This window comes from Sphingobacterium sp. SG20118, assembly GCF_044740685.1.
Classification (GTDB): Bacteria; Bacteroidota; Bacteroidia; order Sphingobacteriales; family Sphingobacteriaceae; genus Sphingobacterium.
In genome coordinates this window covers 230687-346029 of record NZ_CP172826.1, presented here as the reverse complement: position 1 = coordinate 346029, position 115343 = coordinate 230687, and the positions used below count along the sequence as shown (strand labels likewise).

The 115343-nt window shown below is 38.3% G+C and carries 91 protein-coding genes, 6 tRNA genes, 3 rRNA genes and 9 pseudogenes (2 of these 109 running past the window's edge); 58 read left to right on the top strand and 51 right to left on the bottom strand.

Translation table 11 applies throughout. The features are described from left to right. The 3 genes and pseudogenes from ACFX5U_RS01730 to ACFX5U_RS01720 all read left to right on the top strand — a co-directional run. On the top strand, positions 1-390 hold the end of the coding sequence (locus ACFX5U_RS01730; protein ID WP_038695760.1) for an NADP-dependent malic enzyme. The gene continues 1890 nt to the left of window position 1, outside the view; only the last 390 of its 2280 coding nucleotides appear in the window; the start codon falls outside the window, past its left edge; it ends in the stop codon at positions 388-390. 18 nt (positions 391-408) lie between these two features. Continuing rightward, the gene (gene ruvA / locus ACFX5U_RS01725; protein WP_038695758.1) at positions 409-990 is read left to right on the top strand and encodes a Holliday junction branch migration protein RuvA; all 582 of its coding nucleotides are present in this window, start codon (positions 409-411) and stop codon (positions 988-990) included. Positions 991-1058: 68 nt separating this feature from the next. Beyond that, positions 1059-1530: pseudogene (locus tag ACFX5U_RS01720) on the top strand (GAF domain-containing protein). 14 nt (positions 1531-1544) lie between these two features. Here the strand turns inward: ACFX5U_RS01720 and ACFX5U_RS01715 are convergent. From ACFX5U_RS01715 to ACFX5U_RS01665, 11 genes and pseudogenes are all read right to left on the bottom strand, one after another. Then, positions 1545-2465: a WD40 repeat domain-containing protein gene (locus tag ACFX5U_RS01715; protein ID WP_038695754.1), complete on the bottom strand. Its 921-nt coding sequence runs from the start codon at positions 2463-2465 to the stop codon at positions 1545-1547. A 204-nt stretch (positions 2466-2669) separates the two neighbouring features. Then, the gene (hisIE, locus tag ACFX5U_RS01710; protein WP_280571760.1) at positions 2670-3266 is read right to left on the bottom strand and encodes a bifunctional phosphoribosyl-AMP cyclohydrolase/phosphoribosyl-ATP diphosphatase HisIE; all 597 of its coding nucleotides are present in this window, start codon (positions 3264-3266) and stop codon (positions 2670-2672) included. 78 nt (positions 3267-3344) lie between these two features. Beyond that, entirely contained in the window at positions 3345-4097 is a 753-nt protein-coding gene (gene hisF / locus ACFX5U_RS01705; RefSeq protein ID WP_038695752.1) for an imidazole glycerol phosphate synthase subunit HisF, read from the bottom strand. A 2-nt stretch (positions 4098-4099) separates the two neighbouring features. Beyond that, positions 4100-4852 carry a HisA/HisF-related TIM barrel protein gene (locus ACFX5U_RS01700; RefSeq protein WP_400262337.1) on the bottom strand — a complete coding sequence of 251 codons (753 nt, stop codon included), beginning with the start codon at positions 4850-4852 and terminating at the stop codon, positions 4100-4102. Positions 4853-4872: 20 nt separating this feature from the next. Beyond that, complete coding sequence (gene hisH / locus ACFX5U_RS01695) at positions 4873-5466, bottom strand: imidazole glycerol phosphate synthase subunit HisH (RefSeq protein ID WP_400262336.1); 594 nt, start codon at positions 5464-5466, stop codon at positions 4873-4875. 34 nt (positions 5467-5500) lie between these two features. Beyond that, entirely contained in the window at positions 5501-6640 is a 1140-nt protein-coding gene (hisB, locus tag ACFX5U_RS01690) for a bifunctional histidinol-phosphatase/imidazoleglycerol-phosphate dehydratase HisB (RefSeq protein WP_400262335.1), read from the bottom strand. Between the two features lie 4 nt (positions 6641-6644). After that, positions 6645-7703, bottom strand: coding sequence for a histidinol-phosphate transaminase (gene hisC / locus ACFX5U_RS01685; RefSeq protein ID WP_400262334.1), 1059 nt, complete (start codon positions 7701-7703; stop codon positions 6645-6647). A gap of 147 nt (positions 7704-7850) precedes the next feature. Then, entirely contained in the window at positions 7851-8762 is a 912-nt protein-coding gene (locus ACFX5U_RS01680; protein WP_038695745.1) for a ribonuclease Z, read from the bottom strand. A 1-nt stretch (position 8763) separates the two neighbouring features. Continuing rightward, positions 8764-9144 carry an STAS domain-containing protein gene (locus ACFX5U_RS01675; RefSeq protein WP_038695743.1) on the bottom strand — a complete coding sequence of 127 codons (381 nt, stop codon included), beginning with the start codon at positions 9142-9144 and terminating at the stop codon, positions 8764-8766. Between the two features lie 17 nt (positions 9145-9161). Further along, entirely contained in the window at positions 9162-10112 is a 951-nt protein-coding gene (locus ACFX5U_RS01670; RefSeq protein ID WP_280570930.1) for a phosphoribosylaminoimidazolesuccinocarboxamide synthase, read from the bottom strand. 67 nt (positions 10113-10179) lie between these two features. Further along, positions 10180-11146: pseudogene (locus ACFX5U_RS01665) on the bottom strand (PhoH family protein). A gap of 356 nt (positions 11147-11502) precedes the next feature. On the opposite strand from ACFX5U_RS01665, the gene ACFX5U_RS01660 reads away from it, so the two are divergent. The 18 genes and pseudogenes from ACFX5U_RS01660 (at position 11503) to ACFX5U_RS01575 (ending at position 29247) form a co-directional block, all read left to right on the top strand. Beyond that, positions 11503-12291, top strand: coding sequence for an S-adenosyl-l-methionine hydroxide adenosyltransferase family protein (locus ACFX5U_RS01660; RefSeq protein WP_038695739.1), 789 nt, complete (start codon positions 11503-11505; stop codon positions 12289-12291). 68 nt (positions 12292-12359) lie between these two features. Then, positions 12360-12884, top strand: a complete 525-nt coding sequence (locus ACFX5U_RS01655; RefSeq protein ID WP_400262333.1) for a hypothetical protein — start codon at positions 12360-12362, stop codon at positions 12882-12884. A gap of 193 nt (positions 12885-13077) precedes the next feature. Further along, entirely contained in the window at positions 13078-14667 is a 1590-nt protein-coding gene (locus ACFX5U_RS01650; protein WP_400262332.1) for an ABC transporter ATP-binding protein, read from the top strand. Between the two features lie 204 nt (positions 14668-14871). Further along, positions 14872-15279, top strand: a complete 408-nt coding sequence (locus ACFX5U_RS01645; RefSeq protein ID WP_038695734.1) for a hypothetical protein — start codon at positions 14872-14874, stop codon at positions 15277-15279. A 73-nt stretch (positions 15280-15352) separates the two neighbouring features. Continuing rightward, the gene (locus tag ACFX5U_RS01640; protein WP_280570933.1) at positions 15353-16012 is read left to right on the top strand and encodes a heme exporter protein CcmB; all 660 of its coding nucleotides are present in this window, start codon (positions 15353-15355) and stop codon (positions 16010-16012) included. A 33-nt stretch (positions 16013-16045) separates the two neighbouring features. Continuing rightward, positions 16046-16712, top strand: a pseudogene (gene ccsA, locus ACFX5U_RS01635) (cytochrome c biogenesis protein CcsA). A 29-nt stretch (positions 16713-16741) separates the two neighbouring features. Next, positions 16742-16957, top strand: a complete 216-nt coding sequence (locus tag ACFX5U_RS01630) for a CcmD family protein (protein ID WP_038695728.1) — start codon at positions 16742-16744, stop codon at positions 16955-16957. 123 nt (positions 16958-17080) lie between these two features. Beyond that, positions 17081-18064, top strand: coding sequence for a DUF6427 family protein (locus ACFX5U_RS01625; protein WP_038695726.1), 984 nt, complete (start codon positions 17081-17083; stop codon positions 18062-18064). Positions 18065-18288: 224 nt separating this feature from the next. Continuing rightward, positions 18289-19614 (top strand): hypothetical protein, encoded by a 1326-nt coding sequence (locus tag ACFX5U_RS01620; RefSeq protein ID WP_400262331.1) that lies wholly within the window; start codon positions 18289-18291, stop codon positions 19612-19614. A 13-nt stretch (positions 19615-19627) separates the two neighbouring features. Then, positions 19628-20236 carry an LPS export ABC transporter periplasmic protein LptC gene (gene lptC / locus ACFX5U_RS01615; RefSeq protein ID WP_400262330.1) on the top strand — a complete coding sequence of 203 codons (609 nt, stop codon included), beginning with the start codon at positions 19628-19630 and terminating at the stop codon, positions 20234-20236. A gap of 159 nt (positions 20237-20395) precedes the next feature. Further along, positions 20396-22501 (top strand): SurA N-terminal domain-containing protein, encoded by a 2106-nt coding sequence (locus ACFX5U_RS01610; protein WP_400262329.1) that lies wholly within the window; start codon positions 20396-20398, stop codon positions 22499-22501. A gap of 61 nt (positions 22502-22562) precedes the next feature. Next, complete coding sequence (locus ACFX5U_RS01605) at positions 22563-23075, top strand: DUF2480 family protein (RefSeq protein ID WP_038695719.1); 513 nt, start codon at positions 22563-22565, stop codon at positions 23073-23075. 41 nt (positions 23076-23116) lie between these two features. Then, positions 23117-23872 carry a DUF3108 domain-containing protein gene (locus ACFX5U_RS01600; RefSeq protein ID WP_400262328.1) on the top strand — a complete coding sequence of 252 codons (756 nt, stop codon included), beginning with the start codon at positions 23117-23119 and terminating at the stop codon, positions 23870-23872. Between the two features lie 40 nt (positions 23873-23912). Then, on the top strand, positions 23913-24476 hold the full coding sequence (locus ACFX5U_RS01595) for a DUF3109 family protein (RefSeq protein ID WP_038695715.1): 564 nt from the start codon (positions 23913-23915) through the stop codon (positions 24474-24476). Positions 24477-24534: 58 nt separating this feature from the next. Further along, positions 24535-25506 (top strand): polyprenyl synthetase family protein, encoded by a 972-nt coding sequence (locus ACFX5U_RS01590; RefSeq protein WP_038695713.1) that lies wholly within the window; start codon positions 24535-24537, stop codon positions 25504-25506. Positions 25507-25509: 3 nt separating this feature from the next. Next, a complete protein-coding gene (locus tag ACFX5U_RS01585; protein ID WP_038695711.1) occupies positions 25510-26568 on the top strand; it encodes a TerC/Alx family metal homeostasis membrane protein in 1059 nt (352 codons plus the stop codon). Positions 26569-26699: 131 nt separating this feature from the next. Then, the gene (locus tag ACFX5U_RS01580; protein ID WP_038695709.1) at positions 26700-27887 is read left to right on the top strand and encodes an aminopeptidase C; all 1188 of its coding nucleotides are present in this window, start codon (positions 26700-26702) and stop codon (positions 27885-27887) included. 130 nt (positions 27888-28017) lie between these two features. Beyond that, positions 28018-29247, top strand: a complete 1230-nt coding sequence (locus tag ACFX5U_RS01575) for a thioredoxin family protein (RefSeq protein WP_400262327.1) — start codon at positions 28018-28020, stop codon at positions 29245-29247. A gap of 81 nt (positions 29248-29328) precedes the next feature. Here the strand turns inward: ACFX5U_RS01575 and ACFX5U_RS01570 are convergent, their stop codons facing one another. Beyond that, positions 29329-30378, bottom strand: coding sequence for an NAD(P)-dependent alcohol dehydrogenase (locus tag ACFX5U_RS01570; protein ID WP_280570950.1), 1050 nt, complete (start codon positions 30376-30378; stop codon positions 29329-29331). A gap of 80 nt (positions 30379-30458) precedes the next feature. Beyond that, positions 30459-32577 (bottom strand): annotated as a pseudogene (locus ACFX5U_RS01565) (prolyl oligopeptidase family protein). Between the two features lie 363 nt (positions 32578-32940). On the opposite strand from ACFX5U_RS01565, the gene ACFX5U_RS01560 reads away from it, so the two are divergent. From ACFX5U_RS01560 to ACFX5U_RS01525, 8 genes are all read left to right on the top strand, one after another. Then, positions 32941-33690 (top strand): UDP-2,3-diacylglucosamine diphosphatase, encoded by a 750-nt coding sequence (locus tag ACFX5U_RS01560; RefSeq protein WP_038695701.1) that lies wholly within the window; start codon positions 32941-32943, stop codon positions 33688-33690. Beyond that, on the top strand, positions 33678-34256 hold the full coding sequence (locus ACFX5U_RS01555; protein WP_400262326.1) for a Crp/Fnr family transcriptional regulator: 579 nt from the start codon (positions 33678-33680) through the stop codon (positions 34254-34256). Before ACFX5U_RS01560 ends, ACFX5U_RS01555 begins: the two co-directional genes overlap by 13 nt. Positions 34257-34319: 63 nt before the next feature. Then, a complete protein-coding gene (locus ACFX5U_RS01550; RefSeq protein WP_280570956.1) occupies positions 34320-34649 on the top strand; it encodes a multidrug efflux SMR transporter in 330 nt (109 codons plus the stop codon). A 92-nt stretch (positions 34650-34741) separates the two neighbouring features. Continuing rightward, positions 34742-35815: a peptide chain release factor 1 gene (gene prfA, locus ACFX5U_RS01545; protein ID WP_038695695.1), complete on the top strand. Its 1074-nt coding sequence runs from the start codon at positions 34742-34744 to the stop codon at positions 35813-35815. Between the two features lie 72 nt (positions 35816-35887). Next, positions 35888-35961 (top strand) — tRNA-Asp (locus tag ACFX5U_RS01540). A 50-nt stretch (positions 35962-36011) separates the two neighbouring features. Continuing rightward, positions 36012-36088: transfer RNA gene (locus ACFX5U_RS01535), tRNA-Asp, on the top strand. Between the two features lie 26 nt (positions 36089-36114). After that, a tRNA-Asp gene (locus ACFX5U_RS01530) sits at positions 36115-36191 on the top strand. 14 nt (positions 36192-36205) lie between these two features. Next, a tRNA-Asp gene (locus ACFX5U_RS01525) sits at positions 36206-36279 on the top strand. A 403-nt stretch (positions 36280-36682) separates the two neighbouring features. On the opposite strand, the gene ACFX5U_RS01520 is transcribed toward ACFX5U_RS01525, so the two are convergent. Next, positions 36683-37378 (bottom strand): discoidin domain-containing protein, encoded by a 696-nt coding sequence (locus ACFX5U_RS01520; protein WP_400262325.1) that lies wholly within the window; start codon positions 37376-37378, stop codon positions 36683-36685. After that, the gene (locus tag ACFX5U_RS01515) at positions 37344-40730 is read right to left on the bottom strand and encodes a glycoside hydrolase family 2 TIM barrel-domain containing protein (RefSeq protein WP_400262324.1); all 3387 of its coding nucleotides are present in this window, start codon (positions 40728-40730) and stop codon (positions 37344-37346) included. The genes ACFX5U_RS01520 and ACFX5U_RS01515 overlap by 35 nt, the downstream gene beginning before the upstream one ends. A 337-nt stretch (positions 40731-41067) precedes the next feature. Between ACFX5U_RS01515 and ACFX5U_RS01510 the strand changes: the two genes are divergently transcribed. Together ACFX5U_RS01510 and ACFX5U_RS01505 are read left to right on the top strand one after the other, a co-directional pair. Continuing rightward, positions 41068-41511 (top strand): RNA polymerase sigma factor, encoded by a 444-nt coding sequence (locus tag ACFX5U_RS01510; RefSeq protein ID WP_400262323.1) that lies wholly within the window; start codon positions 41068-41070, stop codon positions 41509-41511. Between the two features lie 153 nt (positions 41512-41664). Next, a complete protein-coding gene (locus ACFX5U_RS01505) occupies positions 41665-42777 on the top strand; it encodes a S1C family serine protease (protein ID WP_038702040.1) in 1113 nt (370 codons plus the stop codon). 70 nt (positions 42778-42847) lie between these two features. Here the strand turns inward: ACFX5U_RS01505 and ACFX5U_RS01500 are convergent. Beyond that, positions 42848-43484 (bottom strand): annotated as a pseudogene (locus tag ACFX5U_RS01500) (peroxiredoxin). A gap of 176 nt (positions 43485-43660) precedes the next feature. On the opposite strand from ACFX5U_RS01500, the gene ACFX5U_RS01495 reads away from it, so the two are divergent. After that, on the top strand, positions 43661-44800 hold the full coding sequence (locus tag ACFX5U_RS01495; RefSeq protein WP_280570965.1) for an acyl-CoA dehydrogenase: 1140 nt from the start codon (positions 43661-43663) through the stop codon (positions 44798-44800). A 93-nt stretch (positions 44801-44893) separates the two neighbouring features. Here ACFX5U_RS01495 and ACFX5U_RS01490 read toward each other — a convergent pair whose 3' ends face one another. Genes ACFX5U_RS01490 through proB form a run of 3 tightly spaced genes read right to left on the bottom strand, consistent with a single transcriptional unit; the run spans position 44894 to position 47577 of the window. Beyond that, positions 44894-45292: a hypothetical protein gene (locus ACFX5U_RS01490; protein ID WP_038695688.1), complete on the bottom strand. Its 399-nt coding sequence runs from the start codon at positions 45290-45292 to the stop codon at positions 44894-44896. A 1-nt stretch (position 45293) separates the two neighbouring features. Beyond that, positions 45294-46541: a glutamate-5-semialdehyde dehydrogenase gene (locus tag ACFX5U_RS01485; RefSeq protein ID WP_400262322.1), complete on the bottom strand. Its 1248-nt coding sequence runs from the start codon at positions 46539-46541 to the stop codon at positions 45294-45296. Position 46542: 1 nt separating this feature from the next. Then, entirely contained in the window at positions 46543-47577 is a 1035-nt protein-coding gene (gene proB / locus ACFX5U_RS01480; protein ID WP_038695684.1) for a glutamate 5-kinase, read from the bottom strand. Positions 47578-47732: 155 nt separating this feature from the next. Here proB and ACFX5U_RS01475 point away from each other — a divergent pair, with 155 nt between their 5' ends. Further along, the gene (locus ACFX5U_RS01475) at positions 47733-48155 is read left to right on the top strand and encodes a hypothetical protein (RefSeq protein WP_400262321.1); all 423 of its coding nucleotides are present in this window, start codon (positions 47733-47735) and stop codon (positions 48153-48155) included. A gap of 21 nt (positions 48156-48176) precedes the next feature. Here ACFX5U_RS01475 and uvrB read toward each other — a convergent pair. Then, positions 48177-50208: pseudogene (gene uvrB, locus ACFX5U_RS01470) on the bottom strand (excinuclease ABC subunit UvrB). A gap of 151 nt (positions 50209-50359) precedes the next feature. On the opposite strand from uvrB, the gene upp reads away from it, so the two are divergent. The 4 genes from upp (at position 50360) to ACFX5U_RS01450 (ending at position 53030) form a co-directional block, all read left to right on the top strand. Next, complete coding sequence (upp, locus tag ACFX5U_RS01465; RefSeq protein ID WP_038695680.1) at positions 50360-51004, top strand: uracil phosphoribosyltransferase; 645 nt, start codon at positions 50360-50362, stop codon at positions 51002-51004. 116 nt (positions 51005-51120) lie between these two features. After that, a complete protein-coding gene (locus tag ACFX5U_RS01460) occupies positions 51121-51594 on the top strand; it encodes a ribonuclease H-like YkuK family protein (protein WP_280570971.1) in 474 nt (157 codons plus the stop codon). A gap of 256 nt (positions 51595-51850) precedes the next feature. Further along, positions 51851-52453, top strand: coding sequence for a nicotinamide riboside transporter PnuC (pnuC, locus tag ACFX5U_RS01455; RefSeq protein WP_038695676.1), 603 nt, complete (start codon positions 51851-51853; stop codon positions 52451-52453). A gap of 37 nt (positions 52454-52490) precedes the next feature. Next, a complete protein-coding gene (locus tag ACFX5U_RS01450) occupies positions 52491-53030 on the top strand; it encodes an ATP-binding protein (protein ID WP_280570973.1) in 540 nt (179 codons plus the stop codon). Positions 53031-53093: 63 nt separating this feature from the next. Here the strand turns inward: ACFX5U_RS01450 and ahcY are convergent, their stop codons facing one another. Continuing rightward, positions 53094-54410, bottom strand: a complete 1317-nt coding sequence (gene ahcY / locus ACFX5U_RS01445; RefSeq protein ID WP_038695672.1) for an adenosylhomocysteinase — start codon at positions 54408-54410, stop codon at positions 53094-53096. 174 nt (positions 54411-54584) lie between these two features. Between ahcY and ACFX5U_RS01440 the strand changes: the two genes are divergently transcribed. Then, positions 54585-54995, top strand: a complete 411-nt coding sequence (locus ACFX5U_RS01440) for a BrxA/BrxB family bacilliredoxin (protein WP_021190642.1) — start codon at positions 54585-54587, stop codon at positions 54993-54995. Between the two features lie 349 nt (positions 54996-55344). Here the strand turns inward: ACFX5U_RS01440 and ACFX5U_RS01435 are convergent, their stop codons facing one another. From ACFX5U_RS01435 to lipA, 7 genes are all read right to left on the bottom strand, one after another. After that, positions 55345-55581, bottom strand: coding sequence for a hypothetical protein (locus ACFX5U_RS01435; RefSeq protein ID WP_038695669.1), 237 nt, complete (start codon positions 55579-55581; stop codon positions 55345-55347). 247 nt (positions 55582-55828) lie between these two features. Further along, entirely contained in the window at positions 55829-56944 is a 1116-nt protein-coding gene (locus ACFX5U_RS01430; RefSeq protein WP_400262320.1) for an ABC transporter permease, read from the bottom strand. 71 nt (positions 56945-57015) lie between these two features. Next, positions 57016-57987 (bottom strand): HlyD family secretion protein, encoded by a 972-nt coding sequence (locus tag ACFX5U_RS01425; protein ID WP_400262319.1) that lies wholly within the window; start codon positions 57985-57987, stop codon positions 57016-57018. A 2-nt stretch (positions 57988-57989) separates the two neighbouring features. After that, on the bottom strand, positions 57990-58541 hold the full coding sequence (locus ACFX5U_RS01420) for a TolC family protein (protein WP_400262318.1): 552 nt from the start codon (positions 58539-58541) through the stop codon (positions 57990-57992). A gap of 7 nt (positions 58542-58548) precedes the next feature. Beyond that, positions 58549-59358 (bottom strand): TolC family protein, encoded by an 810-nt coding sequence (locus ACFX5U_RS01415; RefSeq protein ID WP_400262317.1) that lies wholly within the window; start codon positions 59356-59358, stop codon positions 58549-58551. A gap of 125 nt (positions 59359-59483) precedes the next feature. Continuing rightward, a complete protein-coding gene (locus ACFX5U_RS01410) occupies positions 59484-60047 on the bottom strand; it encodes a Crp/Fnr family transcriptional regulator (RefSeq protein WP_051959744.1) in 564 nt (187 codons plus the stop codon). Positions 60048-60140: 93 nt separating this feature from the next. After that, positions 60141-61022: a lipoyl synthase gene (lipA, locus tag ACFX5U_RS01405; protein ID WP_038695663.1), complete on the bottom strand. Its 882-nt coding sequence runs from the start codon at positions 61020-61022 to the stop codon at positions 60141-60143. A gap of 150 nt (positions 61023-61172) precedes the next feature. Between lipA and ACFX5U_RS01400 the strand changes: the two genes are divergently transcribed. Next, entirely contained in the window at positions 61173-63434 is a 2262-nt protein-coding gene (locus ACFX5U_RS01400; protein ID WP_038695661.1) for a family 20 glycosylhydrolase, read from the top strand. Positions 63435-63658: 224 nt separating this feature from the next. After that, positions 63659-66475 (top strand): carbamoyl-phosphate synthase large subunit, encoded by a 2817-nt coding sequence (gene carB / locus ACFX5U_RS01395; protein ID WP_038695659.1) that lies wholly within the window; start codon positions 63659-63661, stop codon positions 66473-66475. Positions 66476-66553: 78 nt separating this feature from the next. Here carB and ACFX5U_RS01390 read toward each other — a convergent pair whose 3' ends face one another. From ACFX5U_RS01390 to ACFX5U_RS01355, 8 genes are all read right to left on the bottom strand, one after another. Then, positions 66554-66934 (bottom strand): formylglycine-generating enzyme family protein, encoded by a 381-nt coding sequence (locus tag ACFX5U_RS01390; protein ID WP_400262316.1) that lies wholly within the window; start codon positions 66932-66934, stop codon positions 66554-66556. Then, complete coding sequence (locus ACFX5U_RS01385) at positions 66846-67646, bottom strand: SUMF1/EgtB/PvdO family nonheme iron enzyme (protein WP_400262315.1); 801 nt, start codon at positions 67644-67646, stop codon at positions 66846-66848. The genes ACFX5U_RS01390 and ACFX5U_RS01385 overlap by 89 nt, the downstream gene beginning before the upstream one ends. Positions 67647-67764: 118 nt before the next feature. After that, the gene (locus ACFX5U_RS01380; protein ID WP_400262314.1) at positions 67765-69174 is read right to left on the bottom strand and encodes a Gfo/Idh/MocA family protein; all 1410 of its coding nucleotides are present in this window, start codon (positions 69172-69174) and stop codon (positions 67765-67767) included. A 1156-nt stretch (positions 69175-70330) separates the two neighbouring features. Next, positions 70331-70442 (bottom strand): 5S ribosomal RNA (rrf, locus tag ACFX5U_RS01375). A gap of 112 nt (positions 70443-70554) precedes the next feature. Next, positions 70555-73441, bottom strand: a 23S ribosomal RNA gene (locus tag ACFX5U_RS01370). 225 nt (positions 73442-73666) lie between these two features. Beyond that, positions 73667-73740 (bottom strand) — tRNA-Ala (locus ACFX5U_RS01365). 11 nt (positions 73741-73751) lie between these two features. Further along, a tRNA-Ile gene (locus ACFX5U_RS01360) sits at positions 73752-73828 on the bottom strand. A gap of 122 nt (positions 73829-73950) precedes the next feature. Beyond that, positions 73951-75480 (bottom strand): 16S ribosomal RNA (locus ACFX5U_RS01355). The 16S, 23S and 5S rRNA genes sit together here with 2 tRNA genes alongside, the layout of an rRNA operon. 1584 nt (positions 75481-77064) lie before the next feature. Between ACFX5U_RS01355 and ACFX5U_RS01350 the strand changes: the two genes are divergently transcribed. Genes ACFX5U_RS01350 through ACFX5U_RS01335 form a run of 4 tightly spaced genes read left to right on the top strand, consistent with a single transcriptional unit; the run spans position 77065 to position 80401 of the window. Next, the gene (locus ACFX5U_RS01350; RefSeq protein ID WP_400262313.1) at positions 77065-77844 is read left to right on the top strand and encodes a glycosyltransferase; all 780 of its coding nucleotides are present in this window, start codon (positions 77065-77067) and stop codon (positions 77842-77844) included. Further along, positions 77837-78244, top strand: coding sequence for a glycosyltransferase (locus ACFX5U_RS01345; protein ID WP_400262312.1), 408 nt, complete (start codon positions 77837-77839; stop codon positions 78242-78244). Before ACFX5U_RS01350 ends, ACFX5U_RS01345 begins: the two co-directional genes overlap by 8 nt. Then, positions 78244-79251, top strand: a complete 1008-nt coding sequence (locus ACFX5U_RS01340; RefSeq protein ID WP_400262311.1) for a lysylphosphatidylglycerol synthase transmembrane domain-containing protein — start codon at positions 78244-78246, stop codon at positions 79249-79251. Before ACFX5U_RS01345 ends, ACFX5U_RS01340 begins: the two co-directional genes overlap by 1 nt. Further along, the gene (locus ACFX5U_RS01335) at positions 79226-80401 is read left to right on the top strand and encodes a glycosyltransferase family 4 protein (RefSeq protein ID WP_400262310.1); all 1176 of its coding nucleotides are present in this window, start codon (positions 79226-79228) and stop codon (positions 80399-80401) included. Before ACFX5U_RS01340 ends, ACFX5U_RS01335 begins: the two co-directional genes overlap by 26 nt. Positions 80402-80596: 195 nt before the next feature. Here ACFX5U_RS01335 and ACFX5U_RS01330 read toward each other — a convergent pair whose 3' ends face one another. Beyond that, positions 80597-81760: an acyl-CoA dehydrogenase family protein gene (locus tag ACFX5U_RS01330; RefSeq protein ID WP_400262309.1), complete on the bottom strand. Its 1164-nt coding sequence runs from the start codon at positions 81758-81760 to the stop codon at positions 80597-80599. Positions 81761-81847: 87 nt separating this feature from the next. Here ACFX5U_RS01330 and ACFX5U_RS01325 point away from each other — a divergent pair. From ACFX5U_RS01325 to ACFX5U_RS01315, 3 genes and pseudogenes are all read left to right on the top strand, one after another. Further along, a pseudogene (locus ACFX5U_RS01325) lies at positions 81848-83378 on the top strand (aldehyde dehydrogenase family protein). A gap of 24 nt (positions 83379-83402) precedes the next feature. Continuing rightward, a complete protein-coding gene (gene lat / locus ACFX5U_RS01320) occupies positions 83403-84689 on the top strand; it encodes an L-lysine 6-transaminase (RefSeq protein ID WP_400262308.1) in 1287 nt (428 codons plus the stop codon). A gap of 85 nt (positions 84690-84774) precedes the next feature. Beyond that, a complete protein-coding gene (locus tag ACFX5U_RS01315; protein ID WP_400262307.1) occupies positions 84775-85035 on the top strand; it encodes a hypothetical protein in 261 nt (86 codons plus the stop codon). Between the two features lie 22 nt (positions 85036-85057). Here the strand turns inward: ACFX5U_RS01315 and ACFX5U_RS01310 are convergent, their stop codons facing one another. From ACFX5U_RS01310 to ACFX5U_RS01300, 3 genes are all read right to left on the bottom strand, one after another. After that, positions 85058-86047: a hypothetical protein gene (locus ACFX5U_RS01310; protein ID WP_400262306.1), complete on the bottom strand. Its 990-nt coding sequence runs from the start codon at positions 86045-86047 to the stop codon at positions 85058-85060. 63 nt (positions 86048-86110) lie between these two features. Continuing rightward, entirely contained in the window at positions 86111-88222 is a 2112-nt protein-coding gene (locus ACFX5U_RS01305) for a DNA topoisomerase 3 (RefSeq protein ID WP_280571011.1), read from the bottom strand. A gap of 83 nt (positions 88223-88305) precedes the next feature. Further along, positions 88306-89670: a deoxyguanosinetriphosphate triphosphohydrolase gene (locus ACFX5U_RS01300; protein WP_280571013.1), complete on the bottom strand. Its 1365-nt coding sequence runs from the start codon at positions 89668-89670 to the stop codon at positions 88306-88308. 132 nt (positions 89671-89802) lie between these two features. Here ACFX5U_RS01300 and ACFX5U_RS01295 point away from each other — a divergent pair, with 132 nt between their 5' ends. After that, on the top strand, positions 89803-90861 hold the full coding sequence (locus ACFX5U_RS01295) for an aldose epimerase family protein (protein WP_400262305.1): 1059 nt from the start codon (positions 89803-89805) through the stop codon (positions 90859-90861). Positions 90862-90924: 63 nt separating this feature from the next. Here ACFX5U_RS01295 and argH read toward each other — a convergent pair. Next, a pseudogene (gene argH, locus ACFX5U_RS01290) lies at positions 90925-92257 on the bottom strand (argininosuccinate lyase). Between the two features lie 508 nt (positions 92258-92765). Here argH and rbfA point away from each other — a divergent pair. Genes rbfA through ACFX5U_RS01270 form a run of 4 tightly spaced genes read left to right on the top strand, consistent with a single transcriptional unit; the run spans position 92766 to position 95548 of the window. After that, on the top strand, positions 92766-93137 hold the full coding sequence (gene rbfA / locus ACFX5U_RS01285; RefSeq protein WP_038695631.1) for a 30S ribosome-binding factor RbfA: 372 nt from the start codon (positions 92766-92768) through the stop codon (positions 93135-93137). A gap of 30 nt (positions 93138-93167) precedes the next feature. Then, positions 93168-93824, top strand: coding sequence for a leucyl/phenylalanyl-tRNA--protein transferase (gene aat, locus ACFX5U_RS01280; protein WP_038695629.1), 657 nt, complete (start codon positions 93168-93170; stop codon positions 93822-93824). After that, positions 93808-94899: an aminotransferase class V-fold PLP-dependent enzyme gene (locus ACFX5U_RS01275; protein ID WP_400262304.1), complete on the top strand. Its 1092-nt coding sequence runs from the start codon at positions 93808-93810 to the stop codon at positions 94897-94899. Before aat ends, ACFX5U_RS01275 begins: the two co-directional genes overlap by 17 nt. A 1-nt stretch (position 94900) precedes the next feature. Then, on the top strand, positions 94901-95548 hold the full coding sequence (locus ACFX5U_RS01270; protein WP_400262303.1) for a hypothetical protein: 648 nt from the start codon (positions 94901-94903) through the stop codon (positions 95546-95548). 25 nt (positions 95549-95573) lie between these two features. Here ACFX5U_RS01270 and ACFX5U_RS01265 read toward each other — a convergent pair whose 3' ends face one another. Beyond that, positions 95574-95972, bottom strand: coding sequence for a hypothetical protein (locus ACFX5U_RS01265; RefSeq protein WP_400262302.1), 399 nt, complete (start codon positions 95970-95972; stop codon positions 95574-95576). A gap of 493 nt (positions 95973-96465) precedes the next feature. On the opposite strand from ACFX5U_RS01265, the gene hemA reads away from it, so the two are divergent. The 6 genes from hemA to ACFX5U_RS01235 all read left to right on the top strand — a co-directional run bounded on the left by hemA (position 96466) and on the right by ACFX5U_RS01235 (position 102845). Then, a complete protein-coding gene (hemA, locus tag ACFX5U_RS01260) occupies positions 96466-97530 on the top strand; it encodes a glutamyl-tRNA reductase (RefSeq protein ID WP_400262301.1) in 1065 nt (354 codons plus the stop codon). Continuing rightward, positions 97493-97708, top strand: coding sequence for a hypothetical protein (locus ACFX5U_RS01255; RefSeq protein WP_400262300.1), 216 nt, complete (start codon positions 97493-97495; stop codon positions 97706-97708). The genes hemA and ACFX5U_RS01255 overlap by 38 nt, the downstream gene beginning before the upstream one ends. A 132-nt stretch (positions 97709-97840) precedes the next feature. Next, the gene (gene hemC, locus ACFX5U_RS01250) at positions 97841-99433 is read left to right on the top strand and encodes a hydroxymethylbilane synthase (RefSeq protein ID WP_038695619.1); all 1593 of its coding nucleotides are present in this window, start codon (positions 97841-97843) and stop codon (positions 99431-99433) included. 50 nt (positions 99434-99483) lie between these two features. Beyond that, positions 99484-100455 carry a porphobilinogen synthase gene (gene hemB, locus ACFX5U_RS01245; protein ID WP_038695617.1) on the top strand — a complete coding sequence of 324 codons (972 nt, stop codon included), beginning with the start codon at positions 99484-99486 and terminating at the stop codon, positions 100453-100455. Positions 100456-100634: 179 nt separating this feature from the next. After that, on the top strand, positions 100635-101966 hold the full coding sequence (hemL, locus tag ACFX5U_RS01240) for a glutamate-1-semialdehyde 2,1-aminomutase (protein WP_400262299.1): 1332 nt from the start codon (positions 100635-100637) through the stop codon (positions 101964-101966). 54 nt (positions 101967-102020) lie between these two features. Continuing rightward, positions 102021-102845: a hypothetical protein gene (locus tag ACFX5U_RS01235; RefSeq protein WP_038695613.1), complete on the top strand. Its 825-nt coding sequence runs from the start codon at positions 102021-102023 to the stop codon at positions 102843-102845. A gap of 208 nt (positions 102846-103053) precedes the next feature. On the opposite strand, the pseudogene ACFX5U_RS01230 reads toward ACFX5U_RS01235, so the two are convergent. The 9 genes and pseudogenes from ACFX5U_RS01230 to ACFX5U_RS01190 form a co-directional block, all read right to left on the bottom strand. Further along, a pseudogene (locus ACFX5U_RS01230) lies at positions 103054-103476 on the bottom strand (discoidin domain-containing protein); the annotation flags it as partial. A 19-nt stretch (positions 103477-103495) separates the two neighbouring features. Further along, the gene (locus ACFX5U_RS01225; protein WP_400262298.1) at positions 103496-104425 is read right to left on the bottom strand and encodes a hypothetical protein; all 930 of its coding nucleotides are present in this window, start codon (positions 104423-104425) and stop codon (positions 103496-103498) included. A 22-nt stretch (positions 104426-104447) separates the two neighbouring features. Next, positions 104448-106211, bottom strand: a complete 1764-nt coding sequence (locus ACFX5U_RS01220; RefSeq protein WP_400262297.1) for a LamG-like jellyroll fold domain-containing protein — start codon at positions 106209-106211, stop codon at positions 104448-104450. Positions 106212-106220: 9 nt separating this feature from the next. Beyond that, on the bottom strand, positions 106221-108233 hold the full coding sequence (locus ACFX5U_RS01215) for a M60 family metallopeptidase (RefSeq protein ID WP_400262296.1): 2013 nt from the start codon (positions 108231-108233) through the stop codon (positions 106221-106223). A gap of 18 nt (positions 108234-108251) precedes the next feature. Beyond that, positions 108252-109979 (bottom strand): LamG-like jellyroll fold domain-containing protein, encoded by a 1728-nt coding sequence (locus tag ACFX5U_RS01210; protein ID WP_400262295.1) that lies wholly within the window; start codon positions 109977-109979, stop codon positions 108252-108254. A gap of 60 nt (positions 109980-110039) precedes the next feature. Then, complete coding sequence (locus tag ACFX5U_RS01205) at positions 110040-111602, bottom strand: DUF5008 domain-containing protein (RefSeq protein ID WP_400262294.1); 1563 nt, start codon at positions 111600-111602, stop codon at positions 110040-110042. Positions 111603-111617: 15 nt separating this feature from the next. Continuing rightward, positions 111618-112352 (bottom strand): fasciclin domain-containing protein, encoded by a 735-nt coding sequence (locus tag ACFX5U_RS01200; protein WP_400262293.1) that lies wholly within the window; start codon positions 112350-112352, stop codon positions 111618-111620. 12 nt (positions 112353-112364) lie between these two features. Beyond that, complete coding sequence (locus ACFX5U_RS01195; RefSeq protein ID WP_400262292.1) at positions 112365-113882, bottom strand: RagB/SusD family nutrient uptake outer membrane protein; 1518 nt, start codon at positions 113880-113882, stop codon at positions 112365-112367. 77 nt (positions 113883-113959) lie between these two features. Next, a protein-coding gene (locus tag ACFX5U_RS01190; protein ID WP_400262291.1) for a SusC/RagA family TonB-linked outer membrane protein crosses the window boundary here: on the bottom strand, positions 113960-115343 show its 3' end. 1772 nt of this gene lie beyond the right edge of the window; 1384 of the gene's 3156 nt are visible here — the last part of the coding sequence; its start codon lies beyond the right edge, outside the window — the gene reads right to left on this strand; it ends in the stop codon at positions 113960-113962.

Below are 115343 nucleotides of genomic sequence, written 5' to 3'. Positions count from 1 at the left end.
TATTCTAACTTTGGTTCTAACGAAGGAAATACACCAACAAAAGTACGTGAAGCGATTAAAATCGTACACAAAGAGCATCCTGAAATTGTTGCTGACGGTGATCTACAAGCAAACTTCGCCCTTAATAGCGAATTGCTAGAAGCAAACTTCCCATTCAGTACTTTGAAAGGACAACCTGCAAATACGTTGGTATTCCCGAATTTAGAGTCTGGAAATATTGCTTATAAATTATTGCAAGAGGTAGGTGATGCTGAGGCTGTAGGTCCAATTTTATTGGGTATGAACAAACCTATTCACGTATTGCAATTGGATAGTTCAGTTCGCGAAATCGTGAATATGGTGACTATCGCTGTTGTAGACGTTCAATCTTACGAAAAACAAGGTAACTAATTACTTTTCCATATCCATATGTATGCATATTTTAATGGGAAATTAGCACATAAAGCTCCTACTCACGTCGTTCTCGATGTGGGTGGGATTGGCTATTATATCCACATTTCCTTAAATACTTTTTCCTTAATTAAAGACCAGGAGCAGTGTAAGCTATTCATCTCCTTTCAGGTAAGAGAAGATGCACATACGTTGTATGGTTTTGCAACTGAAGGAGAAAAGAAATTATTCGAAAACCTGATTTTGGTTTCTGGTATTGGTCCCAATACAGGTCGTATGATTCTTTCATCCAATACCCCTGAAGAAATACAATCGGCCATCGTGAATGGTCAGGTTGCTTTGATTCAGAAAATAAAAGGAATAGGTCCTAAAACAGCACAACGCTTGATTTTGGAGCTACAGGATAAATTGAAAAAACAGGGCGTAGATTCCTTGTCAACGATTCCTATGGCACAGTCCATACCAGACGAAGCACTATCAGCACTAGTGATGTTAGGCTTTAATAAAGCTACTGCTGAAAAAGTCTTGAATACCGTTGTTCAAACAGACCCTAACCTCACGGTGGAAGGCATGATTAAAATGGCTTTAAAGAAACTGTAAGAAAATTATTTATTTTTTAATAGCGCTATTATTCTGTTAACTTTGGACAGCATAATAGCGCTTTTTTTATGGCAGAAGATTTAACAATCAACAAGGGAAACCAAAGCAGAACAATATGTGAACCTGGTTCCGCAAATAAAGGGTTTGATCACTGGTGAGACAAATCAAATAGCTAACCTTGCAAATATTGCTGCAGCATTGAAAGAACAGTTCGATTTCTTTTGGGTAGGATTTTACCTGATTGAAGACGATCAATTGGTACTCGCTCCTTTTCAAGGTCCTGTAGCATGTACGCGGATCCAATATGGACGAGGGGTTTGTGGAACTGCCTGGAAAGAAAATAAAACGATTATCGTACCGAATGTAGACGAATTTCCTGGACATATCGCCTGCAGCTCAATATCAAAGTCAGAAATTGTTATCCCTATCTATAAAAATGGCAACATCATCGGTATCTTGGATGTTGACAGCGATGAGCTGGATGCTTTTGATACGATAGATGCACAATACCTAACGGAAATAGTGTCGTTGCTGTCTTAATGCATCATACATATTTAAGACATGGTCATCTTCCAGACTTTAATCAATTTATCATCACCTGCTGTTAAAAGGTATGGATCTTCTCCAACCCAAAGACCTGTATTGATGGATAAAGTATGGGAATCGAAAAACTTATCGCGACTGATTACTTTTAATAACGCATAATCCTCCTCATCCCAGATTTTGATTGTTTTGTCACGACTCACGGTTGCAAATATTGGATATTTGGGATGTGGATAAATACCATATACGGTAAACATATGGGGCACGAATCCAAATTGCTCTTTTAAAGTCGCTACATCAGATACTTTTAGAGCAGCGTCTCTTGCTCCACTTAACAGCTGAAGGTCGTCCCGAGAGAAGATTAGGCTCGTTATGGGCATAGTGTGCTTCTGATTGGCTAAAAGAAAATGGTAATCTTCTGCAGAGAACAAGAACAAGTCTCCATTTTTGTCCCCGAATGCAATTTTCTTTTGATCATGGGATAAGGCTATCGTCCGTATCGTATTGGAAGAAATAGCAAATTCATAGATCTTTTTGAAATCTGCCAGAGACCATACACTGGCAATACCATCCTCTCCTACTGCTACCAATTCGTTCTTAGTCGGAATACTTTGAAGGGCAAAGATTGCTTTATTGGAAACCTCTAGATTGGCAACCAATTTTTGATGCTCGACATCCACTATCATAACTTTTCCTTCCCGAAGAGCAATGGCCAAATAAGAAGTATTTGGAATTAAATGTAAAGCGTAAATGGAAGAACTGACTGCACAGAGAATACGTTTGAATGTTTTCTTTTCCAAATCCCATTCTACAACACCTTTATCATTTCCCCCAGAGAAAAACGTATTAGGGAAGTATCCTTTCTCCAAGGTGAAGATTGGATTTTGATGTCCCTTTAAAGTTGCTGCTAGTTCTATTTCAAATTTATCCATAATAAAAAATTGCCGTATACAAACTTAGATAAATTTACTATATATACCATCGCGATGTGCTATATAGTAAATCTGTCTATTGTCAAATGTTTAAAAAAAGCAAACCAGAAAGCTGCTCAATTACTTATTTTACCACTGCTTTTTGAGCATGTTATGGAAGAAATATACGGCAATTTTTTATGGAATAGGAAAACCGAGGATTTCCTATTGATGTCTGCTTTCGAGGTTTTTTGCGATAGTTTCCAATGAAATACCTTTCTCTCGTAGTAATACCAAGAGATGAAAAAACAAATCCGAGGTTTCATTGATAAAATCGTGTTCAGTTTCCGTCAACGCTGCAATTACAGTTTCCACTGCTTCCTCACCAACTTTTTGTGCTATCTTATTGATTCCCTTCGAGCGTAAACGATTCACGTATGATTCATCGGCAGGAAATTCGTAACGGTTTTTGATAATTTGTTCCAACTGCAACAGGAAATTCTGATTGTAATCGGTATCAAAACAACTGCGACTACCGGTATGACAAGTTGGGCCAACAGGCCTAGCTTTAATCAGTACAGTATCTTTATCGCAATCAATATGCAAACCAACGACTTCTAGAAAGTTTCCACTTTCTTCGCCCTTTGTCCATAAACGATTTTTACTTCTTGAAAAAAAAGTAACACGCTTCTCTGCTTGTGTTTTTTGCCATGCCTCTTCGTTCATATAGCCGAGCATCAACACCTCTAATGTTTGGGCGTCTTGCACGATCACAGGGACAAGTCCGTCACTTTTTGAAAAATCTAACATTTCTATTTTTATCTTGTGTAGAAGCCTGATAGCTTTTGACTCACTATTGCAAGCCCTTCTAACCTTCTAACTTCTTAACTATCTAACCTTCTAACGTACGACAATGCCGTTACTACGTAGTGTATTCTTTAATTCTGGAATCAGTATTTCACCATAATGGAATACCGAAGCTGCCAAGGCGGCATCAACATGTGCTTGTTGAAATACATCGACAAAATGTTGTTGATTACCTGCTCCACCTGAAGCGATCAATGGAATATGAATGGAGTCATTTATCTTTTTCAAAAGCCCATTATCAAATCCGTTCTTCGTACCATCGTGATCCATGGAAGTCAATAATATCTCCCCTGCACCTCTTTCTTGTGCTTCGAGAACCCAATCTTCCGTCTTGATATCCGTTTTGATTCGCCCTCCACTTAAATGAACAAAGTTTTGCCCTTCTAAATAACGCGTATCGATGGCAACAACAACAAATTGTGCCCCAAATGCGGCAGCAAGATCATTGATCAATTGTGGATTGCGAACAGCAGCTGAATTGATTGATATCTTATCTGCTCCTGCATTCAACAAGGCCTCTGCATCTTTCATTTCATTGATCCCACCTCCGATAGTAAATGGAATATTGATTTGACGGGCTACAGATTTTACTAAGTCTATGGTTGTCTTACGTCCTTCGTGTGTTGCCGCTATATCTAAAAAAACCAATTCATCTGCTCCTTGCTCGGAGTATTGCCATGCCAACTCAACCGGATCTCCAGCGTCACGTAGGTCAACAAAATTGACGCCCTTTACGGTACGCCCATCTTTAACATCGAGACAAGGAATTATACGTTTTGCCAACATCCTTAGAAGTTAATTAACGATTTCAAATTCCAATCTTTAATTTCTTCAATTGATATTCTATTTTCATAGATGGCTTTCCCAACAACTACAGATTCCATAGAACCCAATGCTTTTAAGTTGCTGATATCTGCCATAGAACTAATACCTCCAGAACCAATTAATTTGATAATTGGAGAATGATCCAACAACTTTTTGTAAAGCTCAACTCCAGCACCACCTAATTTACCATCTTTGCTGATGTCTGTACATAAGAAACGGTAAAATCCTAAAGCAAGACATTTGTCAATATATTCAATTAATTTAATTGGCGAAGATTCTAACCAACCCGAATATTTAATCACTTCGTCCAACACATCAATCGCAATCACGATATGATCCGCATATTTGACTTTACCTTCATTCAAGATGCTCAACTCTTCTAAGAAAGATGGGTTAGTGATCGCTTGTGTACCTACGATAACACGGTAAATACCTGCATCAACCAGTTCTTTGACTTTATCAATACTGCGAACTCCGCCACCGTATTGGATTTTCATTTCTGTTTTTTGAATGATGTCGAATAAATATTCTTGGTTACTAAAATCACCTTTTGCACCATTCAGGTCAATGATATGTACCAATTCAGTACCATTTGCATGATACTTCTCGATCTGCTCTTCTAAACTGATTTCATAAGTAGTGACATCATCGTAGTTTCCTTCTCTCAGACGAACAACCTTCTTATCTAATACGTCAATAGCGGGTATAATATACATTGTAAACTGTTTTTTTATTTCTAACTTAATTTTGAAAAATTCACTAATAACTGCTCACCAGCTTGACCAGATTTCTCGGGATGAAATTGCACACCGTAGAAATTCCCTTTTGCTATAGCCGCCGAAAATGGCAATCCATAGTCACACATCGCTGCGGTGTATTCCTTGTCATACTCAATGAAATAGGAATGCACAAAGTAAAAATAAGCATTATCTTCTATATTGCTGAATAATGGATTGTCATTTCTAATCGTAACGCTGTTCCATCCCATATGTGGAACCTTCCCTTTGATTTTTTTATCAAAGTGCAAGGTTTTCAAGGGTACGACACCCAATAGATCCGCATTTCCTTCTTCGGAAAAATCAGTCAATAGCTGCATCCCGACACAAATACCCAATACAGGTTTTTGAATGGTATGAATACATTCTGCTAAACCAGAAGCACGCAATTTTTCCATTGCGGCACCTGCATGCCCTACACCAGGAATAATGATACGATCATACTGATCGAGCTCTTCAATAGCATTGACCATACCATAGGTAAGTCCAACCCGATCTAAAGCTGCGGTCAGTGAAAAAATATTACCAGCGCCGTAATTTATAATTCCTATCATTGTTTTTTATAATCTATCGTCTCCAATCTATTATCTACAATACTCCTTTTGTACTGGGCAACTCCATATTGTCAGCATCTCGGCGAACTGCTTTTTTGATTGATTTGGCAAAAGCTTTGAATATCGCCTCGATTTTGTGATGTTCATTATCGCCTTCGGCCTTGATGTTTAAGTTTGACTTAGAGGCATCGGAAAATGATTTGAAAAAATGGAAAAACATTTCCGTTGGCATATCACCAATTTTCTCTCGTTTAAATTCAGCATCCCAAACAATCCAATTGCGGCCTCCAAAATCCAATGCCACTTGCGCTAAACAATCATCCATGGGCAAGGTATAAGAATAACGCTCAATTCCACGTTTGTCTCCCAATACTTTTAGGAATATTTCACCCAATGCGATACCGGTATCTTCAATAGTATGATGCTCATCAATATGTAAATCACCCTTTGCCTTAACTGTTAGATCTATCGCACCGTGACGGGCAATTTGATCAAGCATATGGTCAAAAAATGGTAAACCTGTTTCAATATCTGCTTTTCCAGAACCGTCTAAATTCAATTTGATATAGATATCCGTTTCGTTGGTCTTGCGGTGGTGTTCACCTGTACGCGTTCCCAATTTCAAGTACTCATAGATGGATTTCCAATCGGTTGTTTCCAAACCTATTGTATCAGCTTCAATCTGTACATTTTCCAAAGCACCTAATCCGTCGTTATTACGCAACCAAATAGCCTTTGCACCTAAATTTTGAGCCAATTTTACATCGTTCACACGGTCACCGATGACAAAAGATTGCGCTAAATTGTATTTCGAAGGATCGAAATAATCCAACAACATACCAATTCCTGGTTTTCGTGTTGCAGCATTTTCATGTGGAAATGTGCGGTCGATATGCTCTTTAGAAAAAAGAACTCCTTCGGCGGCAAATGTGTCTACAATAAATTGATGGACTGGCCAAAATTTCTCATCCGGATGTACATCTGTCCCCAGACCGTCTTGATTAGAAACTAAAACTAAGTCGAAATCCAATTCTTTGGCAATGCGTGGAAGGTATTGCAATGCACCTGGGTAGAATTTAAGTTTAGCAAAAGAATCAATTTGTTGATCCTCTGGTTCTAAAATTAAAGTACCATCGCGGTCGATAAACAATACACGTTTAAGCTGATTAGGCATTCTTTTATATGTTGATTGTGGTTAATTTTTCTAATAATATGCGGTTTTCAGCTGGCGTACCGATTGTAATACGAAGGCATCCTTCACACAGCTCTACTTTTGACCGATCACGGACAATGATTCCGTGCGCTACTAAATGTGCATACACGCCTTTTGGATCATCCAATTTCACTAAAATAAAATTAGCATCTGAAGGAGTGATGTGCTGCACCATTTCTAGTCTCTGCAGTTCTTGGACTAATTTTTCTCGCTCTTCTACAGTTTGTTTAATCCAAGTGTTCACTTGCTCAACTTGCTCCAAAGCCTCTAGGACAATATCCTGAGTTGCTTGATTGATGTTATATGGTGGCTTTATTTTATTGAATACAGCAATAATTTCAGTACTTGCAAAAGCCATCCCCAAACGTAAGGCTGCTAGTCCCCATGCTTTGGATAATGTTTGTAATACGACCAAGTTTTGGTATTCCGCCAATTCCTGCGTAAATGATTTTGACTGCGAAAAATTGATATATGCTTCATCCACCACAACCAAACCATCAAAGTTATTTAAGATAGCTTCAATATCATGGCGATTGATCGTATTACCTGTCGGATTATTCGGTGAACAGATAAAAATCAATTTGGTATGCTCGTCCACTGCTGCTTCAATTGCAGGAAGATCTAATTGATAATCAAGGGTTAGATTAACTTTACGAAATGCCACATCATTGATATTCGCCGACACCTCGTACATACCATAAGTGGGCGGCACCAAAACTACATTGTCTATTCCAGGACGACAAAATGCGCGGAATAAGATATCAATGGCCTCATCGCTTCCATTACCTAAGAACATATTTTCTGCAGGAACACCTTTGATCTGCGCAAGCTTATGCTTCACTTGATGCTGCAGAGGGTCGGGATAACGGTTGTAGTTATGCGCTAATGGTGAACCAAAAGCGTTTTCATTCGCATCGATTAAAATAGATGCTTCCCCCTTGAATTCATCTCTTGCAGAAGAATAAGGTACGAGATTTTTAATATTATCCCGTAATAGTTTCGTTAAGTTGAATGGAGTGTCCATTAATTTATTAAATTTAAAATCGTAAACTTAGATAAATTTGCTTAAATACACAATCATTATTGCGGATCTAAGCAAAGTTCTCGTTTTCTCTTCTGTAATTTTGTTTTTTTGTATGGAAGAAATATGTGGAATACTTTACGAATATCATTATACTGAGAACCATTTTCCTTCTTGCGATAGCATCGTTTGCTGGAAAACAGATTGTGCTTCGAGCAATAAAGGTTGTAAATCTTTGTATCGTGCGGAATAATGGCCTAATAATAACTTACTTGCATGTGTTTCTTTTGCTATTTCTCCTGCTTCCAAAGCAGTGGTATGAAACGTTTCTTTAGCACGGTCTACCATTTCATGGAGAAAGGTAGATTCATGATACATTAATGATGCATGCTGTATATAAGGTAAATAATTTGCTGTTCGTACGGTATCTGAGCAGTAGACATAACTACGGGATAAGGGTCCTGGTAAGGTGTAATCATCTGCTTTAAACACATGTCCATCTTCACGCACATAATCCACCCCGTTTTTTAATCGTTGATAGTACGCTACCGGGATACCATCTTTTTCAATCTCTTCTACCAGCAAGTGGCGCGAACGCTGCCCTTCATCAAAACGAAAGCCGGTACAGGGTATACGGTGAGTCAATGGAAATGTACTGACCTTGAGTGTGCGATTTTCAAAGATTACCTCTGGCGTTTCCGCGGAGGTTTCATGAAAAATAAGATTATAACGAAGTGTGGTCTCCGAATATCGAAACTGAACAGCCAGTATTTCATCAAGTCCCTTTGGTCCATACAGATGCAGATCACTTTTACGACCGATTAAATGCATGGAGGACAACAATCCAACTAATCCGAGATAATGATCTCCATGCAAATGACTGATGAAAATATGATTGATTTTATTGCTTTTAATACCATAACGGGTCAATTGCATCTGAGTGCCTTCTCCACAATCGATTAAAAACAATTGTTCATTGAAGTTTACTACTTGACTCGTTGGATGCCTATCATACATAGGCGTTGCGGAGCTATTCCCTAAAATCAAAACTTCAAAGCGCATATTATTTTTCTTTCTCTCCTCTATAATCCATTTCTATCTCGTGTGCAAAAACACGTTCTTCCGCATCTTTGACGGAATTGACAATTGTAAAACTTCTTTGCATATGGGACATCTCCAAAAGGTCGAGCACTTCTGAATCTAAATTTGCTAGAATAAAAAGCCCGCCGCTTGAATCACACAGACGATTGGCCAATAAAGCCAATCGAATACTGCTCTCATCTATTTTACGAACATTTGATAGGTCTAATATGATATTACGTTGACCCACCGTATTTCTCAATAAGAATTCCCCCTTCAATTTAATCGCTTTTTCAGCATCGAGAATATCGCAAAGTGGTTCTATCACAATATAACGGTCATGCTTATCAATCGTATATTTCATAATTCAGGTCCTTTCCTTTAGTATTTTAGTTCTTTTAAAGCTTGTGAAACATTCCGTTCTACACGTTGCAAAACGTCCTCTTGGTTTGGATACACGAACTTCTCGCCTACAATATGCTCATAAAGTTCGATATATCGCTCAGAAATTGATTTAATTATTTCATCGGTCATTTCTGGAACTTGTTGTCCATCTTTACCTTGAAATCCATTTTCGATTAGCCATTTACGCACAAATTCTTTTGATAACTGCTTTTGCGCTTCACCATTTTCCTGACGTTCTGCATAACCTTCTGCATAAAAATAACGAGAAGAATCGGGGCTATGGATTTCGTCAATCAAAATTATCTGCCCATCTTTTTTTCCAAATTCATATTTGGTGTCCGCCAATATCAACCCTCTTTCTGCTGCGATCTCGGTACCGCGTTGAAAAAGCGCTTTGGTATAGTTCTCCAACTGGATATAATCTTCTTCACTCACGATTCCTCTTTCCAAAATAGCAGCTCTGGAAATATCTTCATCATGTCCTACGGCAGCTTTGGTAGTTGGAGTAATGATCGGCACAGGTAATTTATCATTTTCTTTCAATCCTTCAGGCAATGATTCACCGCATACTGTTCGTCTACCAGCGCTGTATTCACGCCATGCATGTCCGGATAAGTAGCCACGAATAACCATCTCTACCTTAAAAGGCTCGCACATGATACCTATAGTCACACTCGGATCTGGAACAGACACGACCCAGTTTGGCAGAATATCCGCTGTAGCTTTTAAAAATTTAGCAGCAATTTGATTCAGTATCTGCCCTTTATAAGGAATGGGCTTTGGCAATACGACATCAAATGCCGATATACGATCGGAAGCGACCATAGCTAAATATTCATTTGCAATGGTGTACACATCACGTACTTTCCCTCTATAAAAAGAGGTTTGATTTTCGAAATTAAAATTTGTTTCTTTTATCGCGTTCATATCTTGAATGGGTGTTCTCTCACTATTTATATTTTATCACTAACTCTTAAACATTCCGGTTTAAGCATTAGATATCACCGTATGCTTCCAAGATGCGCTTCACTAGTTTATGACGTACGACATCTGCACCATTCAGATGAACAATATCGATTCCTTCAATATTATCCAATAGCCTAATTGCGGTAGCCAATCCGGATTGATTCTTTCTGGGTAAATCAATTTGAGTTACATCACCTGTCACAATGAATTTTGCTGTTGGCCCCATACGGGTCAAAAACATTTTCAACTGCATATCGGTTGCATTTTGTGCTTCATCCAAAATCACAAAACAATTATCCAATGTACGTCCACGCATAAAAGCTAATGGAGCGACCTCAATCGTTCGATTCTCCAAATACCCTTTTAATTTTTCTGGTGGAATCATATCATCGAGTGCATCGTATAGCGGACGAAGGTAAGGATCCACCTTTTCCTTCAAGTCTCCTGGAAGAAAACCTAGGTTTCTCGCCGGCTTCTACTGCTGGTCGCGTTAATATAATACGTTTGATTTCTTTGTTACGCAAAGCACGAACGGCTAAAGCGACTGCGGTATAGGTTTTACCTGTACCTGCGGGGCCAATGGCAAAAAGGATATCATTCTTATTGATGCTATCCACCATCTTTCTTTGATTGGGAGTACGCGCACGAACGACAATACCGTTTGGTCCATACACAATGGGCTCGCTTCCTAATATTGCAGCCTTTTCGGCAAGCAACTTCTCTTCTTGAGCAGCTGATCCAGAGGGAGTGTGCATTAGATTTTCCAAATCCATCAAAGAAAGTTTATTATACTTTTCTAAATGGCCGAGTACATCATCAAAAGAATTTTTAAATGACTCCAGTTGCTGTTCATCACCAAGCACCTTCATCTCATTTCCTCTAGCGACAATTCTCAACTTGGGATATTGCTTTTTTATGTAGTCAAAATGCTCATTTTGAGCACCCCAAAGAATCGCTAGATTGATTGCATCCAATGTAATTTGTAATTCGTTCAAATCATTCAATTTAAGGTGAATTCTTTCTCTATTGGTAAATTACGACTCACATTAACCAACATCCAAAAATACAGTATTAAAATTAAAATTGACAGCACATTTAAGAATAAAAATAAAAAAAACAGTACCGTTTTAAAATTTTATCTGGGTGGGTATCAAGATTAAAAAGAAGCTTATTAAACCAATCCTATAGAATAACATCAATCTATTTATTTTTATCAGAACACATTACGTACTTTTGTGTACCTTTTCTTCTTTTTGCGTTAATTTTACATTAATTTTGAGGATTGAGTTTACAAATTAAAGCCTTAACAAAAAGAATTCTAGGGATATATCATAAGGGAGAATAAGCAAGAATGGGAGTTATTACATTAACAACAGATTTAGGACATAAGGATTTCTATCAAGCAGCATTAAAGGGCAGTTTGATTTCAGAACTCCCTGATGTGCGAATAGTTGATATTACACACGAGATACCTGCCTTTAATATACCACGAGCTGCGTTTGTTCTGGCAAATGCCTATCATTATTTTCCAAAAAAAACGGTTCATATCATTGGAATCAATACCTTGTATCATGAGGACTCACGTTATGTAGCTATGAAGTACAATGATCACTTTTTTGTGGGTGCCGACAATGGTATTTTCAGCTTGCTCCTCAATGGGGAGAAACCTCAAGAGCTTGTCGAAATCAACTTGATACAGGACTTACGTTACCTGCATTTCCCATTAGCAGATATTCTAACAAAATCTGCCTGTCATATCGCAAAAGGTGGTAAACTGACTGCAATCGGAAACACAATTGCACAGACGGTAGAAAAGGTGACTTTACAGCCTATTTTTGACAAAGATACCATTCGCGGAAATGTCGTGTATGTAGATGCCTTTGGTAATGCGATCACAAACATTTCTAAGGACCTATTCAATCGTGTTCAAAAAGGAAGAAGCTTTACCCTGTATTTTAAAAGAAGTGAAACAATTACGAACCTCTCATGGAATTATAATGAGGTGACGGAAGGCGAAAAGCTTTGTCTTTTCGGTATCAGCAATTTTCTAGAAATTGCTATGAACAAAGCAAATGCGAGTCAACTATTAGGTCTATTTGACGACGAATCGCACATCATTCGGATTGAATTCAACAATTGACCCCTATCCGGGTGATTAAACTTTCAGTAAGTTTGTTTGTCATACCGAAGATTTAAAAATAACACAACATGCAGTTATTACAACGATTTTCATTACTTATACTTTTTTTAACAAGTTTATCTGCCTTTGGACAAAACGCAGATTCGACTTCCTATGAAGCGCAACGCTTGCGTGTCAACAAACTCATCGAAGACCGAAAAGTAAAATTCAGCGAATACGACCTCAGCTTAGAAAAGAAGACAGCCATCTTCGGCTTATTCAAATCGAAAGATGATATGCAGAAGACCGTTGATATATTAAAAAATATCGTCATCACAGACAATAATATTTTCCTTGAAACGCGTAGACTGATTAATATCAAAGATGATGAAAAACAGAAATTTCAAAATCTCGCAGTAGAGTATGACAAACAGGTGTCTGCTTATATTGGCACAATCAATAAGTTGCAAAAAGAGAACGAAAAATTAAAAAAGGAGCTCGAAAAAATAGAAGGAAGCGATCATAACACAAATATCTTTCTATACATAGCACTCGCTATCATTGCTGTTCTGGGTTATTTATTATTCCAAAACCAAAAAATTACTAAACGATGATAAGTCATCAATCAAGAGTCGTTACTTTTGCAAGTCTCAATATTAAATTGATGATTTATGGCAAGAGGATTTAACAGCGGAAATAAGCAAGAAGAAGAAACTACCCAAACCGAAACTTAATAAGGAATTATTAAAAAAAGCGTCTCAGATACTTTCCTATCTAAAACCATATAGAACGAAGTTTCTGTTGGGCATGCTTTTTTTAATTCTTTCTAGTTTAGCAATGTTGACGTTTCCGGCACTTTTGGGTGCTATGATTGATGCGGCGGAGGGAAACCAAAAATACGAATGGTTACCTGCTAATGTATTTGAAATTGGCGCTATTGCTTTTGCCATTCTAACTTTCATGTCGATTGTCTCATTTTTTAGGATCCGACTATTTGTAGAAATAGCAGAGAGGGCTCTGGCTAGTATTCGCCGAGATTCCTATCAAAAATTGATATCTCTTCCCATGGAATTCTTTGCAAATCGTCGTGTTGGAGAATTAAACAGTAGACTATCTGCAGACTTGGCGCAGATACAGGATACCATGACAACCACATTAGCTGAAATATTGAGACAATGTATCAGTTTAGCATTCGGTGTTGCATTATTGGTATATGTTTCGCCAAAATTGGCCTTAATGAATCTCTGTATTTTGCCGATATTAGTTGTTACTGCGATAGTCTTCGGTAAATTTATCCGTAATCTATCCCGCCAAGCACAGGATAAGCTGGCAGAATCCAATACCATCGTCCAAGAAACACTACAAGGCATCAGCAACGTCAAGGCCTTTGTCAACGAATATTACGAAACTAAAAGATACACCAATAGACTCGATGCTGTAGTTAGCCTCGCAGTTAAGGGAGCAACCTACAGAGGAGCATTCGCTTCTTTTATCATCTTCTGTATTTTTGGAGCTGTCATTGCTGTTATCTGGTATGGCTCGACACTCGTATTTTTAGGAGAAATGACCGTTGGTGGTTTAACCACCTATATCCTTTACTCCATGTTTGTCGCAGGCTCAATGGGCAGTTTCCCTGAGTTATATGCCAATATCCAGAAAGCACTTGGAGCAAGTGAACGTATACTTGAAATCTTACAGGAAGACCAAGAGGATATCCTGATCGATGAAACGTCAAAAGAAATCCGAAAACATTTCCATGGTGACCTGACCTTTAATAAGGTATCATTTTCCTATCCAAGTAGACCGGATATTAAAATTTTAAAAGACCTTACTTTTCATGCTAAAGCGGGTCAAAAAATAGCCATTGTAGGCCCAAGTGGTATTGGAAAATCTACAATCGCGTCTTTGATACTTCAATTTTACAAACCCGATGGTGGAGAAATCCTTTATGACGGTATGAGCAGTGCTGATTACTTATTATCCGATATCCGTAATCAAGTGGCTATTGTACCCCAAGATGTCTTATTATTTGGTGGCACTATTCGTGAAAACATTGCTTACGGCCGATTGGATGCTGAAGCAGACCATATCATCACTGCTGCAAAACGAGCCCATGCCCACGATTTTATCATGAACTTTCCAGAAGGATATGATACACTTGTAGGTGAAAGAGGGGTGAAACTTTCAGGCGGTCAGCGACAACGTATTGCAATTGCACGAGCCTTATTGAAAGACCCAGCGATCTTAATCCTTGACGAGGCGACTTCATCGTTAGATTCAGAATCAGAAAGACAAGTACAACTGGCGCTAGAAGAATTAATGAGGGGCAGAAACTTCCATCATCATTGCACATCGATTGTCCACAATTGTAGACTCAGATCAAATTATGGTTATTGAAAACGGAACTGTTTCCGAATCTGGCAACCATATCGAACTCATGAGCAAAGGAAGTGGCCTGTATCATCATCTCTACTCCTTACAGTCGAAACAGCAAGTTCAATTGTAAAAAAATGTTAATTTAATAGCGTTTTGAAAACTTTTATCATCCAGAGCTGTTAATTTGGTATCATAGTTGAAAGAAGTATATAAAATTTGAGCGTTATGAAAAATAAAAATGGATTAGTAGCATTTGCACTGGTAGGTTTAGCAGCAGGTGCTGCAGCATGGTACCTGTTAGGTACTGATGATGGTAAAAAACAATTAAGTCGTGCTAATGACGGTATTAAAGATCTCACTCGTTCGCTAAAAGATGTTTCAAAAAGAGAAGCTAAAAGAGCTCGTAAATTAGCAAGTCAAGCTTCTGAAGAATTGCACGCATTAAAAGACAAGGCATCAGAAAAATTTGACGACCTTACACATAGAGCATCTGATGATTTAGCATCATTAAAAAACAAAGCAAAAGAAGTTGGTAGAGATGCTTTGGACAGTACCAATCATTCAGCAAAAAAATTGGTTGATCAGGTTGATGATGCTGTTGATACTGCAAAAAGAAAAGTTGATAACGCATAATCGCCCTTAAAATTTACTTCCTCGTTGCACTATTCATTCAGCTTATTACAATTCATTTGTATCTTTGCGCTGTATGAATTTACTACAACAGGTAAAAACTTTAATTTATAAAGATGCTACACTTGAATGGCGCTCTAAATACGCCATTAATAGCATTTTACTATATGTAATATCTACAGTATTTGTTTGCTACCAAGCATTCAAATCTGTAGATGCTACCATATGGAATGCCCTCTTTTGGATCATCATGCTTTTTGCATCAATCAATGCCATAAACAAAAGTTTTGTCCAAGAAAGCCAACAACGTCAGCTCTATTACTATGCTATTGTAAGCCCCAGAGCAATTATCCTTTCCAAAATCTTTTACAACATGTTTATAATGGCATTTTTAGCTATTATTGCTTTTGTAACCTATTCTATGGTTTTTAGAACCCCATTAGGAGATCCTGCATTATATTTTTTCGCGGTCATTCTTGGTAGTATCAGTTTCGCATCTGTCTTCACGATGGTTTCGGGCATTACTTCAAAAGCCGGCAACAATAGTACCCTCATGGCCATCTTAAGTTTTCCGGTCATTATCCCCCTTCTTATCGTATTGATTAAGCTCTCGCAGAATGCAATGCAGGGATTGGACAGGGCGCAAAGTATAAATGAAATCGTCGTTTTAATTGCAATTAATATCATCACCATCACTATTTCTTTATTGTTATTTCCTTACCTTTGGCGTGATTAATTGCACAGTTTCAGTTTTTAAATATTCATAATAATGAGAAAAATTTGGTGGAAAATTTTAGCAGTAGTCTTAATTTCATTAGTCATAATTGCAGGTCTACTTGGACCAGTACCTGCCTTATTCCTTCTTCATGAAACCATCCGAAATGTTTATTTCCATGTCCCGATGTGGTTCGCGATGCTTTTCCTTTATTTAATATCTGTTATCTACAGTATCAAATACCTCAACACGGGTAAACAAGAATATGATTTATTAGCGGTAGAGGCCGTGAATACTGGGATTACATTTTGCTTAATGGGCTTAGCCACGGGAATGCTTTGGGCTAATATTACTTGGGGTGAAACCATGGCCTAATGACCCTAAATTAAATGGATCCGCAATTGCAACTCTTATGTACCTCGCTTATCTGGTGTTAAGAAATGCACTGGAAGAGGAACAGAAAAGAGCAAAAATATCAGCAGTCTATAATATTTTCGCTTTCCCTATCATGGTAGTATTGCTTTATATCTTACCAAAATTGACCGACTCCCTACACCCAGGAAGTGGTGGTAACACGGCATTCAGCAATTTAGACATGAACAATCAGTTACGCCCGGTATTCTATACGTCTATCATTGGCTGGATTTTAATTGGCTCTTGGATGTGCTCACTGCGTTACCGCATGCGCCTGATTGAAAGCAAACAAAATGAAATTAATTAATTTTTATTAAAAAACTTATTACACTTGATATGAAAAAGTTATCACTTTCAATCGCTCTAGTAATGATGACTACATTGAACATCTTTGCACAAGGCGATATCGATATGGCAACTGGACTAAGAAGTTCAGGTAAAATATACGTTGTTGTCTTGGTTATGCTTGTATTGTTCTTTGGAGTAGCAGCTTATCTATTTATTTTAGATCGTAAAATAACACGATTAGAGAAACGTCAAGATCAAAAATAACTGCTATAAAAGATTTATTTAAACAATGCTATCATATCAAAATATGATGGCATTGTTGGTTTTAGCAAATCTAATTCGGAATAAAATAGTAATATTGTAGCTCATAAATGGAAAAGGACATACATGATTATCAGTCAATTTAGGAAATACACCCCCATCAATATCTTATTTTTAATCCTCATCGGATTTCTCCTATGTTTCGGTGTATTCATTCATCTACCTGAGCGTCTTACTCCTATTCTTTTTGAGCCTGCTCTCGGCAACTTATTGGGGAAAGACGGAATCAACACCCTTTCTCCTCAAATGAATGTAATGGTGACTTTGGGCTTGACCATCATCCAGGCAACCATCATCAATCGTGTTATCGGTCACTTCAATTTATTGGGAAAACCTAGTTTCTTGGTTGCACTGATGTACCTCACTTTAGCGAGTTTGTTCTTACCTTTCTTGGTCATTTCTCCAACACTGATCTGTAACTTTATATCCGTTTGGATGTTGAGCAAGTTATTGAGTCTATACAGACAACATGATATCAAAGCGCTCATGTTCGACTTGGGCATGATAGTCGCCATAGGGAGTTTGATTTACTTCCCTTTTATTATCATGTTTCTATTACTTTGGATCAGTCTCATCATTTTTAGACCATTTAATTGGCGCGAATGGGCCTCTCCATTATTGGGGTTTATAACGATTTATTTTGTTCTCGCGGTAATCTACCTATGGTTAGGAAGATTTCAAGATTTTTACAGCATCTGGCTTCCATTGACCAACACGTTTCCGACCACAATCAGCATGGAATTCCATGATTACTTGGTTCTTATTCCCATTGTATTTAACTTGATTCTCTTTCTAGCAATTCTAAAAGATAATTTCTTCAGGAGCGTGGTCCATATTCGAAAATCATTTCAGCTTTTATTTTTCATGTTCATTTTGGCTTTCGCTTCATTCTACTGGAATAAACAAATCACAGAGACACATTTTTTGTTATGTGCTCCACCATTAGCGATATACATGGCTTATTATTTTACACATGCCAAGAAAAAATGGATTTTCGAGAGTGTTTATGCTATCATTATTTTAACAATTCTGTATTTTCAGTTTTTCTAAAATTTTAACAATCAGTAGTTTAACCTTTTTTAACAAAATCAACTCTACAAGGTCACAAAAATTAAATAGTTTTGTATGCTGAGAAGATCATCTTGAAATATAAATTGGAATAGATTTTTAACCCGTTATACCGATCTTTTCCATAAATTTAGAATCTTTGAAACACAAAACTTTAATATTATTATTTATATAAAATATAAGTTTCGCAACTTTAATCTATAATCATGCAGAAACGCTTTTTAAGCTCCATTACAAGTAAAGTACCTCAAGTGTTATTGACTTTAGGCTTATTATACAGCTCGTCAGCAGCATTTGCGCAGAAGTCGACGTCTGCATCTCCTTATTCACAATTTGGTCTCGGTCAGATGCGTGAAGATTTACTACCTCAAAATCGTGCTATAGGGGGCTTATCTACAGGTATTCGCTATTTTGGTTCCGTATATAATACGAACCCAAGTAACCCTGCTTCTTATTCTGCAGCACAATTCAGCACCTTTGATGCGGGGTTATATGGAAATTTCACGCAATTGAGTAGTGCTAATAAATCGGATAATACTGCTGATTTTGCTTTCAGCCATATCACCATGACTTTCCCAATGAAAAAAGCTGGGGGTATCAGTTTGGGTATTTTACCATACTCTGATTTAGGATACAACTCAAACAGTGTCCAAAAAATAGACTCCATCAATTACAGAAAGGCATTTACAGGAGAAGGTGGTTTGACAAAAGCTTACTTTGGTTATGGGGTTAATCTTACAAAGAATTTCAGTGTAGGTGCCAACATCGCTTACTTATTTGGTACATTAAACGATTTCAGTAGAACGGAGTTCCCATACAACTATGGTGCACTGAATGTACAACAGCAAGATAAGCGCGTAATCCAAGGCGTTACTTTCGATTACGGTGCGCAGTATTACAAAACGATCAATAAAGAATATTCATTAACTGTTGGTTACTCGGGGTCATTGAACAATGCCATTCATGATCGCAGTACTACCTATATCACACGTGTAGCTCCTGCGACTTCTAGCGAAGACTCAAATATTGCATTGGATACTGTGTACCGAACTGATCGTAATAGAAGAGACCTGAACCTTCCTCTAAAACATAATGTGGGTATTACATTTGCAAAAACTAACCGTTGGATGGTTGGAGCAGAATTTAAATACGCAGATTGGTCTAAATTTCAAGTTAGAAAAGAAGAACCAAATCTAAAAACAAACTATGGTTTTGCTATCGGTGGACAGATAACGCCAGATCCTACTTCTTTCAAATACACAAGTTTGATGGATTACCGTTTAGGTTTCCGTTATAACAGAACGCAATACTTTATCAACAAAAACGATATCAATGACATGGCCATCACTTTTGGTGTGGGCCTTCCATTAGCAAGAAATCCGTACACTGGTGCTTTTTCTAAAATCAATATTTCTGCAGAGTTGGGACAAATGGGGACAATGAAGAGCAGTTTGATTAGGGAAAGGTATGTAAACTTGAACATTGGTTTCACCTTAAATGATCGTTGGTTTAGAAAAAATTCAATTGATTAAGCAAATAACGGCTATGGCAAGACCTTCAATTGCCTCAAAAAAGCATTATACATTGCCTCTACTGCTCATCATGGCAGTAGGGGCATTCTTCTTTACAGCTTGTGAACCGGATCTAAAAGAAGTAGACCGTATTGCAAATCTTAAAAAAGAAGAGGCGGTCGATATTTCTCGACATGTAAATGTCATATACAGCGACTCGGCGATTGTAAAAGCGGAAATGAGTGCTCCAGAAATGCGAATAAAGCACGATAGCACCCAGGTCTTTGAGTTCCCACAAGGAATCAAAATCATATTCTACGATAAGGATGTAAAAGAGACACAACGCATCACTTCGGATTATGCTATTCAACATGATGCAAATAAAACAACGACCTTTAAAAAGAACGTCATCGTCACTATGGCTGATGGTTCAGTGATAAAAACTGAAGAAATTATTTACGACGAAGCAAAGGAGTCTTTCTATAATTATGTACCTATAACAGCTTATTTCAAAGATAACAGGGGCAACTTACAAGGGTCATCTTTTACTTCTGACAAGGATTTTAAACGGATTAATATTCAGAATTCGACAGGAGTCATGCTCGTAAAAGAGAATAGTATGTTTCCGTCATTTGGACAGTAAATCTTGCTAAAACAACCAAACCTGAAATAAGTTTCGCTTAATCAGAAATTATTACGCTTTTTTTTTATAAAAATTGTATCTTGCACCGCATTTAGGCTACTATTTCCTAAATAATGGTAATTTAAGTATTTAAACAATATAAACACAATAAAACAGACTATGGGATTAATGGGCTTTTTGCGCAACCGAGCTGGTTTCATTTTAACTGGAGCTATGGCTGTAGCAATTCTAGCATTTTTATTAGGAGATGTTATCAATTCTGGGACTCCATTTTGGGCTAAAAACCAAAATCGCGTAGGAGAAATAAATGGTGAAGCGATTGAGTATCAAGAATTCAACCAACAAGTTGATCAAACAGCAGAAATGTTTAAACAACAAATGGGCGGTAACTTGACTCCACAAATGAGATCATATGCTGTACAACAGGTATGGAATCAATTGTTGCAAAAAGAAATCCTAAAAAGCGAGATTGAAAAAATCGGTTTAGAAGTAGGTAAAAATGAATTGAATGATTTAGTGACTGGAAATAATCCTTCCAATCAAATCGTTCAAGCTTTTACAGATCCACAAACAGGTCAGTTCAACCGTAACCAATTATTATCATTCATCTCACAATTGAGCACCTCAGGTAATCCACAAGCAGCACAACAATGGGAAATGTTATTGGCGGCTGTTAAAGAAGAGCGTTTGAACAATAAATATAGCAGTTTATTAAATAATAGCCTTTACGTTACTTCTTTGGAGGCTAACGATGAGTACCAACAACGTAATAAATTAGCAAACTTCAACTATGTGTTATTGGATTATGCATCGGTTAAAGACAGTGAAATCAAAATCACTGACGCTGACTACCAAGCCTATTACGATGAGCATAAAAATGCTTTTAAAAATCAAGAAGAGACGCGTAAGATTCAATATGTTGTCGTGGATGCACGTCCTACAACAAAAGATATCGATTATGCAAAAGAAACAATCAACAGGTTGAAAACAGAATTAGCTGCTTCAACAAATGATTCGTTATTTGCATCAATTAACTCGGATAACAAATACCCTTATACTTTTGTAAAAAAAGGTCAGTTAAGTCCGGCTTTGGATTCGGTCCTTTTCAATGTTCCTGTAGGAGCGATTGTAGGTCCATATGAATCGAACGGATTATTTGAAATTGCTAAAGTTACACAGTCAACAGTAGGTCCTGACTCCGTAAAGGCTAGTCATATCCTATTAAATGCAACTGCAGAAGGTGGTCTTGAAAAAGCATTAGCAAAAGCTGACTCTATTAAAGGTCTATTGGCAAAAGGAGAAAGCTTCGCTTCAATGGCTGTTCAATTTAGTACAGACGAAGGTAGTAAAATCAATGGTGGTGAATTAGGTACTTTTCCACGTGGTCAAATGGGTCCTGTTTTTGACAATGCTGTCTTTAATGGAAAAACAGGTGACATCAAAATTGTGGAATCACAATATGGTGTTCACATCATCAAAATCGAAAATCAAATTGGTTCAGCTAAATATGTTAAAGCTGCGATTATAGATAAGGCCATTATCAGTGGTAAAGAGACATTAAACAATGCGCATAGCAAAGCAAATGCATTCTTGACTGCTGCTACTGCAGAAAATTTTGCACAAGAGGCACAAAAGCTAGGCTTAACAGCCGCTACTGCTTCTCGCGTATTGGCTATGGATAATACCTTAGATGGTAACGAAGCACCAAGAGACTTGATTAAATGGGCGTTCGAAGCTAAAAAAGGTGAAATCTCTGACCGCGTTTTTGAAACGGAGCAATCTTATGTATTGGCACATGTAGTTGATGTTCAACCAAAAGGTTTGTTACCATTAGCTAGCGTTAAAAAAGACATCGAGCCTGCTGTTAAAAATGCTGTTAAAGCGAAATTATTAACAGAGAAAATGAATGCGGCATTGAATGCTGCAACCTCAATAGACCAAATCGGTCAAAAACTAGGTAAAACACCAGTTGCTGTTGAAAATATTGTATTGGCGAATCCAGTTATCCCAGGTGTTTCTTTAGAGAACAAAGTGGTAGGTACAGTATTTGGATTACAACCAAACAAACCATCAAAAGCGATCGAAGGTACACAAGGAGTATATGCTGTTCAAGTGAGCGGATTTGTTAACCCTGCAGCTAATCCTGATGTAAATGCGCAGAAGAAACAAATTTTAGCTTCTAAACTACAACGTTCATGGTCTTCAATTTTCAAAGCTTTACAAGATAAATCGGATATCACTGACAATCGTGTGAAATTCTTTTAGAATATTTTTAATTAACTTTGTAGCCGGACGAGTATATCGTCCGGCTTTTTTATTATTTGATATGGATATTCAAACCGACATTGTAAATAAAGTGGCTCAGAGTGGTATTATCACTGTAGACTTAGCTAAATTTAGACCGACAGGTGAACTTGTGCAGTACGACATCAAGGATAATCTCTTCCACGGACTGATTTTGAAGGAGAAAGACTTTAGGGAATTCATCAAAACACATGATTGGTCGGCCTACTCGGGTAAACATGTTGCGATTACATGTTCTTCTGACGCCATTGTACAAACATGGGCATACATGCTGTTAGCGACAAAACTAGAGCCTTTTGCTGCAACGGTCGTATTTGGTGGCTTAGATGAATTAGAACGCGTCTTATATGCTCAAAACATCGCGCAGATCGACATGGCAGAATATACCGATCAGCGTGTAGTCGTAAAGGGATGTGGTGATATCAAAATTCCTGAATCGGCTTTCGTACAGTTTTCGACTGCATTGGCAAAAGTCGCAAAAAGTATCATGTACGGGGAACCTTGTTCTACCGTTCCTGTATTTAAACGCAAATAGGGGTATTCGTAATTTCAAAATATTTTTGTATTCTTACGTATATGAAAAACCTAATCTCATTAACACTCTTAGTACTTAGTATTTGTGGTCAATTAATTGCTCAAGAACTCCCTTATTTAAAACAATCTGCTTTTAAAGGTGGTGAAAAGTTGGAATACAAATTGAAATATGGTTTTCTTTCCGCTGCTACGGGTCAATTGACAGTAACGGATACAAAAACGGGAAGTGGAGGAGACGCTTTCAGACTATATGCTACCGGAAAAACAGCTGGAGCTTTTGCCTTATATACGGTAAAAAATGAATACAACTCTTATATTGACGCCAAAACTTTTCTTCCTTATTATTATACGGAAAACATCAGAGAGGGGGGCTATAGAAGAAATGATAAAGTAACTTTTGACCAAAAGACGAAATCGGTAAACGGAAATAAAGGTGACTTTAAAAGCACAGTTTCTCAAACATTTGATCTCTTGTCTGCTTATTATTTTGCGCGCAACTTAGATTTATCAACTGTTAAGCCTGGCGAGTCATTTAAATTGACATACTTTTTAAATGATGAAATAGCCACTTTAGGCATCAAGTATATTGGTATAGAAACCATTAAAACAGATTTAGGATCGTTAGAATGTCTTAAATTCAGTCCTGAAATCAAACCAGGTAGAATTTTCAAGAAAAACAGTCAGTTATTTCTTTGGGTGACCAATGATGGGAATCGTATTCCTGTCAAAGCGAACGTAGACATTTTGATAGGTTTCTGTCACATTAGAACTCATAAAAGCCGATGGCTTGAAACATAAACTCGGTCAACGAGCGAGTTATTCAAAATAAATAATAATCATGATAGAAGTAGGAAATGTATTAGTGCACGAAGATTTGATTAACAATGATTTCGTATGCAATCTTTCCAAATGCAAAGGCATTTGCTGTATAGAAGGGGATTCGGGTGCTCCATTAAAACAAAATGAGTTGGCGGTACTTGCTGAAATATACCCAAAGGTAAAACCTTATATGACAGCTAAGGGTATAGAAGCAATTGAACAACAGGGTACGCATGTGATTGATATGGATGGTGATCTCACTACTCCTTGTGTCGATGGCAATAAAGAGTGTGCCTATGTAACTTGGGAAAATGGTATCACAAAATGTGCCATAGAAAAAGCTTACGAATTGGGCGATATCAATTGGAAGAAACCAATCTCTTGCCACCTCTACCCTATCCGAACAACAAATTACCCAGAATTTGATGTGCTCCATTATGACAGATGGAGTATTTGTAAAGATGCCTGTTCCTTCGGTAGGGAGCTGCAGGTACCTGTATATAAGTTCTTAAAGGATCCTTTAATCCGTGAATACGGTGAAGAATGGTACCAAAAATTAGAAAATGCGGTAGATTCATTATAATCTATTGCTTATATTTATAGACATTTAAAGAGATAATAGTGGTTTTTAACCATATTGCATGCTGAAATTAAAAGAAATACAACGCCCCATCCTTAAGGAATTGGCAACTTTTGAAAAGGAGTTTAAAGCTTCAATGAAAAGTTCCGTTCCTTTGCTAGACCGTATTACAGGGTATATCGTAAAAACAAAAGGGAAACAAATGCGTCCAATGTTTGTCTTCTTTTCCGCAGGTCTCTGTAATGGCATCAAAGAATCAACCTATCGTGGCGCCTCATTAGTAGAATTACTCCATACAGCTTCATTAGTACATGATGATGTAGTGGATAATTCGAATGAACGCAGGGGCTTCTTTTCTGTCAATGCCCTCTGGAAAAACAAGGTTTCCGTTTTAGTGGGTGATTTTTTACTTTCCAAAGGACTGCTCCTTTCCGTTAAGCACCATGAATACGATTTGCTGAAAATTGTTTCTGAAGCTGTTGAACAAATGAGCGAAGGCGAATTGCTACAGATTGAAAAAGCGCGAAAATTGGACATCGAGGAGGCTATCTATTTTGAAGTTATCCGTCAAAAGACCGCTTCTTTAATCGCTTCTTGTTGTGCTTGTGGTGCATCTTCCTCTGGAGCTGATGCAGAAACAGTTAAAAAACTACATGCCTTTGGTGAAAAAATCGGTATTGCTTTTCAAATAAAGGACGACTTATTTGATTTTGGTGTAGATGATGTAGGTAAACCACTCGGGAATGACATCAAAGAGAAAAAAATGACGCTCCCCTTAATCTATGCATTAAGTCAAACCGATAAATCGGAAAAAAGAAGAATCATCAATATGGTTAAAAACCATAGTGAAGACAACAAAAAAGTCGCGGAAGTCATTGCATTTGTAAGACAAAGTGGTGGATTGGAATATGCAACTGAAAAAATGTTGGATTACCAGAAAGATGCCTTTAAAATATTAGATGAATTTCCTGATAATGAATATAAAACAGGATTACTACAACTTGTCAAATTTACAACTGAAAGAAAAATATAGAAAATGAGTCACGAGATCATGTTTTTTGGAGGATTTTTAATCTTCATTATTTTAATGTTAGCTATCGATTTAGGTGTTTTTTCAAAAGGAGATAAAAATGTCTCCCTAAAAAGTGCCGCAATCATGAGTATTATATGGGTGTTATTAGCTTTAGGCTTTTACTGGATATTACGCCACTATGGACATGAATTACACAATATTCAGGACCTAGCCCAACTTCAACAAGTCATTACGGCTCATCTACACGATGTTCAGATTATCCCCGGAGACTTAGAAGGAAGTATAGCGCTCTATAATAACAATCTTGCACTCGAGTTTATAACGGGCTATGTAGTGGAATATGCCTTATCTGTGGATAATATCTTCGTGATGGTACTCTTGTTTTCTTCTTTCGGTATTCCGGAACGCTATTACCATAAAGTATTGGTATGGGGAGTAATCGGAGCGGTATTAATGCGTTTTATCTTTATTTTCCTAGGTGCTGCATTGATTACAAAATTCGGTTGGATTCTGTACATCTTTGGAGGCTTCTTATTGATTACCGGTGTGAAGATGTTCTTGAATAGAAATCAAGAAGATGAAGTAGACCCACAAAACCACCCTGTGGTAAAATTCGCCTCTAAATATTTTAAGGTAACTCCAAAATTAGATGGCGGTCATTTTTTCCATGTTGAAAATGGTGTCAAATACATGACCCCACTATTCTTGGTACTATTGGTCATTGAGTTTACAGATTTAATATTTGCTGTCGATTCTATTCCCGCTATTTTCTCTGTAACGAAAGATGCTTATGTGGTATTTTTCTCTAATATCTTTGCAGTATTAGGATTACGTTCGATGTTCTTCCTATTGGTCAACATCATCCATAAATTCCATTACTTAAAAGTAGGTTTAGCATTTTTATTAATATTTATAGGGTTGAAAATGTTATTGCACCATTGGTTAGTAGAATTTGGTTTCTCGACCTCTCATTCCCTCATTATAATTGTCAGCATTTTGGTCATCAGTGTAGTAGCGTCGCTCCTATTTCCGAAAAAACAGGACCTAAAAATAGAAAATTAACAAAAAACGGGGCTTTAAAAGCCCCGTTTTTGTATAAAGCACAATTTTATTACAATCAAATTGCTAGATTATCACTTCGGTATTTGAATTTATTCATAATTTAGCATTATAAAATCATTAACTTTTAAAAAATGAATTGGAATAAATCACTCGTATTAGCAGCATCATTATTTGCCGCCTCATTACAGGTTGTACAGGCTCAAGATAATTTAATCAATGCCTTAAAAACAAATCAAAATGACCAAAGTAAAGCTGGATTTACTTTTACTGAGGTTATCAATTTAAAGAATACTTCTATTAAAAATCAAGGCTCTTCGGGTACTTGTTGGTCATACTCTGGTAACTCTTTTTTAGAGTCGGAAATGATCAGAATGGGAAAAGAGCCTGTAGAGATTTCACAAATCTACTCTGCTCGTAATACGTATTTGGACAAAGCAAAGAACTATATCCGTTTACATGGTGGTCTTTCTTTAGGTGAAGGTGGACAATTTCATGATGTATTAAATGCATTCCGTAAATACGGTGCTTTGCCACAAACAGAATATACAGGTCTACACTACGGATCTGATAAGAATAATTTTGGTGAGATGACCAATATGTTGGATGCGATGTTAGCTTCTTTTGTTAAAAGCAAAACATTAACACCGAACTGGGAAAAAGCATATACTGCTGCTATGGACTCTTATTTAGGTGAAGTTCCTGCTAGCTTCCAATATAAAGGTAAAAGCTATACCCCGCGTACCTTTGCAGATCAGGTAATCGGTATCAAGCCTGATGAATATGTCGGTATTGCTTCTGTAACGGACCATCCTTACTACAGCAAGTTTGTCCTATTGATTCCTGATAACTGGTCATTTGATAGTTTTTATAATGTTCAAATCAATGACATGACCGATATCATCGATAATGCATTAAATAATGGATATACTGTAGCTTGGGCTACCGATGTTTCGGAAAAAACCTTCAGCTGGAAAAATGGTGTTGCGTACGTACCTGCAAAACCTTTTGAGCAAATGACTCCAAAGGAACAACAAGAGATGTTTGTAGGTCCGAAACCTGAAGCTAAAATTACTGCTGAAGAAAGACAAGCTGCTTTTGACAACTACCAAACGACAGATGACCATGGTATGCATATCGTAGGTATCGCTAAAGATCAAAATGGTAAAGAATACTATATCGTAAAAAACTCTTGGGGTACAACAAACGACTACAATGGTTACTTATATGTAACAAAAGAATTTGTTCGTTACAAAACAACTTCTCTTTTAGTTCATAAAGATGGTATTCAAAAAGATTTAAAGTCTAAAATGAAGATTTAATCCACGTTAAACAAGGATTATAAAAATAGGTTACAGAAATAAGTTTCTGTAACCTATTTTTTTTACAGTTTTATTACATAACTTTAATTATCGAGAATGATTTAGGAATCACACTTCTTATTAACTGGTTATGAAAAAGATATTATTATTCCTCCTAATATTACCCTTTACCGTTATAGGTCAAGAAAAAGGAATAAAATTTGAGCACGGATTGAACTGGAGCCAAGTAAAGGAAAAAGCAAAAAAAGAAAACAAATTTATCTTTGTCGATTTGTTCACGACATGGTGCGGCCCCTGTAAATACATGAGCGCAGCGGTATTTTCGCAAAACAAAGTGGGTGATTTCTTCAACCCAAAATTTGTGAGTACTAAAATCCAAATGGATAAAACGGATCAAGATAGTGAAGAGGTGAAAAGTTGGTATGCCGAAGCGGAACGTTTTGGTCAGGATTACAAAATTGCAGCATACCCGACTTTCTTGGTGTTCAATCCAAAAGGCGAACTTGTACACCGTATGGTTGGTGGTGGCGAAGCGGATGAATTTATTGAGCGGACCAAAGATGCTTTAAACTCAGAAACGCAATACTATGCTTTGTTAAAGGATTTTGAAAATAATCCGACGGACTTAGCATTAGCACATCGCATGGTTAGGGCTGCAAATACAGCATATGATGAAGCTACCGTGATTCAGGCAGAGGATATTATTATTTCCCAAACTAAATCTGAAAATCTAACCAAAGAATGCGCCGCATATCTAGTCGCTAATACACGAACAAGTCGATCAAAAGCATTTGACCTACTTCGGAATAATCCTGAAAAAATAGATGCTTTACTGGAAAAGAATGGTGCGGCCAATCGGGTTCTTGCCTCTGTTGCGATCAATGAGGTATTAGGTACTAAAATTGACTTCAACACGGAACCAAATTGGGAATCTCTAAAGACGGAAATATCCGAAAAATACAGCAACATCGATTTTGACCCCATATTTAAATTAATGAAAGCACAGTATTATATGCAATCTCATAACTGGGCTGCATTAAAAGATATTGTCGAGAATTATTTAATTTCAGAAGATCTGAATTCAAACCAATTGAATAGTTATGCTTGGGAGATTTTTGAAAACTGTAATGATGCAGCTTGCCTTGATGCGGCTTTGAAATGGAGTAAAAAAGCAGTTGAAAAAGATGTTAAAAGTGCATACCTAGATACTTATGCTAACTTGTTATATAAAAAAGGGGACAAAATAAATGCTATTAAATGGCAAGAAGAAGCGTTATCGCTAGCTAATGAAGGGGAACAGGATAACTACACGGATACACTCGCTAAAATGAAGAGTGACCTGCCTACATGGCAATTGTAATAAACTGTACCGTATGGAAGTATAAAAAAGGGTTTGAAAATCAATGATTTTCAAACCCTTTTTTATAATCTTGGATTGCTATTAACTATTTTTCAACGATTTCATATCAATCACAAATCTGTATTTCACATCCGACTTAATCATACGCTCGTACGCGGTATTGATATCCTGTATGTCGATAACTTCTACATCTGATACAATTTGATGCTCACCACAGAAATCTAACATCTCTTGAGTTTCTTTGATTCCGCCGATCAATGAACCTGCTAAATGTCTTCTTTTACCAATCAATAAACCGCCATGAACTCCAGGAAGTGGTTCTACTGCCCCTACGATACACATGGTCTTATCCAATTTCAACAAATTCAAATAAGGATTGACATCATGCCCTACCGGAATGGTATTCAATAAGAAATCAAATGTATTGGTATGTGCCGCTAATTGTTCTGCATCCTTTGAAATCAAGACTTCATCAGCTCCCAATTTTTTTGCATCTTCACCTTTTTCTGGAGAAGTGGTAATCATCACAACATGAGCTCCGATTGCTTTCGCAAACTTGACACCCATATGCCCCAAACCTCCAAGTCCGATAACACCTACCTTATCTCCTTTTTTCACATTCCAATGACGTAATGGAGACCATGTTGTAATACCTGCACACAATAAAGGAGCAGCAGCCTTTACATCAATATTCGTGGGGATACGGAGTACAAAATCTTCCTCTACCACAATATTCTCGGAGTATCCTCCATAAGTGATACCACCGTGCTTAGATTTAGCACTATTATAGGTGCCGATCATCCCATTTTCACAATACTGTTCCAATCCTTCATCACATGGATTACAATGCTTACAGGACTCGACCATACAGCCAACACCTACCAGGTCGCCGATCTGGTATTTTGTTACATTTGGTCCTACTGCTAGCACCCGTCCAATAATTTCATGTCCTGGAACTACGGGGTAATGCGGTTGCCCCCACTCTGCTCTTGCCGTATGAATGTCACTATGGCAAACGCCACAGTATTCAATATCAATAAAAACATCTTTATCCTGCAGATCTCTACGTTGGATCTGATGTGGTCTTAAATCTTCGGCCTCCGAAAAGGCTGCGTATGCTTTTGTGCTCATCCTATTCTGTTTTAAGTAAAAATAGTTCTTTTCATAAAAAATCCACTCTTATTGGGAGTGGATTTACTTTCAAATGATATTTATTTCAATGCTTTAATACCCATGTTCCAAAGGGTAAAGGCATATTTATCGGCAGTTTCGTTGATAACTACCTCTGTTGAACGTCCTGCACCATGGCCAGCCTTGGTCTCAATACGAATCAACACAGGACGGTCACATTTTTGTTTAGCCTGCAACTCTGAAGCAAACTTATAAGAATGTGCCGGTACCACGCGGTCATCATGATCACCAGTCGTCACTAATGTTGCCGGATAGCATACGCCTTCTTTTACATTATGCACAGGCGAATAGCCTCTTAAATAATCAAACATCTCTTTGCTATCTTGAGCTGTACCGTAATCATATCCCCAACCTGCACCAGCTGTAAACGTATGGTAACGCAACATATCCAATACACCCACTGCCGGTAAAGCTACTTTGGCAATCGTTGGATCTAATGTAATCGTAGCGCCAACAAGTAAACCTCCATTAGAAACCGCCAGATAAAGCTGTATAGTCAGGCGAAGTGTACCCATTGCTTTGTAAATATTTTGCAGCTGCAATGAAATCATTAAACACATTCAGTTTATTGAACTGACGGCCGCCATCATGCCATTTCTGTCCATACTCACCTCCGCCCCGTAGGTTAGCAACAGCATATACACCACCATTTTGAATCCAATTCGCAGTCGATACACTAAAGCCCGGAGTCAAGCTAATATTGAAACCACCATAACCGTAAACAATCGTTGGGTTTTTACCATCAAGTTTTAAGCCTTTTTTATAGGTGATAATCATAGGCACCTTAGTTCCATCCTTTGAGGTGTAAAAAACTTGCTTCGATTCAAAATCATCAGAATTGAAGTTCACCTTTGGTCGGATATAGACTTCAGATTGCCCATTATCTACATTAAATTTGAAACTTGTTGATGGCGTAATGTAGTTTGAAAAACCATAATAAATAGTTTTCTCCTTTTTCTTGCCAGAAAATCCTGCTGCTGTACCTACTCCTGGTAATTTAATCTCACGAATCTTTTTACCCGTATAATCGTATTGTTGAATAACAGAGATAGCATCCTTAAGGTAATTAGCGAATAAGAAACCTCCCCCAGTAGAAATTGAAAGTACATTTTCTGTTTCAGGAATCACATCAATCCAATTTTTAGATTCGGGTTGACGAATATTCATTTTCACCAATTTATTATTCGGTGCATTTAAATTTGTCTGTACATAAAATGTTTCGCCATCATTATCGATGATATTGGTACTGCTTTCGAAGCCACTTAAAATATTGACAATCTTACTTCCGGGCTTCGTTAAATCTTGAACGTATAATTCGTTACCCGTTGTGGTATTTGCTGCTGAGATGATTAAATAATTTTCATCGTCTGTCAAATATGCTCCAATATATCGGCGAGGTACTTCCGTTCCTCCGAAAATCATTTTGTCGGTTGCTTGCGCTGTCCCTAATTGATGGAAATAGACTTTATGCTGATCTGTTTTCTCCGATAACTCCGAGCCTTTCGGTTTATCATAGCTGGAATAATAGAAACCTGCATTTCCCTTCCATGCAATACCTGAAAACTTAACATCAATTAAAGTTTCACCGATTTGCTTTTTGTCAGTAGTATTTAAAATGATAACTTTTCTCCAATCCGAACCACCTTCTGATATCGAATAGGCCATTAAGCTCCCATCTTTTGAAAAACTCACATCTGCTAATGAAGTAGACCCATCTTTAGAGAATGTATTGGGGTCTAAAAAGACTTCCTCTTTCCCTCCCTTATTTGATTTTCTATACAAGACAGCGTGCTGTTGTAAACCATCATTTTTATAGAAATAAGTGGAAGCCCCTTCTACAAATGGTGTCCCCACTTTTTCATAATTCCAAGTATCCGTCAATTGTTTTTTCAACTGATCACGATAAGGAATTTGAGCCAAATAATCGTATGTTAATTTATTTTGAGCAACTACCCAAGATTTGGTGTCTGCTGCCAAATCATCTTCCAGCCATCGATATGGATCTGGCACTGCTTCTCCAAAATATTGATCAACTACTTGACCTTTTTTTGTTTCGGGGTATTTCAATTCTTGTGCATTTCCTTGATGTACAGATGACATGGCGATCACGGTTAAAATTAAACTCAGTTTTTTATTCATATTTTTTCAAATGAGGTTATAAGCAAATTTAACAAATTATAATGTGTTTCTTTCATCCTAAAAAAATAGCTTAAAGAAACCTTTTAGCGGTTATTTCGTGAATATCATATCCGCTTGATTGCTTGATTTTTTGGAGATATCTCGCATCGCTGAGGTAAGTGATAGATTTAAATAATTGCCATATTTTGGCTCTTGTGGATTCTAAATGCAGCAGAAAGATCGACAAAACCGAAGCAATCATGCGTACTATATAAAATAAATACGCATGCATAAAATTAATTTACATAGCATGCAGTTAAAATTGTATGTAAAACAAACTTATCTAAGTTTGAAATTCAAAGTGATTTCGGTAGTTTTGACCACATGTCAACAGGAAAAAACATCTATTTCGCCTCGGACTTTCATTTAGGATCTTACCCTCAAAGTAATTCCAAAGAAAGGGAGTTGCTCATCATTAAATGGCTAGACCATATTAAAACGGATGCATCTGAATTGTATCTCGTGGGCGATATTTTTGATTTCTGGTTTGAATACAAAACAGTGGTTCCAAAGGGATATATTCGCTTTTTAGGGAAACTTGCTGAATTGGTTGATGCAGGTGTCAAACTGACCATATTCAAGGGTAACCACGACATGTGGATGTTTAGTTATTTAAAAGACGAGCTGCAGGCGACCATTATCGATGATGAGCTGATTATAGAACGTGATAATAAGCGTTTTTACATCCACCATGGCGATGGCCTAGGTGTCGGTGACCGCAAGTATAAAGTGCTAAAAAAATTCTTTCGAAGTAAGACCTGTCAATGGCTTTTCGCCCGTTTGCATCCAAATCTAGGCATCGGTATAGCAACAAATTGGTCGAAACATAGCCGTCTTGCCAACAATACAGATGAAGTGTTTCTGGGAGAAGATAAGGAATGGTTAATAGGTTATGCAAAAGATATAGAAGCAAAACAACATCATGACTTCTACCTATTCGGCCATCGACATATCCCTTATGACATCAAACTTTCCGAAGAGAGCCGTGTTATGAATTTAGGTGAATGGATGAATTACCACACCTACGCTGTATGGAATGGTCATGAACTTAAACTTGAAAAATGGCTGAAATAAAGAAAAGCCTGCGAGATTGTCTGTTGAGCTATTACCCGTTGGAAGAAAGGGATATTGAAGCCATAGAGGCGATTACGACAGAAGTCACCATCCCTCGAAACACGATCATCATCCAACAGGATAAATTGCAGCACGATATCTACTTGTTGTCTTCTGGATTAGCACGTGTATATTACGAAGTACCCGACAGGGAAATTACGCTAGACTTTAATGATGCTGGTTGCATGTTAATGTCCATCAATACATATGCTCGAAACGAACCCGGCTATGAGAATATAGCTATCGTGGAGGATGCGACCTTATATAAAATAAATTCTACTGCCCTATTTAAGCTGTACGAAGAAAATATACGTATTGCTAATTTGGGAAGAAAAATTGCGGAATATGAATTTATTAAAATTGAACAACGCGCCATGTCCAAGCTTTTCAATACTGCCCAGAGCAGGTATATGGATTTACTTTCGAAATATCCAACCTATATCAACCGCATCAAATTGGGCTATATAGCCTCTTATTTAGGCATTTCACAAGTTACCTTAAGTCGTATACGAGCCTCCATTCGTTAATTTTTTAACATAAGTAAAAAATATTGACGCTATTTGTAGCCATCTTTGCAAAAAAATAAAATTATGAATTGGTTATTATTAATTCTAGGGGGATTGTTCGAAATTGGATTTACAACCTGCCTAGGAAAAGCGAAACAAAGTGAAGGTTCGGTCATGTACCTTTGGTATCTTGGATTCGTTATCTCACTATTTTTAAGTATGGGACTACTGATAAAAGCGACACAAACATTGCCTCTGGGTACTGCTTATGCAGTATGGACAGGAATAGGTGCTGTAGGTACCGTATTAATAGGTATATTTTTCTTTAAAGAGCCCGCAGAGTTTTGGCGCATATTCTTCATATTCACTCTTATCGCGTCTATTATAGGCCTGAAAGCAGTTTCTTCACATTAAGCGATAGAACTGTTATAAAAACGACAAAATTTCTTTACTTTTGTAAGCTTAAAAGCTCGTGCGCATGTCGCAGGGTTTGAATAATGTGAATTATGCTAGAAAAATTACAGGCTATAAAGGAAAGATGGGAAGAAGTGGAGGCTGAATTAGGCAATCCAGAGACCATCAAAGATATGAAGCGTTTTGCTAAATTGAACAAAGAGTACAAAGATTTAGGCAAAATTGTAGATCAATACCATATTTATAGAAATATGGTGAGCAATATCGAAACAAATAAAGATATCATCAGCAATGAGAAAGATCAAGAACTTCGCGAAATGGCGAAAGAAGAGCTTGATGTCTTATTGGATGGCAAAGAAGATAAAGAAAATGAAATCCGCATGATGTTGATTCCTAAAGATCCGGAAGATGACAAAAATGCTATATTGGAGATTCGTGGTGGTACCGGAGGTGATGAAGCGGCATTATTTGCTGGTGATTTATACCGTATGTATACGCGTTTCTTTGAGACTAAAGGATGGAGAGTCGAGGTTATGGATGTAACGGAAGGAACTTCTGGAGGTTACAAAGAGGTTATCTTGAAAGTGATTGGCGAAGATACTTACGGACAATTGAAATATGAATCTGGCGTACACCGTGTACAACGTGTCCCTGATACAGAAACTCAAGGTCGTGTGCATACTTCAGCGGCATCTGTAGCAGTGCTTCCAGAAGCTGAAGAAGTAGATGTTGACATTAACCCAGGTGATGTAGAAATGCATACTTCCCGTTCTGGTGGTGCTGGTGGACAAAACGTAAATAAAGTAGAAACGAAAGTACAATTGACACACAAGCCGACAGGTATTGTAGTCGTTTGCCAAGTGGAACGTTCACAGTTAGCGAACCGAGAATTGGCGATGGAAATGCTTCGTTCTAAACTTTACGAGATTGAATTGAACAAAAAGAACGGTTCAATTGCTGCAAAAAGAAAGACTTTAGTATCTACAGGTGACCGTTCAGCAAAAATTCGTACCTATAATTACCCTCAAGGAAGATTTACTGAGCACCGTATTGGTATGACGACATATAATTTACCTGCCATTCTGGACGGTGATATTCAGTCAATTATAGATGCATTACAGTTTGCTGAGAATGCAGAAAAGATGAAAGACGGCGCTGTAGGGTAGATTTTTTTAAAAAAGATTAGTAAATATAGAAATAAACGCTATATTTGCACACCTTCAAGAGAGAAGGTAAACGGTCTGGTAGTTCAGCTGGTTAGAATACATGCCTGTCACGCATGGGGTCGCGGGTTCGAATCCCGTCCAGACCGCTACAAAAAGAGAGTAATCTCGAATAGTTCTTTAACAACATTTAAAATTTGGTCCGGTAGTTCAGCTGGTTAGAATACATGCCTGTCACGCATGGGGTCGCGGGTTCGAATCCCGTCCGGACCGCCAATTTTAAATAATACTTTACATTTTTCGGTCTGGTAGTTCAGCTGGTTAGAATACATGCCTGTCACGCATGGGGTCGCGGGTTCGAATCCCGTCCAGACCGCCAAAAAATTGTAAAACGGTCCGGTAGTTCAGCTGGTTAGAATACATGCCTGTCACGCATGGGGTCGCGGGTTCGAATCCCGTCCGGACCGCTGGAAAAAAAGCTTTCAATGCAAATTGAAAGCTTTTTTTGTTTATATAGTTTTCTACTGTTTTTATAACCTACCGCTATTAGGCCCTTACTAATAGCCCCAACGACAGAAATAGGTAGAAAGCCCCTTACCGCTACACTCAAATATTTCCTTAACGATAATGATGACGTTAAGCACGTGTCCCATGTTAAGACTATCGTTTGCAGTTACTGCTCACCCTACACCATATTATAAGATCAGAAGCCCTGCAAGATGTTCTCTTGACCTTATCACACTCCTAATCCATAACACCGCCTTTAAAATCATTCACAGCATAACTGCTGATCATGCGGGTCTATTAAATAAGGAAAGCCTTAGTATGTTTGAGATACTAAGGCTTTCCTTATGCTGTATATTAAGACTATTACTCTGCGCTAACAGAGAACTCCGCACCTGAAGCGAAGTCTTGTCCATTTTGTGAGCTCATCGCTGTAAAGCGAATGAAACGACCTTTCACAGGCTTAGCTAAATTAATGGTTTTAGGTTTTCCATTATTTTCGAAATTTCCTTCCGCAGCAGGATCACTCCAGTTTTTACCATCCGTACTAACCTGTAGTTTATAACCTTTGATGTTACCGTTGCCCCCACCTTGACGTGGCGTATAGGTAAAACCCTTGATCATCTTGATAGCATTAGCATCAAAATCTACCCAATGTGGATACTGTGCAACAGTAACTGAATACATCGAGTGCCAAATCGTAGTAGGATCGCCATCTAATAGATTAGACGCATCAGCCTCCCCTGTTTCTTCACTTGATGCAAAGACAACTTGCATTGGGATACTTTCAATTTTAGGAAACTCAAATGATACTTTGAACTTTTCATTCTCTTTTGACCATGCCGTTACCAATCCGCCTTCACGCAGGTTGAAAGGTTGCTTATAAACGACTGCCTTTCCTTTCCCTACTGCATAGTATAAAGTAGCATCATGAGCTCTTGAATGGATAGCTACTTCACCTGTAGTACTACGAGAAATAGCTATAGGTGTCTCTCCAGAAGCAACAACATGTGCTTTGGCATCAAAATCATGTTGATGGATTGGACGGATAATAAAGCCCATCGAATGTGCAGTTGCTTTTACACGATCTTGTTTCCAATGGAGGACCTTGACCACAACTATTCCCTCCTAATCCTGTCACTGCAGCATTTAAATGTAAATGTGTGCCCGAGCTTTTCGGCAATTGATAGGTGTGAGGAGCTAATGTCATTTCCAACTCACTCCATGGCAAAGTAGATGTCGCTAGATGATCCGTTCCTATAAATATTGCTCCGTTTCCTTTGCTATTTGACAATGCTGTCCACCGCACTTCTTCACGGTTTCCAGTTGTCTGTGGTTTGGCCCAGTTAACATACTGATTCTTCACATCACTTTGGTAATGTTCCACAAACTGTGCTGTCTTGCGATCTGCATAATTATTGATGGGACCACGACCATAATAATTGACCTGATTATACTCTTCCGGAATCTGCAATGCATAACCAATGTGCGGCAATACCAAAGTTGCATTGTTAGAGGCAATACTCGACTGCAATTCAATCGAACCATCTTTATAAATGGTCCAAATTTGATTGGTATTGAATTTAAAATCATTTGGCCCAAATGGACGATCAGTATTTTCTTTGAGCACGTAATTACCTGAGCTACCCCCAGTAATTGTTGCTCCGTGAGGGGCCTGTGACTCTATACTGAATGACAATACAATCGTTCCATCATCTTTTCTATCGACATATGAAGAAATTACTTTATGGTTTAGCTGATGTAACCCTTTTTCAAACCACTGCTGATAAGCCCAATTGTCATTGTCTGTTGGAGCGCGCAATGCATCTAACTGTGGTCCTTCACCATCGCGAATGATTTGATCATGACCATAAGACAAATTATAAATAGTTCCTTTTTTAGTATCGAATTTGACAATGAAATCTGTCCCTTTTATCACTTGAAGACTACCTTCTGTAGCCAATGTCAAGTTTTCTCCTGTTGCAACAGTTGCAATAGCAGGAACATCTTCTGCAGTTTTCACCAACAATTGCTCTTCCATCTGCACATAGCCCTTCTCTGCCCAAAATTCATCCTTCGCTAATAAGAACTGTATTTTAATAAAATACTCAGATTGCGGATTCAGTTTGGCATACTCCAATGGTACTTGAACGACTTGTTTTTGACGTGGCGCCAAGATATTACGAGGACCAATAAAATCTGTCCCTTTCTGAATCTCTTTACCATCTTGATATAACGACCATTGCATGTTATAATCGATCAATGGAACAAAGTAGTTCTTATTGAAGATCTCGATTTTACCTTCTTTGATGTCCACCGCTTTAACACCCACGTTTTGGTATACTTTCTTAACTTCGTAGTATTGTGGTTTAGGAGTTTGATCGGCAAATATAATACCATTCATAACAAACATACCGTCATTTGGCTTATCCCCGAAGTCTCCTCCATATGCCAAATAACGTTCACCAGTAACTTTATCGTAGGTATACATAGATTGATCTATCCAATCCCAGATAGCTCCGCCCATAAAAAAGTTGGTCGATTCCATTGCTTCCCAGTAATCGATGAGGTTACCAGATGCATTCCCCATAGAGTGCGCATACTCCGAGATATGAAAAGGATATTTCATATTTGATTTGCCTTTTACAGCTTCTCTTACCCACTGAATGGAAGGATATTGATTGGAACCCATATCTACGATGCTGTTATTACGTTCGTACTGAACAGGACGCGAAACATCAAACTTCTTGATTGCATCATATGCCGCAATGAAGTTCTTACCCGGGCCTGCCTCATTCCCTAATGACCAGATCACTATAGAAGGATGGTTGACATTAGCATGCACCATTTCTAGGTTACGGGCTACATGTGCATTTTTCCACTCTGGAGGATGCGATAAGGACGCGTCACCGTAGTAATATTCATGGCTTTCAATATTCGCTTCATCTTCTAAATAGATACCGTACTTGTCACATAGATAGTACCAATAGGGATCATCAGGATAATGCGCATTACGGACATGATTGATATTAGCACGCTTCAGCAACTTAATCTCATTTTCCATTTGTTCACGGGAAATTACTTTTCCTGTACTTGGATTAGATTCATGTCTATTGACGCCTTTTAATTTAACCGTTTCACCATTGACATAATAATATCGACCTGCTAACCCAAACTCATCGTCTTCAGCTTTTGTATCTTTGATCTCCACTTCACGGAAACCAACATAGCTGGATACGGTCTCCAACACTTTCCCTTTATTATCTTTGAGCTCGGCTACTAACGTATAACGAAAAGGTCGTTCTGCCGACCATTTATTTGGATTCTCGATTTGTAATACAGCTTTAGCAATTGCCGAATTATTGGTACTGACATCGATTACATCGCTTGAAATCACACTTGATTTGGCTAAGCTATTGACATCGCTGTATAATTCATTCGCATAGAGACTATACTTCATCGTATATCCCTTTACTGCCTTTTTATCTTTATTCTGAATCTCAGCCTTAATGTTTAACGTTGCATTTTGATAATTTTCATCCAAGTCTGGAATAGCAACAACATCACGAATCTGAACCTTGGGTTTAGCCGTTAAAGCCACTGTTCTGAATATTCCAGGAAGACGGAACATATCCTGCGCCTCCAGAAAAGAACCATCAGAATTTCTGTATACTTCTACTGCTACAACGTTTTCACCTTTTTTATTTAAATAATCGGTGATGTTGAATGACGCAACATTACGCGAGTTTTTTGAAAAACCAACATATTTGCCATTAACCCACAGATAGAAAAACGAGTCAACACCATCAAAATTGATATAAATATCGCGCCCATCCCAATTCTTAGGCACATCAAATGTGCGTCTATACGACCCAACTTCATTTCTGTAAATATAAGTTGTCCAATGCTGCGGCGGTGTGCGCATCACACCACCTCGCCAATCATCAACTTTTACTTGGTGCTGGAAAATAACAGGTTGATTAACATAGATAGGGACGCCATATTTCAACGTGCCGTCTTTTTGAATACCTGCGATGTTCCAACTCATTGGAACACCTACATTATCCCATGCAGATACATCTGTTTTAGGATCAAAGAAGTTTTTAGGCCGCTCCTCTGGTGTTTTTACCCAGTTGAATTTCCAAGTACCATTAAGGGATTGCCAATATTGGCTATTTTCAGGCAAAACCTTACGTGCGGTATTGGCATCTTTAAAAGAAAAGAAATAAGCATGTGGTTGTTCTTTATTGAGGGCAAGATCTTGCGGTGATTCCCATTCTTTTCCTGTGGGGATCGTTTCTACCCCGTAGCGAAAGCCTTCAATCGGATCCCCGATTTGCGCATTCGCCTGAAAGGTCGATGCCAATAAAACTGCCATGACACAGCTTATTCGCATAGTTAGTGATTTGATCATATTGATTTTTTACTAGAGGTTGTATGCAAAAATATGAGCAATATAATAAAATACAAGACCCTCCAATTAATCATTCGATTGCGTAAAATTTTACTATCATAAAAGATTGTTCACCATTCACTCAAAATTAAAGTGACTTATATCGGAAAAAATCATTTACGAATGAATCAAAAAGTAATGCCTAACCATACGATATCCCTATTTTTTTCGTTTAAAAAAATTTACGCTTATCAAAAAAAAAGAGTAGGTTTGGCCTTACGTAGAAAGGCTTTTTTTACGAAACATCATAAATATTAAACTCGTTGGGTTACTATTAGTTATATTAAGGTATTAATAGGTGAGTAAGATCAGTAAATCAAATAAGCTCGAGCATGATGAGCAAATCATAGCCGGTATTAAAGCAGGTAGTAGTATTGCACTTGATGCAATATATGAATTATACTATCCTTCAATTGCCCACATGATTTCGCAGAATAATGGGAGCGAAGATGAGGCAAAAGATATCTTTCAAGAGGCCGTTATCGTCCTTTATGATAAGATTTCGAAAGGAAATTTTGAATTGAGCAGTAAGCTCAAAACTTATCTTTATTCGATTTGCAGAAGGCTTTGGCTAAAGCAGTTAAATCGTGCTGGTTTTGGATCGGTTGACATTAGTGGTTATGAGGATTCTCTTGCTGACAATGACGATATCGAGCATCATCAGGAGCTGGATAAAAAGTTCAACCAGATGGAATATGCGATGAACCTACTGGGTGAAACCATGCAAAACTATCCTTCATGATTTTTATATTCAGAATCGTTCTATGCAGGATATCTGCGAGAAATTTGGATATACAAATACCGATAATGCCAAAACTCAAAAATATAAATGCCTACAAAGGTTGAAAAAACTGTTTTTCACGCAGTAATTGATATAGAGTAATAAACAATGAGTATGATGAGTCAACAAGAGTTTTTTGAATTAGCAGATCGCTATCTCAGAGATGAAATGGTTAAAGAAGAGCGTTCTTCTTTTGAGTCTTTCTGTGCAGAAAATCCTTCTTTCTCGGCGCAATTAGCACAACATCGTCAATTTCTCGACACACTTCAATCTAGCGAAACACGTATTGATTTTAAAAATCAACTTGCGCAATCAGCTAAAAATTATCATCGATCCCAACAGCATACTCGAGTTATCCCAATGAAACAAACTAAAATTGTTTCCTTGTGGGCAAAACTCAAAGCAAGTTCACTCGTTGCGGCAGCTGTGGCAGTCCTTGCTGTATTTTCGACATTATGGCTTTCGGGTTATTATAAAAACATTGACAAAGCCAATACGGATTATAGTGCCTTGAAACGCGATATGAACAACGTGAAGAAAGATGTCATTGAACATAATGCTGCACTAAAAAGTATCAACAATAAATCAAGTAAAGCAAACGAAGCTTCTGCTAGTCAATTTGGAGCCACTGGCTTCATGGTTTCGAATAATGGATATGTGGTTACTAACTATCACGTGGTGAGTGGTGCTGATTCTATTTATTTACAAAACAATAAGGGTGAATCTTATAAGGCGCAGGTTATCCATTCAGACCCTGCAAATGATTTAGCTATATTATTAATCGAAGATACTAACTTTAAAATAGGCAAAACATTGCCCTATACCTTTAAAACCGGAGCATCAGACTTAGGAGAGGATATCTATACGATAGGTTTCCCACGTGATGAAGCGGTATATGGTCAAGGTTATTTGAGTTCAGCAACAGGCTACGCTGGTGATACCATCGCATACCAAATTTCAATTCCTGTTAACCCAGGTAATAGTGGTGGTCCAGTAATGGATACAAAAGGGAATGTAATTGGTATTATCAGTGGTAAACAAAGAGGCATCGATGGAGCGGCTTTTGCGATCAAAACTAAATCCATCTTAAAAGCATTGGATGAAATACCAGCAGATTCACTACAGGGCCAGGTGAAATTGAACAAGAAAAATATGCTTTCGGGCCTATCAAGAACCGAACAAATAAAAAGATTGCAGGATTACATATACATGGTTAAAGTATATTGATCTGATAAAATATAGTGATAATAAAAAAGGCATCCATGGATGCCTTTTTTATTGAAAATAACTTTTAACCTTATAAATTCGGTTGAGGTGTCGTTCTTAAGTAAGGTTTAATTTCTTTGAAACCCTTTGGAAACTTCGCTGGGATATCTTCCGTTTTTATTGATGGAAACCACGATTACATCTTCACCATGTTTCCAATCTGCAGGAGTAGCTACTGAATAATCAGCTGTCAACTGCAAGGAATCAATCACGCGTAAAATCTCATCAAAATTACGTCCAGTCGATGCAGGATATGTTAACGTTAATTTTATTTTCTTATCTGGGCCAATGATAAAGACAGAACGTACTGTTACTGTTGCAGAAGCATTGGGATGTATCATATCGTACAATTCTGAGATATGCTTATCTTCATCAGCAATAATGGGAAAATTGACCGTTGTGTTTTGCGTTTCGTTGATATCACTGATCCAACCCAAGTGTTCCTTTACGGGGTCAACACTTAGCGCAATAACCTTCACTCCTCTTTTATCAAATTCAGATTTTAGTTTTGCTGTACGTCCAAGTTCAGTTGTACATACAGGTGTATAATCGGAAGGGTGAGAAAAAAATACAACCCAACTGTCTTGAATATACTCGTGGAAATCTATATCTCCTATTGTCGTCTGCGCTTTAAAATTTGGCGCTTCATCTCCTAATCTTAAACTCATATTTTTAAATTTAAATCGTTATACACTATATACTCTACAAATATAGTAGATTTTTATTCATTCCAAAATATAACACTCTTTTTTTTAAAAATTAATCGACAATATTAGTAATCTACTATGCAAGCATAATAAATAATCAGTATATTTACTTACAAACCATTACCAATGTACACATTATGAATTTTGAAATAAGCGAAGAGTATAAAATGATTCGGGAAGCTGCTCGAGATTTTGCGCAACAGGATTTAAAACCCGGAGTAATAGAACGAGATGAAAAAGCAGTTTTCCCCTACGAGCAGGTGAAAAAAATGGGGGAATTAGGCTTCATGGGTATGATGGTGGATAGCAAATATGGAGGGGCGGGTTTAGATGCTCTAGCCTATACCATGGTATTGGAAGAGATTGCTAAAATCGATGCTTCTGCGGCTGTTATCATGTCTGTTAATAATTCTTTAGTTTGCTTTGGTTTGGAGGCTTTCGGAACAGAAGCACAGAAAGAAAAATATTTAAAACCTCTTGCTACGGGTGAAAAACTAGGTGCATTTGCCTTGTCAGAACCAGAAGCAGGATCGGATGCAACTTCGCAACACACTACCGCAATAGATCAAGGAGACCATTACCTCTTAAACGGTACTAAAAATTGGATTACTAATGGAGGAAATGCAGATGTATATCTCGTCATTGTGCAAACGCATCCAGAAAAAGCACATCATGGAATCAATGCCTTGATTGTGGAGAAAGGTATGCCGGGTTTCACCATTGGTCCTAAAGAAAATAAATTAGGAATTCGCAGTTCAGATACACATTCACTGTTATTTACTGATGTGAAAGTCCCTAAAGAGAATCGTATAGGCGAGGATGGGTTTGGATTCAAATTCGCAATGAAAACACTCGATGGAGGAAGGATTGGTATTGCTGCCCAAGCTTTGGGTATCGCAGCTGGTGCCTATGACCTAGCGCTTGCCTACGCGAAAGAGCGTAAAACATTTGGTAAACCAATTTCGGATCATCAAGCCATTCAATTCAAACTCGCTGATATGGAAGTTGAGATAGAGGCTGCAAGACTATTGACGTATAAAGCAGCATGGCACAAGGATCAAGGCCTTCCCTATAGTAAAGAAGCTGCTATGGCTAAATTACATGCATCGGAAGTAGCCATGAAAACGACTATAGAGGCCGTCCAAATACATGGAGGCTATGGTTATGTAAAAGAATATCATGTAGAACGTATGATGCGTGACGCAAAAATAACACAGATCTATGAAGGGACTTCTGAAATACAACGATTGGTCATCGCAAGGGAAATTTTAAAATAACTGAATAAAGGTGGCTCTTAGTCACCTTTATTCAGTTATTTTGCCTCATATCATTCAATCAAAATAGATTCCCCGAATGAGATCCATTACTTGCTAACTTAACTTGCTATCAATTGTCGCTAAATAGCTATAATCTTCGAAAGCAAAACTTGATGTCTCTTTCATGGCATAGTTAAGTAATGACTTCGATTTTTGGAGTAAAATCTGCTGTTCTTCTTTATCTTCACTCTTCAGACCGTCATGCATCAACACGAGTGCTAGCGGTCTAATTTGTTCCACTTCCAAGTCTTCTCTTACATAAGTTAGTAAATCTACCAAAGTTACCGTCAAGAAAAATTGACGGCTTTTTTTATAAAACTCATCGTAAGCTTTATCGAACACCACTGAAGCAGACTCTTCAAAAGCATCGTTTCCTTCAACAAGTAGTCTCAAAAATTTACCCATCTCATAGGTCCAATTCATCAAGACATCTTTTTCAAATCTTATTCCCATATTATCTTATTTGTCCGTTACCTGTTACAAACCATTTTTCAGTCACTAACTTTTCTAGCGCAAAAGGCCCTCTTGCATGAAGTTTTTGCGTAGAAATTCCAATCTCTGCTCCCAGTCCAAATTCTCCACCATCGGTAAACCGTGTCGAAGCATTGGCATACACCGCAGCAGCATCCACAGCGTTCATAAATCGTTCCATTTTTTTTGAATCATTGGAAATAATACATTCAGAATGCCTCGAAGAATAGGTGGCAATATGATCCAATGCTTGGTCAAGTCCATCCAATACTTTGATAGAACATTTTAGATCTAAAAACTCTCGACCGAAATCTGCTTCATTTGCTTTTTGCAAATAAGGGTAACCAAGTTGATTTAAGACCATAAAACTATGCTCATCAGCAAAGATCTCCACACTGGCCTCTTTAAAGGGAATCGTGATATCTTTCAAAAATATATCCGCGATTTCCCTATCCAACAAAACGGTATCCAAAGCATTACAAACCGAAGGTCTTGATATTTTTGCATTCGCTACAACAGCAATTGCTTTGTCGATAGAGGCCGATTGTTCTACATAGGTATGGCATACCCCAGCACCCGTTTCAATCACAGGAACTTTAGCATGGCTCCGTACAAAATCAATCAGGGATTGGGAACCTCTTGGGATAATGATATCGACATATTTTGTTGCTGTTAGCAATTCCAACACAAATTTCCGATCAGTTGGCAATAGCTGTACCACATTGGGATTAAGCTGATGCTGCAACAGCACTTCATGAATGATTTGTACCAATATGCTATTGGTATGAAAAGCATCGGTACCACCTCTTAATAAACAAACATTTCCGGATCGCAAACAGAGCGCCGCAACATCGATGGTTACATTAGGCCTTGATTCATAAATCACAGCGACCACACCTAAGGGAACAGCCTTTTTCTCCAATATTAAACCGTTCTCCAATACCTGTCTGCTCAATAACTGTGCAGCTGGATCTGGTAGCTTGGCTACATCTAAAACACTTTGTGCTAATGCCGCTACCCTTTCCTTATTCAAAACCAATCGATCTCTCTTGGGGTCATCTAAATTCAAAAGTTGCAGATCTTTATTATTTTCGAAAAGAATAGTATCGACATTCGTCCGCAGTGCAGCAGCCAAATCAGTTAGGAGTAATTCCTTCTTCGAGGACTCCAATTGATTGATATCCCGAGTTGCAGCTAAAGCTGCTTTTAGTTGTTCTGTAATATTTTCCATACTATAACAATACGATATCATCGGCATGTGCCAGAACAATATCCGTGCGTTGTTCTTTTTCCATTAATACGGCAACATCCCATTTTGATTTTGCGACTGCGATTATATTGTCAGCCTCATCAAAAATATGGAACACCTCCCCTTCTTCAAACTGTTCAGCAATGGCTTTCACACCTACCAGCAACAGGCTTTTACGGTGCAGCAGCGCCTCAACTGCACCTGCATCAACAATTACCTTACCTTTAATTAAACTTCCACTTGCCAACCATTTTTGACGCGAGGAGACTTTTTTAGTTTGCGGTAAGCAAACCGTTCCCGTCTCCCCTTTGATTGCTTTCAATAAGGCATTTTCTGTCTGCATACTAAATATTACGGCTTGAATACCCATCTGGTTAGCCAAACGTGCAAAATTCAATTTAGAAGTCATACCTCCCAAACCTACCGAAGATTTATCCTTTCTCGCAAGAGACAGTGCCGCTTTATCGATAACTTTTAATTCTGGAATCACCATTCCTGCAGCATCCAATACTCCCGGAACCGAAGTACTGAATAGTATTTTTTCAGCACCGAAACCGACAGCGATCAATGTAGCTAACTCATCATTGTCAGAAAACTTCAATTCCTTATTGCTCACCACATCATTTTCATTTGCTACAGGAATAATATTATTTTTCCATAACATTTCATAGGTGCTTTTCAGTTGCACAAATTGGTCTCTGTTTGCAAAATGTTGCCTTTCGCATAAACTTTGTGCCAATGCAATTTTAAACGGCTTGAAGTAGGTACTGTAGATTTGTAATAATAGTGGGTTGCCAATAGCTGCTGCGGCTTTTCGCTCGGATAATGTCCCTGAATAGTGTTGTAAATATTTTTTTCCTGCAGCCACTGCTCCTGAAGAAACCAATACAATATTGTAGTGCTGCTGTAATTGAGCTGTCTGTCTTGCAATCTCCAATACGATTCGTTCATCTACATCCCCATCCTTAGTCGTAATAGAAGCTGAGCCAAACTTGATGACAACTATTGGCTTTTTCATGTATTTATTTGTTTAGTTTGTTTAGGTGTTGTACTTATTCTTATAAAAATAAAGAAGCAATTTGATAAAAGAAAGCATTATCAAAAATAATCTACTAAAAGAGTATATTTTATATGGTACAGTTTGTGCAGTGAACAGTAAAAAACGATCTGAATATGAAATGGATATTAAGTACGATAACGCTAGCTTCTATTATTCTGCTGTCATGCCAGACAAATAATAAACAAATAGCAAATACCCAAGAGACGAAAATAGTTGGTTCGGACAGAGATGCACATGGCTGTATTGCGAGTGCAGGCTACACTTGGTCGGCATTAAAGGATAGCTGTATCAGGCCATTTGAACAAATACAGTTGAATATTATCAATAATCAAGATAGTTATGAAACAGCAGCTTTCTTATTATTGGACGAGAAAAAACATGCTGCAGAAGTCTTTCTAAAGGAAAGTCCAGAAAGTATTATTCTCAAACACACAAAAGAGTTTGAATATGCGAATCAGGATTATAAATTAATCCAAGACGAACATTGCTGGACGCTAATAAAAGGAAATACAGCGATTTACAAAGAGAAACAATAAAAAAAGGGCTTAGCCCTTTTTTTATTTAAATCGTTCATCAAATGTTTTCTCGAGCGAGAACATTTCATCACGCAGCTTCGCCGCTTCCAAAAAGTCCATTTCCTTCGCCGCTTTTTCCATTTTTTTGCGAACGGTTTCAATCGCTTTCTTCAGTTCTTTTTCCCCCAAGTATTGGAGCACTGGGTCTGCAGCAATGGTCACCGATGGGTCTGGTTTCCACATAGATCTGCTGTTCAAGACCATTAAAATCTGATAAAGAAGTTTGCTCCATGATTTCCCCCTTCGTTTTACCAACTGTTCTAGGCGTAATATGATGTTCTTCATTGTACTTCATTTGCTTCTCACGTCGTCGATTGGTTTCCTCAATAGTGGCAGCCATACTATCTGTCATCCGATCGGCATACATGATCACACGACCTTTGTCATTACGCGCAGCACGACCGATCGTCTGGATCAATGACCTTTGCGAACGTAAAAAACCTTCCTTATCTGCATCCAATATCGCTACCAATGTTACCTCAGGTAAATCAAGTCCTTCCCTCAGTAAGTTAACACCAACCAGAACATCAAATTCACCTAGACGTAGTCCGCGAAGAATTTCTACACGTTCTAAAGTTTTTACCTCAGAGTGAATATAGCGTACTTTAATATTCAGCTTAGTCATATATTTAGTCAACTCTTCTGCCATTCGTTTCGTCAAAGTCGTTGCCAGTACACGTCCTCCAGCTTTAATAGCCTTATCTGCCTCCTCGAGAAAATCATCTACCTGATTAATGGCAGGATGCACCTCAATAATAGGATCCAGTAAGCCTGTTGGTCGGATAACCTGCTCCACAAAAACACCCTCCGTTTGCACCAGCTCGTAATCTCCTGGTGTCGCAGAAACATAAATGGTCTGATTAGTCAAAGACTCAAATTCAGGGAAATTTAAAGGCCTATTATCAAGTGCTGCGGGCAATCTGAATCCGTGCTCAACTAAAGCAATTTTTCGAGAACGGTCTCCACCGTACATCGCACGTAGCTGCGGAATCGTTACGTGACTTTCATCAATAACAAGTAAATAGTCTTCAGGAAAATAATCAAGCAGACAGAAGGGACGCATCCCAGGTTCACGTCCATCAAAGAAGCGAGAGTAATTTTCAATTCCAGAACAATAGCCCAGCTCACGCATCATTTCTAGATCATAATTCACCCGTTCTTCCAACCGTTTCGCTTCGAGCATTTTGCCCTCATCTTCCAATTGTATCTTTCTCTGCATCATCTCATCTTGGATTGCCCAAATAGATGAAGTGAATTTTTCCTTTGGCGTGATGAATAGTGTAGCAGGGAAAAGTGCTAGATCCTCCATTTTATTTAAAGTCTTACCAGACAATGGATCGATTTCACTCAACTCATCGATTTCATCACCGAAAAACGATACCCGAATGGCAAAATCTAAATATGCTGGATAAATATCAACGGTATCCCCTTTGACACGAAAAGTCCCTCTTTTAAATTCAGTTGTTGTACGTGCGTATAAGATTTCGACTAAACGATGTAAAAAAGCATTTCTTGAAATTACCGTACCAACAGCAAAGCGAAATATCGAACGCGAGAAATCCTCCGGATTTCCCATACCATAGATACAGGAGACAGAAGATACGACAACAATATCACGACGTCCGGACATCAAAGCCGTAGTCGTTGCTAGACGTAGCTTTTCAATCTCTTCATTGATGGCTAGATCTTTTTCAATATAAGTATTGGATGAAGCGATAAATGCTTCAGGTTGGTAATAATCGTAATAAGAGACAAAGTAATTGACCGAATTCTCAGGAAAAAATTGTTTAAACTCCCCATATAGCTGTGCTGCTAAAGTTTTATTGTGGCTGAGTACTAAGGTAGGTTTTTGTGTTTGCTGGATTACATTCGCCACAGTAAAAGTTTTACCTGACCCAGTAACTCCTAAAAGTGTTTGGTATTGCTCACCATCGTTAAGTCCCTGCACCAATTCCTTAATAGCAGCGGGTTGATCTCCGGTAGGTTTATATTCAGACGTAAGTTGAAACTTCATAAAATCTTATTCAAGTATTACAAATTTAATCAAAATAAATGAGGCATTTATAATTTTCAAACTGTTGAAAATTACTGGACTATTTCCTCCAAATCAATCGATAAATAAGAATATTTGTGTAAATTGCTGTAATCACTTTAATCTATATCATATGCTCAATATACTCAGTACCAAGAACAGTATCGCGAATCAATATATTGCAGAATTACGTGATGCCAATATTCAGAAAGATCGTATGCGCTTCCGTCGTAACTTGGAACGTTTAGGTGAAATTTTCGCTTATGAGATCAGTAAAACACTGACTTATGGCCCTGTAGATATTGAAACACCATTAGGGATTGCCAATACACAAATGCTTCTTGACCAACCCGTCTTAGCAACTATTCTACGGGCCGGACTTCCTTTACATCAAGGGCTTTTGAATGTCTTCGACCGTTCGGATAGTGCATTTATTGCGGCCTATCGCCATACTAAGAAAAGTGGTGAATTTGAAATTCATAAAGAATATGTCAATACTCCCGACCTCGATAATAAAATTGTAATCGTTTCCGACCCGATGCTTGCGACAGGGAAAAGTGCAGTTTTATGTTGTAAAGACCTACTCAGTGATTATGCAATTAGGGAGCTGCATATTGTGGTGGCTATTGCTTCGGAAGAGGGCATCAGACATGTACAAGCTTTCTTACCAAAAGCTTTTATTTGGGTTGGTGCTATTGACAAGGAATTGACCAGCAAAGCTTACATTGTACCTGGATTGGGAGATGCAGGTGATCTAGCTTATGGAAGCAAGCATTAATCTTTATAATTTAATAGTAAAAACTTAACACCTCGCAATACGCTTAACACATTATATATCAGTAAATTTAATCAACAAAATGAAATACGATCTTACAGAAACTAACTTATTCATATATGACTTGGCAAAAATACAATGGCGAAAACATCAAAACATCCATATGGGATGCTGTTGAATCTAATATCGTACGGGAAATAGATCTAGGCAATAAGCTGAAAGTCTATATCGGAACAGACTCCCAAATAAAAAGAGGAACAATTGACTTTGCTACTGTCATTGTTTTCCTCAGAGAACGTCGAGGTGGTTTTATGTTTGTCCATAAAGACAAAAGAACTCACCTTATGGGAATTAAAGAGCGTATGCTACTTGAAGTCCAAAAATCCATAGAAGTAGCTTATGCGCTCTGTCCACTCTTAGAGCAATATCAAGTCGACCTAGAAGTTCATGCCGACATCAATACCAATCCTAATTTTCAATCTAACATCGCATTAAAAGAAGCCATGGGTTATATCATGGGGATGGGATTTGTATTTAAGGCAAAACCAGAATCATTTGCCAGTACGACATGTGCCAATAAACAGGTCCAATAATAGGCGATGAATGGGACTTTATGCAGAGTTCCCTTATTCGGAATACCCATGCAGCAATAGGAGAATTTGATGATGCAAAATCCACGTAGTGATCGACACGACCTATTCAGGGATTTACGGTATAGCTATATTTCATATCAGCAAAGCAATAAGAGGAGTATGGACAAATAAAATCCTACTGCTAGCGCTGATACCGAATGTCAACGGTGGGTAGTATCGCTAAATTTGTATCTTTATTTGCGAAAACAAGAAAGATATGCCAGCACTTATTCAGCAAATCGTACAACAATTTGCTCAAACCTCCATGCTCGAATGGATAGGTACCATTACGGGTTTCCTATGTGTTTATCTGGCGGCCAAACAACATATCCTCAATTGGCCCATCAGCGCCATCAGTGTGCTCACTTATGGTTATATCTTCTATCACAGCAAACTTTATGGGGATGCTGTATTGCAACTCTATTTCTTAGGAACTGCGCTCTACGGCTGGTATTATTGGTCAAAAAACAAGGCCGATAAAAGTAAACCGATCGTCTCTTTTAATAATCGTGAAATGGGTTTGACTGTTCTTATTATTATCATCCTCACGGCCATACTCGGTACATTTCTCCAAAGAATGACAGATTCCGACGTACCTTATATCGATGGTTTTTGCACAGCAGTAAGCTTTGTAGCACAATTTCTAATGACTCGTAAAATAGTGCAAAATTGGCTATTATGGATCTTTGTGGACATCTGCTACATTCCCTTATATTTTCACAAAGGTTTATTGCTTACCGCCCTATTATACTTAGCTTTTGCATGGATTGCATGGCATGGCTATAGAGATTGGAAAGCCACTTATCGTAATTTTATGTAACAATGTCCGACCAAGATGCCTAACTTTATACGCACAAATGAGTACATCAAATCCAGACTTAATCAAAATCGCAGTTGTCGGACCTGAATCAACAGGAAAATCAACTATTGCACAGGCTATAGCACGACATTTTAATACGGTGTGTGTTCCGGAATTTGCACGCGCCTATTGTAAAAATTTACATAATGAATATACCTTGCAAGATGAGGTCAACATGTATTATGGGCAGATCGCACTTGAAGACACTTTAATCCCACTTGCTAATCATGTATTGATATGTGACACAACTATTTTGACGGTCAAAATATGGTGTGATCATCTATTTGGAGATACTCCAAAAGAAGTAAAGGACGAAATACAGCAACGTCCTTATGACCTCTACCTCCTCATGGATATCGATTTGCCTTGGGAAGAAGACCCTTTGCGCGATTTCCCCGAACAAAGAGAACACTTTATGGAAGTTTGGAAACAGGAATTAGATCGCTTGCAAGCACCATATACCATTATTTCAGGATTGGGCAATGCCCGTTTTGAAAATGCGGTAAAGGCAGCTAAAGCTTGTATGGGCATCCAATAAATAGCTCAAAAAAAGGCGCTATCATTGTATGATAGCGCCTTTTTTATGTAATCTGAGTAGCTACTAGTAACGGTAAGCATCTGCTTTAAATGGACCATCAACCGTAACTCCAATATAAGAAGCTTGGTCTTCAGTCAACACATCCAGTTCAACACCGATATGTGCTAAATGCAAACGTGCCACCTTCTCATCCAAATATTTTGGAAGTGTATACACTTGATTTTCATAAGCACCAGTATTCGTCCACAATTCCAATTGCGCTAACGTTTGGTTAGTAAATGAATTAGACATCACAAATGAAGGGTGTCCCGTAGCACAACCTAAATTCACTAATCTTCCTTCCGCTAATAAAATGATATCTACACCATCAATCGTGTACTTATCTACCTGAGGTTTGATTTCAATTTTTGTATCACCGTAGTTGTCATTTAACCAGGCAACATCGATTTCATTATCGAAGTGACCAATATTACAAACAACGGCTTTATCTTTCATTGTTTTGAAATGCTCAGCACGAACTATGTCTTTATTACCTGTAGTCGTAACGATGATATTAGCTTCTTTTACAGCATCAGCAAATTTCCTCACTTCAAATCCTTCCATAGCCGCTTGTAAGGCACAGATAGGATCAATTTCAGTTACGATAACACGTACACCAGCAGAACGTAAGGACTCAGCAGAACCTTTACCAACATCACCGTAACCTGCTACAACAGCAACTTTACCAGCCAACATCAAATCTGTTGCACGACGGATAGCGTCTACTAATGACTCGCGACAACCGTATTTATTATCAAACTTAGATTTTGTAACCGAATCATTTACGTTGATAGCAGGCAAATGTAATGTACCATTCTTCATACGTTCATACAAACGGTGAACACCTGTCGTCGTTTCTTCAGATAAACCCTTGATCCCATCAATCAATTCCGGATATTTATCAAACACCATATTGGTCAAGTCACCACCATCATCCAAGATTAAGTTCAAGGGTTGACGTTCCTCACCAAAAAATAAGGTTTGCTCGATGCACCAGTTAAATTCTTCTTCAGTCATACCTTTCCAAGCATATACAGGAATACCAGCAGCGGCAATCGCAGCAGCAGCATGATCTTGTGTAGAAAAGATATTACATGATGACCATGTAACATCAGCACCCAATTCTACCAAAGTTTCAATGAGAACTGCTGTTTGGATAGTCATATGCAGGCAACCCGCAATACGCGCACCTTTTAAAGGTTTTGCGGCACCAAACTCAGCACGAAGGCTCATTAAACCCGGCATTTCAGCTTCCGCTAATTCTATTTCTTTACGACCCCATTCAGCAAGGCTGATATCCCTCACTTTGTATGGTACGTATGTACTTGCTACTGATGACATATTATTCTTCTTTTTAGATTTAAAATTTATTAAACAAAAATACCATTCAATACCTTTAAATCAAAACGTTGAATTTGAAAGCTGCTAAATTCTGACATTGTTTTGAGACTAATGTCTTGACTTACCTCTAAACAAGCGTTATATTTGTACTATTAAATTTAAAAAAAGAACATTATGTATCCAGAATATTTAGTAGAACCAATGCGTAAAGAGCTTACAGATGTAGGTTTCGAAGAATTAAAAACTGCAGAACAAGTTGATGCGGCTATCGCTACTGAAGGCACTGTATTTGTCGTTGTAAACTCAGTATGTGGTTGTGCAGCAGCAAATGCGCGTCCTGCAGCTAAAGCAGCAGTGAAAAATGAAAAACATCCTACTAAATTTGTAACTGTTTTTGCAGGTATGGAAAAAGAGGCTGTTGATAAAGCAAGAAACTATATGTTGCCTTATCCTCCATCTTCTCCAGCAATGGCATTATTCAAAGATGGCAAATTAGTACACATGATAGAAAGACATATGATTGAGGGTCGCTCTGCACAAATGATTGCTGATAATTTAGCTGCAGCATTTGACGAGTACTGCTAATCATTTATTTTGATTTTTGAAAAAGAAAAAGGCTGTTCGATATATTCGAATAGCCTTTTTTGATGGTTTAATAGCCCCCCTCTTTTACCGAAAGGGATAAATCCTATACACATGTTACCTTAAACACATGCAGCTAATGCTGCCATTTTTTTAAAATAATTCAAGGTATCCATAACCCAAAATTTCTAAGTGTAAAACCATAATCAGGAATTCAAACTAAATGCCAAAAAAAACTGGACTACAACACATTAACACATCTTTAACGATACGAATAGTCATAGAAAAAGAAAAAAAAAGGTTTTACCTAATGTGCGTAAAACCTTTCTCCCATATGATGTTGTTTTTCTAGCTATTTACCTGATGGTTTAGCTTTAGGTACTATTTTTTTTACTTTTCGATCTATTGCTTTTTTTTCTGTGGAATCCTTCACTACTACCGGCGCAGATTTAAGTGGTATTGCCGGCTTTACCTTTGTTTCAGTTTGTTTAACAACCTTCTCAGGATGCTTTTGCTGAGCAGAGACCGATGCTGCACCGGACAATGTTACTATAGCAACTAAGGTTGCAACTAATGTCGTATATTTCATGGTATCTATAATTGAATGTGATTTATATCATCTGATTAAAATCGCTCAAACAAAGTGCCACAAAAACAGATATTAATAATGTAATTAACTTATTTTCAATACATTGATATTGAATAAACATTATTATTGAATCATAATAATAATACCATGATATCCTTGTAGAATTTTATGTTTAATATGGATTGGAAGCTAAAACTGTATACTTAAGCGCGCACAATTTCGCCAGATATCCATTTATTACTACACATTAATCCTCATTTATATCCGCTGATAGATTATCCTTCTTTAGTTTCCTCACTTTTAGAGACAATAAAACAAATGAAAGGATCAAGCAAATGACACTAGTCACCGCTAGAGCAATTATGGATGACCTAACATTGGCAACGGTCCCATGTTCAATCACAAGAACTCTAAAAATTTCCAAATAATGTGTCAAAGGAATCAATTTAGATATATGGACGACCCAATCAGGCATCTGACTCAGCGGCCATGTAAATCCACTCAATATAAAACTAGGGGTAGCGATAACCATCAATATTTCCGTTGCTTTAAGTTGACTCGGAATAAGGATACTTACAAGTATCCCGATAAAACTAACCGCAAGGAGAAACAAGAGCGATCCCAGCAAAAATGGACCCATGTGCACTTCCAATGGCATCCTATAAAATATTGAAAATCCGTAATAAAGAATATAAATTCCAACAGACATGATCAGGTAGGGTGCTATTTTAACAAAAATCAATAGCAATACATTAGAAGATTTAGACACCAAATTTGCAAAAGTACCTTTTTCAAATTCCGAAGCGAAACTTAAGGCCAACGCTAACATCATCACCTGCTGAAGCACAGTCAGCAATACACCAGGAAGCATAAAGTATAAATAGTTGCCACTTTTGATATTCTGGCGTATGATAGTTGTCTTAAACGGTTCATACTGTTGTGTCGCGATATATTCCGGCACGCCTTTTTTCTGTTGTGCTTTTATTTGAATCCCGGCCTTTAAAGTGGCTGCACAGACATTGGCCGCCATACTTGCATAATTGGACGTCAACGTATTGGATGCATTAACAAAGAAAGTCAATTCCGTAGGACGGTTATAATTAACATCAGCATCAAAATTCTTGGGAATCTGAACAACAACAGTCGCCTCTTTATTCAATGCTTCCTGTTTTGCATTGAAAGCATCCGGCAATATCGCCGCGACATATATGACCTCACTTTCATTAAACATGGTTATCAATTGTTGACTAAGTGGACTTCTATCTTCATCTACAACGATGATAGGCAAATCAGTCACTTTCCCTTTTTGATAAACGGCGCCAACCAAAACACCATATAAAACCGGTGCCCCTAAAAAAAGCATTAACAAAACTTTGTTTTGAAAAAAAAGCTGAAATTCCCGCTTCAATAAGGATAAGAATGTACGCATAATACTTATTTACTAGTGTCGAGATGAAGGATAAATGTTGCTTTTGTTAGAAGTGTTCGAGCATCATCCAACTGAACTGCTTTCAATTTCACTTCAAACAAGGATTCTTGTTGCTCAAAATCAGGATAGGCTGTAGCAATATTGGCATAAGAATTTAAGGCTTTGATAGAGACCACTTCCGCTTCTATTTGTTTATCTTTTAAATAAGGAAACAAAAGTTCTTGTTTACTACCCACCGTTAGGTTTTGCAATTGTCTTTCAGGAATCGTCACCCTAAAATAGGTCCCATCCACCAAGTAGCCCGAAAGCAAACTATAACCTGCCAAAGCAAGTTCCCCTACTTTCAAATTGATCGTTTCAATAGTCATATTCTGAGGAGCTAAGATAAAACGTTCTTTCGTCGCTACATCGACCTCAGAGACAGCACCAATTGCTCTTTCTTTTTGGCCCAACGCCATTTTTTGCTGTTCTATACGTGAACCATTTTCCGCATCTGCCAACTCGGCCTGAACAGCTAAATATTGATTTTTAGCACCTTGGAACTTCATATAGACTTCGTCATATTTTTGCTGTGCAATCAAAGAATCTTTAATCAAGTTTTCCATCCGTGTCAAAGATTTCTGTGCAAATTCATACTGTTCGCGTAGTCCATCTCGCTTAGCTCTCAATTGTTTCAATTGGTTTTCTGTGGCACCTTTTACAGCCATTTTATATTGGGCCTCAGCAGACTCAAGCGCACCCTTTGCTTGAATAGACTTTGCTTCAACCTCAGGAAATTCTAGAATCATCAAAGTATCACCAGCTTGTACAACATCTCCCTCGCTTACTAATATCTGATGTACTTTTCCAGGAATTTTCGTTGTTACAGCAATTTGATCCCGCTCAATTTTTCCTTCAAAAGAATTTTTGAGAGGAGTATCATGACCACAACTTTGTATTAATGCCGCGACGCCTAGGATATATATAAATTTTCTCATAATTACTTGACTAATGATTGATAAAGACTTCCTTGTGATTTTAATAATTCTAAAACAGCGCTACGTTGTACCAACAATTGATTATAAAAACTCAGCGATTGCTTATACAATTCGTTTTCCGCACTTAATCTTTCCGTGACATCTATTAAACCAGCTTCAAATTGCTTTGCTGCAAGAGCAAGATTATTATTGGCAATTTTAATCTGCTGTTCATGTACTGCCATCTTTTTCATCGACAATTGGTAATCCGAATTTGTTTTGCGTTGCAAAAGCAGTAATTTATCTTTCGTATCATTCCATTTATTCTGATTCATGATCAGATCAAGATTTGCTTTTTTAATATTGTTACGATGTTGATTACCATCAAATACATCCCACTTAGCCCCTACACCTATAGCAAAACCTGGAGCCAGTTGAAAATGATTCGCACTTAGATTTACATCTCCTGTAAGCGGCACATCTTTGAACTTAAATTTGGTATCAAACGCATTGAGATAAAAAGCACTACCAAATGCAAAGATTTGAGGTAATCGAGCACCCTTTTCTTTTTTCAATACATATTCATAAGCGCGCTGAGAAACTCGCCAAAGCTTGCAACTCTTTCCTGTTCTCCACCGGTGGCTGTACAGGATCAACTAAAACCAATTCAAGCGGATAACTAACAAGCTTAAGGCTATCAACGGTCATCTTTGTCAGTTCTTCTAATTTAAAATATAAGAGCTCACCGCTATTTTGAGATTCGGCTTTCTTACTTTCTAATTCCAGCATTGCCAATTTGATCTTATCACGATCATAGGGTATAGCTAAACCATTCTCAATCGCTTTGACAACTTTTTGATGTTCTTTATTCAATCTTTTCTCCGAATCAGCAATCAGGGCATCAACTTCTTTTAATAACATAATTTGATCAAAAGTCTGTACCACTTCTTGAGCAAGACCTTCATACCCCGCTTCGGTCATCAACTGCTGAGCTTTAAACTTTTCATCTAAAGCTCTTTTTCCATTCGTTATCTGTAATCCACTAAAAATTACCTGCGTAGCATTTACTCCTGCAAACCCCACTTGAGATGAGGTATTGAATTTCTGAGCACCTTCAAAAAGATTCAGGCCCAGTATCGGTAATGTTCTTGTTGGGAGATCCAACTCGCCAGTGCTATTTAGATAACCATACATCCCCATCGCAGTCACATGAGGTAATAGTTTTCCGCTAACAGTATTCTTATCTAAAAGCGTCTTCTGATTTTCTAAATAACTATTCTTAATATCGCTATTATTCTTAATTGCCTTTTGGATAGGTTCTTTCAACTGCGAGCTTATTCCTTGCTGCGCAAAGGAATTGCTTTGATGAAAGAATGGCAATAAAAATATCAAGCATGAAATTTTTTTAAATAACATATTCATAACTCTTTTAAGGGTCGATTAGTATCAATATTAACAATACAAATGTGCGTATGTTTTACGTCATAATTTTTAAGATATCTTAAAAAGAGAAGAAATCAAACCACTTGCCCTCTAATAACCGATAATGTTTGTTGGGAAATACCCAAATAAGAGGCAATATGTCCCAAAGAAGCATTCTGTAGGAGTTCTGGTGTTTCTTCTAAAAGTAACTGGTACCGTTCTAATGCGGTCTGGAATTGCGTATTGTAAAAACGATTTGAAAAACTTATCAATGAATCCAATAATGCTTTTTGAATGATTTGATTGACGATAATATCTGTCTTTGCTAATTCAAAAATAGGTTGGAAGGGTATAAAAGAAATTTTACATTTCGTTAGTGCTTGAAACCCGAAGAGCGATGGTTTCTGATAGAAAACACTTTCAATACCTGTGCTAAAGGTATTTGGTCCGAAAAAATAATGGGTGATATCTTTATTATTTTTGTAGTAGAAAATCCGAGTTAGACCAGTCTCTATAAAATAGATATATTTCAGGTAACTATCCGGTTCAAAGATTATATCACCTTTTTGAAATTCTTTTGTTTCAATGATTTGAGAAAATAAGAACGTTAAGTCGTCATCAATTGAATAAAGGCTTTTGAAATGCTCCAATACTGTCATACTTTAAATATGATAATTTTTAATGATATTACATCAAAAAAATGCCCTTAATATGTACATATTAAGGGCATTCCAATCTTTTATATTTATTTGCTATTGCATATCAAAAAGGTGTTTCTCTGCATGGTAAGATGATCTGACCAACGGGCCTGACTCTACATATTTGAAACCCATTTTCAAACCAATTTCTTTATACTTATCAAATTGAGCTGGGGTTACCCACTCTATAACGGGATGATGTGCTTTAGTCGGTTGCAAATACTGACCGATGGTCAAAATATCAACACCAACATCAAAAAGATCTTGCATCGTCTCGATAACATCCTGTTCAGTTTCACCAAAACCTAACATAATACCCGATTTAGTACGTAAACCAGCCTCAGAAATACGACGAAGACATTCTAATGAACGGTCATATTTTGCTTGGATACGAACTTCTCGAGTCAAACGGCGAACTGTTTCAATATTATGTGAAACAACCTCCGGGCGAACAGCCAATACGCGATCAAGATTCTCCCATTGTCCTTTAAAATCAGGAATCAATGTTTCCAACGTTGTTGTAGGACTTTCTTGACGGATAGCATTGATTGTTTCAGCCCAAATGATAGAACCACCATCTTTCAGGTCATCACGATCCACCGAAGTGATCACACAATGTTTCACTTGCATTAATTTAACCGAATTTGCAACTCGTGCAGGCTCATCTAACTCAACAGCTTTCGGTCGTCCTGTTGATACAGCACAAAACGAACAAGAACGTGTGCAAATATTACCTAAAATCATGAAAGTAGCCGTTCCTGCACCCCAACACTCACCCATGTTCGGACAGTTTCCACTTTCGCAAATAGTATGAAGCTTATGCTCATCTACTAATCCTCTGACATGTCTATATTCTTTACCAACTGGCAATTTTACACGCAACCAATCTGGCTTACGCTGTGTTTGTGTAGCAGGAATAACTGGAAGTTCAATCATAAGGCAAAGTTAATGATTATAAATGTAATTTTTAATCGACATTTTGTAGGAATACTATCATAATATCTGCAGACCCAACAAGCCATTTATGTTAAACGTATCGTTTTTTTTATGATATTTGTAGTTACATCATATTTAATACCAATTCATATGCGATTTAGCCATTCAATAACTTTGGTACTTTTAGCGGGAATGATACCCCTAAATATATTTGCTCAACAAAATTTTGACTTAATACCGAAACCAGCCAGCCTTACGCTCGCTATTGGTACCTACCACATACCTGCTGCCCCAAAGATCTACGTTTCACAAGATTTTTTAGCTGCTAGTCAGTTACTAACGGAGCACCCTGCGATTGAATCGGTCACTACTGAAATCGTAAAAAAAATCAAAAGAGCACCAAAAGAAGGTATTCGGATTTTAAAAGCCGAAGACACCGATAAATTGGATAAAGCTGCATATCGTATCGCTATCAATGAAAAGGGAATCCTTATTCTTGCGCATGAGGTGGCGCCAGTGATCAATGCCATCTATTCGCTAGTCCAATTAGGCTATCTACAAGATGATCCATCCCAAATCGCTGCTGTTGATATAGAAGACCAACCAAGCTTTTCCTATAGAGGTTTACATTTAGACCCTTCACGTCATTTTATTCCGTTTCCCATTATGAAGAAATTTGTGGATATCATGGCCATCTACAAATTTAACAATTTGCATTGGCACCTTACCGATGGAGCCGGATGGAGGTTAGAAATCAATCAGTATCCAGAATTGACGGCAAAAGCTGCGTGGCGTACACATGTCAAATGGAAAGATTGGTGGAACAATGGCCGTCAATATGTTGATGCCGGCACTCCAAATGCAAGCGGTGGTTTCTACACGCAACAACAAGCACGAGAATTGGTCGAATATGCAGCAGCAAAAGGAATCAATATCATTCCAGAAATAGAAATGCCCGGTCACTCCGAGGAAGTTCTTGCCGTTTACCCAGAATTGTCCTGCTCAGGACTACCATATACACAATCAGAATTATGTATCGGCAATGAAAAAACCTATACCTTCTTAAAAAATGTATTGGATGAAGTGATTGCTATTTTTCCCTCGCCTTACATCCATATTGGGGGTGATGAAGCTGACAAGAAACATTGGAAAAATTGTCCAAAGTGTCAAGCTTTAAAAGCAAAAGAAGGACTAAAATCTGAAGAAGAACTACAAAGTTATCTCATCAAACAAATCGATGAGTATGTACAATCAAAAGGGCGCAAGATCATAGGCTGGGACGAGATATTGGAGGGGGGATTAACGAAAGGTGCAACGGTCATGAGTTGGAGAGGCGAATCAGGGGGCATTAAGTCCGCTAACGCAGGTCACGATGTGATTATGACACCTGGCTCTCACCTTTATTTTGACTCCTACCAGACGGACCCTAGGACGCAACCGGAAACGATAGGTGGTTACCTACCCATCAGCAAGGTTTATGAATACAACCCCATCCCGGCTGATATCGAAAAAGATAAAGCCAAGCATGTATTAGGTGCTCAAGCGAATCTATGGGCAGAGTATATGCCCAACTACCAACAACTGGAGTATATGGCTTTTCCAAGAGCTTTAGCTTTAGCAGAAGTGGTATGGACAAAAACAGAATTGAAAAATTGGCCGAATTTCCATAAAAGACTACAGTCACATTATAAAATTTTGCAACATTTTGATATCAATTATTATCGTCCTTCTTACAATGTAAAAGCTAACGTAGATTTTGACGAAGCGAAAAATACAAATATAGTTACGCTAAGCACGGAACAGCTACATGCAAGCGATATCCGCTATACCATCGATGGATCAAAACCAACTTATCAATCCACCCCTTATAACAACTCCTTTGATCTCGCTACTCCAACGATTGTCAAGGCAGCATATTTCTTAGATTCTATCCAGGTAGGGCCTACTGAGACCATCCAACTGGATGTACATAAAGCCATAGGAAAAACGGTTACTTATAATAACAAGTGGGATGATGGATATCCAGCACAGAAAGAGTTGACATTGACCAATGGTGTCAAAGGTGGATTAACCTATCAAGATGGACAATGGCAAGGTTTTTTAAAGGATCTCGATGTTGTCGTTGACTTGGAGCGTCGCGAAGAAATCAATAGCGTGGCAATGAACTTCATGCAAATTACAGGTCCCGGTGTATATATGCCCGGAGAGTTTAAGGTTTTATTATCCGAGAATGGCCGTACATTCAGAGAAGTTGGCATTGTGCAAAACGATATATCAGACCAAGATCCTACTTTAACGTTTAAACGTTTTGAACTCAAATTGACAAAAGCACAGCAAGCAAGATATGTTCGCGTAATTGCTACAAACCCTAAAAGAGGATTTTTATTTGCAGACGAACTTATCGTCTATTAATAGCATCAATATAGCAAGAGAAGCGGCGTTTAAACAGATACCGCTTCTCTTATTTTTAGAGCGATATCATCCCTAAATGATTTATCTGAAAATAAATAGCGGAAAATCAAATAAAATGATGTAATTTTGCACTCCGACAAAGCGGTCGGAATATACCCTTCTCGAAGCGCATTTTTGATTGTCTTTGTTCATACTTTGAAATTTTATTTTTTGAACTAGATATAATGCCAAGAAACACCTCCATTAAATCGGTTTTAATCATTGGATCAGGTCCAATCGTCATTGGACAAGCCTGTGAATTTGATTATTCGGGATCTCAAGCAGCCCTTTCTTTAAAAGAAGAAGGCATTGAAGTTTCCATCATCAACTCGAACCCTGCAACGATTATGACTGATAAAGTCATTGCAGACCACGTTTATTTACTTCCTTTAACGGTAGAAAGTATTGAAGACATTCTTAAAGAAAATAATGTTGACGCCGTGTTGCCTACCATGGGTGGCCAAACAGCGTTAAACTTATGTATCGAAGCTTCAAACATCGGGTTATGGGAAAAATATGACGTTAAGGTTATCGGTGTTGATGTTGCTGCAATTGAAAAAACAGAAAACCGTGAAGAGTTCCGTCAATTAATGATCGATATCGGTGTAGGTGTAGCACCTTCGAAAATCGCCAACTCTTTCTTAGAAGGTAAAGAAGCTGCTCAAGAAATTGGGTATCCATTGGTTATCCGTCCTAGCTACACGCTAGCAGGTACCGGAGGTGGATTCGTACACTCGAAAGATGAGTTTGACGCAGCACTAAGCAGAGGCTTAAGCGCTTCTCCTACTCACGAAGTTTTAGTTGAGAAGGCCGTTTTAGGTTGGAAAGAATTCGAATTAGAGTTGTTACGTGATACCAATGATAACGTCATCATCATTTGTACAATCGAGAACTTTGACCCGATGGGTATCCACACGGGTGACTCTATCACAGTTGCTCCAGGGATGACTTTATCCGATAAGTGCTACCAAGACATGCGTAATCAAGCAATCTTGATGATGCGCTCAATTGGTAACTTTGCAGGTGGTTGTAACGTACAATTCTCTGTTAATCCGGATAACGAAGACATTATCGCTATTGAGATCAATCCACGTGTATCCCGTTCTTCAGCGCTAGCCTCTAAAGCGACTGGTTACCCGATTGCAAAAATTGCTGCTAAATTAGCAATTGGTTACAATCTGGATGAATTACAAAACCAAATCACGAAAACAACTTCAGCTTACTTCGAGCCAACTTTAGATTATGTAATCGTTAAAGTACCTCGTTTTAACTTTGATAAATTCAAAGGAGCAAATACGGAATTAGGCTTACAAATGAAAGCAGTAGGTGAGGTAATGGCAATCGGCCGTACGTTTATCGAAGCACTTCAGAAAGCTTGTCAATCATTAGAAACAAACCGTGCTGGTTTAGGTGCCGATGGTCGTCAATTACGCGATCTAGAAGAAATCATGTATAGTCTAGAGCATCCAAGTGGTGACCGTCTATTCCATATAAAAGATGCTTTCGAATTAGGAGTTCCTTTGGAATCAATCCGCAAAGCAACACGCATCGATAAATGGTACTTAGTACAAATTCAAGAATTAGTAGCTTTAGAAACAGAACTTCGTCGTTACCAATTAAATAATATCCCTAAAGATTTCTTCATGACCTTGAAACAAAAAGGTTATTCAGATATTCAGATCTCTTGGTTATTAGGAAATGTAACAGAAGATGAAGTATACGACCGTCGTAAAGCGCTAGGCATCAGCCGTGTTTACAAAATGGTTGATACATGTGCTGCGGAATTCCCTGCACAAACTCCTTACTTCTACTCTACGTTTGAGGAAGAAAACGAATCTGTACCATCTGACAAGAAAAAAATCGTCGTATTAGGTTCAGGTCCAAACCGTATCGGTCAAGGTATCGAATTTGATTATTCTTGTGTACACGGTCTATTGGCAGCTAAAGAAGCTGGATTCGAAGCCATCATGGTGAACTGTAACCCTGAAACTGTTTCAACAGATTTCAACATGGCTGATAAATTATACTTTGAGCCTGTATTCTGGGAGCATGTTCGCGAAATCATTGAGTTAGAAAAACCAGTTGGTGTAATCGTTCAATTAGGTGGACAGACAGCTCTTAAAATGGCGGATCAATTAGAAGCATTAGGCGTTAAGATTATCGGAACAGACTTCCAAAATATGGATTTAGCCGAAGATCGTGGTCGTTTCTCAGATCTATTAAAATCATTAGATATTCCATATCCGAGATATGGTGTTGCCGAATCTGCAGAAGAAGCAATCAAAGTTGCGAATGAAGTAGGTTACCCAGTTCTTGTACGTCCGTCATATGTATTAGGAGGTCAAGGAATGAGCATCGTGATCAATGATGATGACTTGGAGAAAGCAGTAGTCAATTTATTGAAAAACCTTCCTGGAAACCGTGTCTTAATTGACCACTTCTTGGATCGTGCTGAAGAGGCTGAATCAGATTCAATCTGTGATGGTGAAGATGTACACATCATTGGTATGATGGAGCACATCGAGCCTGCAGGAATCCATTCAGGTGACTCTTACGCAGTATTACCTCCATTTAGCTTATCACAGTCTGTACAAGACAAAATGGAAGAGTACTCTATTAAATTAGCGAAAGCATTAAACGTAAGCGGTTTATTAAATATACAATTCGCAGTAAAAGGTGAAAATGTATATGTAATCGAAGCTAACCCACGTGCATCACGTACCGTTCCTTTTATCGCTAAAGCATACGATGTACCTTACATCAATATCGCAACAAAAATCATGTTGGGTGTAAACAAATTGAAAGATTTCAAAATCGAGCGCAAGTTGCAAGGTTGGGCAATTAAAGAACCTGTATTCTCGTTCTCTAAATTCCCTGAAGTTGATAAACAATTAGGACCAGAAATGAAATCGACAGGTGAAGCCATCCGTTTCATCAAAGATTTAAATGATCCTTACTTTAGAGATTTAGTTGCTAAAAAATCGATGTTCTTATCGAAATAAGCACAAATCACTTATACAAAAAAAGCCTTCTTATTAATTTAAGAAGGCTTTTTTTGTATTTATAAAATTCTTCGGAATCTATATATCCTTGACGCATCTAAATCCGACATTGTTCGTCGGACTATTAATCTCACCCTTACCCCTGCTCCCTGCTTTATAACGTTCACAATATTGGTCGTTACAGAGAAATGAACCTCCACGTTGTACACGTTTTACAGCACCGGGTTCATCAGGGTCATAAGAGTCCTTCGGACCACTGGGATTATCGGCCGTGCTATTCGCGTAATAATCCGGACGATAATAATCCGCACACCATTCCCAGACATTACCTTCCATATCATACAGACCAATAGCATTGGAAGGAAAAGCTTTAGCTGGTGAAGTACCGATATAACCATCTAACTTCGTATTGAGAAACCGGGAATTCCCCTTGAAAAATATTCGCCAGATAACGGTCATTATCCAACAATTCATTTCCCCAATAATAGGTCATTGGATTTGAAGTTCTGGCGCGTGCGGCATACTCCCATTCTGCCTCTGTCGGTAAACGCTTTCCTGTCCACTTCGCATACGCTTCAGCATCTTGGTAAGCAATATGCACTACTGGAAAGGTCTCCTTGCCCTGAATACTGCTATTTGGCCCTTCAGGATGCCTCCAGTTGGCTCCGACCACATAAGACCACCATTGTAGGTGATTGTTCAAACCTTGAACCTCTTTAGGGGGTGAAAAAATTGCTGAACCTGGTTTCAACATATTGGGATCTACACCTGGAAATTCTTTTGGATCCAAAGGTCTCTCCGCAAGAGTTACATAACCTGTAGCCTGCACAAATTTCTCAAATTGACCATTCGTAACTTCATGTTCATCAATTAAAAAATCTGCTATCTTAACTTCATGAACAGGCTTAGCATCTGCAAAATCATTCGACCCCATCATGAAATAACCACCAGCGACATGTACCATCTTGACCTTATCGATACCAGCACCTTCTACAATATGGTGCGCAGTATCTGAATCCGAAAACCGTGATGGGATATGAGCTGCCATATAACAACGAGAAGAATCTTGGGAGACAAAAAGATCAGCTGTTTGGCCCTTCGGCTCGCTATTGCTAAAGCATGAAAGCAATAAACAAAAAGATGGGGTAAATAAGAATAATTTCGTGTTCATGAGTAGGTGAATATCAAATAAAGATACAATTTATACATTTTTAAACAAGAACTGAAAATAACCTAAAATAAAAAAGGAGAACAGTTAGCTGTTCTCCTTCTTCTTTGGGACAAAAAGATTATACGCCTAATTGAACACCACTTACTTTACCTTCTTTTGAACGGATTTTAGTAGTACCACCACCATTCAATGTAATATCTACTGGGGTATTGGTCTTCCAAGCACCTTTTGTAAAGTCAGGAATATCTACAGTTCTAGAATCACGTTTAACCGAATCAAAACTTAACGGTACGATACAGCTCCATGAAGCAGCATCATAAACATCCTGATCCAATGGTAAACCATTACGTAAACAGTCAATTAATCTCCAATCCATCATGAAATCCATTCCACCGTGACCACCTACTTGTTTTGCTTGCTCACCAATGAATTTCACCAATTCAGGTGTGTATTTTGTATACAGTTCTTTCAATTTATCCTTAGAGATAAATTCATGTCCAAAAGCAATATTCTCATCAGGGTACTTCTGCGCAAAACCTTTAGTACCACTTAACGTATGTAATCTAGAGTAAGGTCTTGGGGAAGTAACATCATGTTGCAACATAATTGTTTTACCCAATTCAGTACGAATCAGGGTTGTATTCATATTACCTCTGAAGCTTTTACCCACAAATTCTTGATAGAAAGAATCTGTTGCTGCCAATTCTTTCGCCTTAGCACCCATTTGAAAATCATTAGTAGACATGGCAACTAAATGATTCATCTTGTCACCACGGTTAATGTTCATACATTGCGCAACAGGACCTAAACCATGCGTAGGATATAAGTTACCGTTCAGCTTAATATTCTCACGTAATCTCCACATGTTATCGTAACCATTTTTCGCAAAATTCAAGTCCAATAAATCGTGGATATATGCACCTTCACCATGTAGGATTTCACCAAATAAGCCCTGACGTGCCATATTCAATGTTAACATTTCAAAGAAGTCATAGCAACAGTTTTCCAACATCATGCAATGCTTTTTTGTCTCTTCCGAAACTTTAACAACTTCCCAACAATCTTTTACTGTTAATGCAATAGGCACTTCACAAGCAGCATGCGCACCAGCTTTCATTGCACCAATACTCATTTGAGCATGATAATCCCAAGGCGAGCAAATATATACTAAATCTAATTTTTCATTCTTTAGCATGTCTTTCCATCCGTCTTCACCGGAATAAGACTTTGCATCTTTCAATGATTTTTTGCGTAATATACCTTGAGCACGTTCAACACGGTCAGCATGCTTATCGCATAAAGCCACAATTTCAACACCTTCAATGTATGATAAACGGTCTACAGCACCTGGACCACGCATCCCTAACCCAATAACAGCAATACGTACTTTATCAATTTTTGGAGCTACAAAACCCGACATATTGAATTTTGTCGCTGCAAACGCATTGGTATTTAAAGTTGGTAATGTCATCGCAACAGATGATAAAATACCCGCTTTCTTCAAGAAATCTCTTCTATTAGCATTCATATTTGATAGATATAATTTACATACAAAATTAAAGGGGCTATAGAAAGCCCCTCTAAAATCACCTATTTTAAAACAAACTAAACAGTCTTTGAAATGATTATCAAACCTAGTGATACCAGTCGTTCAATAATTAGTTATAGAATTGGTCTACGACCTTTTCTATAACAAGAATACACTAGAAAATCGATAATTAAAAATAAAATATCAAAGCAAACGATTGCTTAAAATAAACAACCGTTTGCAGAGCAGCCATAACCACGACAACAAGCTCAAATTCTAGTAACCAATAAGTTACACCAAGTCATCACCTACCCTAATATTTGAAAATAAGCTTAAAATGACAACCCCTCCTACAAAAAAATATTTCGTACCCGGTCGTTCCCAATATCAATATAAAGTAAACGATTGCCTGCATGTCGACTAGAGAAAACGTTAGGTATGCTTATGCAGATAACAGCGAATATCCCGTATACCAACTTTTCAGAAAATTTAAGGGGCAAGCTTTGTGAAGACTCTGTTTAAATCCCAAAACGTTATCTAACAAAGTAAAAAGGACTATAGTACATTGCTGACCCCTTTATATATAAAGTTGTATCCTTTACAAACAACATATGGTTGCTTAACAAAATGGGAGTGCCGCCACCCGCTATTCTACGCTTTAAATGTCAACATGGTCATCTTTAGAGGCCACAATAGCTCCATAACAGAATGGATCATAGCCATAACAGCTATTGCGAGCTTCAAGGGTAAAATCAGTGATCCTTACGGACCCGATATGCTCCAAAAGCAGGAGGGATATAACCATAACTGTTATTATGGGCTTCTAATGTTAAGATAGGATCTAGGACCTACTTGGTGGGCAAAGCTGCAGGGCACTTTACAGGCAGAGAAGTGTCGATAGCCCGTGTCAAGGGAGAGAAATCGACCTTAGTAATATATAAAAGACAGAGATATCGGATAATGTGTCCAAGAGAACGTGACCCTGGGATGGTCACCGATAACTGCCAGGAAATGGTACCAACTAATTTCCAGTCCATTGCAGTGTTTTGAGGCAAGGCCATCGGTTGCTGGGTGATGTCCGGTCCGGCGGTGCTGTCCCCCAGAAAATACGGAACACAAAAAAGCCCTTGCTGTCATGCAAGGGCTTCTGTATAAAAAAAGGCACCGACCTACTCTCCCACCTGTTACGGCAATACCATCGGCTCTGGCGGGCTTGACTTCTCTGTTCGGAATGGGAAGAGGTAGACACCGCCGATATAGGCACCTAAAATAAGGTTATCAGAATATAGCAACACTATCCTTTATGGATAAAAGTGACCATCTGATCTATAGACAATTGAAAGAAAAACTAAAAGAGGAAGACAACAGTGTCTGCGTTGCTTGAGAAAGCTTCGGGTGATTAGTATTGCTCAGCTATGGTATCTCTACCTTTACACCTGCAACCTATCGACGTAGTAGTCTTCTACGGCCCTATAAGGAAGTCTCATCTCGTGGCTAGTTTCGCACTTAGATGCTTTCAGCGCTTATCTATTCCCGACGTAGCTACCCAGCCGTACACCTGGCGGCATAACTGGTTTACCAGCGGTCAGTCCATCCCGGTCCTCTCGTACTAAGGACAGATCCACTCAAACTTCCAACGCCCACAACAGATAGGGACCGAACTGTCTCGCGACGTTCTGAACCCAGCTCGCGTGCCACTTTAATGGGCGAACAGCCCAACCCTTGGGACCTTCTCCAGCCCCAGGATGTGACGAGCCGACATCGAGGTGCCAAACCTCCCCGTCGATATGAGCTCTTGGGGGAGATCAGCCTGTTATCCCCAGCGTACCTTTTATCCTTTGAGCGATGGCCCTTCCATACAGAACCACCGGATCACTATGTCCGTCTTTCGACCCTGTTCGACTTGTTGGTCTCACAGTCAAGCAAGCTTATGCCATTGCACTCCTCGTACGGTTACCAAGCGTACTGAGCTTACCTTTGAAAGCCTCCGTTACCTTTTTGGAGGCGACCACCCCAGTCAAACTACCCACCAAACAATGTCCTCGATATAACCGAGTTAGAAACCGGATACAGAAAGGGCGGTATTTCAAGGTTGATTCCATGACTCCTAGCGAAGCCACTTCAACATCTCCCGCCTATCCTACACATCCTGTACCCAATTCCAATGTTAAGCTATAGTGAAGGTGCATGGGGTCTTTCCGTCCCGTTGCGGGTAATCGGCGTCTTCACCGATACCACAATTTCACCGAGCTCATGGCTGAGACAGCGCCCAGATCGTTACACCATTCGTGCAGGTCGGAACTTACCCGACAAGGAATTTCGCTACCTTAGGACCGTTATAGTTACGGCCGCCGTTTACTGGGGCTTCGATTCAATGCTTCTCTTACGATGACATCCCCTCTTAACCTTCCAGCACCGGGCAGGTGTCAGGCCTTATACTTCATCTTTCGATTTTGCAAAGCCATATGTTTTTGTTAAACAGTCGCCTGGGCCTTTTCACTGCGGCTTCTCCATTGCTGGAGGAAGCGCCCCTTCTCCCGAAGTTACAGGGCCATTTTGCCGAGTTCCTTAGCCATGATTCACTCGAGCACCTTAGGATTCTCTCCTCGACTACCTGTGTCGGTTTACGGTACGGGTTTTTATAACCTGAAGCTTAGCGGGTTTTCTTGGAAGTCTGTTTACCTGCTCTATCAACGCCGCCGAAGCTTTGCTGTACTATTGGGTTTCAGCAGGGTCGGCGGATTTGCCTACCGTCCCTATACCTACGCCTTTCAACGAACTATTCCGTCAGTTCGCGGCAGTGTCACTACTCCGTCACCACATCGCAGTTATAAAAAGTACTGGAATATTGACCAGTTGTCCATCGGCTTACTCCCTTCGGATGCGCCTTAGGCCCCGACTAACCCTGATCCGATTAGCGTTGATCAGGAAACCTTAGTCTTTCGGTGGGCGGGTTTCTCACCCGCCTTATCGTTACTTATGCCTACATTTGCTTTTCTATGCACTCCACGACCCATTACCAGATCGCTTCACCGTAAATAGAATGCTCCCCTACCAGATGCAACGTATGTTGCAAATCCATAGCTTCGGTAATACACTTGATGCCCGTTTATTATCCACGCCCGGCCGCTCGACTAGTGAGCTGTTACGCACTCTTTAAATGAATGGCTGCTTCCAAGCCAACATCCTAGCTGTCTAGGCAACCGGACCTCGTTAGTTCAACTTAGCGTATATTTAGGGACCTTAGCTGATGGTCTGGGTTCTTTCCCTCTCGGCCTTGGACCTTAGCACCCAAAGCCTCACTGCCGGCCATATCTTATAGCATTCGGAGTTCGTCTGGATTTGGTAGGATTTGACTCCCCCGCACCCAATCGGTAGCTCTACCTCTATAAGACTCTATGCCGACGCTGTTCCTAAAAACATTTCGGGGAGTACGAGCTATTTCCCAGTTTGATTAGCCTTTCACCCCTACCCTCAGGTCATCCGAAAACTTTTCAACGTTTATCGGTTCGGTCCTCCATTACATGTTACTGCAACTTCAACCTGCCCAAGGGTAGATCACAAGGTTTCGCGTCTACCTCATCTGACTATGCGCCCTATTAAGACTCGCTTTCGCTTCGGCTGCGTGGCTGAACCACTTAACCTTGCCAGACAAGAGTAACTCGTAGGCTCATTATGCAAAAGGCACGCCGTCACTGCACCTGGCAGCTCCGACCGCTTGTAAGCACACGGTTTCAGGTTCTTTTCACTCCTCTGTTCGAGGTTCTTTTCACCTTTCCCTCACGGTACTAGTTCACTATCGGTCTCTCAGGAGTATTTAGCCTTATCAGATGGTGCTGACAGATTCCCACAGGGCGTCTCCGACCCCGCGGTACTCAGGGTACTGCTAGGCTAGCATTCTATACGTGTACCGGGCTATCACCGTTTATAGCTGGGCTTCCCATCCCATTCCACTTCTGTTTGCTAATGCCACATCGCAGCCCTACAACCCCACTGATGCCGTAACATCAATGGTTTGGGCTCTTTCCCGTTCGCTCGCCACTACTTGGGAAATCATTATTATTTTCTTCTCCTACGCCTACTTAGATGTTTCAGTTCAGCGCGTTCGCGTATTATACAACATACCTTCAGTATGCTAGGTTGCCCCATTCGGAAATCTTCGGATCGAACTCACATTTGCTGATCCCCGAAGCTTATCGCAGCTTATCACGTCCTTCATCGCCTCTGAGAGCCTAGGCATCCCCCGTGTGCCCTTATTTACTTTCTTCACCTCATAGCCCTTTTGCTACTATGGGTTGCTTTTTGATATATATAACCATGATGCTACGCATTAATCCGTTCGGCCTTGACCGAGGGTCTTCATAATACATCGAGCACATCACAGTATTGTCTCTACTGTTGTCTTCTCTTGTAATTTTTTTCTTTCAATATGTCAAAGAACTCTTTGTCCCCCTTATAATGAACACAATATCTTGGTGTTCGGGCAGACCTGTGGAGAATATCGGAGTCGAACCGATGACCCCCTGCGTGCAAGGCAGGTGCTCTAGCCAGCTGAGCTAATTCCCCGTATCGTTTTATGGTAGTCCCGAGCAGATTTGAACTGCTGACCCCTACATTATCAGTGTAGTGCTCTAACCAACTGAGCTACGGGACTAGCTTATCATTCTCTCTCTGGACCATCCTACAGGGATGGGCACATTTCTTCAAATGTTTCTTTTTGTTTCTATAATATAAATCATGTGTATACGTAACGAGCTTCAATCTTGAATGCTCTAGAAAGGAGGTATTCCAGCCGCACCTTCCGGTACGGCTACCTTGTTACGACTTAGCCCCAATTATCGGTTTTACCCTAACACGCTCCTTGCGGTTACATGCTTTAGGTACCCCCAACTTTCATGGCTTGACGGGCGGTGTGTACAAGGCCCGGGAACGTATTCACCGCGTCATTGCTGATACGCGATTACTAGCGAATCCAACTTCATGAGGTCGAGTTGCAGACCTCAATCCGAACTGTGAATGGCTTTTAGAGATTAGCATCATATTGCTATGTAGCTGCCCGCTGTACCATCCATTGTAGCACGTGTGTAGCCCCGGACGTAAGGGCCATGATGACTTGACGTCGTCCCCACCTTCCTCACTGTTTGCACAGGCAGTCTGTTTAGAGTCCCCGACATAACTCGCTGGCAACTAAACATAGGGGTTGCGCTCGTTGCGGGACTTAACCCAACACCTCACGGCACGAGCTGACGACAGCCATGCAGCACCTAGTTTCGTGTCCCGAAGGACTGATCCGTCTCTGGATCATTCACTAACTTTCAAGCCCGGGTAAGGTTCCTCGCGTATCATCGAATTAAACCACATGCTCCTCCGCTTGTGCGGGCCCCCGTCAATTCCTTTGAGTTTCAATCTTGCGACCGTACTCCCCAGGTGGATAACTTAACGCTTTCGCTTGGACGCTTACTGTGTATCGCAAACATCGAGTTATCATCGTTTAGGGCGTGGACTACCAGGGTATCTAATCCTGTTTGATCCCCACGCTTTCGTGCATCAGCGTCAATGCTAACTTAGTGAGCTGCCTTCGCAATCGGAGTTCTAAGACATATCTATGCATTTCACCGCTACTTGTCTTATTCCGCCCACTTCAAATAGATTCAAGTCCTACAGTATCAAAGGCACTGCGACAGTTAAGCTGCCGTCTTTCACCACTGACTTATAGGACCGCCTACGCACCCTTTAAACCCAATAAATCCGGATAACGCTTGGATCCTCCGTATTACCGCGGCTGCTGGCACGGAGTTAGCCGATCCTTATTCTTCAGGTACATTCAGCTACTTACACGTAAGTAGGTTTATTCCCTGACAAAAGCAGTTTACAACCCATAGGGCAGTCATCCTGCACGCGGCATGGCTGGTTCAGAGTTGCCTCCATTGACCAATATTCCTTACTGCTGCCTCCCGTAGGAGTCTGGTCCGTGTCTCAGTACCAGTGTGGGGGATTCTCCTCTCAGAGCCCCTAGACATCGTAGCCTTGGTGAGCCGTTACCTCTCCAACTAGCTAATGTCACGCGAGCCCATCCATATCCTATGAATATTTGATCATCGAGTGATGCCACTCGATGATGTTATGCGGTGTTAATCTCTCTTTCGAGAGGCTATCCCCCAGATATGGGTAGGTTGCTCACGCGTTACGCACCCGTGCGCCACTCTCATCGGTTCGTAGCAAGCTACTCCCCGAATCCCGTCCGACTTGCATGTATTAGGCCTGCCGCTAGCGTTCATCCTGAGCCAGGATCAAACTCTCCATTGTAAAATGAAGTGTAAGATCAAGACTATTTATAATAAATAGAATTGTCTTGTATTTTATTTCTAATTCTAAAATTGAACAGGTTGATTTTTTTTAACTTTCGTCGTTTCTCAACACTACTCGTTACGTTACATGATTATATTTTTAAAGAACTTTTTTCGCTTCCGCATCTCGCTTCGGCTATATGATGTCGGCATTGCGCCGTTATCGATCTTGTTTTGGTTCCCTTCGTTTCCGTTGGGACTGCAAAGGTAGAGATCTTTTTGGTATATCCAAAATAAATGTGAAAATTTATTTTTGGAGTCCTTTTCGATTTCTGCGTCTAAATAACATAGACCCTCTTTTTTTCAGTGTCAGCCCTTTCGAACCGACCGTTCCTCCCTTGCGGAGTGGTGCAAAGATAGACCATTTTTATAATCACTTCCAAACGTTTTCTTGCTTATTTATTGAGGAAGAGGTTAACTTGCTGTATCATTGGATGATTTATTTCTGAAAGAGCCGAACTGAGGGCTGGATATCGCCCAAAAAGCAGGTGCTATGGCCGATCGCTCCTTTATCATGGCCGATCGCATGCTTCTTATTACAGCGCTATAGATAAGTATGGATACGCAATAATAGACCAGCATGGCCAATCGTTCCTTTATATATAGTATAAGGGCTTATTCTCTCTATATAAAAAATAAGTGTGAAAGGCTTCAATCGACTGGAATAGCAGATCACTCCTTATATATAGCATAAAGTAAACGCATATTGTACCGCTATAGATAAGTAGGGATGATTATCAATCGACAGGAATAGCAGATCACTCCTTATATATAGTATAAGCACTTATTGTCTCTCTGTAGAAATAAGTGTGAACGACTATACTAGACCGGAATAACCATTCACTTTTTATAATAGCATCCCTTACCTACTGATTCCATCGCTATAGATAAGTATGGACTGACTATAATCAGACCAGAAGAGCAGCTAGCTTCTTTATAGATAGTATATAGTAAATACATATTGTACCGCTATAGATAAGCATGGACACAACAGCAGATATTCAATATGCAGATCCTACTTGGATTATAACCTAAGTAATATGAACTAGGTACCAACTTCGGTATTAAAATAGGTGTAGACCAGAGATAGCTTGGTATTAGTAGGGGGTTAATAGGGATATACCCCTATTAACCCCCTACTAACCCCCTATAATCCCCCTCTTAATACACTATTAAATCTGAAGTTGGTACTAATTTGATATCAACTTATTATCAAGCTTTCTCCTGAACCGATAAAGGTGGTTAGCTGCAAAGCAATTCCATAATTTGAATGGAACAGCACTTTGCAAAAAAGTATTCAAAAGCCAAATTCAAGCGAGTTTCAAAACATGCATAGCATAAATCTTCAACTCAAAGAACAACAGAGAACAAGAGTCAGCGTTTAGCTGGTAATTAAATAAGAGATAAATAGGAATTAAGGACACTTAATAGACATTACACTAATCTTTCAATAATACAGGGGTAATATAAAGACCATCATTTATTCATATATCCTTATTCATAAGGAAACATCCAGCCCCTTACTTTGAAAAAATGATTCACGATGATAAAAGTTGCTTTTTTTGCGGAGATAATGATTCCTGACTTTGATGGAGCTGCTCGAACAATTTTTCAACTTGTCGACCGCATCGATAAGGGAAGATTTGAATTTTTGTTTATATATGGAACAGGACCTGAAAAAATACAAGATTTCGAATCCTTAAAAATACCATCGCTGAGTATTCCAATCCAGCAGAACTATAGTATGGCTATCCCCGCCTTAGCTGACCAACGTCTCAAAAAGAAACTTCATGATTTCAATCCTGATATCATTCATATTGCTACTCCCTCCCTTCTGGGGTTCTATGCACAGAAATATGCCTTAAAAAATCAAATACCTGTCATCAGTATATACCATACACATTTTGTAAGCTACATTGATTACTACCTTAAGCATTTTTCTTTCTTAGTCGGACCCACAAAAAAGAAAATCATTCAAACACAGAATAAATTCTACAATAACTGTGACAAAGTATATGTCCCTACAACGAGTATTGTATCTGAACTCATCAAAATGGGCGTCAACCCCAGTTTGATGCAGATTTGGAAACGAGGAATTGACAATACGTTATTTTCACCAAAGAAAAAAGATTCATCTTGGTTAAAAGAAATAACGGGCAACGACCACCCAACACTATTATTCGCGAGTCGATTAGTGTGGGAAAAGAATTTGAAAACATTGATTGACATCTATACCTTATTGAAACAACAGAACATTCCTTTTAATTTTATAGTAGCAGGAGATGGTTTCTGCTCTAGATATCTGCCGCCAAAAAATGCCTGAGGCACTATTTTTAGGAAAGCTGAACCACGATGATCTTTCAAAATTATATGCTTCTTCTACCCTATTTATATTTCCTTCTCATTCGGAAACTTATGGCAACGTCGTAATCGAAGCCTTAGCTTCAGCACTACCCTGCGTTATTGCTGATGGTGGTGGTTCAGCAGATTTAATCATTGAAGGTGTCACTGGTTTTAAATGTAAACCCAAAGATGCTAATGCCTTCGTCAACCGCATTACACAATTATTTCGGGATGAAAAATTAAGGACTGAACTCGGACATGCAGGTTTAGAGTTCAGTAAATCAATGGACTGGACTTCTTTGGCGGATACTTATTTTGAAGAACTTGAACAAATGAGCACAGCTGTAACGGATTCAATTGTTAAAATTCAAGCTGGTTAATGCTGAAACGAATTTTCAAAATTACGATTAGCCTTATCATTCTTCTTTCTTTAGCTGTCTTCATCAGTCATATTGATCTAAAAGCAGTATTTAAAGAAGTCGCTAATATGGGCTGGAAGCTCCTCTGGATTATTGTGATCACCGGACTGGCATATCTCCTTGGAACAGCGGGGTGGCAAAATTGCTTCATCGAAAAACCAAAACAAACATCCTTATGGCAACTATTCTGCATCAGACATATTGGAGAAACTGTAGGACTATTCAACCCCACAAGTATTATAGGTGGTGATTATATTAAAACTGTACTGCTAAAACCAACAGGTACTTCTGAGCAAGAAATTGTAAATTCTGTACTGATATCACGGTTTTTGGCTATTATCACACAATTTTCATTATTCGGCCTTAGCGGATTGTGGTTTCTATTGGGTTCTTTTACTAAAAATATACCCGAACAAATGCTACCGATGTTATGGATATTAGTCATGTTGCTCTTTTCGCTTCCGCTTATTACCTTTTGCATCCTCAAAAGATCTAAAAAATTTGAGGTAAGCTCTACGCTATCTTGGAGCTTCTTTCGAAAGCTAAGTATACGTTTTCAAACTATCCTCAATGCTGTATTAGCATTTCATCAAGGACATCCATATCAATGCTACCGTGCATATTTCTATTTTTTTCTACATTGGATGGTGGGTGCTTTGGAACTTTTTCTCATTCTATACTTTTCAGGCATCACCATCCCGATCATACTGAGCCAATTTATGGATATGAGCATTGTCATTATCAAAAGTTTCGGTGCTTTTATTCCGGCTCAAATCGGAATTGAAGAATTCGGGAATAAGCTATTATTGACTAGTGCTGGTATTTATACCGTTCAAATTTGGCTAACCATCGCTTTAATCAGACGTTCCAGACAAGTTTTCTGGATAACCTTTGGCTTCTTAGCCTATATTGGACTTAAAAAAAGACCGTCCCTATTATCCTATGGAAATTCTCTTCGTCAGCCATAAATACCCCCCAGCTATTGGCGGCATGGAAAAACAGAGCTTTGAACTCATCAATCACATCGCCACGTATACGACCGTGCATAAAATCGTTTATCAAGGAAATGAATCCATTATCAAATTCTTTTCCTTATTGAATAAACGGATTCTATCCCTACTCATGAAACATCCTAACATCAAGCTTATCCATTTCAATGATGGTTTAGTTGCTGCTTTTTCTTTACGTCATAGGGGTTATGAACAGCTAAAAAAGGTGGTTACAGTACATGGTCTTGACATTGTATTTCCCTTCGCTTACTTTCAAAATAAAATCATTCCTCAATTCAATAAATTTGATAAAATCATAGCCATTAGCCGAGCGACAAGACAGGCTGCAATCGACAGAGGTATCGACCCTGCAAGAATTGAGGTCATTCCAAATGGTGTTGACCATAAACTAGTCGTAGAAACGGCAATTCCGATAGCGGCTCTGCTAAGCAAATACAATATTACTACTCAAGAGGATAAACTCATCCTTGCACTTGGGAGACCCGTAAAGCGAAAGGGTATTTCTTGGTTTATCAGTAACGTGTTGCCACAACTACCATCGGACTATAAACTTATTCTAATAGGACCCTTTGCTGCAACCGCAACATGGAAGGAAAAATTACTGGATGCAATTCCCAATCCTTTACAACATCTTCTATTTCTGTTCTTAGGGTATCCATCTGATCAAAAAGTAATACGTCGTTATTTAAAAAACCCTGAATTTAAAGACCGATTGCAGCATATAGGGAAAATTCCTTTGGCTGATTTACAATCATTGCTTCGCCATGCCGGACTTTTCATCATGCCCAATATCAAAGTTGAGGGGGATATGGAGGGTTTCGGATTAGTATGTCTAGAAGCAAGTATTTGTGGCGCGACCGTATTTGCTTCAGATATTGAAGGTATCAGCGATGCTATTATTCACCAGAAGAACGGCATCTTAGTTACAGCGGGCCAGGAACAGCACTGGATTTCGGAAATTAGAAAAGCTCTTGAGCATCCTTCGCTTTTAAAAAGTAAAAGCAAAGAGTTCCAAGCTTACTCTTTGAAGCATTATAGCTGGGATAAAATGGCAAAGGGTTATTTTAATTTGTTTCAGCATTTGATGTACCCTCCTAGCGTAAAGTAGCCATGGCCAATAGCTTCAATTAATGATAAACAATAATACATCTCTCTTCATGGGCGGATTTGGCTCTTAAAAGATTGAGGTAAGACCCAAAGTATTATGCTGTAAGCTAAATATCATCATCAATACCTCTAAAAATAAACTCCTTTGTCGCTATCAGCTCTAGGTCATCATCGTCAATTCTGAAAGCACCTTTAACTAAAAAGCACTCAGACCTGTAATATCATGACCGGTTATCAATAGATGGATATCATGGGTACCTTCGTACGTAATGACTGATTCGAGGTTCATCATATGGCGCATCATTGGAAAGTCACCAACAATTCCCATTGCTCCCAATATCTGCCGTGATTCTCTAGCGATTTCCAATGCCATATGCACGTTATTACGCTTTGCCATTGAAATTTGTTCGGGAGTAGCTTTTCCTTCATTTTTTAAAACGCCTAATCGCCAGGATAATAATTGGGCTTTTGTTATTTCTGTGAGGAACTCGGCGAGTTTTTTTTGCTGCAATTGATAGGATGCTATGGGTTTCCCAAACTGCTCTCTTTCCAACGCATATTTAACCGCGGTTTGGTAGCAATCAATAGCTGCTCCGATGACCCCCCAAGAAATACCATAACGGGCCGAATTTAAACAAGAAAATGGACCTCGGAGCGAATTTACTTCAGGTAATATATTTTCCAAAGGAATTTCTACATTTTGAAAAATCAATTCTCCAGTCTTAGAAGCACGAAGAGACCATTTATCCAGGGTTTCAGGAGTAGAAAATCCTGCCATCCCGCGTTCTACGATGCATCCACGTATTTTATTGTGTTCATCGCGGGCCCATACGATAGCGATATCGCATATCGGGGCATTGGTAATCCACATTTTAGCGCCATTTAAGAGGTATTTACCGTCTTTTTGGAATAAACGGGTTTCCATTGCTGCTGGATCTGAGCCATGGTTTGGTTCTGTCAATCCGAAACTACCGACATATTCTCCTGTTGCCAGTTTTGGAAGATATTTCTGTTTTTGTTCTTCACTACCAAATGTAAAGATGGGATACATGACTAAAGACGATTGTACTGACGCTGCGGACCTGATCGCTGAATCTCCTGCTTCCAATTCTTGCATAATTAGGCCATAGGCGATATGGTCTAAGCCTGCTCCGCCGTACTCTACTGGAATATATGGTCCTAAAGCACCAATAGCACCCAGCTTTAACATCAAATTGGGAATGTCTTCATGATGCTGCGCGGCATGGTTTATGACTGGTTTTATTTCCGTAGTGACAAAATCACGAATCGATTGACGGATGAGCTTATTTTCATCGGACAATAGCGCATCTATATTGAAATAATCACATGTTAAGTTCATAGATATCATAATTTAATATCTAAATATAGCCAATATTTCGAATATAATTCACTATATTTAAAATATAAACGAATAATATAAACCAGTATGATAACACAAGAATTAAAAGAATTGGGCATTCTAGCAACCAATCTAGGTTCTTCTACCGGACAGAATTGGTTTGCAACTGGCGATGACATCACTTCCGAATCGCCTGTTGATGGCAAAACTATTGCTACAGTGACATGCTCTTCCCTTAACGATTATGAACAAATTTGTATACAGGCTCAAAAAGCATATGCGATATGGCGTCTGATACCTGCTCCTCAAAGAGGTGAAGTCATTCGGTTATTTGGTGAAAAATTAAGGACGTTAAAGCCTACTCTCGGGAAGCTTGTTTCTTATGAAATGGGGAAATCGCTTCAAGAAGGGATGGGCGAGGTGCAAGAAATGATTGACATCTGTGATTTTGCAGTCGGTCTATCCCGCCAACTTTATGGTTCGACCATTCATTCGGAACGTCCCTCCCATCGCATGTATGACCAATATCACCCTCTAGGTCTAGTTGGCGTTATTTCTGCATTCAACTTCCCAGTAGCTGTTTGGGCATGGAATACGGCAATAGCATTGATTTGTGGCGATGTAGTTATCTGGAAACCGAGTGAAAAAACACCTTTATGTGCGATTGCTTGCCAAAGGATTCTCGCAGACGTTTTAAAGCAAAAGGAATTACCGGATGGGATTTCCAATTTAATAATAGGTGATAAATCTGCGGGTGAATGGCTGGTAAACGATAGCAATATTTCTTTAATATCGGCGACAGGCTCGACAAAGATGGGTAAAACAGTTGCGCAACATGTCGCTGCTAGACTTGGAAAGACTATTTTAGAACTTGGTGGAAATAATGCGATTATCATTACGCCAGATGCCGATCTGAAGATGACGACTATAGGGGCAGTATTTGGAGCTGTGGGTACAGCGGGTCAGCGTTGTACTTCGACTCGTAGACTTATTATCCATGAAAGTATCTATACACAAGTGAAGGCATCATTGATAAAAGCCTACGCTCAGCTCAAAATTGGAGACCCTTTACTTCCCGAAAATCATGTCGGCCCGCTCATTGATAAAAAGGCAGTAGCGCATTATTTAGATGCCTTATCTGAAATTAAAAAACAAGGTGGTAAACTTATTGTTCCTGGCGGCGTCTTAAGTGGAAAAGATTTTGAAAGCGGTTGCTATGTTCAGCCTGCTATAGCTGAGGTCGAAAACCATTACACTATCGTCCAACAGGAAACTTTTGCTCCAATTCTTTATTTAATAAAATACAAAGGTGATGTTTTGGATGCGATTGCTATTCAAAATGATGTAAAACAAGGACTATCGTCTGCTATTATGACCAATAATCTTCGCGAAGCAGAATTGTTCCTCAGTGCACAGGGTTTCTGACTGTGGTATTGCCAATGTCAACATCGGTACATCTGGTGCAGAAATTGGTGGTGCTTTCGGGGGTGAAAAAGAAACTGGTGGTGGACGTGAATCAGGTTCAGACGCTTGGAAAGCATACATGCGCAGACAAACCAACACCATTAACTATAGCACGGAGCTCCCTTTGGCACAAGGAATTACGTTTAACCTCTAATAATGACCTTTAATTGATTATGATATGAGTACAGTTCACGAAATATTATCCAAACATTTACTAGCTGATGGTTTTCCGATTGTCATGGATATGGAGAAATCTCATGGTTCCTATTTAGTTGACCAAAATGGTGACGCCTACCTCGACCTTTTTAGCATGTTTGCTTCAGTGGCTATTGGTTACAACCATCCCTACATCTTACAACATCAAGAATTCCTGGGTAAAATGGCCCTAAATAAACCTGCTTTATCGGATATCTACCCTAAAGAGTTTGCCGATTTTATGGAAGTCTTCGAACGGGTTGCCTTACCAAAGGAGCTGCAGTATTGCTTTTTTATCGCAGGGGGAACTTTGGCCGTTGAAAACACCTTGAAAGCAGCCTTTGACTGGAAGACAAGATTAAATTTAGCTAATGGAATTGAGAAAGAAGCTTCACAGGTCATTCACTTCAAAGAGGCCTTTCATGGCAGATCTGGCTATACCCTTTCGCTAACCAATACCAAGGATCCAAGAAAGTATATGTACTTTCCGAAGTTTAACTGGCCAAGAATTACGAACCCGAAATTGACTTTCCCTATCACGGAAGCAGTTTTAAGTACCGTTATTGAGAAAGAAAAAACGGCCATTCGAGAAATCAGAAATGCACTTGCCAATCATCCGAATGATATCGCCTGTATCATTATTGAACCCATTCAAGCTGAGGGTGGCGACAATCATTTCAGAAAAGAATTTCTACAGGCTTTACGCGACATCTGTGATGAACACGATATCTTATTGATCTTTGATGAGGTACAAACTGGAATTGGTTTAACGGGATCGATGTGGGCCTACCAAATGGTTGGTGTTGTTCCTGATTTAATTGCATTCGGGAAGAAAACGCAAGTTTGTGGTCTGCTGGCTAACAGGGATAAATTTGATCGCGTAGAAAAACATGTTTTTAAAGAATCTTCACGTATCAATTCGACTTTTGGTGGTGATTTTACCGATATGATGCGTTTCAAACTTATTTTAGAGGTCATTGAAAATGAAAAATTAATTGAGCAGATAGACCATAAGGGTTCATATTTTATTCAAAAGCTTATGGATTTAGCGAATCAGCATCCGCATATCAACAACATTAGAGGAAAAGGGCTGTTTATCGCTTTCGATTTTCCGACCGAACAGGAAAGGGATCAATTTATTAAAGATGCATTTGCACAAAAGCTTATCTTACTTGGATGTGGAGAGCGAAGCATACGTTTTAGACCGCATCTGAATATTCGGGTGGAAGAGATCGATAAAGCATGTGCCATTATGGAACGCATCTTATAAGATATTGAAAAACTCCTCTCCCATCTTAAAGATGTGTAGTTTTGAATGAAACTCTTTACATTTGTGTTTATTATCAATATGAAATATGGATGCAAGTAAATTAGCGTTAGTGCAATTGGTGACTATGATTCACTTTGCACTAATGGGGATCGCCTTATTCCGGTTATTTAGGCTAAAAGATGTAACAGGAGGTTTTGTTGTGCTATCTATACTGGGTATGTGTGTTCCTATTCTTGGCCCCTTTGGTCTAATCTTGGTGGTTAATAAGAAAAAGAAGGAAGTGGATAAGGAAGCCACTCAAAAAAGAATTCCATCTACGCCTAAAAAGAAAAAAGCCCGTAAATAATTATTTAGGGGCTTTCTTTTCTTTATCCTAGTGGTAATTCAATTGCTTCACGTGAAACGAAGTCTCCGTTTTCATCGACTATAAAACTCATTGGACTATCTGGATTCTTGATGATCTCGAACAAGATGAATCCCCATGGTTTCCAAAAGTTTTCCAATACCTGACCATATACTTTGACTTGCCAATGGTCAAAAATTGGTTTCATGGACATGTCTGCTAGAGGCATGGGTTCAACATAGATCATTTTTGGTGTATTCAAATACGTGTATTCCGGAAGACGGTTAAACAGGTATACCGAGTAAAAATAACGTGCTGCTATTTCCTCAAATTGAATCGGATGTAATGTTTTACCTGCTACCATTTTTAAAACATCTTCATGGTAGATATTATTGGTCGCATTATCTTGCAGGCAGGCAACAATTCCAAAATCACTCATTCGTAAGGAAAAAATCAACGTATTGATTTCATCACGGTAATTAAACGTTTCTGGTGGATTGTCTACTTTACTCATGAAGATAGAAAAAGGATATGTTCCTTCAAATTCCATCGGCTGCAATAAGGACTGCAACATGGCATGCATGTTTTTGAATTTTTGGGCAAGTACTTGCGAAAAATTCATCTCCTCACCGGTTAGCGCCTGTTGACGTATTCCTGTTTGAATTTCGTTGAAAACTACACCATACAATATTTTTGACATCCACTGAAATAGTGTTATTTGCGGTAACTCGCGTACAGCATCGTAACCTGATGCAAATGCACGTTCTACTTCAGATTCCATTTTTTCAATGGCCAATGCCGCATCTGCAGAACAGGGAAGCTTCAAACTTTTATAGGTAACGAGTGATTCGTCCAACATCTTAAAGGGTTTTTCCTCAAGATCAAAAGCACGCATCATCCAGACTGGAAAAACCTGAATTTGCTCGTCTACAGATGAAAGCTCCTTTCCTGTCAAAAAACAGGTTTTATTCTCAAACTTAAATGTTTTAAATGGATTGTATAGTGATGTTGACATAGTATTCTAATAAAGCGCAAAACTAAACTATTAAAATGAGGCGTTCGCCTATTCCTGATTTTATTACCCAATATTGACTTTAAAATTTTCAAAGGTTAAGACCGCCTCCACGATATTTCCTTCCTTGGTCTTGACTCCTTTTAAGGTTGATGTTTTCCCTTTTTCAAGTAGGTTCTTCATTTCCTTTTCCTCTAACATAACACCATTCAATGTGCGCCATATTTTAAAGTCACATCCTCGGGCATAGTGATCGCATTGTGCTACTTTATCAAAAAGTTGAATCTGACCTGTTGCACATTTCGGACATTTTATCTTTCCTTTTTGCAACGGTTTGATTTCTTCATGGGCAATGGAAATACGCAGTTGCAACAATTCTTTTGTGATACGCTCGGTATAGTCTTTTATATGTTTCATAAAGACCTCGTACGACACTTTATTGGCGCGCATTTCTTCCAGTTTCTGCTCCCATTTACCTGTCAGGGTCACCTTGGCAATGGAACGATCTTTCACCAGATTATAAACCGTCAGACCTTTGTCTGTCGGAATAAGCTTCTTTTTATCACGTTTGATATAATCCCTTTGGAATAAGGTTTCAATTGTCGCTGCACGTGTTGCCGGAGTACCTAATCCACAATCTTTCATCGCTTGGCGCATCTCATCGTCATCGATTTCTTTTCCAGAGGTTTCCATTGCTTTTAACAAAGATGCTTCTGTATGTATTGGTTTTGCTTTTGTAAACCGCTCTGACAGCTCTAATGATAAAATCTCCAATAACTCGTCCGCAGACAATTTAGGCAATTGCGCATTTTCGTTATCCTGATCTTCGGTATTCTTATCTTCATCGGGCAATTCAACCTGATCTGCAGAAAGACGCCATCCATATTGCTTAATTACTGTCCCTTTGGCAATTAACTCGACACCTGCCGCATTAATAACCACCGTGGTAATATCTTTTAGACAGACATCGGAAAAACTCTCGACCATGCGCTTGGCAATCATATTGTAAATATTGCGCTGTTCTTGTAATAAAGCTCCTGGCTTTTCATCTGTTACTAAAAGGGCATGGTGGTCGGTTACTTTCTTTTCATCAACAGACCGTTTGTTCAACTTTGCTCCAATGAGGTTACGAGAAATGGCTGCTATTCCCTCTTCTGCTGTATCTGCTAAATGCTGAAATAATTCTTCGACTTGCTCAAATACATCTTCTCCGATATACCGAGAACCCGTACGCGGATAGGTGATTACTTTTTTCTCATATAACGTCTGAGCAAGATTGAGGGTCTGGTCTGCAGAATACCCGTACTTTTTATTGGCATCCTGTTGTAAGGAGGTCAGATCGAATAATAATGGCGGTTGCTCCTTGGTCTCTTTTGCTTCGACCTTGGTTACGGTAGCCTCCGAGCCAATAGTAATCTTTGCAATCGCCTCTTCTGCTACATCTTTCTTATCTATTTTTTCCGAAGTTGCCTTAAATTTGATATTATCTTTTTCAAAACCGGCTTGAATCTTATAGAAGGTTTGTGGCTTGAAATCTTTATTCTCTAAATAGCGGGAACAAATCATGGCTAATGTGGGTGTTTGTACCCGACCTAGCGAAAGCAAACCGCGATTACCTGCCGCAAGGGTAATGGCCTGAGTAGCATTGATACCAATGAGCCAATCTGATTCCGAGCGTGAACGCGCAGACATATATAAACTGTCGTATTCTGTTCCCTCCTTCAAATTGGCAAAACCTTCTTTAATGGCTTTGTCTGTCTGTGAGGAAATCCATAAACGCTTGAATGGTACTTTTGCTCCAAGATAATAATAGATATTACGAAAGATCAGTTCCCCTTCGCGCCCAGCATCCGTCGCCACGATTACTTCATCAGCTTTATCCAACAAATATTTAATCGTATTCAACTGCTTTAATGCACCTGCATCATCTATTTGCTTACCATCCCTTTTAAGTTTTTTAGATTCCAACTTAAATTCGGTAGGAATAATAGGTAAGTTAGCGATTGACCAATTATGAAATCCGTATGCTTGAGGAGTACACAATTGAACTAAATGTCCAAATGCATAAGTGAAAGCATAACCATTTCCTGAAATATAGCCATCATTGGTTTCTTTTGCCCCCATAACGCGGGCCAAATCTCTTGCAACTGATGGTTTTTCGGCAATAACGACTTTCATATTTTTTGTTTAGATAAAATGCAGAACAAGGAGAAGATTTACTTTCCTAATCCTGTTATTTTTAATAATATATCCTATTAAGCTTAGTCTATTGAAGGAATGATAATACCTGTTATCTTACGATACAAATCGATTGCATATACATCTGTCATCCCTGAAACAAAATCCAAAACAGCCCTTATTTTTGAATAAGAATCATCGTGGTCTGTATAAAATTGATGCGGAATTAGTGCTACTAATTTTTCATCATAACTATTTTTATTCTTTTTCAGATAGGCTGGAACAAACTCGGCTAATAAAGCATTCATCACTTTATAACCAGCGATCTCAATCTGAACTACTGTTGGTGCATTATAGATCTTTGCTACTGATATTTTATTGATCTTTCTAAGATGCGCCACTACATCTGGATCTAAGGCATCCATCAATGCACAGGGGAATGTTCCCTTTAATAATTGTTCCTGTTTCTTATAGAAGACTTCAACACATGCTTTGGTCAATGTATTGATTGCTTTTGCTCTTAAGAGTGCTACCCGACTGGCGGTATCGATAAGTGAATCCAATCGTGTCCGTAAATCTTCACCACCACATAATGGGAGTAGCAATTCTTCCACTTCGGGGTAAGATAAAATTTTTAAATGATGTGCATCTTCTAGATCAATGATATTATAACAGATATCATCTGCCGCCTCTACCAGATAAACTAATGGGTGACGCAAATAACCTTTCGGATTCGTTGGGTCTTCCAATAGTCCTAACTCCGCTGCTATCGTTTCGAATGTTTCGCGTTCGGAAGCAAAGAAACCATATTTTTTACGGTGATGATTTTTTTTAATGTGACCATCAATCGCTGCACATGGGTATTTGACAATCGATGCCAAAGAAGTATAGGTTAATGCAAATCCTTTATCATCCTTACCATTAAAAGGATGGGTCAAAATACGAAGGGCATTGGCATTACCTTCGAAATGAGTCAAATCTGCCCATTCTTCTTTGGTTACCTGTTCTTGGTATTTGCGACCATCCCCTTCTGTAAAGTACGTTGAAATAGCCGCTTCACCTGAATGCCCAAAGGCAGGATTGCCCAAATCATGCGACAAACATGCTGCAGAAACCATATTACCAACTTCCTGTAAATAAGGATACTCTTCATCTATATCCGGGCTTTCGTCCTTCATCTTGGTATAGAATAAGCGTCCCAAAGATCGGCCTACACTGGCAACTTCCAAACTATGAGTAAGCCTATTATGGACAAACACAGCTCCCGGTAAAGGAAATACTTGTGTTTTATTCTGCAATCTTCTAAATGGAGAAGAAAAAATCAATCTATCGTAATCACGTTGAAATTCTGAACGTGCTATTAAATGACTATCACTGACACGATGCTCATAACCCCAGCGTTTTGCGGATAGTAATTGTTTCCAATTCATACTTGTATTTACAGACATATTGCAAATATACATTTTTTGATTTTCTAACTGTTGCGGCTTTTTACAAATTGATTTTTTATAAATATCAACAATCGTTTTTTAAAAAAAAATAATCTTTATCTTTAACAAGGAACAAAAACAACCACCATCATGAGTCATTATCATTTGCCTTCTATCCATAATTTCACCAGTACTGTTGACGAAAAGAATACACACCTTATTGTTTTAAAGAACACCCGAGGTATGCAAGTTGCCTTGAGTGATTATGGCGCACGCATTGTCAGTATTCTCGTTCCTGATAACAAAGGGAAACTCACGGATGTTGCTTTGGGATTTAGCAATATAGGTCTTTATTATCGGGCTGACGAAAAGTATCACGGTGTGACGGCTGGAAGATTTGCTAACCGCATCGCCAATGGAAAGTTTGAGTTGAATGGTAAAACATACAGCTTGCCGATTAATAACGGTATCAATTGCCTACATGGTGGCCCTGGGGGTTTTCATACAAAAATATGGGACCGACGTGTCAGTTATCAATCTCAGGCTGAATTTTATTTAGTTTCTCAAGATGGTGAAGAGGGCTTTCCTGGAAATCTGAATGTATCTGTAACCTATACCTTAACTAATGACAATGAAATCATTATAAAATATAGAGCAGACTGTGATCAAGATACTGTTTTAAACTTGACGAACCATACCTACTTCAATTTAAATGGAGAGGGTTCTGGCGATATACTGAGCCACCAGTTAAAAATCAATTCGGATGCTTATCTGGCTGTTGATGAAAATCAGATTCCCATTGCGACAGTTCCTGTAGAAGGAACGGCTTTCAATTTTAAAGAATTTAAATCAATAGCACAGGATATCGTTGCCGATGACGAACAATTAATTGCATCAAAAGGATATGACCATTGTTTTGTCAACAATAACCCCATCTCGACAGCTTGCGCAACTGTGTATTCGCCAAAATCAGGTATACGATTGGATATTTTTACGACCGAGCCTGGCGTACAATTGTATACGGGTAACTGGTTGACAGGAAATGATATTGGTAAATCAGGAAAAGCTTATCTACCCTATGCAGGTTTCTGTTTGGAAACGCAACATTTTCCAGACAGCCCTAACCAACCCGAGTTTCCATCCACTTTACTAAAAGCTGGAGCGGAATTTATATCGGAGACACACTTGAAATTTTCTATCGAGAAGTAATAGGGTAAGCGGTTATGGAGTTAGTAGGTTAGAACATTTCTAACCTACTAACTAACCTTCTACCTATTTCACGAGCTCATTTAAAGCGCTCTGCACTTTTTCAAAGCCAAATGAAGATTTAACTTCTTCAAACATCCGTTGTATTTGGTCATTACCAAGATTTCCAATACTTCCTTCATGGGTGTGATTGACTTCTTTAGAAGGTTGGAATTCTCCGGCATCGATAGCAATTCCGATATTTTTATAAGCTTCTCGGAAAGGAACTCCTTTTAACACTTCATTATTGACCACTTCTACAGAGAATAAATAATCGTATTTAGGATCATCCAGTACATCTTTTTTTACCGAAATATTTTCCAACATAAAGGTTGCTATTTCCAGACAATCGTTCAACGATTTAAAGGCTGGAAATAGATTTTCTTTAAGAAGTTGTAAATCACGATGATATCCTGATGGAAGATTTGTTGTCATCAAAGCAATCTCATTCGGTAAAGCTTGTATTTTATTACAGCGTGAACGGATCAATTCAAATACATCGGGATTCTTTTTATGAGGCATAATACTTGAGCCTGTAGTCAAATGCGCTGGAAATGATATAAAGCCAAAATTCTGGTTGATATATAAGGTCACATCCATTGCAAATTTTGCCAAGGTAGCTGCTATAGAACTCATTGCCTGTGCTAAAATACGTTCTGTTTTTCCTCGCCCCATTTGTGCATAAACGACATTATAATTCAAATCATCAAAGCCCAATAATGTCGTCGTCATTGTTCGGTTTAAGGGAAATGAAGAGCCATAACCCGCGGCAGAGCCTAAGGGGTTTTTATTACAGACTTTCCATGCCGCTTTCATCAATTCTAAATCGTCGACTAAACTTTCGGCATATGCACCAAACCATAACCCAAAGGATGAGGGCATAGCAATCTGTAAATGCGTATAACCAGGAATGAGAATACCCTTATATTGTTCGCTTAGGCTAATCAATTGATTAAAGAAAATCTCGGTATTGCTGACCATGTTTTGAATCTCTGTTCTGAAATATAATTTCAGGTCCACGAGAAACTTGATCATTTCTTGAGCGTCCGGAATGGATTTTTTTTCCAGCTTCCCCAATCCGTTGTGTTAATAACATCTCGATTTGCGAGTGTACATCTTCCACAGAATCTTCTATTTCGAATTTTCCAGCACTAATTTCCTGATAGATATTTTTCAATTCTTGTTGTACAACAGCAAGATCTTCATCGGTCATGAGGTCGATACTATTCAGCATGCGCGTATGGGCCAAAGAACCCAAAACATCTGCAGCTGCTAATTGTAAATCCATCACGCGATCATTACCTACGGTAAATGATTCGACAAATGAATCAACATCTATGTTTTTTTGCCAGATTTTCATTTTTTAATATGCTTTTTTATATGCAATACAAAAATACCATTTGAAAACAAATAAAACAATTGATCTTCAGTCCCTAGTACATTATGAGTCATCTCATGGTTAGGTTTCTGACATTTATTTCGAAAAACATACAGTCAATTTTCATAAATAAAAAATATTTTTATGTTAAATGTTTGTTAAAACTCAGCAAACAGCGATAGTAAGTAAGCGGTTACTTTGTTTTTGATTGTTTCATTGTAGCACCAATTTAATTTTTATATGTTTGTACCATAAGGGAGAGTGAAATAAAAAATATAAGTTTTAAAGTTAGCAAACACTTACTTTTTAAACTAAAAAAAACCAAACTATGATAGACCATAAAGTCTTTAAACTTTAAGAAATTGAACCCTAACTGATTATAAACCAAAATTATATAGGCATATCCATCCAGGATATGCCTTTATTCTTTTTTATATTTATCTTTGTATCCATAATAGTGTGAATTTTCACTAAACAAAATATTAGAACGATGGGAACAGAAAGCAAAAGACAACAACGTTTTGCTGGTGTATTACAACAAGACTTAGCTGAATTACTCCAGCGCGAAGGCAATAGTTGGGCTCCTGGTGCATTTATTACCGTTACACGTGTACGCGTAACGCCGGACTTAGCGATAGCAAGGGTATATTTAAGTTTTTTAAATACCAAGACAGCTCCTGAGGATTTAAAAGCAATCCGTACCAAAACGACAGAAATCCGATACAAATTAGGTGCAAAAATTAAAAATCAAGTTCGGATTGTTCCGCAATTGGATTTTTTCTTGGATGACACCAATGAGTATGTAGAGCACATGGATAAAATATTTGATGAAATCAGTAAAGAAACAAGACAACCAGATTAAACAATCTGGTTTTTTTGTCTATTTTTAAAAATGGTTTTCAATTTAGATTTTGATGACAGCCAAATTAGTTTTCCGCATCCATCACTGGCTGATGAGGACGGGCTGCTAGCTATCGGAGGCGACTTGAGTTCGGACCGATTGATCTTGGCTTATGAAAATGGTATATTCCCCTGGTTTAGCGATGATACTCCTATTATGTGGTATGCTCCGCATGAGCGATTTGTCATATTCCCGGAACAGCTGAAAATCAGCAAGAGCATGCGTCAAATACTGAAAAGTAATCGATTTACCGTTACTGTTGATCAAGCTTTCTCGGAAGTTATCCAGCACTGTTCTCAAATTAGTCGTAAAGACCAAGAGGGTACCTGGATAACCACTGATATGATCGATGCTTACCAAGCGCTCAATAAGCTTCAGTATGCACATTCTATTGAAGTTTGGGAGAATGGGGTGCTCGTCGGCGGACTATATGGGATTTATATACATCAAGTATTTTGTGGTGAAAGTATGTTTTCAACAGTTTCTAATGCTTCAAAAGTCGCTTTAATATATTTATTGACTCAATTCAAATTAAAATTTGTTGACTGTCAATTCCATACACCACATTTGGCTTCTATGGGAGGCCAAAGCATTTCGCAACAAGAATATTTGTCCCTATTAAAAGAAGAAAATGCAAGTATCTTATAAATCCTATTTTGATATCCCCGATGATATCTGCTATTTAACTACTCCTGGTTCGGGCCTACTCCCTATCACTTCGAAAGAGTGGCGTTTGAAAAGAGATATTGATTTTTTTTCAACGGCGACAGATTTACGTGAAAAACAAGGTGAGTTTAATCTTGCTGTTAAAAAGAGTATCGCCGAGTTTTTCACAGTGGCTATTCAGAATGTTTATAACACGCCGAACTTCTCCACGGGTTTTAACACATTGCTGGATAGACTTCCTAAAGATTCGAAAATCTTATTACTTGAGGGTGACTACCCTTCTGTCAATTTCCCTGTCATCTCTCGCGGTTTTCAATATGTTACGGCCTGTATAGATGAACAATTGGAAGAGCATATTATACACGCTATTGAAAAACATCAACCCTCTGTATTTATCTTAAGTATCGTACAATACATTTCCGGCATTAAAATCAATCTCGAGTTTATCAAACAATTGAAAAGTCAATTTCCTGAATTACTTATTATTGGTGATGGCACACAATTTTTAGGGACTGAAGTTTTTGATTTTTCGCAATCTGGATTTGATATTGTAGGTGCTAGTGGTTATAAATGGTTATTGGGAGGTTTTGGAAATGGTTTTATACTTGTAAGTCCTTATGGGAAACAGGTTCTTTTCCCAAATCTGGCGACCCAGGACTTAGAAATAGATAAAATGTGGGCAGGTAAAAGTATCGATCAACTTTATTTTGAGCCTGGACATATCGATACCTTAGCACAGGGAACACTTCAAAAAGGATTAGCCTTTTTCAAGGAACACGGATTGGAAAATACGGCTGCCTATACGCGCAGTCTAGTCGAAACCGCTAAAGCGGAATTGAGCAAAAGAAAAATACTCAGTCAAGTTGTGATCAATAGAGCTGAAACGAGCACCATATTCAACTTGCAAATCGATCAACGACATTATACCATGTTAATGGAAAACAACATCAAATGTTTCCCACGTGGCAATGGCATAAGAATCGGCTTTCATCTATATAATGATGAAAATGATCTCGAAAAATTATTAAGTATTATTGACACTAAAATTTTAAAATAACATGGGTTTCAAAATAGGAGATTTAGTCAGATTTGTGGATGAACCAATTGAAGGTCATATCACATCCTTCCAACCCAATGACATCATTGGTGTAACAGATGACACAGGGTTTGAAATACCTGTTCAAGCGAGTAAATTAACATTGGTGCATGGTAATATGCGCCGTGACGACGATGAAATGACGGAACATGCTGAAGAAGTTCCCTCAAAATTTATTGAAAAGGGTATCCTCTTGGCAATTTCCGGTGATCATAAAGACGGATTAGCCAAATTGCATATTATCAATCAAACTTCTTTTGAGTTATTGGTCAGTGTCACGGATACGAATGCCAATAAAGCAAAAGGCATATTTGCGGAAAAGATTAGCAAACATGATTCTGTTCAATTCTATTCTGGTAATTTCGCTACTGTTGGAAAATGGCCGACATTCCGTTTTCAAATTATCAGACATGCAACGAGTTTACAGGCTATACAGAATCCAATCGTTAAGGAGCAACGTGTACGTCCCGTAGACCTTACTAACCCGAAAGAGATTAATAACATTTTGGGCGAAAAGGTTTGGAGTTATGAATTGGATAAAGAGGAGGAAGATCTAGGTCTAGATAAATTAAAGTCTCACTTTATTTCGCATCGTCCGAATAAAAAATAAGCTTGGTTTTTCCAAGCTTATTTTTTTACTCCTCAATTTGCTTTAATTTTTTAACACTTAATAGTAAAAGGACAATGCCTATAAGGTAAACGATCCATCCCCAACGCATATGCAATGATCTGGATAATAAATGATCTGCAAAACCCCAACCGAAATAATTATTGATTTTAAAGAACACAGCGGTTATACTGATTATATACCATCCTGCTGCAATACGGGTCATCCATCTATACCCAACCAATTGTCTAATAAAAAAAAGTAAACCTGTTATGCCTATTATCATGTAGGTAATAAAAAACAACAAGACGTCAGTTTGATATAAATTCCAATTCCCTTTAATCGGTACTTTTAACATGGGTAGCATCCCCGCTAAAAGACAAATTATCAAACCTGATAGTGCAAAACTTTTTCTTATGATAATCATAGTATCCAAAATTAATATGCAACAAAAATAATCATCTGTCTGATGACTTTTAAAATTTATTTTTTCTAAAAAATCTGTTCATTGATACTGCATTACATGCTAATACATCTGCAATCACTCCATCCATATTCAGAGACTTTTTCATGACCACGATCTCTTTGCCCTATATAGATGTTAACGATTAAAAAAGTGGGGCTCCTGAGTAATATATCGGCTTAAAGAAATAATTGGTGCATTTATTGATATTCTCGATTTAAGAATCATCATTTTTTGAGTTTTATTGTGTGCTCGAAGACACGTTTTTTTTGTGAATATATGATATTCAACAAATATTTTTTAAATCACATAATACAAACCTATATATATCAGTTTGTTAACATTAATTTAACATTATTTGTAATCATTCTAAATTCATCTGTTTGACAGATTTTTGACATATAGCATAAGCTTTTAAACTACATTTGCAGAGTTAAAATTAATCGAGGATATTGCTTTGAAGAATCTTAAGGTATTAGCATTCACACACAAACACGTAGAACTTAAAGATTTAGGTAATCTTGTTATTTGTAATGAGGAATTAGAGAGTAGACTAATGAATCTAAAACATAACTTAGATATTCCTGAGGTCTTCTATATCGGCACATGTAACCGTGTTGAATTTGTGTTTTATGGCGCCCATGACCTGACGAATGAATTCATTGCGCAATTTATGGAAAAACTCAATTTCTGTGTTCCTCAAGAAAGATTACAATGCTACTTAGGTCAGGTGAATAAATACGAAGGAATGGATGCGTTAAACCATCTTCTTCGGATGTCTTGTTCTCTTGAAAGTTTGGTCGTTGGTGAAAAAGAAATTTTAGCACAGGTACGTCGCGCTTACGAAAGATGTAGGGAAGCTGGTTTTACCGGTGATTTTCTACGCATGTTGATGGATCGTCTTGTCAAAACTGCAAAAGAGGTCTATACGTTTACAAAAATCTCTAGAAACCCGATTTCGGTTGTTTCTTTAGCTTACCGTAAATTAAAAGAAATCAAGCTTGTTGATAATCCAAGAATCTTAATTATTGGTTCAGGAGAAACGAATCAAAATTTAGCGAAATATTTTCAAAAGAAACAATCGAGCAATTTTGTTATTTTCAACCGTACAGTTGAAAATGCGCATAAGTTAGCGGAAGAATTGCATGCTCAAGCGTATCCTTTATCGGAATTAATGACCTATAAAGGAGGTTTTGATATCTTGATTACTTGTACTGGTGCTACTACCGCTATCATTGACAATACACTATACCAATCTTTATTAAATGGGGAGACGGACAAGAAGATTATTATCGACTTGGCGATTCCGAATGATATTGATGCGGAAGTATTGGCGAATAATGCTGTTCATTATATTGAAGTGAGTTCGTTACAAGCGATCGCAAATAAGAATATCGAGGAGCGTTACAGTGAACTGTCTAATGCTGAAAAAATTATTGCGGATAATATTCAGGAATTCTTACCTATTATCAAACAAAGACGTGTTGAAGTTGCGATGCGTCAAGTTTCCACAAAAGATTAAGGAAATCAAATCTACGGCATTAAATGAAGTTTTTGCTTCAGAATTTCAAGCTTTAGATCCAGAAGCACGTGATGTACTGGAAAAGATTATTAATTATATGGAAAAGAAATACATCAAAGTTCCGATGGTGATGGCTAAAGAGATATTAGTCAAAGTGAACGAAAATGGTGTAAATTAATCTCTACCTTCCTTCAAGCTCTTCATTTCCTATTATTGAGATTTTATTCTGACAGTAACGTGTCAACAAATTAATACTATTTATTTATTTTTGTCTATCTTAATAAATAAAATAAGGTAAAGAATATAGATTGTGAATAGAAAACTTATCATTGGCACTCGTGGAAGTGCACTTGCATTATGGCAAGCTAACTTCATCAAAGATCGTCTCGCTGAAATTGGCATTGAATCTGAATTAAAAATCATCAAAACTCAAGGTGATATCATTCAACATCTCCGTTTAGATAAACTCGAAGGTAAGGGATTTTTCACCAAGGAATTAGAAGAAGAGCTATTGGTTGGGTCCATAGATTTAGCGGTTCACTCTCATAAAGATTTACCTACAGTCAATCCTCCTGGATTGATTATCGCTGCTGTTTCGGATCGCGAGAATCCTGCTGAGTTATTGATTATCCATAAAGATTGTGTTGATATCAAAAAACGTCTTTCTTTAAAGCATAATGCAACTGTTGGTACTTCTTCTAACAGACGTAAGGCCCAACTTTCTTCGATTAGACCGGATCTTGAATTTGCAGATTTAAGGGGTAATCTACAGACCCGTATGCAGAAATTACGCGATGAGCAATACGATGCTATCATGCTTGCAAAGGCTGGTATTTCTAGAGTCGACATGGATATTTCTGATTTTCATATTGAAGAGATTCCTGCTGTTGAACTGGTTCCTGCTCCTGCTCAAGGTGTATTGGCGGTACAGATTCGCGAAGTCGATGTGGAACTCTTTCAAGCGCTACAGCCGATAAATAACGCAGAGGTTCAAAAAACAATTGCTGTTGAACGTAAGATATTGAATTTATTTGAGGCGGGTTGTCATGCTCCATTAGGTGCTTACTGTCGTAAAACTGGTGATACCTACGAGACTTGGACTTCTATTGCTGAAACGAGTGATGATTTTCCTGATCGTGTCTATGTGAAAGGTGATGATCCTTCGAAGATGGCAGAAATTATCTTCGCTAAATATGCGAAGGATAGGAAGTTGCCAAAATCGGTTTTCATTAGCCGCGATTTAGATGAGCATTCTTACCTTTCTCGTTATTTTGCTAAACATAACATTCAAGCTGATGCTCGTTCATTAATTAAGATTTATCCTATTATCAATAAACTTGATCCGTTTATCTTAAAGCATGTTGACTGGATTTTCTTTGCTAGTAAAAATGGTATTGAGCATTTCTTTAGCTTAGAACCTCGTTTGAGCAAGAAGACTAAATTTGCTGTTGTTGGCCGTGGTTCTGAGGATACTTTACGTAAGTATGATCGTCGAGCTGATTTTTCTGGGGAACAGTATGGTATTGAGATGGAGGAGATTGCTGCCCAGTTTGCTGCATTAGCGGATGGTGGTACAGTTTTGATTCCACGTGCAAAGGGCTCTTTGGAAACCATTCAAAAAGCACTTACTCCGGAGACGAAAGTCATCAACATGCCTGTGTATGAAACGGTATTAGATGATAATATCGACGCTACTAATGCTGAGGTTTTGATTTTTACTAGCCCTAGTAATGCTGAAGCTTACTTTGTCAACAATTTAATTGAACCGGAGCAACAAGTCATCTGTATCGGTCGCTCAACTGCAGCGGTATTCGATAAAATGGGACTTTCATATACACTGCCTTACTCTCCTGATGAGATCGGCTTGGCTGAAGCTATTTTTGGATTAGACTATACTTCATAATACGATTGGAAGAATTTAAACTCTTCCAATCTTCTTAAAATACATATAACATGTTACAACGTCCGAGAAGAAATCGTAAATCAGCGGTGATTCGCGATATGATTCAAGAAAACCGTTTAAGTACGGGTAATTTAATCTTTCCACTCTTTATTGTAGAAGGACAAAATCAAAAAACAGAAATTTCATCTATGCCTGGGATCTATCGGTATTCGATTGATAACTTATTACGTGAAATTGAAAGCTGTCTAAAAATTGGTTTAAATTCATTTGATTTATTCCCTGCCGTAGAAGAATCTTTAAAAGATAAATTCGCAACCGAAAGCTATAGAAAGGGTACTTTATATCTTCAAGCAATTGAAGAGGTTAAGAAAAACTTTCCAGAGGCTTGTGTCATTACAGATGTTGCCATGGACCCTTACAGTTCGGATGGTCACGATGGAATAGTCGAAAATGGCGTGATCCTGAATGATGAGACTTTAGTTGTTTTGGGAAAAATGGCTTTAGCACATGCTCAAGCTGGTGCGGATATCATTGCTCCTTCGGATATGATGGATGGTCGTATTGGTTATATCCGGAATATCTTGGATGAAAATGGCTTCACAAATGTTTCCTTAATGTCTTATACTGCGAAATATGCTTCGTCTTTTTATGGCCCATTTCGCGATGCACTAGGCTCGGCTCCAAAAAATGGTGATAAAAAGGGCTACCAAATGAATTATGCCAATAGTAGAGAGGCATTGATCGAAGCACAATTGGATTTAGAAGAGGGTGCTGACTTTTTAATGGTAAAACCTGGTCTTCCTTATTTGGATATCATCAAATCGTTGCATGATAACTTTGATCTGCCAATTGCTGCTTATAATGTTTCTGGGGAATATGCCATGATCAAGGCTGCTATCGGTAATGGTTGGTTGCAAGAGACGGCAATATTGGAAACGCTTATGAGTTTCCGCCGTGCTGGTGCTACTGCAATCTTGACTTACCATGCCAAAGAAGCTATCGAAAAAGGTTGGATTAAATAATCGACCTCATATATACATGACATATAAAGCTCAAGTTTATCTTGGGCTTTATTTGTTCTAGCCTAAAAATAAATGATTTCAGCACATTGCTTTGTCCTGCATCTTGTGCTATTCCTTACACTGAAATGAGAGATTTTAGTAAATAATTGGATACTTTTGTTGTGTAAATTATAATCAATATGACACAACAAAATAGCGCTCATACGAAAACTGCTGATATTTCTAGAGAAAAGTCGGCTCAACTTTTTGAAAAAGCGAAGCAATATTTTCCTGGTGGCGTAAATTCACCTGTACGCGCTTTTAAATCTGTTTACGGTACACCTTTATTTATTGAAAGAGGAGATAAAGCTCATATCTGGGATGCCGATGGAAATGAGTTTATCGATTTCTGTTGCTCTTGGGGTCCTCTAATCTTAGGTCATAACAACGATGAAATTCGTGAAGCTGTTACTGCACAGTTAAGCAAAGGATTAAGTTTTGGAGCTCCTACTGCTTTAGAGAATGAACTTGCTGAATTGATCATATCGAACAATCGATTTATTGAAAAAATTCGTTTCGTGAGTTCAGGTACTGAAGCCGTGATGTCTGCTATCCGTTTGGCTAGAGGTTATACAAAACGTGATAAAATTGTGAAATTTGAAGGTTGTTACCATGGTCACTCGGATTCCTTACTCGTAAAAGCGGGTTCGGGTTTGGTTACTTTTGGTGAAACTTCTTCTGCGGGTGTTCCTAAAGCTTTTGCCGATGAAACCATTGTGATTGCATTGAACGATAAAGAGGCATTAGCTGCTGTTTTTGAGCAATTCAAAGATCAGATTGCTGCTGTTATTATTGAAGGTGTTCCTGCAAATAATGGTCTTTTATTACAGACTAAAGAATATATCCACTATTTAAGAGAAATCACTAAACAAAATAGTGCGTTGTTGATTTTTGATGAGGTGATAACTGGATTCCGCTTGGGTTTTGAAGGTGCTGCTGCTTATTACGAGGTGCAACCTGACATCATCACTTATGGTAAAATTATCGGTGGTGGTATGCCTGTTGGTGCATATGGTGCATCAAAGGAATTGATGAGCTGTATCTCTCCTGATGGTAATGTCTACCAAGCGGGTACTTTATCGGGCAATCCGGTTGCTATGGCTGCTGGTATCGCTACTTGTAAAGTCTTGACCCAACCTGATTTTTATAAAAATCTAAATGGGAAAACGGCTACTTTCGTTTCTGATATTCGGAACTATATTGAAGAGAAAAATTATGAGGTGAAAATCTTTACCATTGCTTCTATCTTCTGGTTTGCTTTTACCGATCAGGAAGCCATCTTAAAAGCAAGTGAAATAGATCCAAATTCGATGGAATCATATAAAATAATGCACCGTGAGCTTTTAAATAGAGGTATTTATTTTGGCCCTTCTGGTTATGAGGTTGGCTTTGTTTCACATGCGCATACTGATGAGGATTTGACTATTGCTAAACAGCATATTTTCGCTGCTTTAGATTTAGTTTTTGGGTAGTTATAAACTTTTTTTAATATAATCTGTTTATATTTATTGTAAAATCATACAATTATGAAAAAAAACGTATTAAAGTTTGCAATGGCAGTACTCGCGATCGGAGGAACGCTAGCTTCATGTCAGAATACCGCAACTAAAACGACGACAACAGGTCAAGATTCTATCGCTTCTACTGATAGCACTTCTGGTACCGATATCACTGTTACTCCTGTAGCTGATTCAAAAGCTTTTCCGGGCGCTGATTTAAAAATTGCCTCCATTACTTCTGAGAAGGTGGGTACTGACTCTGCTAAAGTTACGGTCAACTATACGGTTAGTAATTTTAAATTAACAGAGCAGACTGCACATGATCATCATATGGCTAATTCACATGATGGACAACACATCCATTTCATTTTGGATAACAAACCTTATGCGGCTTTGTATAAACCAGAACATACAGTGACTGTGGCATTGAACTCTGAACATTATTTGATGTCATTCTTATCGCGCTCATACCATGAATCGATAAAAACGACAGAAGCATCAAAATTGGTTAAATTTAAAATTGACAAAGACGCAAAAGTAGTACAAGAAGCTGCAGTAACTGCTCCTTCCCTATTTTATAGCCGTCCAAAGGGAGAGTATAAAGGTGAAGATACGAAAGTATTATTGCTCGACTTTTTCCTTGTCAATACTACTTTAGCTGCTGATGGTAATAAAGTGCTTGCTGATGTGAACGGTAAACAATTCACATTGGATAATTGGGGTCCTTACGAAATTAAAGGATTACCAATGGGTGATGTAAAAGTTAAATTAACTTTAGTGGATAAAGATGGTAATGCCATTACTGGAGATAATGTTTCTGTAGAAAGAGATATCAAATTATTAGCCCAATAAGGTTTATAAATTTAGATAAAAGGCTTCGGAAAATTCCGAAGCCTTTTTTTATGTCCTCCATTGTATGTGAAATATAGGGCATGAACAATTCGTGAAAAATTATGCCGTAAAGTAAGGTAATACGATAAAGGTCCTTTGAGGATTATTCCAAAAATTAAGGGGTCTTGCTATTTATGCAAGGCCCCTTAATTTTGTATTTAGATTTGAACTAATATCCAAATGCTCTAAATTCACCTAAGTGCGTAAAATTATCACCATCGTTCTTAGGTTTAGTCATCGTGATACGGACAAATCGTGCATCAACAATACTTGGGAACAAATAATCTTGCCATTTATCAGCGGTTGGGTCAAAAGTTAAATCATTAGCAACCTTCTTAAAATTAGTTCCATCCAACGAAACTTCAATATTATAAGCAACAAATCCATTTGTTTGACCACTTCTTTTCATCATACTAATTTTAGCTAGCGGCTTTTGTTTACCAAAATCTATCAAAAACCAGTGTGGAAATGCTATTTCTGGATCATATTGAGAATGCCAAAACGTTTCGACATTTTTATCTATCAACGCTGCAGCTCCACCTCCATCACCAGGCTGCTCATCGGAAACAGATATTTTCCAAGATGATTGATCACCATATTCCGATAATGGACTAAATAGAAACCGATGTACCTTCCTTACCCGTCAACTTCACCGTCAAATTACTGAATTGGTTGCCCATATTCAAAGGAAGAATACCAGCTGCCAAATCATTGGCAATCTTGACCGACCTAGAGACACCATCTGACACATAATCCACCTGTACCGTCACGATTTCCTCGATATCATTCGTCCAAGTTACCGCTCCCGTTTTTGCACCCGTTGTATTAAATAGAAACGATGGAATGATGGTTTTATAAGGAAGAATACCTGGTGACATTTGTAGCACTTTAGAATCGCTTTTATTCAATTCAGCATCGACGATAGAAACTGTAAAATCAATCAATTTCGTCTGGTCAAAAAGCTTATCGATTACAATCGTATCAATCGACACGCCATTCATCAACTTCTCTTTAGCTACGCCTTCCACCTGATAGGCAATTTTGTAACTCAAGCTACGTTCCAAAGTTTTTGGAAACACAATTTGAACTCCCCCTTCCACCTTTTCCGCACGCATATTATCCAATCTATAGGATACTTCAAACGGTTTAGGAGTTAATTCTGCAATTGTTTTTTTTGAACTTGCTCCATCCGTAGTAAAATACTGCAATTCGAATCGATGCGCCTTCACTTCTTCCAAAGCAATAATCGTAGGTTCATCAAATTTAGTTACTTCTAGTACCTTCTTGTCTGCCCCCTCCACATAAGAAATAACAGCTTTGGAAACACGATCACTAAGTAGTGGCCAATAGATCTCTATTTTTTGATTAAAGGTCGAAACCATCGTTAAATTGGTTGGTCTCGCCGTTGGTCTTTTTTCTGTAACTTCAATGTTTGAATCTACATCCTTTGGGAATATCAATTCTTCTTCTTTACACGCATTAAATGCCAGTAACATTCCTCCAAGAAGCATGAGCTGGTTGATTTTCATCGTTCTTTTCATTTTCATCATGACTAGCAAAGCATTAAGGTTTTAAAAATTCTATTTCATACTTATTTAAGAAAACTTGTCCTTGAAGTGCCCACTCCTTCTGTGGTTGAATCTCCAACCAGTAGAAAATTTGAGTGAAATAATCCTGAGGTTGAATTAAAATCGAATTTTCCGGTACATAAGGCAGGTTATTACCTGTAAGAACAAGTCGCGAAGTACCTTGAGCAGTAATATCAGGGTTTCCGCTAATTTTATTTACAAATTTATTATTCACAAGCTCATCCATTGGCCAATAACCGATAAGATTTGGATTAGATAATTCGGCATCAGGAATACCAATACGGTTAGCATTCTTCTTTATACTTTCTTCGTCCATTGCTTTGTTATATATATGAACATCGCATAGCTGAAGATCATTTGGAAGTCCTGAAAAAATATAAGGATAGTAACCGAAGGTCAAACCTGTTGCTGTAACTACTTTTTTAAGGTCAAGATTTGTATTTGTCATTTGACCTGTTTTCAAACCATTAACATACAACACTGCGGTCGATACACCATTTACTTTTGAAATAACAGCAGTAAGGTGAGCCCACTCTCCAGTACTTGAAACAGGCCCCATACTGGTTTCCATCGAAGTAGCACCGTCAGCAACAAAAAATGTGACATTATTACCAGCTCTATAGAAAGTCCATCCTGGAGTTTGCCCCGTTCTTGCTTGATTTTTACCTAAAAAAGGAGTATTTGAAGCATAATCATAGGTACCATTAGTTGGGTTCATTTTTATCTTTGCCTCAACCGTTAATTCACCTGTCTTACCCAAATCGTAAATTGACTCTTCTGCTAACACAGGGCTATTTCTTCCTCTAAATGCATCTGGTCCGTAGTACGCATAACTCGTTTGTCCTGAATCATAAAATCCAAAAAAACGCATCGATTTCATCAATTCTGATTTCAATTCCAACCCCTCAAAATTTGGATGTTGAAAAATTGCGAATGTATTTCTTTCTTGAAAAGAACTACCTCCATAAGATTGATCTATACCACCATGATTACTCGTAATGATGACTAACCACTCTTCAGTCTCATAATTTTTACGCGCTTTTACTGCTGATAGAATTTCTCCTATATAACCATCTACTTTTTTCACGGCATCTGTATATACAGTTGAAGAAGCAGAAAATTTACTTTTCACACCCGCATCTAATACATCTTTAAATTGGACTATAGCAAAATCTGGATTTTTCTTATCCAACAATGATAACATCTGATTTTTCACCTCTTCATCAGACTGCTCATCATACCCTTCATCAGCACTTATCAACAGCTTCGTCGTTAACGCTTTGTCTCTAACCACTGCCATTTTTCTTATTCCTGGAGATATCGTTGCCATTCTATAAAGAATTGAGGGATAACCTGCAGCATTTTGATGCGGATTATTTTCATTAGGCTTTGGAATATAGGAATCATCTTCAATTTGATGCATATCATAGGTTACCCCACTCATCATCGACATCCAAGACGCCGCATCTTTTGTATTATCATTTGCAATCGCATCGAAAGTATACTTACTTGTCTTCAACATTTCTGCAATGTTAGTTGGCATAATTTCTTTAATTTCCTTGCCAACTGCACCATCGATAGATATAAATAATACCTTCCGTTTTACTTGCATATCTCCTTCCTGCTCGTACTCTTCATAAATAGCAGGGGGGTTTTCATATTTTGTACAGCTACTCCAAATCATTAGGAACCCTAATGATAAGGCTGCTGTTTTTAATCGGTTTAAATATCTTTTCATAACGCTACATTAAATATCATAAAATACGCCAATTTCAGCAAGTGCTACATGATTTTGATCGACCAAATTTTTGTCCGGGAACACAAATTTAACAAACTGTGCTTCCACCATTTTGTCAAAAGTTAATTCTCTAATCACATTTCTTTGGGCCGTCGTTTCAGACTCTTTCGCTAGTGCATAAGTGCCCATCTCTGTCCACGTTTTATTATCACGACTGACAAGTACTTTTACTTTCGTTTGGAAGGTAGCTCCTTGTCTATTTTGGATAAAGAAACCTTTAAAGGCGTTGACTTCATTCATATTCATGACCAATTCAACAGGTAGATCAGTAGGTACAGCACAGCCCGAATAACATGTATGCCAATATGTTTTTGGATCTCCATCTGTCATTGCGGAGAACTTACCCGTACTTTCACCAGTAGCCGTCGATACATTTGAAGTAAATTCAAATGTTCCACTTGGTAAATAATACTTCGGTGTCAACGGTGCATCCCCTCCGGTATATGTCAGGGGATTATACTCCCATATTGCCATTTTCATTGGGTCGTATTTTGTGCGCATTTCTCGTTTTGCAGCTGCACTGACTGGGATTCCCCATGCAATGAAAAAACGATTGAAATCTAATCCTGCAAACTCACAGAGCTGACGATAAAAATAATCCCTTTTGGCTTGATCTATCGTCGTTGTAAAGTTTTCATTTCTTGCCTTCGTGTAAATGAAAGGAAAAAAGTCCCATCCTGATTCCCCTTTTTTACCTTTTACCTTATCAAAGATCTGCAAAAATGGCGTAATCCGAGCAAAAGCCTCATTATCACTGTTTAATCCAAACCCTTCTGGAAATTTTGAAAAGCTTTTGGCTCCCGTAGATTTCGCGTATTCAATTGCATTAGGAATTGCTGTTTCCAAAGCTGGGTGAAACAGCGTACGATTGGTTTCTCCCCGATTTCGGGCAGCATTAAAAATGAAAACATTATTCGTCGTTTCAGTCAGATCTGTCCAGCTCCAAGAATAAGAGGCTTGATAATTATGTCCTACTTCGTGATAACTTCCCCAAGATGCTCCCTTTTTAATGGTAGCTGGATTGGTTAATTCTTCCAACCAATACTCATCCTCCTGCATAATCCATGGATTTCCCGAGTGTGCATATCCCATTGACGGGTGAATATCCATAACACCGCGCTCCCATAGGCTCGGATAGCGATTAATAGGATTTGCAGCATTAGGAGATAACCCCATCCAATCGTAATAATCTTTTTCATATGAAGCATCCCATAATTTTAAGGCTTCATCTACTTGATCCATTCTTCCTGATTGAATAAACTTAAGCACTAATGACCTTGGAACCGAAAATGCCGATCGTTTACCAATCAGATCCATCCAAGGTACGTCCTGAGCCAGTACCTCCTTCTTCCATGCCTCTACTGAAGATTTTCCTAACACAAAATCGGTAGACTTAACCGCATTGGCAACCTTTAGATTGATAGGCGTTGTACTACTAAAAGTACTATGAATCCAGATTGTTCCACCATATAGATTACCTACATAATTGACCCCTGGGAATAATTCTTTAACCGTATAAATGATATTGTCTCTTCGTGGCGCATCTTTACCCGTAATATTATCGGTATGTACTCCTACCTGTACAGTCAGGCCAATAATCCCTTCTGGCACCGTAATCCGCACCATCTCACCAGCTGGGGCATATAATCCGGTGCTATAGATAGGTGGAGGTGTATTACTTACTTTATATTCAAACGGAGTAATATATTCTTTATCCATTAATATGGATAGCGTCGTATCTGCTATTCTATTGACATTTTCTCCCACCAAGCCAGGATAAATACGTGCACGACTGTACATACTTTTATCCACCTTGCCCGCTGTCGTATCGGTCATCAGCGGAGACTCCAGATCGTCTCCCTCTTGATAACCATTTTTAAAATCATAGCCATCCTTTCCACAGGATGTAACTAAGCTCGCCATCCCAAAAAGCGCTGCGAAAATTATATTTCTTTTATTCATAATGGTCTTATTAATCGATTAGTTTCTAATTTGAGCATACTTAGGGCTCCAACTTTTACCATCCAGCTGCCAAGCACTCTCCACCGATACCCCCAACCATTGATAGATCATAAAGGGTACATCTACTGCATTAGGTACTTGACGGAAAAAAGATTCATTAATCGGTGGTTGAAAAAAGGGCACCAATTCATTAAAACTGACCCAAGAAATTGGTCCTTTCAAATTAAAATTATCTGCTTTGCCTGTTTTTTCAGTCAAGCGATTCACGTTTACATCGTCGTATCCTGGCCAGTAGCCTTCCAAGTTATCCCAAAAAGGAAACGTTTCATCGATATGTGTAACACCACCATAACGTTTTACCTCATCATGAGTAAAGGCTTTATTATAGATCTGCACATTGCTGATAGACATATCCAAGTTATCTCCATCACGTTGCGTATATCCGATAGTCAATGGAATGGTATTATCAAAATTAACACTGTTAAGGGCATTTTGAGATACTTTTCCTGCTATTGCATTTTTAGTACCATCTGTATACATATAGATGGAATCCTGGCTACCACTTTTCTTAATTACCACGGTCAAAGCATGCCATTCGCCATCATTAATATAACTTCCAAAAGTTTGAGGTGCGAAAGAGCTATTAAATCCCCAACCCCCACTCTCTGAAAATATATTCCATCCAGTCCCTTCAAATCCTTTTGCTCGTTTTGCAAAAAAAGTTGCATAATTAAAATTTGAATTCGCCACATTATGTTTTGCAAAAAAAGTAATGGTCCAGTCTTCATTTGTACTCAAATTAAACTTCTTAGCATCATCCAATGACCCGGTTACCTTACCATTTCCAGAATACGTAAACCGCGTCGCATTACCTACGAATGGTACATCCTTAGCATTAGGTCTTGGAAGAATCTTTCTAACAAATTTTGGAGAGTACATTAAGGTATATGTATGGCGTTTACTATCGCCAAAGGCCGTAAAATCCGTAACAGGTTCTTCCGAATCACCCCCTTTACCAGAAGTGACCACTACTAACCAGTTTTCATTTTTATAGGATTCACGAGCTTTCACTGCATTGACCATATCTTGCACCTGTTTATCCATTTTTTCAATGGCGGCAACATAAGCCGCAGCAGATGCATCGTATTTTGAAGCTACTCCAGCCTTGTCTACAGCCGTTAAGTGTACGACATTTAAATCTGCCGAATCGGTCGCAAGACCAGTAATCGCTGCTGTTATAACGCCATCGTCATTGGCATTCATTTGCACGTGCGCATCTTTTCCCAAATAGGTCGAATAAGCTTCCGAAGACGTATATAAACTTGAGACCTCTTGGTTTTTCAATGTTTTTAATCGCGTAAAAACAGTGGGATATTTTTCCGAATCTAATGTTGACAAATCCTGACCGGTCACTTTATTTTTATTTGCATTGACCCCTGTCAGTAATGTCGAAGCAGCGGATTCACTGGTCATTGGAAAATCTACTGTTGGATCCGCCAAACTACCAAAAGTAAGCAATCCATTGCGCGTCATTTCCGTTAAATTAACTGGCGCTATCTCCTGTACTACAGATCCAGCCAAGCCATCTACTATGACTAATAATACTTTATCCTTACTCTCTGGACTATCCTTTGCTGCATTAAAATTCTGCAACAAATTAGGAAAATCTTTATTACATGCAGTTAAGAGAAATAATCCTCCTAATCCATATATTATGTTTTTAAAAACGTGACTATATTTATTCATAATAGGTTCTTTTTTGGTTATTCTTTCACTTCCAATCGGAGAATATTTCCAATTGATTTCTTACCATATTGGTAAATGCCTCCCCCGATTAACAAAGCTGGTTTCTCCTAATGATGATTTAGTTTCCAAAACTTTAGTTATAGTTCCTGCAAAAGGAGCCTGTCCATTATATTTTTGTAATAAAGAACCATCTTTCTCCAATAAAACTAAGCTACCTCTAGGGATACCATCATACGTTTTAAAAGTTCCCTTAACGATAACACGACCATTATTCAATACCTGGGCAAAATTGGCTACTTCAAGACCAATATCACCAAACACGAATTGTTTATCTACAGTACCATCCGTATTGATGATTGCTACACCATTGGCATGACCCCCTAAGGCATTAAAAATACCTGAAATTGCTAATTTTTTCTGTTCCGCATTATACGTTACACTGAAAATACGCTCGACATGTCCACTGATATTGAAGCTAGGATCTACTGAACCATCCGATTTTAAGCAAACAATTCCTGGAGCCGGTTTCCCATTGTAAGAGGTAAATGCTCCAATCACCACAACGCGCTCATTATCAATCATTGTCGCATCTAATACTGAGCCGTTAGCTCCCAGATTTTCCATCGCATAAGTTGAATCTAAAGAGCCATCAGGCAACATCCGAATCACATTTTTCGCTTTTGTAACCACAAATTTCCTGTTATCTCTAGAAGAATAGGTATAATCAATTTTGTAATACTCTTTGAAATTACCTACAGCAATCACCCGATTTTCCGATACCCCAAATACTTTTAATAGTGGATAAGTTACAACACCTCCATTGAATGCGGATACCGTATCTCTCGAGTTTTTAGGATTATCTGTCGTATTGATTACATCGACGATAGTCGTGTCCATGCTACCATTGGCATTTAAACGTGCGATATTATAAGCGCCTCTTTTTTGAAAGGTTCCAAAACCACCTCCGATCATAAATTTACCATCTGTCATTTTCGTGACTGAATTGATAAAACCACCACTTTCAGCACCCCTTCCAAAAGACATCCCACTTCCTGTTTTTCCTTCGGCATTAATAAAATGTATACCATTACGATACACTTTTTTACTTTCGTCTACATTTAAAACAGCCTCATTCTCAAAATTGAAAAATGATCCAACGACAATATAGCCACCCGAATTGGGTAACATATCAGAGATAGCACCTACGAAGCCATTGACGACACCATAGTTTTCATCCAATGTCATATTACTTTCTATTTCTAATCGAGGTCCATAGAACACTTGACCATCTACGATAATTTTAGCTTCTCCTGAAGAAATCTCTTCAGGTATACGTATCGTTACCAATGAGTCTTTAGCCGATATGACTTCCACTTTCGTTTCATTGATAGAAAACTCGATATCATCTAAATACGGTTTGATTCCTTTCACATAGAAATCTACCAATTCACCTGGCTTGGCACTTTCTTGGGAGGCATAATTGTTATAAAATCCGATTCCCAATGACCCTTTACCACCTGCATAAGGGTCAGTCCCCAACGCAATATCTTTTGAACAAGATGATACCGCTAATGCCAATATCATTCCTGTATATAAAACATATTTTAATCTAAATCTTTTCATCATCATTCAGTTAAATCAATTCTTTTTTATTATTCCCTGAATCAATGCATCTTCTGCAAAAAGAAATTTCCTAAAGCCTAACGCATGTTTAGAATATTGTAACACATGTAATACACCATTCTTAGGTTGAATATCCGAAGTAGCCACTGGAGCCGTCACATATGGCATAAGAAACTCTTCTAACCCTGGAATCGAATATGGAAGATTAATGTACAATTGTCTATATCCTGCATACTTAATCAATTGATCTTCTGAAGCTCTAATATCATTATACAATACTCCAATGTTCATATCGGTACCATCCAGCGTTTTAAAGATACCTCCCGGATAGGAATCCAACTTTAAGGTATCTAATTGACTAAAATCCTTTGCCACATATTTCCCTTTAATAATATATCTTGAAAGGTATTTACGCCATATTTCTGGTTTGATTTGATCTAAAGTTGTGATGGAATCTTCCCCTGTACGAAATAAAGATTCGTTTAATAACCACACCGACTTTAGGATAGATTGATTTGGTGGCGCAAAGAAAGTTACCTCTTCATTTTTCAATACCTCATCGAGTTTAGCAATTTTAAGCGCAACGGTCAGTGTATCGAACAAGTCTGGTCTACTTTCCAAATATTGCCAAATAGTACCATTATAGTGTGGATCATAAAGTCCTGTATCTATGAAATCTTCCTTTTTGCAGCTCGAAACCATCACGGCAAGCAATAAGAAAAATCCGCCAATTTTGAATAAATTTTTCATTTTCATTTTCATCTAGTTCCAATAATTGTTTAATCGCATGAATGGATTGTTGACCAAAGCCGACTTATCAATTGGCCAAGTCCAACCTCCAGCATTAAAAGCACCGACAGACATTGCAGCAGTCGTATATTCCGACTTGATTACTTTTTTGGTACGTACTAAATCGTAATAAAAGTTACCCTCTCCAAGCAGCTCGCGTACACGTTCCCACCAAATTGCATCTTTCAAATCATCTCCAGAATCACTTATTATGGAAGCTTCGGCACGACGACGGATGACATTCACCACATTTCGTGCCTCTTCATCACGATCAAGTTCTGCTAATGCTTCGGCACGCAATAAAATTGGATCCGAATAGCGGAAGACCGTTTGGTTATCATCTGGGTTATTATCTTCACCCTCTTCCATAAATACGTTGGCAAATTTCAAACATTGAAAATCACCATTTGTTGCATAGATATCTTCATCAAACCAATATAACTTCCGAGCATCTTGTTCTGCAGCTGGATACATTTTCTCCATAAATTTAGGATCATAATAGATATATGATTTTGTGGTCACTTTATTAGGTGCATGTAACACATAGTCCGAATAAGCCGCAGACAAATGGAAACTTTCACCATAATTGAAGTTTTGAACAATCTCAAACAGTCCCTCTTTAGTACGACCTTTGAATATTTCTTTGGTTCGACTTAAGCTTAACAATTCGTACGCGCCACCATTTTCTTCCATCAACTCTTTTCCCATATCTGCAACACGCTCATAGTACTGCTGTTTACCTTCAGTGGTAAAACCTGCTATCCACATATTCACATGCATATTGAGTGCTAATGCACTACCACGCATTGCTTTAACCGCAACGATAGAAGGATCATCATAAGTCCAAGGTAAGTCTGCACTTGTAGCATCTAGATCCGCAGCAATATTTTTCAGCACTGTAACCATATTCGTTCTCGGTAACGGATCTGTATTCACTGTGGTATAATAGGGCACATCGCCATATAAACGTACCATGAAGAAATAAGCGAGTGAGCGCATGAAAATAGCTTCTGCTTTATAAGCCTTTTTTTGCTCTTCTGACAAGAACGGCATATCCTTATTATCAATCTGATAACATAGGATATTCGCATTCTGTACCATTTTATAAAACTCATTCCATTTAGTGATTTTTGGAAATCCGAAGTATGAAAAGTTATTGTCAACCTCTTCAGGACTTCTTGCGATAATAGCATTTAGATTATTCTGTCTTAAGTAGCTGATATAATCCCTCCCCGCACCTGAAGTTGCACTAGTCCGATTGACCGGTGCACAGCGCATGTCTCCCGAAGCTGGGAAAAAAATATTACTCATGGTAGCTGATCGAAAGGTAGAATATATTCCGCCCATATACTGATCGACATCATCCTTCGATGTCCAGTAGTTATTTCCTGTTAATTTGTCTACTTGCGTGATATTCAAAAAATCCTTCCCACAAGAAGATAAACTCAAAGAAGCTCCTAACAATAATGTATATAAAAATGTTTTTTTCATATGTTTATAATTTTACTTTTAAATGGTCATATGGAATATTCATGTTTTTTAAACATAAAATTCATGATATGATCCGATTAAAATTGTACACTGACCCCTAAAGAAAAAGTTCGCTTACTTGGGTAACCATTAGAACCATCACGGCCTACACCGGTTACCAATTCTGGATCTGGACCTCCATATTTACTGAAAGTATAGATATTATTGGCTGTAAAATTGAGCCTAGCAGAAGTTAAACCGTAACGCTGAATCCATTTTCTATCAAAATTATAACCTAGAGTAGCTGAATTAATTTTCAGATAAGAACCATCCTCTAAAAACATCGTCGAGTTATAGCGATAAGGATTATATAGGGCCAATCTCGTAAAATCGGAAACATTTGGATATTCTGCGTTATCTCCCAATTGACGCCATACATTATATGAGTCCAACGGTACATAAGCACCTGCCATATATTTAATATCGTCCTCTTTCAGCCCGGTAGGCTTATCATAATTTCTAAAACGATCTGTCAAAGCTGTATTTAAGATATCACGATCTAAAGTATAAGATAGCTGTGTACGTAATGACCAGTTTTTATAACGCGTATAAATGGAAAGTCCACCGGTCATTGCAGGCTGTGAGTTGCCGACGAAAACCAAATCGTTCTCGTCTAGAATATAATCACCATTTAAATCTGTAAAAATTGGATCCCCTGCACGGAAGAATTTTCCTTCAGAAAACTCACCGCCAGCACGGTAACGCTGTCCTGTTAAAGGATTAACCGGAACTTCATCATCAGATTTATAAACGCCATTATAATCGTACAATACAAACGTCAATGGATTTCTTCCGAGTCTAAAAAACTGCGGTAGATTATAACCAGAATCATTATCAGGTTGGATTAATTGCCTAGCACCGTCTGGTAAAGCAGTAGTATAATCACGGTTTAGGGCAAAAGTAGCCGTACCACTTAAATCCCAATCCGAATTGGCTAATTTAGGTTTAAAATTTAATGACACCTCGTGACCCATGTTTACCATAGCCGCCTCATTGGTCAATACATTTCCAAATGCATTATGATTAGCAATTGCTTTCTGTCTCAAAATTTTATCCGATTGTTTATAATACGTTTCGTAAGTCAAATACAAAGCGCTATTAAAAAAGCCCAATTCAGCTGCCACCGACCATTGTGTAGTGGTTTGTGGAACCAATTCAGTATTTGGCGCATTTTTAAGATCCAAAGAACTTGTAGGTCTATTGTTATAACGTCCGTCATCGATTTTATACCATCCATATAAGTCGGACAGCGTTCCTGTTGGTTGAATCGTACGTCCAATAGATCCTCTCAAAAATCCAGTATCCCACCAAGAGATGTTTTCCATGAATTTTTCTTTTTTGAAATTCCAACGGAATCCCGCAGAAGGATTGGCAGTCCAAGGAGAAGAACCTCCAGTAACCGAAGTACCATCAACACGATAG

Bases quoted from the DNA above. Each gene is read 5' to 3' on its own strand.
- ACFX5U_RS01550 (WP_280570956.1), top strand. From the start codon at position 34,320: ATGAATTGGTTATTATTAATTCTAGGGGGATTGTTCGAAATTGGATTT.
- ACFX5U_RS01505 (WP_038702040.1), top strand. From the start codon at position 41,665: ATGATGAGTCAACAAGAGTTTTTTGAATTAGCAGATCGCTATCTCAGA.
- ACFX5U_RS01560 (WP_038695701.1), top strand. From the start codon at position 32,941: ATGTCAACAGGAAAAAACATCTATTTCGCCTCGGACTTTCATTTAGGA.
- prfA (WP_038695695.1), top strand. From the start codon at position 34,742: ATGCTAGAAAAATTACAGGCTATAAAGGAAAGATGGGAAGAAGTGGAG.
- ACFX5U_RS01215 (WP_400262296.1), bottom strand. From the start codon at position 108,233: ATGAATAAAAGAAATATAATTTTCGCAGCGCTTTTTGGGATGGCGAGC.
- ACFX5U_RS01630 (WP_038695728.1), top strand. From the start codon at position 16,742: ATGAAAAAGTTATCACTTTCAATCGCTCTAGTAATGATGACTACATTG.
- ACFX5U_RS01425 (WP_400262319.1), bottom strand. From the start codon at position 57,987: ATGAGAAAATTTATATATATCCTAGGCGTCGCGGCATTAATACAAAGT.
- ACFX5U_RS01485 (WP_400262322.1), bottom strand. From the start codon at position 46,541: ATGGAAAATATTACAGAACAACTAAAAGCAGCTTTAGCTGCAACTCGG.
- upp (WP_038695680.1), top strand. From the start codon at position 50,360: ATGCTCAATATACTCAGTACCAAGAACAGTATCGCGAATCAATATATT.
- ACFX5U_RS01390 (WP_400262316.1), bottom strand. From the start codon at position 66,934: ATGACCGTTATCTGGCGAATATTTTTCAAGGGGAATTCCCGGTTTCTC.
- ACFX5U_RS01345 (WP_400262312.1), top strand. From the start codon at position 77,837: ATGCCTGAGGCACTATTTTTAGGAAAGCTGAACCACGATGATCTTTCA.
- ACFX5U_RS01305 (WP_280571011.1), bottom strand. From the start codon at position 88,222: ATGAAAGTCGTTATTGCCGAAAAACCATCAGTTGCAAGAGATTTGGCC.
- ruvA (WP_038695758.1), top strand. From the start codon at position 409: ATGTATGCATATTTTAATGGGAAATTAGCACATAAAGCTCCTACTCAC.
- ACFX5U_RS01300 (WP_280571013.1), bottom strand. From the start codon at position 89,670: ATGTCTGTAAATACAAGTATGAATTGGAAACAATTACTATCCGCAAAA.
- ACFX5U_RS01575 (WP_400262327.1), top strand. From the start codon at position 28,018: ATGAAAAAGATATTATTATTCCTCCTAATATTACCCTTTACCGTTATA.
- ACFX5U_RS01460 (WP_280570971.1), top strand. From the start codon at position 51,121: ATGACTTGGCAAAAATACAATGGCGAAAACATCAAAACATCCATATGG.
- ACFX5U_RS01555 (WP_400262326.1), top strand. From the start codon at position 33,678: ATGGCTGAAATAAAGAAAAGCCTGCGAGATTGTCTGTTGAGCTATTAC.
- ahcY (WP_038695672.1), bottom strand. From the start codon at position 54,410: ATGTCATCAGTAGCAAGTACATACGTACCATACAAAGTGAGGGATATC.
- pnuC (WP_038695676.1), top strand. From the start codon at position 51,851: ATGCCAGCACTTATTCAGCAAATCGTACAACAATTTGCTCAAACCTCC.
- ACFX5U_RS01275 (WP_400262304.1), top strand. From the start codon at position 93,808: ATGCAAGTATCTTATAAATCCTATTTTGATATCCCCGATGATATCTGC.
- ACFX5U_RS01670 (WP_280570930.1), bottom strand. From the start codon at position 10,112: ATGAACGCGATAAAAGAAACAAATTTTAATTTCGAAAATCAAACCTCT.
- ACFX5U_RS01580 (WP_038695709.1), top strand. From the start codon at position 26,700: ATGAATTGGAATAAATCACTCGTATTAGCAGCATCATTATTTGCCGCC.
- hisC (WP_400262334.1), bottom strand. From the start codon at position 7,703: ATGGACACTCCATTCAACTTAACGAAACTATTACGGGATAATATTAAA.
- ACFX5U_RS01600 (WP_400262328.1), top strand. From the start codon at position 23,117: ATGAAAAACCTAATCTCATTAACACTCTTAGTACTTAGTATTTGTGGT.
- ACFX5U_RS01200 (WP_400262293.1), bottom strand. From the start codon at position 112,352: ATGAAAAATTTATTCAAAATTGGCGGATTTTTCTTATTGCTTGCCGTG.
- ACFX5U_RS01265 (WP_400262302.1), bottom strand. From the start codon at position 95,972: ATGATTATCATAAGAAAAAGTTTTGCACTATCAGGTTTGATAATTTGT.
- ACFX5U_RS01700 (WP_400262337.1), bottom strand. From the start codon at position 4,852: ATGTATATTATACCCGCTATTGACGTATTAGATAAGAAGGTTGTTCGT.
- ACFX5U_RS01595 (WP_038695715.1), top strand. From the start codon at position 23,913: ATGATAGAAGTAGGAAATGTATTAGTGCACGAAGATTTGATTAACAAT.
- ACFX5U_RS01620 (WP_400262331.1), top strand. From the start codon at position 18,289: ATGCAGAAACGCTTTTTAAGCTCCATTACAAGTAAAGTACCTCAAGTG.
- rbfA (WP_038695631.1), top strand. From the start codon at position 92,766: ATGGGAACAGAAAGCAAAAGACAACAACGTTTTGCTGGTGTATTACAA.
- ACFX5U_RS01225 (WP_400262298.1), bottom strand. From the start codon at position 104,425: ATGAAAAGAACGATGAAAATCAACCAGCTCATGCTTCTTGGAGGAATG.
- lptC (WP_400262330.1), top strand. From the start codon at position 19,628: ATGGCAAGACCTTCAATTGCCTCAAAAAAGCATTATACATTGCCTCTA.
- ACFX5U_RS01410 (WP_051959744.1), bottom strand. From the start codon at position 60,047: ATGACAGTATTGGAGCATTTCAAAAGCCTTTATTCAATTGATGACGAC.
- ACFX5U_RS01680 (WP_038695745.1), bottom strand. From the start codon at position 8,762: ATGCGCTTTGAAGTTTTGATTTTAGGGAATAGCTCCGCAACGCCTATG.
- ACFX5U_RS01330 (WP_400262309.1), bottom strand. From the start codon at position 81,760: ATGAACTTAACATGTGATTATTTCAATATAGATGCGCTATTGTCCGAT.
- ACFX5U_RS01205 (WP_400262294.1), bottom strand. From the start codon at position 111,602: ATGAAAAGATTTAGATTAAAATATGTTTTATATACAGGAATGATATTG.
- ACFX5U_RS01380 (WP_400262314.1), bottom strand. From the start codon at position 69,174: ATGAATGCTAATAGAAGAGATTTCTTGAAGAAAGCGGGTATTTTATCA.
- ACFX5U_RS01585 (WP_038695711.1), top strand. From the start codon at position 25,510: ATGAGTCACGAGATCATGTTTTTTGGAGGATTTTTAATCTTCATTATT.
- ACFX5U_RS01435 (WP_038695669.1), bottom strand. From the start codon at position 55,581: ATGAAATATACGACATTAGTTGCAACCTTAGTTGCTATAGTAACATTG.
- hemL (WP_400262299.1), top strand. From the start codon at position 100,635: ATGACACAACAAAATAGCGCTCATACGAAAACTGCTGATATTTCTAGA.
- ACFX5U_RS01660 (WP_038695739.1), top strand. From the start codon at position 11,503: ATGGGAGTTATTACATTAACAACAGATTTAGGACATAAGGATTTCTAT.
- ACFX5U_RS01350 (WP_400262313.1), top strand. From the start codon at position 77,065: ATGATAAAAGTTGCTTTTTTTGCGGAGATAATGATTCCTGACTTTGAT.
- hemB (WP_038695617.1), top strand. From the start codon at position 99,484: ATGTTACAACGTCCGAGAAGAAATCGTAAATCAGCGGTGATTCGCGAT.
- ACFX5U_RS01210 (WP_400262295.1), bottom strand. From the start codon at position 109,979: ATGAATAAATATAGTCACGTTTTTAAAAACATAATATATGGATTAGGA.
- ACFX5U_RS01475 (WP_400262321.1), top strand. From the start codon at position 47,733: ATGAAATGGATATTAAGTACGATAACGCTAGCTTCTATTATTCTGCTG.
- ACFX5U_RS01520 (WP_400262325.1), bottom strand. From the start codon at position 37,378: ATGGGCTTTATTATCCGTCCAATCCATCAACATGATTTTGATGCCAAA.
- ACFX5U_RS01515 (WP_400262324.1), bottom strand. From the start codon at position 40,730: ATGATCAAATCACTAACTATGCGAATAAGCTGTGTCATGGCAGTTTTA.
- hisB (WP_400262335.1), bottom strand. From the start codon at position 6,640: ATGCCTAATCAGCTTAAACGTGTATTGTTTATCGACCGCGATGGTACT.
- ACFX5U_RS01605 (WP_038695719.1), top strand. From the start codon at position 22,563: ATGGATATTCAAACCGACATTGTAAATAAAGTGGCTCAGAGTGGTATT.
- lat (WP_400262308.1), top strand. From the start codon at position 83,403: ATGAGTACAGTTCACGAAATATTATCCAAACATTTACTAGCTGATGGT.
- ACFX5U_RS01220 (WP_400262297.1), bottom strand. From the start codon at position 106,211: ATGAAAAGATATTTAAACCGATTAAAAACAGCAGCCTTATCATTAGGG.
- ACFX5U_RS01715 (WP_038695754.1), bottom strand. From the start codon at position 2,465: ATGGATAAATTTGAAATAGAACTAGCAGCAACTTTAAAGGGACATCAA.
- ACFX5U_RS01430 (WP_400262320.1), bottom strand. From the start codon at position 56,944: ATGCTTTTTTTAGGGGCACCGGTTTTATATGGTGTTTTGGTTGGCGCC.
- ACFX5U_RS01625 (WP_038695726.1), top strand. From the start codon at position 17,081: ATGATTATCAGTCAATTTAGGAAATACACCCCCATCAATATCTTATTT.
- ACFX5U_RS01650 (WP_400262332.1), top strand. From the start codon at position 13,078: ATGCTTTTTTTAATTCTTTCTAGTTTAGCAATGTTGACGTTTCCGGCA.
- ACFX5U_RS01570 (WP_280570950.1), bottom strand. From the start codon at position 30,378: ATGAGCACAAAAGCATACGCAGCCTTTTCGGAGGCCGAAGATTTAAGA.
- ACFX5U_RS01640 (WP_280570933.1), top strand. From the start codon at position 15,353: ATGAATTTACTACAACAGGTAAAAACTTTAATTTATAAAGATGCTACA.
- ACFX5U_RS01590 (WP_038695713.1), top strand. From the start codon at position 24,535: ATGCTGAAATTAAAAGAAATACAACGCCCCATCCTTAAGGAATTGGCA.
- aat (WP_038695629.1), top strand. From the start codon at position 93,168: ATGGTTTTCAATTTAGATTTTGATGACAGCCAAATTAGTTTTCCGCAT.
- ACFX5U_RS01610 (WP_400262329.1), top strand. From the start codon at position 20,396: ATGGGATTAATGGGCTTTTTGCGCAACCGAGCTGGTTTCATTTTAACT.
- ACFX5U_RS01400 (WP_038695661.1), top strand. From the start codon at position 61,173: ATGCGATTTAGCCATTCAATAACTTTGGTACTTTTAGCGGGAATGATA.
- carB (WP_038695659.1), top strand. From the start codon at position 63,659: ATGCCAAGAAACACCTCCATTAAATCGGTTTTAATCATTGGATCAGGT.
- ACFX5U_RS01440 (WP_021190642.1), top strand. From the start codon at position 54,585: ATGTATCCAGAATATTTAGTAGAACCAATGCGTAAAGAGCTTACAGAT.
- ACFX5U_RS01385 (WP_400262315.1), bottom strand. From the start codon at position 67,646: ATGAACACGAAATTATTCTTATTTACCCCATCTTTTTGTTTATTGCTT.
- ACFX5U_RS01495 (WP_280570965.1), top strand. From the start codon at position 43,661: ATGAATTTTGAAATAAGCGAAGAGTATAAAATGATTCGGGAAGCTGCT.
- ACFX5U_RS01675 (WP_038695743.1), bottom strand. From the start codon at position 9,144: ATGAAATATACGATTGATAAGCATGACCGTTATATTGTGATAGAACCA.
- hisH (WP_400262336.1), bottom strand. From the start codon at position 5,466: ATGATAGGAATTATAAATTACGGCGCTGGTAATATTTTTTCACTGACC.
- ACFX5U_RS01295 (WP_400262305.1), top strand. From the start codon at position 89,803: ATGAGTCATTATCATTTGCCTTCTATCCATAATTTCACCAGTACTGTT.
- proB (WP_038695684.1), bottom strand. From the start codon at position 47,577: ATGAAAAAGCCAATAGTTGTCATCAAGTTTGGCTCAGCTTCTATTACG.
- ACFX5U_RS01335 (WP_400262310.1), top strand. From the start codon at position 79,226: ATGGAAATTCTCTTCGTCAGCCATAAATACCCCCCAGCTATTGGCGGC.
- ACFX5U_RS01645 (WP_038695734.1), top strand. From the start codon at position 14,872: ATGAAAAATAAAAATGGATTAGTAGCATTTGCACTGGTAGGTTTAGCA.
- hisF (WP_038695752.1), bottom strand. From the start codon at position 4,097: ATGTTGGCAAAACGTATAATTCCTTGTCTCGATGTTAAAGATGGGCGT.
- ACFX5U_RS01235 (WP_038695613.1), top strand. From the start codon at position 102,021: ATGAAAAAAAACGTATTAAAGTTTGCAATGGCAGTACTCGCGATCGGA.
- ACFX5U_RS01315 (WP_400262307.1), top strand. From the start codon at position 84,775: ATGGATGCAAGTAAATTAGCGTTAGTGCAATTGGTGACTATGATTCAC.
- ACFX5U_RS01490 (WP_038695688.1), bottom strand. From the start codon at position 45,292: ATGGGAATAAGATTTGAAAAAGATGTCTTGATGAATTGGACCTATGAG.
- ACFX5U_RS01450 (WP_280570973.1), top strand. From the start codon at position 52,491: ATGAGTACATCAAATCCAGACTTAATCAAAATCGCAGTTGTCGGACCT.
- ACFX5U_RS01655 (WP_400262333.1), top strand. From the start codon at position 12,360: ATGCAGTTATTACAACGATTTTCATTACTTATACTTTTTTTAACAAGT.
- lipA (WP_038695663.1), bottom strand. From the start codon at position 61,022: ATGATTGAACTTCCAGTTATTCCTGCTACACAAACACAGCGTAAGCCA.
- ACFX5U_RS01340 (WP_400262311.1), top strand. From the start codon at position 78,244: ATGCTGAAACGAATTTTCAAAATTACGATTAGCCTTATCATTCTTCTT.
- ACFX5U_RS01195 (WP_400262292.1), bottom strand. From the start codon at position 113,882: ATGAAAAAAACATTTTTATATACATTATTGTTAGGAGCTTCTTTGAGT.
- ACFX5U_RS01270 (WP_400262303.1), top strand. From the start codon at position 94,901: ATGGGTTTCAAAATAGGAGATTTAGTCAGATTTGTGGATGAACCAATT.
- ACFX5U_RS01310 (WP_400262306.1), bottom strand. From the start codon at position 86,047: ATGTCAACATCACTATACAATCCATTTAAAACATTTAAGTTTGAGAAT.